The organism is Paenibacillus sp. FSL M7-1455 (assembly GCF_038004655.1).
In the GTDB taxonomy this organism is placed as follows: domain Bacteria; phylum Bacillota; class Bacilli; order Paenibacillales; family Paenibacillaceae; genus Paenibacillus_AQ; species Paenibacillus_AQ cookii.
Genome location: NZ_JBBORO010000001.1, coordinates 2,313,478 through 2,428,820 on the forward strand (window position 1 = coordinate 2,313,478; position 115,343 = coordinate 2,428,820).

A 115,343-nucleotide genomic window follows, 5' to 3' on the forward strand; every position below is an offset into this window, starting at 1 on the left:
TCCGGTCGTCCCGAAGGCGGAGGTGGATTCGAACAGGATCGTCAGGAAATCCTGATGTTCCGTCACGGACAGGAGCATGGAGAACAAAATGATGATCAGCAGCGACAGCAGCGTCAGCGTGATCGCTTTATAGACGACGTCCTTGGCGATTCTTTTGCGGAACAAAATCACGTCCGGGCGGCCGCGCATCATGGCATGCACCGCTCCGAGCAAAAGCACGAAGGTCGTGATCTTGATGCCTCCGCCCGTAGAGCCCGGCGCAGCGCCCGCAAACATGAGCAGAATGATCATGAATTGGGTGGACTGGCGCAGCGAACCGATATCGAGCGTGGCAACGCCGCCGGAACGGGTCGTCACCGATTGAAACAGCGATGCCAAAAATTTGCCCCCGGCATGCAGCGGTTTCAGGGTGTTCGGATTGCTGAATTCCATCACGAAAATGACCAGCGTGCCGATGACGACCAGGCAAAGCGTCGCGGTAAGGACCACCTTGCTGTGCAGCGACAGCTTGCGCGCCGTCGGAAATTCGATCAGATCCGAAAGAACGATGAAGCCGATGCCTCCAAGGAAAATCAACGCCATCATCACGATGTTGATAAAGGGATCGGTCACGAACGGCACCATGCCGCTAAACGGCCCGTTGACCGTTCCCATCAGGTCGAACCCGGCATTGTTGAACATGGAGACGCTGTGGAAAATGCCGAAGTAAGCGGCTTGTCCCACAGGCAGACGGAGCGAAAAGAAAAAATGAAGCCCCAGCAGCAGCGCCCCCGCCAGTTCGACAAGCACCGAATACAACGTGACCTTTTTGACCAGGCGGACGACGCCGTTGATGGTGCCGTGGTTCAAAGCCTCCTGCAAAATGAGCCTTTCGCGCAGGGAAATGCGCTTGTTGAGCGCAAGGGCGATGATCGTCGCCATCGTCATGAACCCGATGCCGCCGATTTGCACCAAAACGATCATGACGATTTGGCCGAAGACCGATAGGGCGGTTCCGGAGTCCAGGACGGTGAGACCCGTCACGCACGTGGCCGAAGTCGCCGTAAACAACGCGTTCAGGAACGGGATCCGCACGCCGGTTGCCGACGATATGGGCAAAGACAGCAGGAAGGTTCCGAGCGTGATGATCAGCAGGAAGCCGACGACGAGAATTTTCGGCGGCGTCAGCATGTTTTTCGTTATCTTTTTGGTTCGAATGGATGGAATGGTACGTCACCTACTTTAAAGCATTGCGTTCTTCCTATTGTACCCTATTCCGTCGCGAAAGTCTTGGCCGAAGAACGTATCACAAGCTCCGAAGGCAAAATAAGCTTCCTCGGTTCCGGCACCGCGCTGCCTTGAATGCGTTCGACGAGCAGCTGGATGCCCATCGCCCCGAACTGGTACGCCGGCTGGGCGGCGACGGTCAGGAACGGGTCAAGCGCCGAAGACAGGTCGAGGTCGTCGAAGCAGACGACGGACATATCCTCCGGTACGCGGATTCCCCGCTTCCGCAAGGCGTTGATGACGCCGACGGCCAGAAAATTGTTCGCCGCGAATATCGCGGTCGGCGGGGCTGGATGCTTCAGCAAACGCTCCAGCTGATCTTCGCCTTTGTATTCGCGATAGCTTTTGTGGACGACCAGTTCGTCGTCGAGCGAAATGCCGTGAAGCTGAAGCGCTTCGGCATATCCTTCGTACCGGAGCCGCGCGGTGGAAACGTCCAGCGAGCCGTTGACGAGCGCGATCCGGCGATGGCCGAGGCCGATGAGGTATTCCACGAGGTTGCGCGCGCCCTGCTTGCTGTCCCCCAGGACGATGTCGGATTCGATGCCGGGCACGGCCCGGTCCAGGATGACGAACGGAATATTATGGGCGCGCAGCTTCTCCAGATGCTTGAGCGAATGGTCTCCGGCGGGGGCGAACAGGACGCCGTCCACGCGGGTGGACAAAATCATGTCCACGTAATCCTGCTCTTTGTCGTAGTCTTCGTCGCTGTTGCCGAAAAGAAGCCGGTATCCAAGCTTTTTGGCGCTGTCTTCCGCCCCGCGCGCAAGGCTGGTATAAAACGGATTCGTGATGTCCGTGATCAGGAGCGACAGGATCTGCGTCTGCTGGAGAACAAGGCTCCTCGCATTGGAGTTCGGCACGTAGTTGAGTTCTTCCATGACCTTTTTGACCCTTTTGCGCGTCTGCTCGCTGATCCTCCCCGTATTGTTGATCACCTTCGACACCGTCATCGCGGAGACGTTGGCTTTTTGCGCGATATCATAAATCGTAACCATGAGTGACCCCTTCTTATGTTTGTTTTGAAGCGTTCCGGAAATCGAAAATATGGATTGACAGCAACCGTTTTCATTGCTATTTTAAAGTTATCGATAACCTTATTATACACGCGGAATGACAAAATAGGCTATAACTTATCTGCAGCTATCATTTGTTAAGATCCATCTAGTTTTTATTTTTAGTGGTCATGGTAAAAAGCAAAGCGAAAGCTGCCTTATTTTTAAGTTTAGGGTTATCGATAACCCTATGTTGTGCAAAGGCATTTCCCATCATATTTTTCATGAGGAGGAAGTAATGGTTATGACGAAGGACGCAAGATGGAAGCAGGAATTTCCCAAGATCGGCATCCGTCCCACCATCGACGGCAGAAGAAAGGGCGTGCGCGAATCCCTCGAAGATATGACGATGAATCTGGCCAAGTCGGTATCCGCTTTGTTGAGCGAAAATCTCCGTTATCCCGACGGTTCGCCGGTGGAATGCGTCATTGCCGACACCTGCATCGGCGGGGTCGCAGAAGCGGCTGCTTGCGCCGATAAATTCGCCAAGGCGGGCGTGGGCGTTTCGATCACCGTGACGCCGTGCTGGTGTTACGGCACCGAAACGATGGACATGGATCCGGCCATCCCGAAGGCGGTGTGGGGCTTTAACGGGACGGAAAGACCGGGTGCGGTTTATTTGGCCGCGGTATTGTCGGCCCACGCGCAGAAAGGGCTTCCGGCTTTCGGGATTTACGGCAGGGACGTGCAGGATTTGAACGATCCTTCCATTCCGGCAGACGTTCAGGAGAAGCTTCTCCGTTTCGCCAGAGCGGGGATGGCCGCAGCGCTCATGAAAGGGAAATCGTATCTTGCGATCGGTTCCGTATCGATGGGGATTGCGGGTTCGATGATCGATCCGGACTTCTTCCAGGAATATCTGGGCATGCGCAACGAATACGTCGACATGTCCGAAATCACCCGGCGGATCGAAGAGGAAATTTACGATCCGGAAGAGTACAAGATGGCGCTGGCTTGGGTGAAGGAAAACTGCAAGGAAGGACCGGACAACAATCCGGAGCATATCCAAACTTCCCGCGAGAAAAAGGACAAGGATTGGGAAATGGTCGTCAAAATGACGCAAATCGTGCGCGACTTGATGGTCGGCAACAAACGCCTGGAAGAACTGGGCTTCGCCGAAGAAGCCATGGGCCATAACGCGATCGTGTCCGGTTTCCAGGGGCAGCGGCAATGGACGGACCATTTCCCGAACGGGGACTTCCATGAAGCGATTTTGAACTCTTCCTTCGACTGGAACGGCATCCGCGCCCCTTACCTGGTCGCCACGGAAAACGACAGCTTGAACGGCGTATCGATGCTGTTCGGTTATTTGCTCACGAACACCGCCCAAATTTTTGCCGACGTCCGTACATATTGGAGCCCGGATGCGGTCAAACGCGTGACCGGCCACGAACTGACCGGGCTGGGGCAAAACGGGCTGCTGCACCTGATCAACTCCGGTCCGGCCGCGCTGGACGGCACGGGCGAACAGATGCGGGACGGCAAACCGGTCATGAAGCCGTTCTGGGAAATCACCGAAGAGGATGTCGACAACTGCCTGAAAGCAACCTCCTGGCGTCCGGCGGCGGTGGAATATTTCCGCGGCGGCGGCTTCTCCTCCGATTTCCTGACGCGCGGCGGCATGCCGGTCACGATGTCCCGCCTGAACCTGGTCAAGGGACTTGGACCGGTGCTGCAGATCGCGGAAGGATATACGGTCGACCTGCCGGAAGAAGTGCATGACAAGCTGGACCGGCGTACGGATCCGACCTGGCCGACGACGTGGTTTGCTCCGAACCTGACGGGGAAAGGCGCCTTCACGGACGTGTACACCGTCATGGACAACTGGGGCGCAAACCATGGAGCGATCAGCTACGGGCATATCGGCGCGGACTTGATCACGCTTGCGTCGATCCTTCGCATTCCCGTCAGCATGCACAACGTCAGCGAAGAGCAAATTTTCCGTCCAAGAGCTTGGGGACTGTTCGGAACCAACGATCCGGAGGGGGCAGACTACCGCGCATGCCAAAATTTCGGCCCGCTTTATAAGTGATTTACGCCTGAAACGATGCCCGCCAACATTCACCACAACACGGATTTGGCGGGTTTTTCGCGGAGAATCGATGAGGTGATTGATATGAGCACGAAATCATTGAAGATGATGGCGGTCGATTTTGGCGCAAGCAGCGGCAGGGCGGTCATCGGACATTTTGACGGCGAAAGGATCTCCGTTCAGGAGGTCCACCGCTTCGACAACGAGCCCGTGCAGCTCGGCGACAGGCTTCATTGGGATTTTCTGCGATTGTTCCATGAGCTGAAGCGGGGGATGACCAAAGCAAAACAGCAGCTTGGACGCACGCCCGCTTCCATCGCCGTGGATACGTGGGGCGTCGATTACGGTTTGGTCGATCCCAAGGGACGTTTGGTAAGCAACCCGTATCATTACCGCGACCTTCGTACCGAGAAGCCGATGCGGGAAGCCTTGAAGCTCATCCCCGAGAAAGAGCTGTACGCCCGAACCGGGATCCAATCCTCCAGCATCAATACCGTGTATCAGCTGTTTGCGGACGAAGAGCTGCGGCTTGCGCAAAACGACCGCGGCTTGCGGATGCTGTTTATGCCCGACTTGTTCCATTACTACCTGTCCGGCACGATGGCAAGCGAATATACCATCGCCAGCACAAGCGGCATGCTTGACGCCGCCCGACGGGACTGGAGCGCGGACGTACTGGACGGCCTTTCGATCCCGTCGTCGCTGCTGAATCCGATCATCATGCCGGGAACGCCCGTCGGAACGGTCCGGCAGGACATTGGCGCCGAGCTGTCGCTGGAGGCGATGCCGGTCATTGCGGCCGCGGGCCATGACACGGCCGCAGCCGTTACTTCCGTTCCGGCCGGGGATGCCCCGTATGCTTTTATCAGCAGCGGCACCTGGTCGCTTATGGGAATCGAGCTGGCGGAGCCGATATTGACCGAACGCAGCAGGCAGCTGCTGTTCAGCAATGAAGGCGGTACGGAAGGCAACATCCGCATGCTCAAAAACATCATGGGGTTATGGCTGCTGCAGGAATGCCGCCGGACGTGGGCGCTCGAAGGGACGGAGCTTAGCTTTGCCGAGCTGACGGAAATGGCGCAGCACGCCCCGCGCAACGGCAGTTACGTCGATGCGGGGGACGCCGTTTTCCTGCCGCCGGGGAACATGCCGCAGCGGATTCGGGAATACTGCCGCTCCACGGGGCAGGCCGTGCCGGAGTCACGACCCGAAATCGTGAGATGCATCCTGGAGAGCCTTGCCTTTAAATACAGGCAGACGCTGGACGAAATCGAAGAATTGACCGGCAAACGCATCGAGCAAATCCACATGGTCGGGGGCGGCATCCAGAACAGGCTTCTCTGCCGGCTGACTGCTAACGTTACCGGCAGAACCGTCGTCGCGGGACCGGTGGAAGCCACCTCCATCGGAAACCTCATGATGCAGGCCAAAGCTCACGGAGAAGTCGGCGGCTTGGCGGACATCCGCGAGGTGGTACGCCGGTCCTTCCCGCCGGAAATTTATATGCCTGAAGACGCCGCGGAATGGGAAGAGCGTTACCGTGGATACGAGCAGCGGCTGATGCTTCAAAAAACGGAAGACTCATGAACCGGTCCGCCCCGCGGATCGGTTGAATCATCGGATAGGAGAGTGCATGGAGAGATGACGTTATCACTGGAACAACAAGTACGCGAAGAGCTGTCGCTTTACGCCCGCAAGATCGTCGCCAAAGGGCTGGTCGTAGGGCCCGGAGGCAACATCAGCGCCAAGGCCGGCGATCTGATGCTGCTATCCCCCAGCGGTTTTGCATTGGAAGATATCGAACCGCATCAATGGATCCGCGTAGAGATCGGGTCCGGCAAGGTGCTCGACACGGAATTCAGGCCCTCGTCGGAAGTGCTGATGCACCTGTATGCTTACCGCGAAAATCCGGATATTCAGGCCATCGTGCATACGCATCCCGCCTACTGCATCGCGCTGACGCTGGTAGCTAAGGAACTGCCGATGCTGTTCCCGGACCAGGCTGCGCTCGTCGGCGAAGTTGCGTTCGTGCCGTACGTGCTGCCGACGACGGATTTATTGGCGGATGCGGTTGCCGCGAAAGTCGGGCAATACAACTCGATTTTGCTGGAAAACCACGGTTTGGTCACGACAGGGAAAAACCTGCGCGAGGCTTACTACCGCACCGAAGTGGTGGAGGAAAGCGCGAAAATCTATCTTGCCGCCAAAGCCGCCGGCACGCCGAAAGTGCTCACGGACGAGGAATACAAGGAAATTCAGTCGCTCGAGAGCGAGGCTTACCGCGTACAGCTGCTGCAGAAGCTGAAATAACGTTTAAAACGGGCTTGACATCATCCGGGCGATCTTGTAATGTATGGAAAAACAAACGCGCGTTTGTTCACATTGCCAAAAGCCGTGACCAAGACCAGCGGTTCATGGAATCCCGCATCGCCCCAGAGAAGAAACCCCAGGCTGAAAGGTTTCGCATGCGTCGTGAAGCCCCCCATCTTGCGAGCTGCCGGAAGAACGGAATCTGCAGGTTCGGTTCATTCCAGGCCGGGTTAACCCGTTATGTCGACCATAAAGGATAGTCCGCATGCGTCCATCGCATGACTGCTGACGGGCTATTGAATATAGGGTGGTACCACGAGCACATTCGTCCCTTGTCCGGACGGATGTGTTTTTTTGCATTCCATGATAGGCATCCACACTTGTGAAGGAGATGAAAAAATGAGACAACAGCTCATGCTGCTGCGGACGCTCCGGGAAGCCCCGGCCGAAGCGGAGGCCGCGAGCCATCGACTGCTGCTTCGGGGAGGTTACATCCGGCAAACGGCTGCAGGCATATACAGCTTTTTGCCGCTTGGGCATCGCGTCATTCGGAATATGGAAAGGATCATCCGTGAGGAGATGAACGAAGCCGGTTTCGACGAACTGTTGATGCCGGCGATGCAGCCGTCGGAGTTATGGGAGCAATCGGGGAGGTATTCGGAATACGGACCGGAGTTGATCCGGCTGCAGGACCGGCACGAGCGCGGCTTCGTGTTGGGTCCGACGCACGAGGAAGTCATCGCTTCGTTGGTCGCCGCCTAAGCCGGCAGTTACCGGCAACTGCCGCTCCGGCTGTACCAGATCCAAACGAAGTTCCGGGATGAACGCCGTCCGCGTTACGGCCTCCTCCGGGGACGCGAATTTCTGATGAAGGACGCCTATTCGTTTGATGCGGATTGGGAAGGGCTTGATGAAAATTATCAAGCGATGGTTCGCGCCTAACATCGCATTTTCGATAGATGCGGTTTGCGTTTTCGGGCGGTCGAAGCCGAAGCGGGTTCGATCGGCGGGGAAGGCGAAACGCTTGAGTTTATGGCCCTTGCGGATATCGGGGAAGACACGATCGTGACCTGTTCTTCCTGCGACTATGCCGCCAATCTCGAAAAGGCGGTTTTCCTCGAAGCGGAAACCGGAGTCCGCCTTCGGGATTCCGTTCCTGAACCCGAAGAGGTATATACGCCGGAGACGAGAACGATCGAAGAGGTATCCGCTTTTTTGGGAGCAAGGCCGCAAGCGATTTTGAAAACGATGCTGTATTTGGTTGACGGCAGGCCGGTGGCGGTGGTGGTCAGGGGAGATCATGAGGTCAACGAATTCAAGCTGAAAAATGAGCTTGGCGCATCCCGCGCAGAGTTGGCCGATGCGGAGACCGTAGAGCGGCTGACGGGTGCGCCCCATGGCTTTGCAGGGCCGGTTGGCCTCGGTATCCCGATCATGATGGATCGCGCCGCCGCAGCCGTTCACGAAGGGATAGCCGGCGCAAACCGGAAAGATTACCATGTCCGTCATCTCGTTTTGGGGCGGGATTACAAGGCCGACCGGATCGGCGATTTCCGGAACGCGTCAGCCGGCGATCGCTGCTGCCGCTGCGGGCAAGGGCTGATGTTCAGCCGCGGCATCGAAGTCGGACACGTGTTTAAGCTGGGGACCAAATACAGCCGGTCCCTGGGTGCGACTTATGCGAATAAAGACGGGAAGGAAGAATGGATGATCATGGGGTGCTACGGCATCGGCGTTTCCCGCCTGATGTCGGCGGTAGCGGAACAGCATGGCGGCGACAGCGGCGTCGTCTGGCCGTTGTCGCTCGCTCCGTTCCAGGTTCACGTCATTCCGGTATCGGCCAAAGACGAACAGCAGTATGGGGTGGCGGCCAAACTTTACGATAAGCTCCGCAGCAAAGGAATCGCCGTGTTGTTGGATGACCGCGACGAGCGCCCGGGCGTCAAATTCAAGGATGCGGACCTGATCGGAGCCCCGCTGCGGATCATCGCCGGAAAATCGGCGGCAGAGGGCAATGTGGAATGGCAGAACCGGTTGGAAGGGGACCTAAAGGAACAGATCGGTATCGATGAAGCGGTCCGGCGGATCGGCGCGATTTGTTCCTCCGCCGAAGGGCGGCTATAATGGAGGAGACAAAGGTTTTAATGGAGGAAATACAAACATGACGATTCGACTTGCGGTACGCGAAGACGCGAAAGAGGCGGCAAGATTGCTGTACGACGCCCTGCATGATGTGGCGCATCAACTGACGGGGGAAGAAAAAGAAGAAGACGCGGTTGCGGTGCTGGAGCAATATTTCGCTTCGGACGAGGGGAGGCTCTCCCATAAACAGGCGATCGTAAAAGAAGCGGAAGGGAAGGTCGCCGGCGTCGTCGTCGCTTACGGCGGGGATGAAATCAAGGAATTGGACCGTCCGATTCTGGAACGGCTGCGCAAGCTGAAAAACGATCCGACGCTCAAGCTCGACAAAGAGTCGGACGAAGACGAATATTACATCGATACGTTGTCCGTATCCCCGCAATTCGGCGGTCAAGGGATCGGCACCAAGCTCATCCAGGCCGCGGAAGAAAAAGCGAGGGAGCGAGGGTACGACAAAATCGCCATGGCCGTGGTGACGGACAATACGCGCGCCTACTCCTTGTACCTTCATCTTGGTTATGAAGTGGACAAAGAAATTACGATCAACGGCCATATCTATTATCACATGGTCAAATCGCTGTAAACCAAGCCGTTAAATAACCCGGGCTCCTTGGAGACGGGTTATTTTGTCGCTTTCCGCTGTAACCGTTTTCCGCCGAATGCCGGATAGATTGCGCAAAACAAGGAACCCTAATCGGGAAAAAGGACTATTAAGAGAGGTCGCCCGATGAAGAAAAAACTTTGCATGCGCATCATGTTGGCCATCTGTTTCACTTTCCTCGTTGCGGGCTGCGGGTCGCACATCCACCCGAAAACGGCGGAATCCAATCCCTCTAAGCTTCATACGGCTTCGGCCGGGAAAACGAAACCCGTCATTTTAGTCATCGTCGATTCATTGATGGAAAAGCCGCTGCGGGAAGCGATCCGGCAAAAATCCGCACCTGCGATGGAGTTCCTGCTGCAAAAAGGAGAGCTGATTCCGCAGGTGGTCAGTTCGTTTCCCACCATGTCGGTGACGATCGACAGCACCTTGCTGACGGGAACGTATGCGGATGGGCATCATGTGCCCGGGCTTGTATGGTACGACGGCAAAGAGCAACGAATGGTTTTTTACGGCAACGGCATCAAAGAAGCGATGAAAATAGATCAGGTTCAAGTGTTCATGGATGCGGTGTACCATTTAAACCAGGAGCATTTGAGCAAGGAAACGAAAACCATCCATGAGGAACTGGCCGACCAAGGCAAAGATACCGCCTCCATTAACGGGGTCATTTACCGGGGCCGAACGGAGCATGTCCTGAAGGTACCCCCATTTTTAAAACTGGCCAAAGACGTGCCGGATCAACTCCGGATCACGGGACCCAAGCTTTTTTCCTATGCGGCATTGGCCCGATTGGACCCGGATAACGCACGCAACACCTATCTTTGGAAGAAATTCGGGATGAACGATCGATTTACCGCGCAGGATCTGGCTTATCTCGTCCGGCAGCACCGTCTCCCGGCGGTTACGATCGCGTATTTTCCGGAAAACGACAATAGGGTGCATCGAAAAGGCCCTGACGAACGGCAAGGAATCATACGGGCCGATGAAGCGCTTCAGGAAGCGCTAAGCTCTTTCGGCTCGTGGGAGCGGGCCGCAAAGGAAGCGATCTGGATCGTGATGGGGGACAGCGGGCAAAGCCGGGTTTACGGTGACCGTGGGCAGGCAACGATTGAATTGATCCCATTATTAAAAGATTTCCGCATCGCAAGATTGAACCGGCCGGTATCTTCCGGGGACCAAATTTTGATTTCCACGAACGAACGCATGGCTTATGTATACGCGCTTGATCCCCGAGTGAAGGTATCGGAGGTCGCAGCGCGCTTGAGCAGGGAACCAAAGCTCGATATGATCGCCTTTAAAGAGGGGTCCGCCATACGGATCATCTCCGGAAAAAGCGGGGGGACGCTGCGATTCCGGCCGGGCGGATCCTACAAGGACGAATACGGGCAGACATGGACGTTATCCGGCGATCCGCGCATCGCCGATATGAAGATCACCGGCAACCGGATCGTTTACGGGAAATATCCCGATGCGTTGGCAAGGCTGCAAGGGGCGATGTTTTCCCATGAAGGCAGGTACGTTGTCGCAAACGCGGAACCCGGATACGAACTCGTAGGCGAAAGCTCGCTTACGCATGTTGGCGGCGGTTCGCATGGCTCCCTGCACGAAAAGGATTCGCTCGTCCCGGTGATCGTCGCCGGAACAGATATCCGGCCCAAAACGCTGCGCATCGTGGACTTCAAGGATTGGATTATGCAGTTGGCCAGTGAACGGCGGTGATCTCGCCCCGGGTGTGTGTTCGAACTCCCCGTTGATGAATGAAGATGCATGTAGAAAGGCTTTAACGCCGGACAAGGCGTTAGGGCCTTTTTTTGTTTGCCAATATTTAGAATCTTACGCCGGAGCTATTTTTTGATAGGATAGAAGAGATGCATATGCTAGGAAACGATGCTATGAAATTATTCTATGAAAACATAAAAAAGCGAGGCAGTCCTGTTGAAAAAACGTAAACCTATTTTAGCCGCCTGGACGGCAGCGGCCATCGTGTTGGGTTCCTGCGCCAACGCTTCGGCAGCAGCCGCTGCTGCTTCTTTGCCGTTTGACGATATTGCCGGAAGTTTTGCCAAAAACGACATTCTGGAGCTGGTCAAGGAGGGGGTCGTCAACGGCACTGGCAACCGGAAATTCGAACCGAAAAAAAACGTTACGCGCGCCGAATTTGCCGCCATGGCCGACCGTTTGCTCAAGCTTGCGCCCGTGGATGCCGACATGCCGACGTTTGCCGACGTTGCCGCGAAAAGCTGGTATTACGGCTGGGTTGAAGCGGCGGTCCAGCTTGGGATCGTAGAGGGGAAAAGCGCCGGCAAGTTCGAGCCGTCGGCACGCATTACGCGGCAGGAAGCAGCCGTGCTTATCGTCCGGGCCCTCAAGGTCGATCCCGGAAGCGACTCCGGCAGCAGCCTGAATTACGCGGACGCGGATCGGATCGCTCCTTGGGCCGCCCCATACGTGCAAGCCGCCAAAACGCTCGGACTGATGGGCGGAGCAAACGGCAAATTCCGTCCTTCCGACGCCATGACCCGCGAAGAAACGGCCGCCGTGCTGGACAGGGTGCTCAAGGACAAGGTTTGGTCCCGGGCCATCCATGCGACACCGAACATGGGACTCCAGCTTGGCTGGCAAAACGGGTTAACGACCTCCCAATTTAAAGAGCAGGTCAACAACAGCACCGTGAACACGCTGGTGCCCCGGTGGTTTTTTCTCGAATACGGATCGGTCCCGGTTTCCAGCCATGCGGACGGCAGCCTGTCCAGCTGGGCCAAGCAGAACGGCAAAAAGGTGTGGGCCATGCTCGGAAACCATTCGGATTCGGCACTGACGCATCAGATCCTGTCGGATGAAAACAAACGGGCCGCCGTCATCAAGAAGCTTACGGGCTATGTAAAAACGTACGGATTGTCCGGCATTAACGTCGATTTTGAAAACGTAAGCCCGGAGGACCGTTTGTCGCTTACGGCTTTCGTTTCCGAGCTCGGAACGAGTTTGCGGGCGGCCGGAGCCGTGCTGTCGATCGACGTTTCCCCGGACCTCGGCACCGACTGGACCGAAGCCTTCGATTATGAAGCGCTCGGCAGATACGCGGATTACGTGGTGCTGATGGGGTACGACGAACATTGGTCCTCGGATCCCGTGGCAGGTTCCGTTTCCTCGTTTCCATGGGTGCAAAAAGCTTTGAACCGGATGCTTTCCGTCGTTCCGGCGAAAAAAACCATTCTGGCACTCCCTTTTTATACGAGGGATTGGACGCTGTCGCCGACCGGGGTTACGTCCGAGGATTTGACGCTGATCCAGCAGGGCTACCGGATTCGTTCCGTGGCCTATAACCGCTTATGGGATGAAGAGATCGGCCAATATGTGGTCAGATATTCAGGGCAGGGAATCGAGCACCGGATTTGGGTGGAAGACGGACGTTCCCTCGGCCTGAAAACGATGATGGCCGCCAAGCGGGGCATAGCGGGTTATGCGTACTGGTACATGGGCGCCGAAACCGACGATATTTGGCCGAGTTTGAGAAATGCCGTCCGTTACGCCTCGTATTAAAAAGAACCATTTTAAACCTATAAAAAGCTTTGGGCTTCGACCGTTTTCGGTCGGGGCTTTTTTTGTCCTTGCCTGCAGGCAAACGGAAAAGACGTTCCCATGCAGGCGGTTAAAAAAGCGGCCTTATCCGTTAACAAGCAGCAAAGTAAACAAGTGTATACGGGAAGTCAATGATTGTCTCTTTGAATCGCTTCTGAATTTCCCTACAGTAAAGTCATTGAAAGTGCTTTCAAAACGCTTGGCGACGAATGGCGCGAAGGGAGGGGATAGGCTGAGCGTCACCCGAAACAGAAGAGGTTTGTACGATTGCAGCATTTCTGTACTCCAACATAAATAAAGGAGCTGAACATGATGAATTCGAAAAAAAATTGGGGTTCCGCGCTGATCGCCGCCGCATTGCTGACGGCCCCGCTTTCCGCGGCGCAGGCAGAGCCGGCTGTTCCGTCCGCAACCATCGCGCAGGCGGGAGACGCAGGCCCAGCGGAAGGCAATGAGGCAGTGAATCCGTCATCCATGCCGGACCAGCCGGCGGATGCCGGGCAGCCGGGAGCGAATCCGGCAACGGTCTCCGATCCACAGGCCACCGACCCGGCGGCTCCGGCCTCGGAGGATCAAACGAAACTCCGCAATCTCGCTGCGGGTCTTACATATGAATGGTCCGAGGCGCCGGACGTTTCCCGTCCCGATGGCGGGAACAAGCTGACGGACGGCAAATACGGCAAGCTGGATATGAACGATCCGGCATGGGTCGGACATGTGCGCGGGAAAACGCGCGAGGTTGTGTTCGATTTGGGCGAAGAAAAGTCGATCGGAAAAATCAAAGCCCACTTTTTACAGGATTATCCGGCAAACTCGATTCTCGTGCCGTTGACCGTATCAATGTACGTATCCGACGATAAGGAGAATTGGGGGCTGCTTTCCCATAACGCGACCCAACTGCTCTGGGGAGAAGGCCCGCCCAGACAGGAGACCTTTGAATGGGACGGCAGCCGGGACGGGATCAAAGGCGGGGATACGGACGGCAAGCTGGCCTATGCCCGTTACGTAAAGGTTACCTTTACGATGCATCCTACGCATTGGGAATACATTGACGAAATCGAAATTTTGGGAACGGACGGCCAGGTCGACGGGGCGGTAAAGGTTCCTGCCGAGCAGCCTCGTTTTTTGGAGCCGGGCGAAGCGACGGCAGGGATCCGGGACCTGAATCTGCTGTATAACGGACAGTATGACGGCGGTTTAGGCGATTGGAACAAGGAACGGATTATCCCGAACATCAGTTACGTGAATACGGACGGCGAACCTGTCGACTGGCTTTTTGACGGAGTTTTGTATCTGGGGCTCGCTTCGCCTGCCGGCCGGGATTTCGGCTTGGGGCAAACGATCCTGGAGGACTGGAAATGGTATTTGGATAAGACGTTTGCGTCCGCGGGGGATATGCAGCAGTTGAATGAAGCTACCAAGGAAGTCGGAGGCAAGCTGAACCAGCCGGACCGCAAAATGAAAGTCGTGCTGATGATTCCGAATCCCGGCGAATACTTGAGCCATTTCGGCGACATTGACGGCGACGGCGTACCGGAGAGCTTCAACGCCTCCGACGTCGGCGAAGCGAAAGCGTTCGAAAACCGGGAAAAAGCGGTGCAATGGTGGCTGGATCAAGTCCGGCAACGATGGCAGGCGGCGAATTATTCCCATCTGGAGCTTGTCGGCATGTACTGGCTTGAAGAGCAAATCAGCACAAGCGCTACGGGGCCGGAATTGGTGAAATCGGTGAGCGGCAAGGTTCACGGCATGAACCTGAAATTTTTCTGGATTCCGCACTCCCTGGCATACAAAAGCTTCATGTGGAAAGACGTAGGATTTGATGCCGCGGCGCTTCAGCCCAACTATTTCTTCGGCGGGATGGACATCGACCGTTTGGAGGATGCAGCGAATATGGCCAAACAGTATAGAATGTCGAACGAGGTCGAATTTGATGACCGGATGCTGACGGACGGCGTCTTCCGCGAACGTTTTATCGATTATTTGAACAGCGGCGCCGAAACCGGCTTGATGCAGAATGGCTTTAGGGCTTATTACCAAGGCAATAATGCCGTTTACAACTTGGCGGTGAGCAAGGATTCAAGCTTGCGTTTGATGTATGATTGGCTGTACCAATACGTGAACGGAACGTACGTCATCAACAACAGCCCGCCGCCGGAGGCAAACGTATTCGTCAACGGGCAGACGTTAAACGGGGAGACGGTCGTACCGGATACGGAAACGATCCAATTGACCTGGGAAGTCAAGGACGATGACGGCAGCGGATTGACGAAAGTAACGGCCCTGTTCGACGGCAAGCCATACGCTTCGGGAACGCCGATCGACCTGACGGGCAAACCGGGCAAACATCGGCTGGACGTTACCGTAGCCGCGGCCAAATCCAAGACGACGACTTACATCATCAACGCGGCGGCGAATGCCGATACGATGAAAACGCATGTGAACCGGTTCGCGGAGCAGAAACAGTTTACGACCGAAGAAGGTCCGCGGTCGCTGCTCAATTACGCGGATCTGATGAAACGGTATGAAGGGACGGATACGGCCCGGTTTGAAACATACGTCAGAGGCTTTAACGCACGGCTGGATCAATTGGCTGCCGAACGTGCTGTTTCCGATACGGCGTATACCGCGCTGAAGGAAGAGGTGTACAACCTTGTCGGGAATTTGGCCGCCGGCAAACCGGCAACGGCTTCTTCCGTCGAAGGCTCAAGTGCGAAGCTTGCCCCGGAAAATGCGGTGGACGGCTTCCCATCTACACGCTGGGCCAGCAATTACGTCAATGACAGCTGGCTCCAGATCGATCTTGGCGAAGCCAAAGCGTTCGATACCGTCCGAATCGACTGGGAATTCGCCCGCGCCAAAACCTACAAGATCTTAGTCAGTGACGACAAACAGAACTGGACCAGCGCAGTCAAGGACAACGGCGGCGTCATCACGGCGCATGACGGCAAGGAGACCGTCCGCTTCGATCCCGTCAAAGCAAGATACGTCAAGTTCCAAGGCGTTGAAAGAAATACCGATTACGGTTACTCCTTCTACGAGTTCGGCGTATACAACCTTGCGGCAGGCAGCGAGGCCCCTCCAATCGACGGCGCCAGAGCCGTGGTGGATCCGGCCGCAAAGAAATTGACGATCGACGGCCTCGTCATGAACGGCAGCCGGTCCAAAGTCCAATTGAAAGTGGTCGACTCCAAAGGGAAGGTTCGCTATGAGGGAGAAACCACCAGCACGGCATCGGGAAGTTTTGAGTTTGCGATCAAACTTACCGGCAATTTAAAGGGAACGTGCGATGCTTATCTTTTGATGGAAGGGATGCAGGAACCCGTGAAGATTACGTTCGAGTATAACAAAAAGGGTTAAGCGTACATTTCCCGGGCGAGCGCAGGATTCGATGAGAGGCGGCCCGATTCCGATTTTTTCGACGCCGGTCGCCGGCCCTTCCGCGACAGCATCCGTCGCGGCACGTCAAGAGACGAAACTCGCTTCATCGCCTAAAACCATGGACGCATGCGGTTATTTCCGCGGGCGCTCCATGGTTTTTTGCGTTGCCGACAGGTGAAGTCGCTGCTTCAGCGGGCGGCCACGCCCGTTGGCGTGATGTACGGAGCTTACTGCGCGTCCGCCTTCGGCTTGCCGGCGCTTTTCCTTTCCGTAGGCCTGCTGATCTGTGCCGTTTCCGGGGCCGCGGCGCTCTTTCATTGGAGATCCGCGGCGCAAAAAAGAAGGGCGGCCGCCGCCAAAGAATAAACTTTCCCGTTTTTCACAAGCTATCCATAAGACAGGCATAATGATGAAAAGAGGTCTGAACGATGGATACCACCAACAATGAGCACATTCATGGCGGCGAAGATTACCATTACATACCCGCATTTTCGGTTGCCAGCGGTAAAGGCGTTGAAATCAGGGAAGACGTTTATGCTTATACGAGCCAAATCGTAAATCTCGTGGCGGTCGGCACGCCGGGGAAGGACTCGTTCGTCTTGATCGACGCGGGAATGCCGGAATCGGCGGGCGACATTTTGGAAATGACCCGGCAGCGCTTTGGCCCGCATTCCCGGCCGGAGGCGATCCTGTTGACCCATGCGCATTTTGACCATGTCGGCGGCCTCGTGGATTTGGTCCGCGAATGGCAGGTTCCGGTCTATGCCCATTCGGAGGAGCTGCCTTTCCTTACGGGAGAACGAAGTTACCCCGAACCGGATTGGTCGGTGGAAGGCGGGCTGCTGGCGAAAATGTCTTTCGCTTTTCCGAACGAGCCGCTGAACCTGGGCTCCTGGGTTCGCCCCCTTCCGGACGACGGCACGGTTCCCGGGCTGAACGAATTCCGCTGGCTGCATACGCCGGGGCATGCCCCGGGACATGTGTCGTTTTTCCGCGAACGGGACCGGCTCTTGATCGCGGGCGACGCGTTCGTAACGGTACGCCAGGATCGGCTGTATAGCGTATTAACGCAGAAGATGGAGATCAGCGGGCCGCCGCGTTATTTTACGACCGATTGGGCTGCGGCCAAAACATCGGTACAAACCTTGGAAGCCCTGAAGCCAAGCTGCGCGGTCACGGGGCATGGCAGGGCCGTTTCCGGAGACGAGCTGGCGGACGGGCTCCAAGCGCTTGTTGCCCATTTCGACGAGGTCGCCGTGCCCGACTACGGGAAATACGTTCCCGGGAAAGACGGCAAGAAGCATTAAATTAGAGAATCGACATCGGAGCCTAAGGGAGCGGCAGCGGCAGATCATCCCGAAAGGCTTCTTTTTTTGCGGAAACAAGGGAGGTTCAATTCATAAATATGGTAGAACCGGCGAAAATCTGGTGGTAATATCGATTCATAACCATAGAAACATGAAAGATAGCGAAGGAGCACTTCATGAACAATCCGATACATATTCTTGTTGCCGAGGACGACAACGATATCAGCCGATTGCTTTGCAGCATTATTAAGAAAAGCGGTTATATCCCCCAGCCGGCTTACTCCGGAACAGAAGCGCTTCTTTACCTGGAGCAGCGCCGATGGAGCATGTTGCTTCTCGATTTGATGCTGCCGGGAATGTCGGGAGAAGAACTGCTCGAACGGATCGACAGATGTGACGATATGCCGGTTATCATCATTTCGGCCAAAAACGAGCCAAAGACCAAAGTGTCCGTCTTGCGCGGGGGAGCGGATGATTTCATTACGAAACCGTTCGACGTTGAGGAAGTATCTGCGCGAATCGATTCCCATCTGCGTACGTATGCGCGAATCGCGCAACCGGTTTTGCCCCATGTGCTGCAGCATAAAGGGCTTGTACTGGATCGGGACGCCATGTCGGTTACGGCTGACGGGGCCGTACTGACTCTCACAGCGCGGGAATTTGAGATTCTATCGTTGCTTATGTCGGCACCGAAGAAGGTATTCACGAAATCCAATCTGTACGAAAGAGTGTGGCAGCAGCCTTTCTACGGCGACGACAACATCATCAATGTTCATATGAGCCGTTTGCGCAGCAAGCTGTTAAAAGCAGCCCCGCAAAGCGATTATATCGAGACGGTATGGGGCATGGGATATCGGTTAAAGCCTTAAGACATTTTTAAGTTTTGGCTTTAGATTTACGTATGTTTTGATTTCTATACTTGGTCTATCACAAAAAGGAGGCCAAGATGATGCAGGACATGGTGGTATCTCTTGTTTTTCCAATCGTGAGTACAGTGGAAGTGACGTTGCTGTCGGGTTTTGGCCATTTACCGGCGGAAAGCAGTGAGTTTTTCATACCTAGAGTGCTTGGTTTAACGCTGCTGTATACGGCGGCCTACGCGGCCATTGGGGCGATGTTTGCGGTCATCCTGACGGACAGCGGCAAAACGATCGGGGTTTCCATCATTTTCTTTCTGATGATCGATATCGTTTTGGCCGGCATCGGTTCGAAGGTTGAATTTTTTCGCAAGTTGTACGATGATTCCATTTTCAAGCTGGTTGGGGACATCAGCAAACCGAGCATCGATAGCGGAGATTGGCCCGAGCTCCTGCTTGTGCCGTTGTTGACAATTGCGTTATGCGCGATGCTGGGCATTTTCGTATTCCGGCGAAAAGCTATCAAATAATGATGGGAGTGAGGAGAGTGCTGCTTGTCCTGACGATCCTATCCATGGCGGCAGCAGCTTTCCTGCTTGTCCATTTATGGATGCTGAGGAGGGAAATAGGGCGGATGACGGAGCAATTGCGAAGCTACAACGAAGGGGTCACCGGCAAAAAAATCGACGTCGCCCTATTCGACCCGAAGCTCGAAGCGCTTGCCGGGCAAATCAATCGTCAGTCTCATTTCATCGTAGAAGCGGAAGCCCATCGAAGACGAATCGAAAACGAATTTCGTCAGGCGGCAGCGAATATATCCCATGATATCCGTACTCCGTTAACCTCGATCTTCGGTTATATCCAGTTGTTGGAGGCGGAAAACATAACGCCTGAAGAGAAACTCGAATACATCGCGGTCGTGAAAAATCGAACCAAACGCCTGCAGTCGTTATTAAACGATTTTTTTGAGCTGTCCGTGATCGAATCGCCGGATTACCCGCTGACAACCGAAAAGCTTGGGTTGACCGCCCTGATCTCCGACATTGTGGTCGAATTTTACGATGCGTTTAACGAACGCGGCATCACACCTGACATACGGCTGCCTGAGGGAAATGCGTCCGTATACGCCGATGAATCGGCCGTGCGGAGAGTCGTTGAGAACTTGCTTGCCAACACGGCCAAGTATGCTTCCGGTCAGGTGGACATCCGGTTGGAACAGCAGCAGGAGACCGTAGACTTGACCATTATTAACGATGCGAAGGAACTGGCCGGGAGCGACGTTAACCTTTTGTTTGACCGGTTCTATACGGCTGACCGTGCCCGATCCGCCCAAACATCCGGGCTTGGCCTTCCGATCGCCAAAAGCCTGATGAACAACATGGGCGGCACGCTGACGGCCGAACTGGACGGTGACAAGTTGATGCTCGTCTGCCGCTGGAAAAAAGCAAAAGGGCAGTGAACCGGCGACGGCTGTAGGGCGAGTCATAGAAGTAAGGAGGCAGCTAGAGAGCGATCCCTTGGCTTTATAACTTAAAAGCCTTTAAACACAAGGATTTCCAAGTGTTTAAAGGCTTTTCTATGTCTGTATATATTATGATTCGAGATAGACCAGCAAGTTCTGGTGACCTCATAATGCAATCATTCATTCATGAGAGCAGTGACAATTCGGGAACAGGTCCTCATGTTTTACCCGTTCCTACGAGTTGCCAACAAGCATTTTAAGTTATCATCAATAAACTGATTGTCGCTACGATTGATTCCGCGGCCGGCAAAATGGCCCCAAACCGACTCGATCGGTTTAAATTCGGCATTCGGTATACGCTTTGCCTCGTATTCGTTATCGTCGGCCGGGCAGAAGAGATCCGTGCTTCCCGGCATAACGCAGGCTTGCGCTTTAATGCTTCCCAGCGCCTTATCGAAATCTCCGTTATAAGTGGGGTTTGCACTAATATCTGCATGTTGGCCCGTCCATAACATGGCCAGGACATTGTGGGGATCCATCTGCATAAAGCTGTCCTCCCAGACGCCGACCATAAAATCAGCCAAGGAGTCAAATCCCATCTCACGATAAAGTTCCTCTCTGTAAAATGCTGACGATACGCCCCATCCCGCATAAACACGGCCAACGGCACGCATGTCTGCTGAGGTCAACCGGTTGAGCTTGCTGGAATCGAAGCCGACTGCAGCCATGAGCGGAGCTCTCATTCCTTCCAGGACCACGTAGGTTTGGGGCCAGGTCTTGGCAACGCCGGCGAAAGGCGCAATTCGTTCCACCATGTCGGGATAACTGGCTCCCCATTGGAATGCTTGAATGCCTCCCATGGACCATCCGACGACGAGAGCGATCTTTTGAATGCCGAATTTTTCGGTCACCAGCCGATGCTGGAATTGAACGTTGTCATAGATCGTTACCTGCGGAAAATTCGCCCGATCGAATGGCGAAGGCATGTTGCTGGGAGACGAAGACAATCCGTTGCCCAGCAGATTTGGAACGATGATGAAATACTTTTGCGGATCCAGAGCCAGGCCGTTTCCGATCAACCATTCATTCTGAACATGCGTGTCGCCAAAAGCGGTTGGATAGACGATGACATTATCCTTTTTTGCATTCAATGTTCCATATGTCTTATAAGCCAGAAAAGCGCCCGGCAATGTCACTCCCGATTGCAAGGTTACGTCACCCAAATCAAAAATCTCATAATCCATCGTACAGCCTCTCCCTTCAAAATGAACCATGCCTTAAGAATGTATTTCTTGTTGTTAGTATAGATCTGTGATACTCTCAGTAAAAGTGAATGATTTTCATATTAGTATTCAATAAAATTGAAAGTTGAAGGGGGATCGTATGATGGAATTGCGCCAACTGGTTACGTTCCGTACGGTTGCATCCACTTTAAATTTCAGTCGGGCTGCGGAAGCGCTGAACTACGTCCCCTCCAACGTCACGATGCAAATCAAAGCATTGGAGGATGAGCTTGGTGTGCGTCTTTTTGACCGTTTGGGGAAACAGCTTGTTCTCACGCATGCGGGGAAACGCTTTTTAACCCAGATTCAAAGCGTTCTGGAAAAATTGGACGAAGCCCGCAGCGCCGTTCACGACAACGAAGTGCTAAGCGGCACCCTAACGATCAGCGCGAACGAGGTGATTTGCGTCTATCGTTTGCCGGCTGTTTTTCAACGATTTCGAGCGCAGCATCCGGGAGTTCGCCTGATCTTCCGCTCCGTTCCCAATCTGGAGCTCAAGCAATCGCTTTTTGAGGGAACCGCGGATGTCGTCTTTATGCTGGATGAGCCCATTCGCTCGAACGGACTTGCAGTGGAGCCTTTACTGGAAGAAACTTTCCGCCTTTTCGCCGCTCCGGACCACCCGCTTGCCCAACGAACGGTGCTGCAGCTGGATGATTTTCACGGGGAAGTGTTCCTGACGAATGAAAAGGGTTGTCCCTATCGAACCATGTTTGACCGGTCATTTGAGAAAGAGGGCATGGATAGTATTACGTATTTGGAGTTTCAAAGTGCGGAAGCCATTAAACAATGCGCGATTTCGGGAATCGGCATTGCCTTTCTTCCTGAAATCGTAGTGAAAACCGAAGTTGAACGGGGCGATCTGGTTGCCCTTCCATGGCAAATTCCGGACCTTCACGTATATACACAGATGTCATGGCATAAAGACAAATGGCTTTCGCCCGTCATGTTATCGTTCATAGAAGCAGCGAGGGAAGTTCTTGCTTGAAAGGACGTTCCACTTGAAGCGATGAGGCCGGGGGTTCGATCCGCCTAGGCTTTATATCGTACAAAAACGTCACCACGTTCTGTGGTGGCGGTTTTTTTGTAATGAATGCTTCATTGCCTCTTTTTTGCAGTGTTTGTAAATCCTCATGTTGGACAAAAAAGAACAAATTGACTCCGGATTGCAACGAAACCTTAACATCTTGTCTCCCGGACGACTTTATAATGGAGGAGGCATTTTTATCCAACGGGGCGTTAAGGAGGTTTATCATGAGAAAAATGACGCGGCTTGCCCAAACGGGCTCCGCCTTGCTTATTTCAGCGATGTTGATGTCAGGCTGTATACGCACCGGTTCCGGCATCACGGCCGCATCCGGCAACGAGGGAACGGTTTTGCCGGCAAAAGCGGCGGCAGCGGACAGCCATGCCGTGCCTGAGACAAAAGCTTCAAAAATAGGTTCAGATGGCACAGCCGTCCTGCAAAAGGGAGATCCCGTAAAAATGATCAACCGTTCAAGCACGTTTGAGCTTCCGGTGGTCGATTTCGTCAACGGCGATACCGGTTTTGCCGTCAAGCAGGCATATGCGGAATCGCTGTCGCTCATTTCCACCACCGACGGCGGCGCGCATTGGAAGGAGAAACCTTTGCCGGGAGAGCTTGTTCTGGGGCTTGATTTCTCGGATGGGCAAAACGGCTGGAGCCTTATTCAGGAAGGATGCAGCGCCAAGGGCACAACCGTGTGCAAAACCATCCGGCTGATCCGGACGAAAAACGGTGGGGACACCTGGACGACATTGTGGAAGGCCGCCTCGCAGGAAGACAACAGCCATGTGTTTACGAATATGCGCAGATTGTCCTTCGACAACCCGAAAAACGGGATGATGCTTGCCAACGGCCGTCTGTACGTTACCCGCGACGGCGGCGTTCGTTTCGATCAGGTTTCGTTCGGCATCAACCATTTCATTCCGCTTTATATGAGCTTTCCAAGCGAGCGGACCGGTTACGTGGCGGGGACGGTCGGCGCGGATACGGGAAAGCTTGCCGTTTTGAAAACGACGGACGGCGCCCGAACCTGGCGGAAGCAGCTGGAGCTTACAGGGGAACATTCGCCGCTGTCGAGCTTAGGCATCGATTTTAAGGACGAACGCACCGGCTGGCTGCTGACGAACGAAGAAGGCATGCTGAGCGGAGAGCTGTACCGGACGACGGACGGAGGCAAACATTGGGCGAAAATGAGCACGCAGCGCACGGGACGCCCGACGCCAACCGATATTCGGCTTGCGGATGCCCATACGGGAGTGATGTCCCTTCACCCGGGCGCCGGCCCGATCGAAGGCGGGATATGGATCACCCATGACGGGGGCAAAAGCTTTGCGAGCGTGGCGCCGAATCGCGCCGTTGCCGTCAACCAGGTGCAGATGGCAAGCGCGAAGGACATATGGGCTGCCGCGGACGGCATCAATGAGTCGGGCTTCCTGCTTCATTCCGCGGACGGCGGGATGACATGGAAGCAAGTTTATCCGGCGGTGCGGCCGACCGGCGACGTCTCCATGGTCGACGCTTCCCATGGCTATGCCGTAGGCACGCTGCTGGACAACAACGCGGTGCTGCAAACCGTGGACGGCGGAACAAGCTGGAACGTGCAGGGCCGGATCGACGGATACGTGCGGCTTGAAAAAGCAAGCTTCATCAATCGGATGGACGGGTACGTCATTGCCTACGGCGAGCATGAGCCCCATCGCACGCTGCTGAAAACGATGGACGGCGGGAAGCATTGGGCAAAGGTATCGGGGGATTCCCTTCGCGAGCTGAGCGGCGTATCCGAACCTTCGTTCTTCCGTTTTTATGACCAAAAGCAGGGCGTTATTGCTTTCAAGGGCTCGGGAAACCCTATTTGGCGCACGACGGACGGCGGAGCCAGCTGGCAACCATCGAGCGTCGGCGTCGGCGGCGGTTTGGGAACGCAAATGTATTTTTCTTCAACCTCGGAGGGATGGGCCGTTCAGGAAGGAGACCGGCAACGCGGCCCCGCATTGTTGCGTTTGACGGGAGAACAGGCGGGGCAAAAAGTGCTTGCTTTGCCGGCGGGCTGGTATCCGGAAGCGATCGGCTTTTCCGATTCCCTTCACGGTGTGGTGGTTTTTGAGGATTTCCGCTCCGATGGAGATGCGGTGCATTTGTTAACGACGTCGGATGGCGGAAAGGTATGGACGGACCGTCCTATTCCTGCGGCGTCCGGGATCAGCGGGGCGAAAAGCGTTTGGTTTGCGGACCCGAAACACGGTTGGCTTCGCTATGACGGCGGGATTGCGGAAACGAAGGACGGAGGACTAACCTGGGAAATTTTGCTATAATATCTTGGGAATGAACGCTACGGTTGCCCGATTCAACCAAAGCGATAGGAGATGAAGGCATGGTTATGATTTTGATCGGCATCATCATGATTTTGCTGGGGCTGTATGACGCCAAAAAACCGGACTCCGGGCTCTTTCGTTTCTTGAGGCGTACGCCCAAAACCGAAATTAAGCCGCACGAGATCCGTTATCAAGGGGAAGCCGGGATATTCGGCGGCGCGTTATTTATCGTGGTCGGCCTGATCTCCGTAATGGTTAAAAATTTTGGCTAAGTGGAAAGGAAAAATGTCGGGATAGCCGCTTTCGCACGGCCGTGATACAATGGATTGTTGTGATCACCGTTACGGGAAAGGAAACATCATGAAAAAAAACGCACCCATTCCAACCGGAATCCCTTTGGTTATCGGCATCATCGCCGTTTCGTTTTCTTCCATTTTCGTCAAATGGTCTTCGGCGCCCGCATCGATCCAGGGCATGTACCGGCTGCTGATGACCGCGCTGCTGATGCTCCCGTTTATCCGCCCCCATCTGGCGGAGCTGAAGTCATTGACCCGAAAAAAGCTCTTCATGCTGTTTGCTTCGGGTTTTTTTCTGGCGCTGCATTTTTTGCTGTGGATGGGTTCGCTCAAGCTGACGACGGTATCCAGCTCGACCATTATTTTGGCCTTGGAGCCGGTTTTTATCGTCATCGGCGCTTTTTTTATCTACAAGGAACGGACGTCGCGGGTCGCCATGGCCGGCATGGGCGTGGCGATCGTCGGGGCGGTGCTGATCGGCTGGGGAGACATCGGCGTCTCCCGCGACAACCTGCTCGGCGATTTGCTGTCGATGTTCGGCACGCTTGCGGTGTCGGTGCATATGCTGATCGGCCAAAAAGTGGTGCAGCAAGTTTCCTCTTATGTGTACAGCTTTGTCGTGTTTTTGTCCGCAACGGTCGTGTTCGCCGTGTATAACGCCGTTTGCGGCATTTCTTTTACGGACTATCCCGGACAGGACTGGGCGATGTTCGCGCTGCTGGCCGTCGTGCCGACCGTATTCGGCCATTTGCTGTTCAACTGGCTGCTTCAGTACGTTTCGGCCACGACCATTTCCATGAGCATCCTGGGCGAGCCGGTCGGGTCCAGCCTGCTTGCGTTTCTGCTGCTCGGCGAACAAATGACCTGGTTCCAGGTCGTCGGCGGCATGCTGGCCATTTCCGGATTGATCGTCTTTTTGAACGCCGACCGTTTCAAATGGAAGCCGAAAGACAAACGGGCCGCCGAACCGTTAAAATCGGCATAGGGAAGCACCGGCCTTGAGCTTTTTTAACCTGCGCAAAAAGCCTGCATGCGGGCACTTCTACTCGGACCATCGGGGAAGCTCGATGAAAAAAGTGAAGTGCCCGTTGCGATGTTTAAGGCCGATGCGCCCGCCGTGCAGTTCGGCGATGTTTTTGGCGATGGACAGCCCGAGGCCGGCCCCGGGGGAGGAGCGATATTCGCTGCGGGACGGGTCTGCCTTGTAAAACCGTTCGAACAACAGCTTTTCCTGCTCTTTCGCGATCGGCTTGCCGACGTTTTCGACGGCGAAATAAATGTGGCCGGAGTTTTCCAAAAGCCGCACCGTGATATCGCCGGGCTTAAACGAAAACTTGAGCGCGTTCATTAACAGGTTATCGATGGCGCGGACCATTTTTTCCGTATCGATGGACGCGTACATCGGCCCCGGGTCCCGGACCAAACGCACCGAAAGCGCATTTTCCTGCGCGATGGGTTCGAATTCGTTCATGATTTGCTCGAGCAATGCGGCCATGTCCATCTTGGTTAAGCTCAGGTTTGCCGCGCCGCTCGTTAACCGCGTGTATTCGAACAAATCGTCGATCAGCTGTTTCAGCTGCTGGGATTTGTTGTACGCATTGTCGATATAGCGTTTATGTTCCTCAAGATTCGTATAATCGTCATTTTTCAGCAGGTTCAAATAACCGATGATGCTGGTCAGCGGCGTGCGCAAATCATGGGAGACGCCCGTGATCAGCTCCATTTTGGACTGCTCACTCCGCCGCTCCAGATCCATTTTTTCCTGCAGCTGTTCCGCCATGAAATTGATGCTTTTGGCGACCTCCCCCAGCTCGTCTTCGCTGGACGCGGGGAGCCGGTAGTCGAGATTTCCGCCCGCAATCGTCATGAGGCCGTCGGCCAACGTCCGCAAATACCGCACGATCGGCCGCGTCAGCATAAAAAAGAAAAACAAAAACGTCACGACCAAAAACGCAAAACTCCCGACCGGCCCCAGATCCCCCAAATTGATCGTAAAATAAGCCAGGATCCATGAGAAGGCAATCATCAGGATAAAGCTCAGGACAGCGGCCCAAAACATGCGGACCCGGATGTTCTTTTTTCCGGTCAGAAAGGAGGCCAGGAACGAAAGAAACTCTTTACTCAACTTTATATCCCACTCCCCAGACCGTTTTAATATACCGGGGTTCCCGCGGATTGTCCTCGATTTTTTCGCGGATGTTCCGGATATGGACCATGATCGTGTTGTCGGATAAAAACTTGTCTTCTTTCCAGACGCCGCGGTAGATTTTTTCCACGTTGAAGACATGCCCGCGGTGGCTGGCCATCAGTTCCAGGATCGAAAATTCGATCGGGGTCAGCGAGACCTGCTTGCCGCGGACCGTCACGACATGGCGGCTTTTATCGATGATCAGGTCGTTGATTTCGATGATCGCACCGCCGGATTGGGACTGGCTGCCGCCGTCGCTTGCCAGCTTGATTCTGCGCAGCTGCGCCTTCACCCGGGCTACCAGCTCAAGCGGGTTAAACGGTTTGGAGACATAATCGTCGGCTCCCGTCGTCAGCCCCGTAATTTTATCGATGTCTTCGCCTTTGGCGGAAAGCATGATGATCGGAATATTCATCGTTTCGCGGATTTTCAGGCATGCCTTGATCCCGTCCATATGGGGCATCATCACGTCCAAAACAATCAAATCCACAGCCTCGTTTTTGAGCAGCTCCAAAGCCTTGAGGCCGTCTTCGGCTTCGAACACGCGAAGCCCTTCGTTGCGCAGAAAAATATGCACCACGTCGCGAATTTCCGGGTCGTCGTCAACGACCAGCACGGTATGGTTCAAAGCGAACGATCTCCTTTCGAATGGTTTGGTTTGAATAGATGACGAACGACCACCGCAATGGCAATTGCGGCAGCCGAGACGCCGGCCAGCAGCAAACCGTAACGGTAAACCAGCTCGCCGACCGCCTGCGCGTGATCTCCTACGAAACGTCCTGCGGCGAAAAATATCGCCGTCCATATCCCTCCCGTCGCAAAAGAGAACAGCGCGTATCTCCGGAACGGCATACGGTGCAGCCCGACGACGTACGGCATGACGTGGCGCACGACCGGGAAAAAATAGCTTATGCATAACGCGAAGCTGCCATACTTGCGTACCAGCGCCTCTGAAAAGTCGGCGTATTTTTTTATGTTTTTCTTCCGGCCAAGCCGCTCGAGCACCGTATTCCCGAATAACCGGCCGAGCACATAACCTAACGATAACCCGGAGACGACTCCCAGATAGGTGAGCATGAAGGCGGGGAGCACATGAAGAAAACCGTTTGCGGTCAAAGCCCCTCCGGTCATGACGATCACTTCGTCGGGAACCGGCATGCCGACGATGCCAAGCCACAGGGCAAAAAACAGCGCGGCATAACCAAAATGCCCGATGAAGGAAAGTAGCGTATCAGCATTCATAGGCTGCGCGCTCCTTTTTTTCATCCTTGAATAGGTTCCTGCCGATCCCGTAATAAAGCAATTCGGACAACAGGATGCCCCCCGCCACGTCCGCCAAGACATGCTGTTTGACGAGCAACGTAGAGGCGATGATCATCCAGGAGACGACGAATGCGGCTATTTTTAAGCGCTTGCCCGGATTGCACTGGAAGGCCGCTTTCAGGACGATATGGCTGGTCAGGACGTGAATGCTCGGAAAGCAATTGTAAGGCGCGTCCGTCGCGTAAACGAAGCCGACAAGCGCATTCAGCACGCCGCCTTCGCCGATTTCCGGCCGCTGCAGCGTCGTTTGGAACAGATAAAAGCAGCCATAACAGACGGCGAGGCCGATGCAGGTCAACGTTAAGCTGCGGTAGTAAACCCGCCGGTCCTTCTTGAAAAACACGACGAACATCAAGAAGACGTAAGGGTACCAGATCAGGTACGGGATAATGAAGACGGGCATGAAAGGAATCCGCCGGTCCCATTCGGTGATCAATTGGGCCGTATCGGCCCCGCCATGATTGAGCAAGCCGTAAAACACATTCAAGACGGGAATGGCCAGGAGCCATCCAAGCGGCAGATAGGCTGCAAGCTTCTTATTCATACGTATCATATCGCTAGCGGCAAACGTACACAAATGCCGGGGGAATATTCAACGGGACGTAATGGACATGCTCGATGTCGAACAACGTGCCGAGCTGCTTTTTCATTTGCTGCGAATATTGGAAGGCGATGAACAAACCTCCGGGTTTTAGCGAACCCATGATTTCGTCCATCAGCTGATCGCGAAGCCGTTGCGGAAAATTAAAAAACGGCAGGCCGCTCAATATGCAATCCAGCCGATCGACACCCTCGGCCCGCAGCGCTTCCCGAAGCCGGCAGGCATCGGGGTAACACGCAAAACGGGGGAAATCCCTGGTTAATCCGCCGCGGAGCACCGCATCTTTTTCGAATAACATCACGTTCGTCCGGTTGACGTTATAAGCGTCAATGTACTTGGTAATCGCGCCGGTTCCCGCGCCGAGCTCGGCCATATGCCGGGTTTGCCGCCAGTCGACCGCCTCAAGCATTTTCCGGGCCAAAAAAGCCGAACTCGGCGTCACGCTGCCGATTTGTTTCGGCGCCTGCGAAAATTTGTACAGAAACAGCATTTTTTCTTGGATATGCTTCATCATCGGATTTCTCTCCCTTGCTTTTGCATATTCCCATGTTAAAAAAATTTTCTTGGGAACAAGCAAAGGAAAATCTGAAGAATTTCTGAAGGCAAACCGAAAAAAACGCCGCACCGGATCTCCCCGGCAACGGCGTTTTCGTTATGCAGTCGTTTCGTTTTCTCCCCATTGCTTTTCTTTCCACATGACGGTAATGGCAAGGCCGATGACCATGACGACGGCGGCGAACAGGTAAGGATAATTGACGTTGACGTCGAACAATATGCCGCCCACCGCCGGACCGGCGATATTGCCGAGGCTCGTATACGTCGAGTTCATCCCCGCGACAAACCCTTGGTCTTTCCCGGCCGCTTTGGACAAAAACGTCGTCAAGGCCGGGCGAAGCAGGTCAAACGCAAGGAAAATAAAGCTCGTGACCACCAGGACCGCCATAAAGCCGGAGATCACGGTGGATACGACCGCCAACACCGCGCCGACGATCAGACACCACTGAATGAGCCTTTTTTCGCCGAGAACGTCCACCATTTTACCGAACAAGAATATTTGGACGACGACCCCGAAGATGGAGCTGATCGTAATAATGGCCGCAATATCTTTGGGCGTGAACCCGAATTTATGGTCGGAAACCAAGCTGAACACCGTCTCGTAGGCCGACAGGCCGAACGCAAGCACAAATACGATGATAAACGCGATAAAGTAGAGCGGTTGAAGCGATTTTTTCAAATCGCCCAAAAAATGGGTTTGCTTTGCGTTCGCGGCGATTTCCGCGAGTTCTTCCTTGGTCAGCGGCTCCTTCAAAATAAAGATGGAAATTACGCATGCCAGGAAGGCGATGACCGCGGCAAAAAAGAAAGGAACGCGAATCCCGTATTCCGCGATGAAGCCGCCGATGCCGGGGCCGATAATAAAGCCGGTACTGATCGCGGCGGAGATATACCCCATGGCCTTTGGACGTTCCTCGACGGTCGTGATGTCGGCCACGTATGCGGTCGCGCTGGGCATGATAAAGGCGGCGCTGAAACCTCCCAACACCCTTGCGAAATAAAGCACCCATACGTTCGTGCCCACCCCGAAGATCAGCTCGGACACGCCAAACAGGAACAGGCCGATGACGATGATTTTTTTCCGGCCGTAGCGGTCGACCCAGCGGCCCGCAAACGGCGACATCACCAGCTGGGACACCGCGAATACCGCGACGAGCGCCCCCATCGTTTTGCCCGATAAATGCATCATATCCATAAAGGACGGCATGACGGGGATGATCAGGCCGACCCCCAGAAACGCAATGAACACGTTGCTCAGCAGAATGAGCAGCACCGCTTTTTGCTCTTTAATTGGTTTTTTCATGTCTCAACACTCTTTCCGTAAAAATCATGGATGCGATATGCCTCGCCAAAATACGGTCCAGCAGGCTTCCAATTTTTCTTCCAGCCGCTGTTCGTCATTGTCGTACACCAGGCTCAGCATGATGGAATCGACGATTCCGAGGAATGCAAGCGTCGGCGTTTTGGCCGACTCGCCGTATATGGCCTTCGTATCGATCCAATCCTTGAATTTTCGTTCGAGTATGCCCTGAATTTCGGTTTCGATGTCGACGACTTCCTGTCCGATCGCATCGGCCAGATGTGCCGGCGGGAAAAAGGACGTCCGCAGCCAAAACTTCAACTGCTCGTTTTTCTGGAACAAATCGATGACCAGCCGCAAAAATCCGTAAAGATCCCGCTCCGGATGATGCTCATCGAATCCGCTCATATATTCGAGCTTCGAAGCGCGCTCGGCCTCTTTCGCATCCCGCAGCACCTGCAGGAACAAATCGTCTTTTCCTTTAAAGTGTGCGTAAAGGGACTGTTTTTTCATACCGACTTCTTCGGCGATTTGGGAAAGGGAGGCTCCTTCATAGCCGTGTATCGTGAAAAATTTCAGGGCGGCATCCTTAATTTCATCGACTTTCAATCATGTGCACCTCCAACTAACGAACGTTCGTCAGTCATCTTAACAGATGATTGCTTGATAAGCAAGTGCCTAAATTTTTTAATAGTAATTGTTACGAATAACTTGCCAGAGCAAAAAATGTATGTTTTAATGTTAAACGTAATAATTACGAATAAGGGGAGATGAGCTGGTTCACTCGTACTAAATATGTGCGTACACAGCAGAGGATATTTTTTTGCCTATTTTTAAATCGTAATTATTACTATTAATACCGTCAAGGAGGATACATATGATCTTTTGCTCATTACGCGATATCGTGTTTGGATACGAAAACGAACCTGTGATCCGGAATGTATCCGCGGATATTCATGCCGGAGAATTCATTGCCGTCAGCGGCCCGAACGGGGCGGCCAAAACGACGCTGTTAAAGCTGATGCTCGGTCTCCTGAAGCCATGGAGCGGCACGGTCAGGTTTTCGGCGGAACTCGGCCGGAGCCGGGTGGCGTACGTTCCTCAGCAGGCCTCTTCCTTTAATGCCGGGTTTCCCAGCAAAGTCATCGAATTGGTCCGGTCGGGATGTTACCCGGAGCTCGGTTTGTTCCGGCGCTTTCGCCGGGAGCAGCATGAACTCGTGGAGGAGGCGCTCAAAGCGGTCGGCTTGTGGGAGCTGCGAAACCGGAAAATCGGGGAGTTGTCCGGAGGGCAAAAGCAAAAGGCATGCATCGCCAGGGCGATCGTGCAGCAGCCGGATCTGCTCGTTTTGGATGAGCCCGTTACCGGCATGGACGCCGCGAGCCGCACTCGTTTCTACGAGTGGATGCGGCAGCAGGTCAAAGAGGAAGGCAGGACGGTGATCATGGTGACCCACGGGCTGGACGAAGCCCAAGATTACCTGGACCGCGTGATTTATCTGGAAGGGAAGGAAGAAAGCGATGTTTCAATATGAATTTATGCAGCGGGCGTTTTTGGCGGCCGGTTTGATTTCGCTCATTGCGCCGGTGCTCGGCGTGTATCTTGTGCTCAGAAGGCAGTCCCTGATGTCGGATACGCTCTCGCATGTCTCGATGGCCGGGGTCGCGCTCGGCTCCGTGCTCCATCTCAGCCCGGTGTTATGCGGATTTCTGTTCGCCATATTGGGAGGAATCGTCATCGAGCAGCTGCGGCGGACGTACCGTTCCTACAGCGAAGTGCCCGTGGCGATCATTATGACCTCGGGGCTGGCGCTTGCGATGGTGCTGATGAGCCTGAAGACGAGCCTGAACAAAAGCTTTAATTCTTATCTGTTCGGTTCCATCGTGGCGGTCAGCGAAACCCAATTGATCGTCATCGCGGCCGTAACGGTGATCGGGCTCCTGTTTTTCGTGTTACTGCGCAGACCGCTTTATAGTTTGACGTTCGAGGAAGATACGGCTGCGGTCAGCGGCGTTCGCGTCAAGCTGCTTTCATTCGCTTTTGCGGTCGTGACGGGGATGATTGTGGCCGCTGCGATGCCGATCGTCGGCGTGCTGCTCGTTTCTTCCATGATCGTTTTGCCTTCGGCTTTTGCGCTTCGATTTGCCGGAGGATTCGCGTCGGCTTCGGTTCTGGCGGTCGCCACCGGCATGATCGGCGTGTTCAGCGGCCTGACCGCTTCCTATTACACGAATACCCCGCCCGGGGGGATCATTGCCCTGATTCTGCTTGCCATTCTGCTGGTCGGCATCGGCGTCAAACGAGTGGTCAAACGGACCGCCAAACGGCGTATCGCCAAGGCCGGCATGCCTGTACGGCAGCAAACCCATCAAACATTGAAGGAAGGAGCTTCAAAATAATGAAAAAATGGATTCCTTATGTATCCGCGCTTACGATTGCCGCACTGGCCGTTTCCTTGGCCGGCTGCGGCCAAAAAGAGGAGGTTTCGGCACCGGCCGGGGCGCAGCCCGCCGCGCAAAAGCAGAAGCTGAAGATCGAAGCGAGCTTTTATCCGATGTATGAATTCGCCCGCCAGGTTGCGGGGGATTTGGCGGAGGTGAACCTGCTCATTCCGCCGGACGTGGAGCCCCATGATTGGGATCCGACGCCGCAGGACATGGGGAAAATCGAGCAGGCGGACGTACTTGTGTACAACGGCGCCGGCCTGGAAGGATGGATCGATCAAATCCTGAACAGTTCGGGCAACAAAAAATTGAGCGTCGTCGAAGCAAGCAAAGGACTTGAGCTGATCGAAGGCGCCGAGGGAGAGCACGAGCACGGGGAAGCTGCGCATTCGGCGCATGCAGCCGATGACAAGCATGATGCTGCGGAAGACCATGATGCGGAAGCGGGGCATTCCCATGAGCATGCACACGAACATGAGCATGAACACGATCACGGGGGATTGGATCCGCACGTATGGCTATCCCCGCAGCTGGCCGTCAAGGAAGTCCGGAACATCGAAGCGGCCCTGATCGAAAAAGCTCCGGAACATAAGGAACAATTCTCGAAAAACGCGGACGCTTACGTCGCGAAGCTGGAGCAGCTGGATGCGGATTACAAAAAGGAGCTGCAAAACGCAAAACGGAAAGATTTCATTACCCAGCATGCCGCTTTCGGATATTTGGCCAAGACTTACGGTTTAACGCAGGTGCCGATTGCCGGGCTGTCGCCGGAACAGGAACCGTCGGCATCCGCCATGGCGGATGTGGTGAAGTTCGCGAAGGAGCATCAGGTCAAAACGATATTTTTCGAGACGCTAGTCTCCTCCCAGGTTGCCGATACGATCGCCAAGGAGCTCGGGGCGAAAACCGCCGTCCTGAACCCTCTTGAAGGATTGACAGCGGAGGAACAGGCGAAAAACATGGACTATATCTCCGTCATGCGCGCTAACCTTGCGGCGCTGAAAAAAGCGTTAAACGAATAGGATCTTAAGGGGAGAAGAGAAGATGGCTGACAAAATCATACCGGTAACCGTGCTGAGCGGATACCTGGGGGCAGGCAAAACGACCGTGCTGAACCATGTCCTGAACAACCGCGAAGGCGTGAAGGTAGCCGTCATCGTCAACGACATGAGCGAAATCAACGTCGACGCGGCCCTGGTGCAGTCGGGCGGGAGCCTGTCGCGCACCGAAGAAAAACTCGTCGAGATGTCCAACGGCTGCATCTGCTGCACCCTGCGCGACGATTTGCTGCAGGAGATCAAAAAGCTGGCGGAGGAAGGGCGGTTCGACTATATTTTGATCGAATCGACAGGCATTTCGGAACCGATCCCCGTCGCGCAAACCTTCAGCTACGCGGATGAAGCGTCCGGCATTAACCTGGCGGAGCACGCCCGGCTGGACTGCATGGTGACCGTGGTGGACGCCTACCGGTTCTGGAAGGACTTTTCCTCGGGCGAATCGCTGCTTGACCGGGCGGAGGCTTCGGGAGACAACGATGATCGGGATGTCGTCGACCTGCTGATCGACCAAATCGAAACCTGCGACGTGCTGCTGCTTAACAAATGCGATTTGGTGGAGGAAGAGGAGCTGAACCGCCTCGAGGGACTGCTGCGCAAGCTGCAGCCTACGGCCAAAATCATTCGCACCGTGGGCGGCCGGGTGAATCCCGCCGAAATCATGAACACGGGGTTGTTCGACTTCGAAAAAGCGAGCCTCTCCGCCGGCTGGATACAGGAGCTGGAAAAAGATCACCATACGCCGGAAACGGAGGAATACGGCATCGGCTCGTTCGTTTATCGCAAGCGCCTCCCTTTCCACCCGGAACGTCTCGCCGCGGCATTGTCGGACTGGCCAGCGGAAGTGGTTCGTGCCAAAGGGTTGGTATGGCTGGCGGTTAAGGACGATGTGGCCGCCACCTTCAGCCAAGCGGGACCGTCGATCCAGTTCGGCCCTGCGGGGTATTGGCTGGCGGCGATGCCTGAAGCCGAGCAGCGCGACATTTTGGCGGCCGAGCCGGACCTCAAAAGCAAATGGGATCCGACCTGGGGCGACCGGATGAACGAAATCGTTCTGATCGGGATCGATCTGGATCGCGAAGCGATCGAACGGCAACTGGATGCCTGCCTGCTGACGCCGGAGGAAATGAAGCTGGATTGGTCCCGTTTCCGCAATCCGCTGCCATGGGCGGCCATTTAAGTCATGCTGAAACCATATGCGTTTTTGAGCTTTGTGTGGTATTTGGGATTACGGCAGGTCCGACTGCTTCCCCTCGTGACATTTCAGAACATCAAACAGCCCGTTCTTTCTGAACGGGCTGTTTGGATTAAGGAATTGTCACACCCTATTTATTGAGAGGAGAATCCTCGTATCCTTCATCGTTATAATCCGCGTGCCGCATTTTGCCCAAAAAGTTCATGCCTTTGATCGTGCGTCTCGTCTTATCATCCCCTATTCAATAAATATTTCTATTGCTCTAACATGCATATTAAATTTATTGATTGTAAGGTAGAGCCTTTTAGCATATCTAGAAAAATATTCCAAAGTGGGTGATTCAAGCAAATTTTCATTAAACAGCCAATTTTGTGGAGCTAAAATAATATTTCCGCCGTTGAGCAACATAATATTATTCAAATATTCCCAAATAGAAGTTTCAAGTTCCCTATTTTCTACGTTGTTCATAGCTTGAAAGTTATCAATAATTATTTCAATATCCTCGCAATCAAGTACTTGATTTCTAATATCTAATTCTGAACGTAGATAAAAGTCTTTTACTACCGGACTTAAGATATCATTCTCCGTGACAACTTGTTGAAATGCCATTCTCGATTCATTTTTCATCTCACTTAATCTAATAGATGTTAGCTCATTATTCTCATGTATGCCTTCTATCGAATTAAAATGTGGTGCAACCAGATCAATAATAAAACGATAGATTTCAAGTGAATACAAAGGTACCTCAAAAGAAGTACCGCGCTTTTCCTGTAAGAATGGCGCAACAATCCATTGGAGCAAACTATTTTCTTCTAAGTGATATGGCGCTGAGGTATTTACAGATAATTGATTGATAGCAAAGTCAGCATTATATATTTCGTGTGACAAGTTTTTTCTTTCAATGTGTTCAACTCTCTTATACCACATCAGCATCTCTCCCAACAGGAAACTGCCCAAGTATATAACTGGGCAGTTTCTATTAAATCATTAATATTAGTATACTCTAATAGTACTAGGAGTTACAGCAATAATATCATAAACTGCATATCGCCCTTCAATTGACCCATACTTTTCTACGGAGAACGTACCCTTACCCGGTGTGAATTCTATCTGACCTTTCTCAGTTGGTTTATTCCCACCTTTTGGATTAATATAATGATCTTTTTGACCCACGATTTTGCCACTATCATTTTTTACATCAAAAATTAAAACTCCTTGTTGAATTGCTTCACCTGATCTTGTTAATGTTACTGTCCAATTACACAACATTTTGCCGCTGCCAATTGCTTCACAATTTATTGTTCCAAACCCTCCCACACCTGCTGCATGAGTATTTATTTCGTCAGTTGTTAAATTTTTTAAGTCAGCAGCGTTATTCTCTATTCCTTCCTCCACTAGAAAAAATCGAGAACTGAAACTTGTTTGCTGGGATTCTTCTGGATTTGCAGAATCAGCAAACGACGCGACAGGTAATGAAAGTAGCATAAATACAGTAAAAAGAGAGAATAACAGTTTTTTCATTTTTTCAACCACCTTTGATAAATTTTTATTCTACAGGAATATTTTATATATAAACAAGCTAAATTGTAAATATTTCCATGGGAAAATGATCAACAAGTACTGCCTTATATGAAAATCAATATTACTATTGTTTGATTTTGTTGGATAAAACGAAAATAAATCGACATAATACCCTAAACTATGTATTTATAGAGTAAATTTTTAAAAGGATTTCCATTCAACCAGTAACTCCAATAGATTCAGCAACAACATGTGTATTAACATAAAGATAATTTTCTGTTTCATCTAAAAAAGGATCTTGGATTAGGCTCTGCTCGTTTAATAATCGCTTTTAATATTCCAATTGTCATTCTTATTACAAGATCATTCTTTGAAGTTGTGACTGTTTTAGAGTTTTTTTTGATCCCAAGAACCGACAAACCAAAAGCTTAAAAAAAATTACTGAACGGTATAAACTGTATTTCCAATTGCTTATCATAGCTTTGTCATCTAATTGCTTTACCATATTCAATATCACTTTTCCCGAACGCGATATCATGGGATGGACTTTCCACAAACAGGGCAAACTAGGGAAAAACAGCCATGGAGGATGCGCATGAAAGCCGTAACGTACCAAGGTCGAAAAAAGGTGGAAGTGAAAGAGGTCCGCGATCCCGGACTTGAAAAAAAGGACGACATTCTTGTCCGGGTCACGACGACCGCGATATGCGGCTCGGATCTTCACGTGTATCACGGTTTAATTCCCGGCATGTACGACAACTATGTGATCGGCCATGAACCGATGGGCATCGTGGAAGAAGTGGGGCCGGAAGTGACACGCGTCAAAAAAGGGGACCGGGTCATCATTCCGTTTAACGTATCCTGCGGGCAATGTTTTTACTGCCAAAACCAGATGGAAAGCCAATGCGACAATGCAAACGATGCCAGGGATACGGGCGGATATTTCGGTTATTCGAAGACTTACGGCGATTACGCGGGGGGACAAGCCGAACTGATGCGGGTGCCTTACGGAAACTTCGTTCCGTTCGTCGTACCCAAAGACGCGGAGCTGGAGGATGAACAGATTCTCTTTTTGTCCGATATTTTGCCGACGGCCTACTGGGGCGTCGATCACGCCGGCGTAAAACCCGGGGACACGGTCGTGGTGCTCGGATGCGGGCCGGTCGGACTGCTCGCGCAGAGATTTGCCTGGAAAAAAGGGGCCAAACGCGTCATCGCCGTCGATCAAGTGGATTACAGGCTGGAGCATGCCAAAACATACAGCCATGTTGAAGCCTACAACTTCGGGGCGGTCAACGACCTGGACAAGCAGCTGATCGAATTGACCAAAGGCGGAGCCGACGTCGTCATCGACTGCGTGGGCCTGGATGCGAAGCGCACCCCGCTCGAAAAGGTCGAAACGGCGCTGAAGCTGCAGGGCGGCTCGCTTGGAGCTTTTGACATGGCGGCCAACATCGTGCGCAAATGCGGAACGATTTCGGTCGTCGGCGTCTACGGGCTGAAATACAACCTGTTCCCGTTCGGCCACTTGTTTGAACGGAACATTACGGTCAAAATGGGGCAGGCACCCGTCATCCACTATATGCCGGAACTATTCCAATGGATCAAGTCCGGGGAGCTGGACGCCACCGACATCATTACGCACCGGCTTCCGATGTCCGAAGCGGGGCATGCCTACAACATCTTCGACAACAAAGAGGACAACTGCATCAAAGTAGTGCTCAAACCATAAACTGCAGCCGTGACTTGCGAAAGAGCCCGTTCCATAAGAACGGGCTCTCTTTCGAACGGTCATTTAGCTTCATTCCGTATGATTTATTCTCTCACTCTCATCAGTCACCCAGCACATAAGCATCCAAAAAATCGTTTCGGAACTTGCCTTCAGGGTCGCAGCGAAGAAGAAGGTTGCGGAAATCCGGCAGCCGTTCGTAAAGCGTCCGCAAGCGGACGGGCGGCATCGTAAACAGCTTGGCCCAATGCGGACGCGCGCCGTATGGAGCAAGCCGCTCTTCGATCAACGGGAGCACTCGCTGCACGGCTTGCCAGTCAGGCTTCCAGGTGAAATGGATCGCGACCGAATCCTGCAGGTAACAAGGGCTCATCCACAAATCGTCTTTTGCAATCGTTCGAACCTCGGAAACATAAAGAAGAGGGGCAACCTGTTCCCGAAGTCCGTCCAACGCGCATAAAGCCTGGTAGGCGAATGCTCGGGGCACAAAATATTCGCTTTGCAGCTCCTCCCCGGCGCTTGGGGTGAATTCCATCCGGAAATGGGGGAGCCGCTCGAACCAAGGTCCGGGGACGCCCAGCTGTTCGCTGCAGTTTTCCGCTGAAAATCCTGCCACGGGGTGAACATTTCCCGCAGCCCTGACCGAGCCGAAAAACGTCGGCCCCATGGCGGAGGCGGTGCCGTCCATCGTCCGATGCTTCAGCCAGACCTGATTAAAGGAGGACGACTTCCAGTCCGTGAACAGGCTGACGCTGTAAGCGGCAGAGGCGATTTCGTCAAAGTGATGCTCCAAATTCTCCAAGGGGAGATTTTCGTATACGTACTGGCACATCTCGAACGCCGGGATGACGTCGAGCGTCATTTTCGTGACGATTCCGAGTCCGCCAAGACCAACGGCGGCTCCATTGATCTCGTCCCCTGCGTCCCGGGAGAAGCGCATGACGGCTCCGTCCGCCCCGACGATTTCCATCGCATGGATCGCAGCGGCCAGATTGCGGCTGTTCACCCCGGAGCCATGCGTTGCGGTTGCGCAGGCCCCTGCGACCGTAATATGCGGAAGCGATGCCAAATTATGAAGCGCATAACCTTCTTCGTTCAGATAACGGCATAGATCCCCATAGCGGATGCCGCCTTCGACCGTTACCCGGTGGTTTTGGCGGTCCAGCGCCAAGACCCGGTTCAGCTTTTCGAGCGACAGTTGGGTTTCCGGGCTGTCCGCGATTCCGTTGAATGAATGCCGCGTTCCGACGACCTTGATCCGGCGGCTTGCGGCCGCGAGTTCAACCACCTGTTCCATCGTTTCAGGGATATGAAGCTTTGAAGCGCTGTACGTGTAATTGCCTGCCCAATTCCGTTTTTGGTCCATTTGCTCGCTCCCATTCGGTATAAAAGTCTATAAACCTATGATAGCAGGGGGCGTACAGGGCCTCAACCTATTTGTTGAGAGGGGAATCCTCGTATCCTTCGTGGTCGTAGTCGGTGTGCCGCATTTTGCCTAGGATTTTCATGCCTTCGATCGTGCGCTTCGTCTTTTCGTCCCCGATGTCGTGCAGGAAAGCGTACACGTCGATCAGTTTATCGTTAAATTCCTGCGGCGCGTCGTCATGGTCGGCCGATTTATAGGGAATAAACGCGCGCTTGAACGTATATTCGTCTTCCCGGTTCAGATCCTCCAGCTTATCCATCAGCTTGGTCTTCTCCGCTTCGGTCATCAACACCTCGAATTCGGCGGATTCGTAAGGGGCGTCCTGAATCAAATGATGGCTGACGGAAATATAATAACGTTTTTTATCGGTATCCATAAGTCAGATTCCTCCTTCGTCCTTGGCGCTTTGCGCATCTTGCGTGTTCCCGGAGCTTTCGGCGGATGTGCCCGGGCGGCAAGAACGTTTTTACTGAATTTTAAACGAAAGGAGGCCTTCTTGAATCAGAGACGCCGGTCAATCCGTTCTTACGGAGGGTCTTCTGAGAAAATAGTGGACACCGGGTCGAAGGTCATTACGAAATACAATATGTATATGAGCGAAAATCAAAAGCTGTTGTTTCCGTCGAAGACGAGCTGCCCGAACCCGGGCAGCCGCCGATGACGCCTTAGCGCTTCGCGAACCAGATCGTCCAAGGATCCTTTTCGGCAATCGGGCCGGATCCTTGGAGCTTGCTTTGCATATAGGCAATGAGCTCATCCAGTTCCCCGTCCGAAAGTTCATGCAAAATCGAACGCCCGGTTCGCCGCCGCACATCCTCGAACAACGCCTCGGGGTCAGGATGCACTTTCCTCGGCTCCCACCATTTCAGCTCGCGAATATCGCAAAAACCGCTCTCGCGGAGCGCTTCGGTCACCGTTTCCGAATGATGCCTCCGGGATTTCTCCGTTTCCATAAGCCCAGGGAATTTTTCGAAAATGTAACCGCGGATGTGGGTATCCGATCCGGGCAATACGCTGTCTTCCGGCGTCCGGTCCTGCACGATCAGCATGCCGCCTGCCTTTAAAATTCGATGCCCTTCGCGAAAACAGCCCTGCAGATCGGTCAAGTGATGGATCAGCGCCCGTTCCAGCACGACATCGACATGCTCCGAAGGCAGCGTCGTCCGGTCCGCAGCACCTTGAATCCATTCCACTTCTTGCGTTTCGCCTACGTTTTGTTTCGCCCCCTGCAGCATTTCCGCCGAATAATCGACGCCGATGACATGCTCGGCTCCAAGGGCAAGCAGTGCTTTCGTGTAGATTCCTCCGCCGCAGCCAATATCCGCCGCCCGTTTTCCCTTCAGTTCCACCTGCTTGGCAATGAGCTCCAGCCAAGAGGCATCCGCAACGCGGGTCGTATAAGAAGATTGGTTTCTTGGATCATGAAAATCCATCGGCATAACAGAAACTCCTCCTTTTTAAGTTTCATGGAATGAAACTATGTTTTATAAAACGGGATGATTTATATGTATTATAAAACATTCGAAGCCGATTGGCTACGTTTTCGAAGAAAATCGGCGGACGTTATAAATTCTTTAGAATTGCCCTCTAGTATCAATCCCAGGAGGGGAAATGATTATGAAAGTACTGGAAATCGAACATGTAACCAAAAAAGCAGGACGGCGGACGCTTGTAAGCGACATGACCTTTGAAATCATGCAGGGGGATGTTTGCGGCTTCGTCGGCCCGAACGGCGCCGGCAAAACGACGCTGATCCGCATGATTACGGGGCTGGTCAGACCGGGCGAAGGCACCATCCGCATCGAAGGTTTCGACGTGCAGCGGGACCGGATGAAGGCGCTTGGCCAGGTCGGAGCCATCGTGGAATCGCCGATCTTTTTCCCATATATGTCCGGAAGGGACAACTTGCTGAACCTCGCGAAACTGCATGCGGGCATCCCGAAAGAAAAACGCGCGGCCCGCGTCGACGAGGTCCTGGCTACCGTCGGGCTGGACGGACGCGGACGCGATAAAGTCAAAACCTATTCCCTGGGCATGAAGCAGCGCCTCGGCATTGCCCAAGCGCTGCTTGGAAACCCGAAGCTCATCATCTTGGACGAACCGGCCAACGGGCTGGACCCGATGGGGATTCGCGAGCTGCGCAACCTGATTTTGAAGCTGAACCAGGCGTACGGGATCACCTTTTTCGTATCAAGCCATCTGCTTGACGAACTGCAGCGGATCTGCAACCGCTTCGTCATCATCAAGGAAGGACGGCTCGTATGGCAGGGCACGCAGGAAGCGTGGCTGGAGATGGCCGGAACGAGCAGCCTGGAAGACCATTTCGTGGAGATGATGACCACATGATGGCTTTATTTCACAGCGAGTGGGAACGGTTATGGAAACGCAAAATCGCCTGGCTGTTCCTGATCGCCATACCGCTGATCATTGCCCTGACGGCTAAATATTACATTGGCCATAACGCGTCCTTTCCGCTTGGAAGTCCCGAGCATACGACGGCGGAAAATTTTCCGGTCATGGCCATGATCGAGCAGCTGATCGTCGTGTTTAACGTCGTGGCGCTTGTGCTTTTGACTTTTTCCTTTACGGAGGAATACCGTTCGGGCCAGCTGCGGCTCGTCATGCTGCGGGCATACGGCAGCTCGCAAATTTTTTGGGCCAAATGGCTGGCGTTTGCATCCATGATGGCTTTGTTTTTCGTCGTCTATTTGGTTGCGGCGGTCGTCGCCGGGTACGTATTTTTCGAATCTTCGCCGCAGCAGACGTTGTTTTATTACGATCATGCCGTTTCAAGCCGATACATGATCGGTTATACGCTCAGCTATTACGGAATGGCTTATGCCTCGATCGTCGGGACGGCATCCGTATTTATCGCGATCGGCGTCATCTCCCGTTCGTCGACCGCGGCCATTGGCCTCGGCATGGGATTTTTGCTTTGTTCCCTCGGGTTTCCGCTCATCTATGACCTGTTCAACCGCGTCACGGGGTTCGGCTGGCCCGCGATGCTGAAATACGTTTCGCTGACGGAAATCCAATTTAGCGGGATCGCGGTCATGCTGTCGGGCAGCGCAGCGGCAAGAGAATGGCATGCCGGACTGTGGATGGTGCTTATACTTGCGGGATATGTCGCGTTGTTTACGGCCGCCGCCCGCCTCATCTTTACCAAATCGGATCGTTTTATATAAGGAGGAAATGGATCATGATGCAGCTTTTGCAAAGCGACTGGCAGCGGATATGGAAACGGAAAAAAACCTTCGTCAGTCTGCTGATGTTCGTTGCGATCGTGCTGCTCGACTGCCTGTTCTTGGGCGTGCAGTCGTTCGGCGCGTTCGATAACGTATCGTCGGTGCCTTTGACCGCACAAAATTTTTCGCTTTTTTTGCTGAAGGAAGTCTCGTTTTTTCTGGTGCTGATTATCGGCCCGATCCTGATGATCGACAGCTTTAACGGGGAATATCACGGGGGCCAGCTGCGTCTGGTGCTGATCCGCCCGATTTCGATCCTGCGGCTGTTTGCGGCAAAATGGATCAATCTGGCCGTCATCCTGCTGCTGTTTGTGGCGGTAACCTTTGTCATAGGGGAAGGTGCCGGGCATCTGCTCAAGCCAAGCGTGGACTCCGTCGTGTACCTGAACCCGGACCGCGCTTACGGCCCGGTTGGCGCATTCCTGTACAACCTGGAATCCTACGGGTTGTTCATGCTGATTTTGCTCGCGCAGTTAAGCGTGACCGCGGCCCTGTGCACCTTGCTTCCAAGCCCGATCATCTGTTATCTCGGCTGGATCGGAGTGGCAGTGGGCGGCCTGTATGTTTCGGATGCGCTCCGATTTTTGCTGATAGGGATGAGCACCGTTTTTCAATGGATGGCCGGCCGGTACGTTCATGCCTTTCTTTTGCCGGTAATGGTTTGTATATTTCTAGGTTTTGCCGTTACAATGTTGTGGTGGAACCGAAGAAACTGGGTGAAATAGCCCGGAAGCAGGGAGTTTATTTTACATGCAGGACAAAATACTGATCGTAGACGACGAGGCTCAAATCGTGTCGCTGATGGAGCAGGCCATGACGGCGGAGGGGTACCGGGTGCTGACCGCTTCCAACGGAATCGAAGCGATGAATCAACTCGGCCAGGCGCCGGATCTGATCATTCTTGACGTCATGATGCCGGGCATGAACGGATTTGAGCTGTGCCAGATGATCCGCGACGAGGTGGATTGCCCGATCCTGTTCGTCAGCGCGAAGCAAACGGAGGCGGACCGGATCCAAGGGCTGTCCATCGGAGGGGACGATTATATTACGAAGCCGTTCAGCCTTCGGGAGCTAAAAGCGCGAGTGGCTGCCCATCTGCGCGGAAGCCGGCGAATGCGGGAAAGCTCCGCGGAGCGGTCCCTGCTCCGGTACGGACGGCTGCGCATCAATTTGAAAGGCCGGGAGGTGCATGTCAACGACGCGGTCGTACCGATGACGGCCAAAGAGTTCGATATCGTCGAGCTGCTGGCACTGCATCCCGGGCAAGTTTTTTCCAAGGAACAAATTTATGACCGGATTTGGGGGCTTGAAGCGAGCGGAGACGCAAGCACCGTGACGGAGCATATCAAGAAGATCCGCGCCAAGCTGGGCTCGAGGGATCCTTTGAACAGCTATATTTCCACGCTTTGGGGGGTCGGCTACAAATGGGAAAGATCGGATTCGTAGAACGCCTGCCCATCAAGCGGCAGCTGATTCTCACCTTCGTGTGGATCATGGTTTTCAGCGTGGCGTGCACGGCCATTACGCTTGTCTTCGGCGTGGGCTGGATCGTTTCGAACAAATGGATACGCCCGGCGAACAGCTATGAAAACAAAATCCCTTCCCTCGTGGCATACGTCAAATCGCAAGGGGACGCGATCCTCGACCCGACAAGCCGAGCGGAGCTGGAAAAACGGATTCCGGGCGACGGAATCCAGTACCAGGCGGTCGACCTTTCCGGGAATCCGCTCTATGGAACGATGCGGGAACGCAAGTTTCAAACGAGTCAAGCGTTGATCGAGAACCTGAATACGACCAAAAGCGCGGGGACGACGCCGGCTTTTGGCGGGATGTTTGTCCGGAGCGTGCCCGTCATGTCGGCGGCAGGGGAGCTAAAAGGGGCCATGGTATTCCGCTATAAGCTGGAAGCGACCACGGCCGCGTCGGGTTCCAACTGGATCAACCTCGCCATCGTCCTGTACTTCGTCGTTTCGCCGTTTTTATACGTCGCGTTGTTTACGTATCTGTTTGCGGCGAGGCTCGGAAAACGGATTGCCAGACCCGTGCATAATCTCATCGATGCCTCCAAACGCATCCGCGACCAGGATCTCGACTTTACGATCAGCTATCAGGCGGACAATGAGCTGGGCATGCTGACCGAATCGTTTGAAAACATGCGCAGCGCCCTTAAGGACGCCTTGCTGAGGGAGTGGAAGCTGGAGCAGGAACGCAGGGACATGATGGACGCGATCGCCCACGATTTCCGCACGCCGATGACGGTCATCCAAGGCAACGTGGAGCTGTTGGCAGATACGCCCGATATGTCCCGGAGCCAAGCCGAAAGCCATCTGAAAGTCATCGAGGATAACATTCAAAGGGTCAACCGCCTGATCCAAGACATACAGATCGCTTCCGAAAAGGATTTGGAATACTTTCCGCTTCGCGGGGCGCAGGTTGCTTTGCGGCAGTTCATCCAGGACAAGGAGCGGGAGATCGGCTTCATGTGCCGTTCCCGGCAGGTCCGGTTCAGCTTCGAATACGAGGATTCTGCTCCCGGCGGCGGGGAGACGGTATATATGGACGTGCAGCGCATCAGCCAAGTCATGGACAACCTGGTGGCCAACAGCTTCCGGTATTTGCCCGCGGAGGGCGGCTGGCTCGGCGTTCGGATCGAAAGGAACGCGTCCGGCCTGCGATTCGCGATATGCGACAATGGCTCGGGTTTTGCCGAAAAAGATCTTCCGCATTTGTTCGAAAAGTTTTATCGGGGGGACAACGGGCAAACGGGCCTTGGCCTGCATACCGCAAAAGTGATCGTCGAGAAACACGGAGGCAGCATCCGCGCGTCGAACCGCAGGGAGGGCGGGGCTTGCATGGTTTTTACGATCCGGACGGACGAACTTGCCTGCAAAAGATGAAAAAGAAACGGCGGTTCGAGACCACGTTTATCGTTCGCCGGATGGACCGGCGGAAAAACAGGCCCCTGAAAAGGGGAAACGGTAGCCCCCGGCCCAGGCATCTTCATGATTCGATCATGAGGGTGCCTTTTTTGCCATAAGCCTAATAAAACGGACTCGGGGCCCGGGTTTCGCTCAGGTTCGGTATTTTTGGCGCCGATGCGATTTGCGGAACAACCTTAGCGGCATGACATACCATTTGTCATGGGCCTTCCTGGTTCGGGTTGCCTCGTAGATCATTTGTTTTTCTTGTTCCCTCCGGATGTTTACGGGATTGTTGCGTTCCGCCTGTTCGTATTCAAGCAGCTTTTGAAACGTATAATGTTCGAGCATGTCTTCTCCTCCGCTTCTATTGGGTTGCTCTCATTATGCGCTGTTCAAAAGGGGCAAAAAAGAGTATACTTTCGGAAATGGTTTTCCCCTTTTACGCCGGAGATTGCTTTCAGGAGGGTCGTTCGATGCAAATTAAAGAACAATACTTAATGCTTCACAGCCGGTTTTCGGACGGAAAACAAAGCGGCATGCCGATCGAAGTGACGCTTGAGGATTTGGCGCAAGCCTTATATTGCACCGTGCGAAACGCAAAGCTGATTTTGCGGAAGCTCGTGGATGAAGGGTGGGTTCAATGGCTTCCCGGCCGGGGAAGGGGCAATTATTCGCGAATTACGTTCCTAGCAGGCAAAGAGGAGTTTTTGCTGAACCTGGTCGTCGAGCTGGCCAAAAGCGGCGATTATCGGCAGGCTTTTCAAACGCTTGGCGCATACGGAAGCGGAACGCAGGCAAAGGAGCAGTTTCTGGATTGGCTGAACGGCCATTTCGGCTACAAAAAAGAAGAAGGAGCCGAGGGCTCCCATGCAACCGACAATTTGATATTTCCCGTCCTGTATCCGCCTCGGACGCTGGACCCGGCAGCCGCAAGCTTCGCGTTTGATTCCCATCTTCAGCGGCAAATTTTCGACCGGCTGTTGGCTTTTGACGAGCGGCTGGGCCGGATCGTGCCCGGGGTGGCCCATCATTGGGAAGCCAATCGGGATGCGACGGAATGGACCTTTTATTTGCGCAAGGGCATCCGTTTTCATCACGGCCAGGAGCTGACGTCCGCCGACGTGCTGTTTTCCTTTGAGCGGCTGCGCAACCATGCGGAAAACAAGTGGCTTCTCCGGGAGGCGGAAACGATCGAGGCGCTGGGGCCGCGCGTCGTCCGGATCCGGCTGCGCAAACCGAACCGCATTTTCGACAGGTTCATGTGTTCGGTCGGGGCTTCGATCCTGCCTGCCGATTTCGCCGGTCAGGAGGAAGGGAGCTTCTGGAACTTGCCGCTAGGCACCGGTCCGTTTCGCGTCGTTTCTTTTTCCAAACATCGCATCGAGCTTGCAGCGCATTCCCAATATTATCAGGGCCGCCCGTATTTGGACGGCGTCGATATCGTCATTATGCCGGCGGACTGCGACCCGGAAGCGATCGGTTTTACCAAGGTGTTGCAAACGATAGACCGGTATAGACGGGAAGATCGTAAGGGAACGGTTCCAGACCTAAGGCAAGGCTGCACGATGTTGTGCTGGAACATGAAGCGGGAAGGCCCGCAGCAGTCGGAAGCCTTCCGCAGGGCCGTAAAGATGATATTACATCCCGGCGAGATGATTGAGGAGCTGGGAGGCCCCCGTATCCTTCCCGCTTTCGGATTCCGTCCGGATGAGAGCCGGAGCCGCGTGATCGAACCGATCCGCCCCGAGCGCGTCAAGGCGGCTTTAAAGGAATCGCGTTATGACGGAAGGCCGATCCGGCTGTCGGTTTACGACAAATACGCGGAGGACACGGCATGGATACGAAAACGTTTGTCGGAGTGGGGAATCCGGGTCGAAATTGAGACCAGCGAAACTTGGAAGGAAGCGGACTGCACCCTTTCCAGCATCGTGCTGGCCGAAGATGAGGTATGCGAAATCGAGACGTATGAGAACGGGATCAACGGATTGCGGCTGTACTTGGATGAAGAGCGCATGAGCTGGATCAAAACGCGGATCGACGACGCCTTGGAGGCGGAGAGCGGAGAAACGAGACGAGTGACGTTCCGGGAAATCGAGGAATATTTGCGTGACGAAGCCTCGGTCATTTTTCTCCATCACCGGCAGCTTGACGATTTCCTGCATCCGTTCGTGCGCGGAATGAGCCTCAACCCGCTTGGATGGGTCGATTTCAAGGATATTTGGCTGGAAAAACATGATTAGCGATAAATTAGGGAACTTCTGTTTGAGGCGGGAGTTCCCTTTTTTTCAAAGCGGCCCATTTCAATGTTTGATAAATGACATGGTGTAAAATACTTCACAAAATGGACGAACGGGTGTATAATCGGATCGTAATCGATTACATTGATGACGATGTACCACATAGAGAGGAAGATGGACATGGGAAGATTGGCAGGCAAAGTCGCCGTCATTACGGGCGCAGGCAACGGCATGGGGGCCGCGGAAGCGAAATTGTTCGCCCGGGAAGGCGCCAAAGTGGTCGCAACCGATATCAACGAAACGGCATTGCATGAAGTCGTGAACGAAATCAAGCAAAGCGGCGGGGAAGTCCTGAGCTTCAAGCATAACGTAGCTTCGGAAGAAGAGTGGAAATCCATCATCGAAGAAACCGTCAAACAATTCGGGAAAGTCGACGTTCTTGTGAACAATGCCGGCGTTTCCTCGACGATGACCATCGCCAACCTGGAGATGGACAAATGGAACAAAGTGATGGACATCAACCTAAACGGTTGCATGCTGGGCATGAAATATGCCATTCCTGAGATGAAAAAGAACGGCTCCGTCTCCGTCATCAACATTTCCTCGATCGGCGGCCTTGTCGGCATGGCCGGTTCCAGCGCTTATACCGCTGCGAAAGGCGCGCTGCGTTCGATTTCGAAAGCGGCGGCCGTCGAATATGCGAAAGACTGCGTCCGGGTAAACTCCGTGCACCCCGGCATCATCGTCACGCCGATGACGGCCGGCACGTTCGGGGAAGCGGAGCCGTATTACAAAACGTTTACGCAGCTTCCTTACTTCGGCAATCCAGAAGACGTAGCTTACGGCGTGCTGTTCCTGGCTTCCGACGAATCCCGTTTCATGACCGGCGCGGAGCTTGTCATCGACGGCGGCTGGACGGCCCTGTAATCCGTCTGACGGAACAAATAAAAATAACCCTGAAGAACTATCCTTCAGGGTTATCAGGCTGTCGAGAAAGTCTCGACAGCCTTCTTTATGTTTATTTATTTTAAGACAGCACCGCGTTAATGTTGTATAATATAGATAACTACTCATGAACGGATGGTGTCTTGAATGCTGAGATCTAATCGGGAAAAACAACAAAGCTACGAATTCGTGTCAATTGAAGAGCTGGTTCCACAGGATCATTTGCTGCGGAAAGTGGACAAGTATATCGACTTCTCCTTTATTGACGATAAGGTTCGTCCTCTTTACTGCGCAGATAACGGGCGGCCAGCCATTGATCCGGTCGTTCTGTTTAAGATGATTTTTCTCGGTTATTTTTATGGCATTCGCTCCGAACGCCAGTTGGAACGCGAGATTCAAACGAATTTGGCTTACCGCTGGTTTTTAGGTCTTGGTCTAACCGATAAAGTCCCAGACCACTCCACCATTAGCTGGAACCGGCGGACTCGATTTAAGGATACTGACATTTTCCAGGAGATCTTTGACGAAATCGTCCTCCAAGCGATCTCGCACAAAATGGTGGGCGGGCGTGTGCTCATTACCGATTCGACTCACGTAAAAGCCAATGCCAACAAGCACCACTATACCAAGCAGGAAGTTCTGCAAAACACCAAGGACTATATTGACGAACTCAATGAGGCTGTGACGGAGGACCGCAAAGCGCACGGAAAAAAGCCCTGAAAGTACGAGAGGAAGTGAATGGAACCAAAGAAATTAAAGTGAGCACCACCGATCCGGACAGCGGCTATATGATACGCGACGGCAAACCGGAGGGGTTCTTTTATCTCGACCACCGGACGGTAGATCTTAAATACAATCTCATTACCGATGTCCATGTTACGCCAGGAAATGTCCACGATTCGGTTCCGTATTTGTCGCGATTAGACCGCCAAAGAGAACGTTTTGGATTCAAGGTTGAAGCTGTAGCCCTGGATTCCGGTTATTTAACTACGCCCATTTGCCGAGGCTTACAGCAGCGAAAGATTTTTGCCGTTATTGCACACCGGAGATTTCATCCGAAGCAAGGTTTGTTTGCCAAATGGAAGTTTACTTACGACGCTGAAAGTAACACCTATATCTGCCCGGAAAAACACCAACTGACATACCGGACAACCGACCGGAAGGGTTACAGGCAGTATGCGTCAGACCCGGAACATTGCAAGACCTGTCCGATGCTTGCGCAATGCACTCATTCCAGGAACCACCGGAAGGTACTGACCCGACATGTCTGGGAAGACAGCAAAGACTGGGTGCGAAATAACCGGCTAAGCCGAGACGGCAAGCAGTTGTACCGCAAACGAAAAGAAACGATTGAGCGAAGCTTCGCGGATGCCAAAGAGCTCCATGGGTTTCGCTATTGCCGTTTGCGCGGACTCTCAAACGTTACGGAACAAGCGTTGATGACGGCCGCCGTGCAGAACATGAAGAAGATGGCGATCCACCTGGATCGCCTGGAAAAGAGGGGGTAACCCTTCTTTTTTAGCAACTGCAAATGAAAACAAGAGAAACCCAACGTCTACAAGACGTGGGTTTCTCGACAATCTGATAACCCTGAAGAACTATCCTTCAGGGTTATTTTTATTTTCCATTTGCTTTATTTTATCGAACGGACGGACGCGATAAGGGCCAAGGATGGACAAGTTCATCAACATTTCGGCCATTTCCTCTTCCTTGTAAGGCATTTGATTTTCGACCCACCAAATAATAAGCTCCAGGAACGCCGCTTCCACGTATTTGATGACGACTTCCCTGCGAGCGGATAAATTGGAATCGTCCGGCTCGGTCATATTGATGCCCTCGGATATGAAGTTGTGGAGCACATCCAGCAGACCGGCGGTGAAGGCCGCAATCCGGTTTTTGACCAGCAAGGCCTGGTATTGGCGGAAACGCTCGCTGACATGCTTGAACATCCGGATGAAAATAGGATGGGCTTGTCCGCTGGAAAAATCGAATTGGATCGGATCGTCGTTCGAATTCCGGATCGATTCGCTCAATTCGGCCAGCAGCTCGTCGATGCATTGATTCACGAGGTCTTGTTTATCGTTGTAATGCAGATAAAACGTCGCTCGTTTGACGGTGGCTCTGTCGGCGATATCCTGTACGGTAACCTGTTCGTAGTTTTGTTCCTCCAGCAGATCAAAGAGCGCGTTTTTGAGCAGCCTTTGCGTCCGTATGACCCTCGGATCGATTCGTTGCTGTTGCTCTGAAGCCATACTTTTCATTCCTCCACAATCCTGCTATATCATTGTATTCTATCCATCATATAACAGACCGGAGAAGGATTCAATCAGGCGAAGGAATGAAGAATCGGAGATTCGGTGCTAGAACTTGAAGATTTGAATCGTTTTTTGCAGCTGGAATACGGCTTGTCTCATCGCTTCGGTTTCTTCCACGACGGCTTCGATCGATTTCATCTGTTCATTCATCGAAGCGGATACCTGCTCGGTTCCGGCGGAGGATTGCTCGGTAATGGCCGAAATGTTCTGGATCGCGGCAGAAATTTTCTGCGCGCTTTCGAGCATCTGGTCGCTTTCGCTGGAGAAGGCGTTGATCTGCTCGGTTATGTATTGTACGCTTTCCACGATGTTCGTAAAAATCTGCTCCGCCTCGCGGATCATTTCGTTTTGCATCCGCACGACTTCTTCGTTTACTTGAATGTTTTCGATCGCTTCGCGGATGCCTTGCTCAATGCTTTTGACGAGTCCGAACACCTCCTGGGTCGATGCCGTCGACTCTTCCGCCAGCTTGCGCACTTCATGGGCAACGACGGCGAATCCCCGCCCATGCTCCCCGGCTCTGGCGGCCTCGATCGATGCGTTCAGGGAAAGGAGGTTCGTTTGCTCGGCCAATTCGGAAATGGTTTTGGTGATTTTATGGATGCCGTATGCGTTTTTGGAAAGGGCGTCGATCGTTTGGGCGACGTGCTCCGTCGCTTCGACGTTTTTGCGCATGCCCTCTGCCTGTTTTTCGACCGACTGGCGGCCTTTTTCCACGAAGCTGAGCGTCAGGTCGGATTGTTTTTTCATTTCCTTCGTGGATTTGGCGTAGTTCCCTACCTTCAATTCGATATCCTGGATCGATTCGGTCATGCCGGCGACGTCCTGCGATATTTCGCTTGCGCCTACGGCCAGCTCGTTGGATGCCGAGGCGACGGACGCCATGACGGTTTTCAGCTCCTGGTTTTTGTCCGCGATCCCGCGGCTGGCGTCGATCACCCGGCGGGTAATGCCGGAGGCTTCGTTTAATATTTTCTTCAACTTGTCGATCATGCTGTTAAACGAACGGCTGACGTCTCCCATGGAGCCGGTTTCATCGACGCGGTTCGTAAAGTCGCCTTTGGCGATCGCGGCCGTCACGTTGGCGATGTTTTCGAACGAGGAGGTGAGCGTCTGCTCCACGTATCGGGCAAGCGGGTAGGTCAATGCGGCCAGGACGGCGACAAACACGATTCCGATCACAAGCTTGCCGATCACGATAAAAATAACGAGCGCCGGAAGGGCGAACAGGGCGGCGACCAAATAACACCCGGCGATGACCCGTTGGGAAAGCGGAAGATTCTTCAACCACGACATAGGAAAATAGGCCTCCTTAATGTGTACTAGTTCTACCATATTATAGCACCGACACGGTTCAAAGGTCTATAAAACGTTTACAAAATGAGCCAAAATTAATGATTCTTTTGACATAATTCGATAACGTTCCCGTTAAAAAAACGAAGCCGATGCATTTTGCGCCAGCTTCGTTTTTCCAGGGTCAAACCATCCAATACCGCCGGCGGCCGATCCGCGAGACGATCCCCGGCTCCTGCGCGAAGGTTTGGTAGAATGATTCGGGGTTCGCCCCCGGCCCGCCGCCTTCAAACTGGGATAAATACAGAAAATCCGGGGATATCACCTGATCGGTCAAATACGCGGATACGGTGCTTCCCGGCTTTCGGTGCCTGTTTAGCTTGGCGATGATCGCGCGGGACGATTCGATCCCGATGCCGTGCCCGTAATAAAGGTCTTCTTCCAGCTTGACGGTATTTTCTCCCTGCCATTCGATTTGCCACGGGTTGACGTCCGGATTTTTGAAATAGAGGACATCGCCAGGGAACGCTTCGGACGCGCCTTGCTTTTCGATGAGACGCAGGTCGGCGTCGTAATGCCAGTCGTATAACAGCAGGTCCGCGAACATCCGGTTGAAATCCTTTTCCCGTATGCAATCCAGCAGGCCTTTATACAGGACGATCACGATGGCGGTCGCACATTCGAAGCCGTAAAGCGGTCCGTTGGCGAAAATATCCCGAATCCCTTCGGCCGGGGTCACATCGGATCGGAGCTCGAACCCTCCCCGGTTGTTCAAATGCCAGAACCGCTCGTTGCAATGGGAATGTTCGAAATCTTCGAATTGCACGCCGCTTCGCCTCAGCGCCTTGGCTGCTTCGACGATGCCAGTTCTTAGTTTCAGCTCAAACTGCAAATGAGCAAGCGATGCATAACGGTATACGGAGGCGCTATTTTTTTTGGCGCGAACAATTTTTTGCCATAACGGCGGCCAATTTTCGGTTTCCAGCACGGGCTCTTCATTGCCGATTCGGATCACTGTTTATCCCGCTCCTTTCCTTAACCTAAGTAGAGCATATGTCGCGGCCAAGCCAAGAAATGTCAAAAGTACGGATGAAAAGACGGCATGCGGGCCGTTTTAGTGAGTTATGGTTGCGATTGCGGGGGTTCTCATATAAACTTTTGTGAGAGCTGCACTATATTTTGACGAAAATTCATCGATTCTGATAGAGGAACGGACTGGAGTAACGAGAATGAAGAAATTCAAAAAGTTTTACGTCGAGCTGACGAGCCGCTGCAATTTGGCCTGCACGTTTTGCCCGCCTACGCACAGAGCAACCCAATATATTACGCTGGATCAATTCCGGCATACGCTGGACGAAGTCAAGCCGTACACGGATTACATTTATTTTCACGTCAAAGGCGAACCGCTGCTCCACCCGCACATCGACCAATTGCTGGATATCGCCCATGAAAAAGGTTTTAAAGTGAACATCACGTCCAACGGGACGCTGCTGCATAAAGCGGGGCCTAAGCTGATGAACAAGCCGGCGCTTCGCCAGATGAACTTCTCGCTTCATAGCTTCGACGGGCATGTCGGCTCCAAGGACAAAGACGCCTACATCGCCAAGGTGCTGAATTTCGTCAAGGAAGCGACCGCGAATTCGAACCTGATCGTGTCGCTTCGATTGTGGAACCTGGACATGGATAACGCCACGAACCTGGAGAAGCAGCGGAACCGCGAAATGCTGGCCTATATCGAAAAGGAATTCGGACTGGATTATAACATCGAAGAAAAGGTCCAGCCCGGCAAAGGCGTCAAAATCGCCGACCGGATCTACATCAACATGGACCATGAATTCGAGTGGCCGGATTTGAACGCGGAAGAGGATTTCGGACCGGGCTTTTGCCACGGTTTGCGCAACCAGGCCGGCGTCTTGGCCGACGGCACCGTCATCCCGTGCTGTTTGGACGGGGAAGGCGTCATCAATCTCGGCAATATCTACAAAACGCCTTTCAAAGACATCATCGAAGGGGAACGCGCGACCAACATCGTCGACGGCTTCTCCCGCCGCGAAGTGGTGGAGGAGCTGTGCCGGAAATGCGGGTACCGCAAGCGGTTTAACTACAAGGCGAACGGGTTTGCGGAGGAAGCTGCCGCGAAGTGATCATCAAAAATTTATAGGGCGGGATATAAACGTGATGGAATGTTGAGGCCATCGTTTGGAGGCGTTTCTTGAACGTCATGCCGCAAAGCCTGAATCCTTGGTGGATCAGGCTTTTTTTGTGCTTTAAATGGGCATGCAGCGCGAGGAGGCGCATAATTTTGTAAAGGCGGTTGACATTTCAAATATTTTTGAAATATAATGATCCCGAACATTTCAAATAAAATTGAAATATAGGGGTGGTACGTTCATGTCTACCGATCAACAAACGCGCCTAAGCGGCTCTGCCACTCAACCGGCTGCCGTCAAGCAGGGGGCCATGGGATGGAGTTTGGCGCTGCTTGCTTTGGCGCAGCTTATCTACGGGCTCGACATCAATATCGTTTTCGTAGCTTTGCCCGAGATCGGCCATGGTCTTGGCTTCTCGGAACAGTCGCTGCAATGGGTCGTCAGCGCCTACACGGTTTTCTGCGGGGGCTTTCTGCTTCTTGGAGGCCGTGCCGCCGATTTGCTCGGACAAAAACGAATGTTTGTTTTCGCATTGGTCCTCTACGCGCTTTCGTCTCTATTGGGAGGTTTGGCCTGGGATCCGCTTGTGATCATTATCGCCCGGGCCATCCAAGGGATAGGAGCGGCGTTTCTGTTTCCGTCCACGTTATCGCTGCTCAACCGGTTGTTCGAGGAAGGCCCGCGCCGCAACCGCGCCCTTGCCGTATGGGGCGGCGCCGGCGCCAGCGGACTGACGATCGGCTCGATCTTGGGGGGAATATTGACGAATGCATTCGGTTGGGAAGCGGTCTTTTTGGTTAATGTTCCTTTGGCGGGAATCGTTGCCCTGGCTGCGCTGCTTGTCATTCCCCGCGACGAGAAGCGGAGGCAAAAGCGCCATTTCGACGTACCCGGCGCCGCCACCGTAACCGCAGGCGCTACCCTTCTCGTCTATGTACTTGTACAGGGGCCCGAATTGGGCTGGGCCTCCGGGGAAACGATCGTAAGCGCAGTACTTTCCCTGGTCTTCCTGTCGATCTTTGCCCTGATCGAAAGACGAAGCGCCGCTCCGCTCATGTCGATGCATCTTCTGCGTAACCGCAGCTTGGTAGCCAGCATGGTCATCACATTCATCTACATGGGAACGTTCGGTGCTTTGCCATACTTCCTGACAACCTTTTTTCAGAACGTGCACGGATACAGCGCGCTGCAAACCGGGCTTGCCTTCATCATTCCTTCGTTGGCGATTGCGGCAGGCACGCAGCTCGGCGAACGCCTGGCGACCCGCTTGGAAGCGCGAAGCACGCTGCTGGTCGGCATGGCGATCGGAATCGTCGGGACTTTGCTGATTCCGCTTGGCGCTTACGCCGGCAGCAGCTATCTGATGATCGTTCCGGGGCTCGTCATTTCCGGCATCGGCCAGGGCATCACATGGACCGGCATGTGGATCGCCGCTTCCAGTGGCGTAGCCCCGGAGGACCAAGGCGTAGCGTCCGGGATCGCATCGACCACGTTAAACATCGGGAACGCCATCGGGATGGCCATCTTGATTGCGGTCGCCAACGCGGGCATACAGGAACAGTCGGGGGGAGCTCTCCGCGATGCCTTAGCCCAGGGGAACCGGACGGCGATTTATCTCGCGGCGCTCGGCATCCTTCTCGGCGCGGTTGTCGCCTTGTTTTTGCCCCGAAAACGAAAAGTGTGACGGAAGGCTATCGCCATCCAGGCAAAACCGGCCAAAACCGCGCAATAGGTTGGAACGTGGTCTTGGCCGGCATGTACCGCAGGGATAAATAAATTAAAATCGTATGAGCAGCCTGTACCCGGAGGGGACGGGCTTTTTTCATGATTGAACCCGCTGAAGACATGGGAACCAGCCGGCCGGGATTCAATCATGAGGTCGAATGCGAAGTTATTTTTCCTTCCGTCCGGTACCGTTTTGGGGAGATCCCCTTTACCTTTTTAAAAACTTTGGAGAAGAGCAAAGGGTCGTTATAGCCGACAGACCGGGAGATATCGCCGATCGAAAGCTCCGCGTTTTCCATCATTTCGCAAGCTTTGCGGATCCTGTATTGAATCAAATAATGCTGGATGCTCGTCTTCGTCCGTTGTTTGAATAACGAGCACAAATAGCTTCGGTTGAGTCCGATATATTGCGCGATGTCCTCAACGGTGATTTTCTGGGCATAATTGAGCTCGATAAAATCCTTCACTTTTTCCGCATAAATTTCCGCCTGGCTTTCTTTGGGGTTGGGGAGCGTTAGCGGACCGGACTCTGCAAGGGACGATAACATCAAATACAGCAGCCCGGTCAGCCGCGTTTCCCGGGATTTAGGGAATTCCCTCGACTCGATCATCAACTGCAGATACTGATCGATCATATCGTCCCGATCGTAATGAAGGATCGGAGATGCCATGGTTAGGCCGGCCTGCTTAAGGAGGAATTCCGCCAGCGTCCCGTTAAAGCCAAACCAGCAATAAGACCAAGGGTTTACCGCATCGGCTTGATAATGCGTCACGACATCGGGGATGATGAGAAATCCTTGTCCTTTCCCCAGCCTGTACCTTTTGCCTCCCACCTCGAAAATTCCTTCTCCGCCCAATATGTAGTGAAGCAGATAGTGGTTTCTTACGGCGGGCCCAAAATAATGGCCGGGAATGCAATCCTCCCTGCCAAATTGAGTAAGATGCAGCTCTGCGTGATGTTTGCTTCGTGGCAAATATTCGATCACCGTCAATCTCCTTATGCAAAATTTCTAGCATTATAACATATTTTATGAGGGTCATGCCATGTACTCGATATTTGAATTTAATATATTATTTCTGTAGCCGAAGGGCGTTTTAAAGCAAATGGATCAAGCTTTAAACCATGTCGGCTTCATATTACTCATCGATCAATATACTCTGTTGGGCAAGGCGAAACGAATGTTCCAATGTGCGTGGCAAAGGGGATTTTTCCATAGCGCCTCTTTTTTTGGCATGGGTTTCCGAGGAGTATGATCTGGAAGGGAGTTATTTTTTTCATGGGCGTAATGGTTCAAGAGCAAACGGGGCTGTTTCATTTGCAGTCGACCGACATGAGCTATCTTATCCAAATCGTGGATGGATATCCTGTGCATGTATACTGGGGGAGCAGACTGAAGCACCGGGAATCGATGCCCGATCTGCTGATTCACACCCCGGCGGGGGCGGGATTGGACCGGCTGCCCCAAGAATATCCGCAGTATGGCAGCGGAGACTTTCGTAACCCGGCCTACCAGGTCGAACTTGAAGACGGAACGCGGATTACGGAACTGAAGTACGACGGTTACCGGATCAGCAAGGGCAAGCCGCCACTGCCCGGACTGCCGGCGGTTTACGCGGAGGATGAATCCGAGGCGGATACGCTCGAGCTGATATTGAAAGATGCCTATTCGGGACTACAGGTAGTTCTCCTCTACACGATTTTCGCGGATCGAAACGCGATCGTGCGCTCGGCCCGTTTGTCGAACGAGGGGAAAGGAGGGCTTCGCATTCGTCGCGCTCTGAGCGCAAGCGTCGATATTACCGGCAAACAAGAGATGGAGATGGTCTACCTTTCCGGAGCCTGGGCTCGGGAAGGCAACATCACCCGCAGGCCGCTTCTTCAGGGCGAAACCCGCATCGACAGCAAAAGGGGCATCAGCAGCCATCAGTTCAACCCTTTCGCTGCGCTGGTCGCGAAGGAAACGACGGAATACCATGGCGAGGCCTTCGGCTTCAGCCTTGTGTACAGCGGCAGCTTTGAGGCGGGGGCCGAAGTGGATTCGTTCGGTTCCACGCGGTTTGGGATCGGCATCAATTCCTTTGACTTTGCATGGCTGCTAAGTCCCGGGGAGAGCTTCCAAACGCCGGAAGCCGTCATGGTTTACTCCGGACAAGGGCTGGGCGACATGTCGCGGACCTATCATCGTTTATATCGAACCCGGCTGTGCCGAGGGAAGTATCGGGACGAAGAACGGCCGATACTGGTCAATAACTGGGAAGCGACCTATTTTAACTTCAATGCGGATAAGCTGGTCGCGATCGCCGAGGAAGGGGCTAAATTAGGCATCGAATTGTTCGTCCTGGATGACGGTTGGTTCGGGAAACGGGATGCCGACAATTCATCCTTGGGCGATTGGTACGAGGATCGCCGGAAGCTGCCGGGCGGACTTGCGGACGTCGCGGAACGCATCAATCGGCTGGGGTTGAAATTCGGACTATGGTTCGAGCCCGAAATGATCTCGCCGGACAGCGAACTGTACCGGAAGCATCCGGATTGGTGCCTGCATGTTCCAGAGCGGCGGCGGACCGAAGCCCGGTGGCAGTTAGTGCTGGACTATACCCGCCAGGAAGTGCGCGATTATATCTATGACTCGTTGTCCGCGATATTCTCCAGCGTGCCGGTCGCTTACGTCAAATGGGACATGAACCGCGGCTTGACGGAAATCGGCTCCGCCGATCTGCCGCCGGAGCGCCAGGCGGAAACGGCACACCGTTACGTGCTTGGGTTGTACGAGCTGCTCGAGCGAATTACCGCCGATTTCCCGCATATTTTGTTCGAAAGCTGCTCCAGCGGCGGCGGACGTTTCGATCCCGGCATGCTGCATTACATGCCCCAAACCTGGACAAGCGACAACACCGACGCGGTGGAACGTCTCAAGATTCAATACGGCACCAGCCTCGTTTATCCCGTAAGCGCCATCGGAGCGCATGTATCGGCCGTTCCGAACCATCAGGTCGGACGGATGACGCCCCTCGATTTTCGTGGCGATGTCGCGATGTCCGGCAATTTCGGATACGAGCTGGATCTTACGAAATTCACCGAGGAGGAAAAAGAGACCGTCAAGCACCAAGTCGCATTCTACAAGCAGATTCGCGGTTTGGTGCAAAAAGGCGACTTGTACCGGCTGAAGAGTCCGTTTGAAGGAAACGAGTCGGCTTGGATGTTCGTTTCGGAAGACAAAGGGGAGGCTCTCGTCTTCTGCTTCCAAGTGATGGCCGTGCCGAACCCGCCTCGGCGGACCTTGCGGCTCGACGGACTGGACCCGGAACTGGAATACGAGGTGCAGTCGGGACATCGCGGAGAAAAGTCGATCATCGGAGGAGACAGACTCATGAAATTGGGGCTGCCCCTCGCTTACGAACAAAAAGACTACGAAAGCAGATGGTTCAGGCTTCAAGCCTTAAAGCCCGGGAAGAGCTGACGTAAAGCATTCAGCCAACGCCCGAAGGAAATACAATCCATGGATAGCGGTGCCCCTTTTTGAGAGAAAAGGGGCATTTTGCGCGCAGCGGCCAAATTGGCCCGGGAGGTTAAAACCATGTTTTTTATCCGATTCATGAACGACATGAACATGAAGAAGAAGCTGGCGATTACGTTCATCTCGGCAGCCGTTCTTCCCTTGCTGCTGTGCGGCCTGTTTCTGACCGGGAAGCTTCGGGAAATCGCCGTCAATAACGCCTTTGCCCAAGCGTCCAACAACGTTGAACGGGTCCGAAAGCGCACGGAAGAGCTGGTTAAGGTGCCGCTGGACATTTCGAACCGGCTAATGAATGACAACCGGATGAAGAAGGCGGCCGGCCAAAAATACGACAGTTACGTTGATGTCATTCGGACTTACCGGGAGTACACGGATATTCGCGACTACCTCCAGCTGTATAAAGAGATATCGGGCATCCGCGTCTATGCGGTCAATCCCGGAGCGCTCAACAATTGGGAGTTTATCCAGCCGGACGCCAGCGTCATGGCCCAGGATTGGTACAGGGAGGCCCTGGACCAGAAAGGCATGGCGGGCTGGAACTTCATTAGAGACGAACGGAAAGATGCCGATGACCTGAGTCTGATTCGTTCCTTTCCGTTGGACTCTTCGGGGCGAAAAGGGGTCCTGGTCATCAATGTGGACAGGCAGCGATTAAGCTCCATCCTGGATCAAGAGTCGTTTCCTACGTTGATCGTGGACGACCGGAATCGGATCGTCGCGTCCAACGAAGCCGGAGTCACAGGAAAGGACCTCTCGGCAATCCATGCCGATGAAGATATACGATCCCTTCAAGCGGGAAGTTATGACCTGTCCGTAAACGGCAAATCGTCCAAAGTGGTTATCGCCGGCATACATCCGCAGGACAGTTGGAACGGGCTGCGGGTCATTTCCATTTTTTCCGTGGCCGAGATTACCCATGACGCCAACCAAGTGATCCGCCTCGGCGTGGTCGTGATGACGGCCAGCCTGATTTTTGCCGCTTTGCTTATCTATGCTTCGGCTTCGTTGTTATCCGGAAGGCTCCTCCGCTTAAGCAAGCATATGTCCAGGGTCCGGTCAGGATCTTGGGAAACCTTTCTGGATATCGACGGCAAAGACGAAATTGGTTTGCTGTCCAGGCAATTTAATGCGTTAGTGAGGGAAGTGAACGAATTGGTCCATGAAGTCCAGGAAACGAATCGCCAAAAATACCTGGTAGAGCAAAGGCAAAACGAGATGAAGTTCAAGATGCTGGCCAGCCAGATTCATCCCCATTTTCTGTTCAACTCGCTGGAGTCGATCCGGATGGAGGCCCATATCCGGAAGCAGGACGATATCGCGGAGGTGGTATGGTTGCTCAGCACGCTGCTGCGGAGCAGCCTCGAGACCGGGAACGGCAAGATATCGCTCGGCCAAGAGCTGGAGCGGGTACGCTGCTATCTTGACATTCAAAAGTTCAGGTATGAAGACCGCTTGAGGTACCAATTGACGGTGAATGCGGGCTTGGAGGGGATGCAGGTACCGCCGTTGATCATCCAACCTTTGGTCGAAAATGCCGTCGTCCATGGCTTGGATAGCCGGGCGGAAGCCGTATGCATCGAGGTGGAAGCCAAAGCCGTTCCAGGGGGAGTTCGGGTCAAGGTGAGCGACGACGGCGCGGGCTTTGCGCCTGATCGTCTCGCCCTGGTACGGGAAAAGCTTGCTTCGGACATGATGGACGAGGAGGAGCAGCGGATCGGTTTGCGCAACGTCAACGATCGGCTTGTTTTGCTGTACGGGGCGTCAAGCGCCTTGCAGATCGAAAGCGAACCGGAAGTCGGAACATGCATCACGTTTTTTATACCGGGAGGTGATTCCCGGTGTTGAAGGTAATGATCGTGGATGACGAACCGAAGCTCCGCCAAGGCCTTCAAACGTTGATTCCGTGGGAAAGCCTGGATCTCACCGTGACGGCCGCGGCGGCCAATGGAAAAGAAGCGTTGGAAATGATGGAAAAAGAACCTCCGGACATCGCGCTCGTCGATATCCGCATGCCGCTTATGGATGGGTTGCAATTGATCCGGCGGCTGGCAACGAGCGGCCATCAAGTGCAATGCATCATCCTTAGCGGGTATGCCGATTTCGAATATGCCAAGCAAGCCATCAAATACGGGGTTGCCGGGTATCTTCTCAAACCGGTGGATATCAAAGAAATGACGAATACATTAAAGCGGGTGCGCGAGCGAATCGAAGCGGAGCGGATGAAACGGGGGCAACGGCAGCTCGGGGTCGAGAACCGGGAGCGGGTCCTGCACCGCCTTCTCATACCGCAGGATCAGCACGAAACCCCCGCCGGATTGAGAAACTTCGCAACCGAAGCCGGCTTGTTGTGGAGCAGCTATGAAGTCGTTTGCGTGCTTCCGCGCGACGTTGAAGCGGGCCGTCCCGACGTGCTGCAGCAGTGCGCGGATGCAATACAACCCTTGATTGAAGGCAGGGGCCTGGGAGTGGTGACCGTGAATCCCCCATACGTGGTTTTGCTCCTCCGCAAGCCGCTGCGCGGCATCCGGCAGCGGGAGCATTTGCATCAGGAACTCCGGAACGGTTTGGGCGATTTACGTTTCGTCGCTGCAACCGGGGGAGCCGTCTGCGAGCCCGAAGAGATTTGCCGCTCCTATGCGAAAGCCCGGCATTGGATCAAGCAGGCTTTTTTTAGCGAAAAAGGACAGCTGCTGGGGCCGGGTGATTCATCTTGCCCTTTTTCAGAATCCCCCGGACAATTCAACGAAAACGCCGAAGAGATGATGGAGGAGTTCATCCTCCGCCTATATTATAGTTTGGATGCCGGAAATGAACCGATGATCCTCCCGTTGTTGCAAGAAGCCGCAGCGTATTTTCTCATGCAGGAGCAGGATGAACATTCCGTCAAAGAATCGTTCTTTTTCCTATCCAACGCCGTCATTCATAAGCTGGCCGCGGGTTCCCGCAAGGAATGGAAACGAACGGAGGAGGTATCGAGATTTTTGAAGGGGATTTTCGAATATGAGTATCTGAGCGATCTGCTGGAAGAGACCCGCCGTTTTTTTCTCGCTTTGGCGGAGGAATCCGAACCGGAGGGGAAGGAAAAGGAATTGAAGATCATGATCAACATCATCCACAGGCATTACGCCGACCATTTGAAACTGGAAACATTGGCCGGCATGCTGAACTACAGCACCGCCTATTTGGGACAGCTTTTCAAAAGCAAGACGGGAGAGTATTTTAACACATACCTCGACAAGGTCCGGATCCAAAAGGCAAAGGAGCTGCTGGAACAAGGAATGAAGGTGTACGAAGCGGCGGAGCGCGTCGGCTACACAAACGTCAATTACTTCTACAGCAAGTTCAAAAAATACGAAGGACGTTCGCCGTCGGATTTTAAAAATCCATAATTCGTGGATGATTTTTACCGAAATCCGTTGTATGGGCCGTTTCTCTCCCCTGATTTATGATGGAAAGCAAGGAGAGGGGGGGGGGAGGAAAAATGAAAACGATATCATCCAATGTGGAAAACGTTTACGAACCGGCGGAGCAGACAAAAAAAAGCGCCTGGAAGGTGCTGAAAAACCAGAAGTATCTCTACTACATGTCCATCCCGTTCGTTCTTTGGGTCTTCGTCTTCCAGTACCTGCCTCTGTGGGGCTGGACGATGGCCTTCCAAAAAATACAGGCCCGGCGTCGGTTTTTTTGAACAGAAGTGGGTGGGCTTGGAGCATTTCCGGACCTTGTTCCAGGATGACCATTTTTACCAAGTGCTTCGGAATACGCTGGCCATGAGCTTGATGGGCCTGATCGCGGGTTTCATCGTACCCGTCGTTTTTGCCCTGATGCTTAACGAGGTTCGATTGCAGGTGATGAAACGTTTTGTGCAAACCGTATCTTACCTGCCGCATTTTGTTTCGTGGGTGGTTGCCGCAGGCATCGTCACCAAAATGCTCTCGACGGACGGCGGCGTGGTGAACAGCCTGCTCATAAGCCTCCATATCATCGATCAGCCGATCCAGTTCATGGCCCAGGGGCACTGGTTTTGGGGGATTGTAACGGGCGCGGACATTTGGAAGGAAACGGGCTGGAACGCCATTATCTACCTGGCGGCCATCTCCGGCATCGGGCCCGAGTTGTACGAAGCGGCGCGGGTAGACGGCGCAAGCCGGCTGCGGCAAATGTGGCATATCACGCTGCCCGGGATCAGGCCGACGATCATCGTGCTCCTGATCATGTCCATCGGCCATTTGCTCGGTACCGGCTTCGAGAAGCAGTTTTTGCTGGGCAATCACCTCGTCATCGATTACTCCGAAGTGCTTGACTTGTATGCGCTTAATTACGGTCTGGCCATGGGACGTTATTCCTTCGGGACGGCAATCAATATTTTCAATTCGGTCATCAGCCTGATCCTGTTGTTTGCGGCTAACGGAATTTTTAAGCGCTTTACCAACGAAAGCATTATGTAAGGAGGAAGACATGGGGACTGTCAATCGTACGGCACCGGTCGGCCGTGGATCAAGCAAACTGAAGTCGAAATCGCCGCAGGACCGGATTTTGGAAGCGGTCGTTTATCTGTCCATGATCGGGGTCACCGTTTTGACGATGTATCCGTTCTTAAACGTGCTGGCGATCTCCCTTAACGATTCGGTGGATACCGTCAGAGGGGGGATTACGATCTGGCCAAGGCAATTCACGTTAAAAAATTACGATTTGATCTTTACTTACAGCGGCTTGATCACCGGATTCAAAATCTCGGTTCTGAGGACGGTCATTGGTACCGCGGCGGGTTTGATCAGCGGTTCCATGCTGGCCTACACGCTTGCGCGCAGCGATTTCCAGGCCAGAAAATTCATTTCCGCCTTTCTCGCCGTAACCATGTACGTATCAGGGGGGCTGATTCCGGGATTTATCCTGATGAAGGACCTGCATTTGATCAATACGTTTGCCGTTTACATTTTGCCGGGTCTCGTAAGCGCTTTTAACGTCTTCGTGATTCGTTCCTTCATCGACGGGCTGCCCTATGCGCTGCAAGAGTCGGCCAAACTGGACGGGGCCAACGATTTTACGATCTACTGGCGCGTGATCCTGCCCCTGTGCAAACCGGCATTGGCGACCGTGGCCCTTTTCTTGGCGGTAGGGCAATGGAACTCCTGGTTCGATACGTATCTGTTTAACGGGTCCAACGAATCGTTGACAACCCTGCAATACGAGTTGATGAAAATTTTGCAGAGCACGACGACAAGCGCAACCAACTCCCAGGATGCCGCCAACATGGCCCAGCGTATGGCGTAGGTGTCGCCGGAATCGGTCAAAATGGCGATCACCATCATCGTGACGGTACCGATTCTGATCGTCTATCCTTTCTTGCAAAAATATTTCGTGAAAGGCATGACGCTCGGGGCGGTCAAAAGTTAAAAACAGATCCAGTTGTGTCCAGGCTTATCGCCTGCGCCTGTTTCATACGACACTGTCGTTAATCATTACGTTTTTTGGGGGGAAAGCTTCATGAAGTCAGGTAAAAAAGGATGGGCGGCGTCTTTGCTGGCGCTGACTTTGACGGCAACGCTCGCAGCGTGCGGCGGAAACGGCGGCTCGCCGGCTGCCGGGACAGAGGGGGATGCTGCATCCGGAACGAAGGGCGACGACTTAAAGCCCATCACGTTCACGTATTTTTCGGAAGACTCCAGCACGAACTGGAATAACATGAAAGACGAAGTCGGCAAGGTCATCACGGAAAAAACCGGGGTTACGCTGGATGCAGAGTTCGCCGTCGGCGATCCGGTACAAAAAATTTCACTGATTGCGGCCACCGGCAACTATCCCGACTTGATCGCAGCCAAAGCGGACGTCGGCAAACTCGTCGACGCAGGCGCCGTCATCGATTTGACGGAGTTGATCGACAAGCACGCGCCGAACATCAAAAAAATGCTTGGAGACAAACTTGTTCGAACGAAGTACAGTTTGGACGACCAGGCGATCTACGCGATCCCGACCTGGTCGGCCGTCGAGGAGAAGAAGATTAAAGCCGACGGAGGTTTTGAACTTCAGCATCGCGTCGTCAAGGAAGCGGGATATCCGGAAATTCGCACGGTGAAGGATTTTGAGAAGGTCATTCAGGACTATATTACGAAGCATCCGACCGACGAAAACGGCAACAAAAATATCGGCTTGTCCCTGAATGCGGACGACTGGCACATGTACCAGGTGACCAACCTGGGATTCCAGACGACCGGCGGGCCGGACGACGGCGAATATTACATCGATCAAGAAACGCATCAAGCCACCTACCATTTCCGCCGTCCCGAAGAAAAGGAATTTTTCCGCTGGCTGAATCACATGAATGCCATTGGCCTGCTTGATCCGGAAAGTTTCGTACAGAAGACCGACCAGTTTAAAGCAAAGGTGGCTTCGGGGCGGGTTCTTGGCCTTGCCGATCCGGAATGGGACTACGGCGACGGACAAAATGCGCTCAAAGCGGCGGGCAAATTCGACCAGACGTACGGTCATTATCCGGTCACGATGAGCAAGGAATACAAGGATACGAGCTTCTGGCCCGCCGGTTTTGACGGAGGGTACGGCATCTCGATCTCCAGCAAATGCAAGGATCCGGTGCGTGCGATCAAGTTCCTCGACTTTTTGGCATCGGAAGAAGGGCAGATTCTGAACAACTGGGGCATCGAAGGCAAACATTACACGGTTGAAAACGGCAAGCGGACGCTTATTCCGGAGGTGCAGGAACGGGCGAACAATGACGGCGCGGCGTTCCAAAAAGAATCCGGCCTGGGGCTGTACTGGAACCTGATGGTCCACTACGGCGACGGCATCAAGGATTCGACCGGCAACTACTTCACCCGTAACTACCCGGAACTGCTGACGGCCAATTACAGCGCGGCGGAAAAAGAGACCCTGAAAGCGTATAACGCGGAGCATTGGAAAGACCTTTTCCCGAAAGAAGAAGAATTCAAACCGAGAGCCTATGGAGCGGCGTATACGATGTCGCTGCCTAACGACGATCCTGCGGTGATCCTGGGCGCCAAAATGAAGGATATCACCTGGAAACGCATCCCGGAAGCGGTCATGTCCAAGCCGGAAGACTTCGACAACATCTGGGACGCCTACATGGCGGAACTGGAAAAGGCCGGAGTCAAGGAAATGGAAGAAGCCTACACCAAGCATATCAAAGACCGGATTGAGCTCTGGTCCACCCAATAATTAGAACGAGGCATATCGATTGACGGGTATGTAAACTCTTCAGCCCTTTCGCTTCCTACAGGAAGCCGGAAGGGCTGAAGAGTGCTTTTTTATGCGGTCCGGTTTTCGACCGGACATTCAGGGACTCGATCGCATTTCTTGTTTCTCTCCGAAATTACGCTCCATGCAGCCAATGCTATGCCAAGCAATGTGACGCTGGAGGCAACCCATGGCACGGCTGCTAGTCCCATCGTACTATCGATCACCAGTCCGCCTATGAATGCGCCGATGGCGTTGCCCAGATTAAAAGCCGATATATTGAGCGTCGAGGCCAACTCTTGCGCGTCTCCGGCTTTTTGCAGCACGAACATGTTGAGGGAGGGAATGATGCTGTATGCTGCCACTCCCCAGATGAAAACAGTCATGACGGCAGCGGCTTTGCCATGGCTCGACCAAGTAAATATCGCCATGGATGCGGCTAAGAGGATTAATCCGCCAAACAAGGTCGGCACGAGCCGTTTATCGGCAAGGCTGCCCCCCGCGATATTGCCAAGTAACGAACCTGCTCCGAAAACAAGCAAAATGATAGTCACCGAATCGCTAGAAAAGCCCGTTATTCGTTCTAGGATTGGAGTAATGTACGTAAACCCGGCAAACGTCCCGCCGGTTCCGAATATGGTGATCAGCAGAACCAGGAGGAAGCCGGGACGGCTGACGATACGCAGCTGCCCTTTGATAGAGCCCCCTTTCGATCGCGGCAATGGGGGAATCTGTTTCATGATGCCCAGCAGGGCTGCAGCAGAAAGAAGGGATATGACCAGAAAAGGAAACCGCCAGCCCAAATGTTGGCCAAGAAGGGTTCCGAGGGGAGCGCCAAGGATGACGGATACGGTCAGTCCGGATCCGACCAGTGCGATATTTCTTCCTTCCTTGCCTGGTTGGGCCAAATTTTTGGCAGTGACAACGATCATGCCGAACAGGGTTCCGTGTGCCAGGGAGCTTATGACCCGCCCTGCCAGCAGCACACCGTACGAGGGAGCGGCGGTGCAAACGATACTGCCTAGAATAAATACGAACAGGAATGAACTTAATAAGGTTTTTCGCGGTAATCTTCCGGTCAACGCAGACAATACGGGTCCCCCAATGACGACGCCAAGAGCGTATCCTGTCACAAGCATGCCTGCGGCAGAAATCGAAACCTGGGTCTCGGTTGCAATAGGCAATAAGAGTCCCATGGGGAGAAGCTCGGCAGTGCCAACGGCAAATATCGTGAGGGTTAAAAGAATGAGCGCGGTCATTCTTTTTCGGTTGGAAAGATTACTGAAGTCTCGCGAGTTCGTCATGGTATATGCTCTCCTTTCAACATGCTGCGATCGGCATCTGGCTTTCGGTGATATAACATAACTCACTGCCCTCTTGCCTGGATAAATAACATTCTCTACTCGGCATTTCAGAGCTTATCCGGTAATGATTTCTTTCAATCCAGGAGCCTAGGTCGATACTCACCGGTGTATCTCTGTCGGGACGGCTGACGTGCTTGACCGACGCGACGGTCATTTCGGGGAGCACTTTCGTCTTGAATCGATCTGAGTCCGGGAGCGGAAGTTGAATTGGGCAGGCAATCTCCAGGCTGATGTTATCTTCGCACTCCGCGCAGCTGTGCCACAGAACCATATGCGAAGTGGGGAGCGACACGCCGTTCCACTTTAAATATTCGTCAATTTCTTCAAATAAATAAGGGATGTTCACCCTGCTCGTGGTTTCTCTGACCGAAATGACCCTTAGCGGATCCACCTTCTTCACCAAAACCTCGAAACGCGGAGTTCCACCGCGTTCGATCTGCTCCAGCCTCGCTTCAATTCGCCTCAAACGCTAGATTTCCGACTGAATCAACGACTGGACTTCTGCCTTCTTCAGCCGGAACATCCCTCGCATTTCATCTGGTGATACGTCATCATGAAGGAGCTGCCTAATCTGTTCCAGCGTAAATCCCAGATCTTTAAAAACGAGAATCCGATGCAGGACAAGCAATTGATCGCTAGTATAGTATCGGTAACCGCTTTGCGGGTCCGTATATGCTGGTTTGAGCAGTTCAAGTTGATCATAGAAGCGCAGCGTTTTGGCAGGAACTTGACTCAGTTTGGAAAACTCGCTGATCTTAAACATCATCCCTCTCCCTTTCTTGGATATGTTGGAGTTACCGTGGCCTTATTATAAACTTTCCATACAAGGGGAAAGTCAAGGTCTAAAAATGATTTCAAAATGAAGAATTTTTTCATTCATTGTGTTGACCTTCACGTTACGTTAAGGTGTACAGTTTAGACGTCAGGAGGTGAAATCATGGAATACACCATACAGAAGCTCGGACGGCTGGCTGGAATCAGCACCCGGACGCTTCGATATTACGATGAGATTGGCATTCTGAAGCCGGCCAGAATCAACTCGTCGGGTTACCGGATTTACGGTGGGGATGAGGTGAACCGGCTGCAGCAGATTTTGTTCTACCGCGAGCTGGGGTTCCAGCTGGAAGATATTAAGGCCATCATGGACTCGCCATCCTTTGACCGGACCCGGGCGCTGAGGGAGCACCATGCGCAGCTTCTTGACAGGAGACGGCAGCTCGACCTGCTGATTACGAATGTGGAGAAAACGATTGCCTCCGCTGAAGGGAGAATCACAATGAGCGATCAGGAGAAATTTGAAGGGTTTAAACAAAAATGCATCGAGGACAACGAGAAACAATACGGCAAGGAAGCCCGCGAAAAATACGGTGATGAGGCCGTGGATAAGTCCAATGCGAAATGGATGAGCATGACGAAGGAGCAGCATGAGGAGGTGACCCGTCTCGCTGACGAGTTGTATGAGACGTTGGCTGAAGCGTTCAAGCAGGGGGATCCGGCCGGAGAGCTTGCCCAGCGCGCAGCGGATTTGCATAAACGGTGGCTGACGTATTTTTGGAACGATTACAGCAAGGAGGCCCATGCGGGACTTGCCCAAATGTACGTGGATGATGAGCGGTTTACGGCACATTATGATGCGAAGCAGCCGGGAACCGCGGCATTTCTCCGGGATGCGATTTTGATTTATACGGGCATGAAATCCTAAGCAGGCTTAGCCTGACCCAATAAAGTCATATGGATTTGGAGTTTTTGGAGTCACCCCTCTGCTTGCGTATCCCACGCGGCAGAGGGGTTTTATTGTGCGAACGTGCCCAAGGAGCCGTGAGCACAGCCTTCCTGCCCCGGATGAGGAACGGCTGTCGTTGGCTTCGCTTTTAAGCTCCGGAAATTCTCGGCATCGGCATCGGTTCCTTCCCCAGCTCGGCCCATACATATTTCAGCAACAGTTCGGTTTTGAGCGAGGCGTACGCCGGGTCGTCCCAGACATTGTTCAACTCGCCGGGATCCTCCTGAAGATCGAAGATTTCGCCGTAGGTTTGATTGTAATACACCGTGATTTTGTAACGCTCGTCGACATAGGTCTTTTGATGGATCGTCGTCGGTTCGTGCCTGAACTCGCAGATGGCGTGCGTGCGCGCCTGCGCCGCTTCGCCGAGCCATACTTTTGTCTGGTCGACGCCCGTCATGGCGTAAGGAACCGGGAGTCCGCACAGGGACAAAAAGGTCGGAGCCAAGTCCACCAAGGATTGGATCGCGCTGCTCCGCTTGCCTGCCGGCACCCGTCCGGGATAACGCACGATAAACGGCAGTTTGATCAAGTCTTCGTAATGAAACCCGCCTTTGGCCTGCAGGCCGTGCTGCCCGAAGAAATGGCCGTGGTCCGTCGTAAAGACGACGATCGTGTTGTCGGCCATCCCCAGTTCGTCCAGCTTATCGAGGATCCGCCCGATGTATTTGTCCATCATGCTGATATTGTATGCTAAATTTATCATTTTGTCTGTTTGTGTCTTGAAAGAAGTTCAGGAGGCGAAAAACGTGCTGCAGGAATATGACCATGAATTTGCCGAGTTTTTGTACTACACCCCGGCCGAAATCGATAAGGGCAGCCCCTTTTGGTTGGTCAGGGCGGGCCGGAACATCGCGAAGCCGGGATACCGGATCGGTCCGCGCAGAATCGAATGCAGCAGCATTCATTTTGTCACGGAAGGCAGCCTGATGGTTGAATATAAGGGACAGTCCTGCAGGCTGCAGGCGGGGGACGCGTTCTGCATGTATCCGAATGAAACGTATTTGTATTATAAGCCGGACGGCGAACCGTCCCTGCAGTTGACGTGGCTGGCCATGGACGGGCCCGGGATGGAAAAGATGCTGAGGCTGGCCGGATTCGATTTAGAGAAGCCCTGGTCCAGAGGACGGTGGACCCCGGAGCTGGAGGACCGGATCGGGCGGCTGTTTGCGGAGTGGAGAAAAGGGAAAGCCGATGAGCTTGCCGTCTCCCTGGGTTTGAAAGGGCTGCTGTACCAAACGTTATCCCTTTTAGCCTCGACCGCCGGCATGGGGGAAGGGCTTCGGAGCCCCGCAAAGAAAAGCAAAGCTTCGCAATGGACCGAATATATCGAATGGCATGCGGCCGAAGGGATCACGGTTCAGCAGGTCGCCGAATATGCCGGGTTGAACCGGACCTATTTTTCTGCGCAGTTCACCAAGGCCGTGGGTTTGACGCCCGCCCGGTATATTGCCAAGGTCAAAATGGACAAAGCCCAACAAATGCTGCGCGGGACGTCGGCCGCCGTTACGGAAATCGCCTATTCGCTGGGGTATCCGACGCTTTATGCCTTTACCCGGGCTTTCACCCATTATTGTTCGATGTCCCCGTCGCAGTACCGGAAGCAATATCAAACTTAGAGGGGCCCTTTTGGCATGGGTCCGTACGGCCTGCGCCGCTTCCATTCATTCGGATTTGGCAATTTGTCGGGTTGATGCATTTCCGTCATAAACGGCGCTACCTGTTGCGTTTCCGGTACGAGGCCGGAGTCATACCGGCATACCTTTTGAAGGTACGGTAAAAATGAGGCATGCTCTTGAAGCCGCAGGCGATGGCGATGTGCTCGATATTGTCGCTGGATTGCAGCAAGAGATCCTTGGCCGCGAAAATGCGCTTCGTCGCTATGTAATCGGTAACGTTCATGCCGACCCGCTGCTTGAAGACGCGGCTGAGATGGGCCGGAGAAACGGCCGTCCGTCTGGCAAGCCCGCCCAGCTCGAGGGGCTGATCGAGATGTTCGTTGATATAAGCAAGAACGTCCCTGAACCAGTCGGGACCCATGGGATCATGGGGAACGGCCGTCCCGGCGGATTGCTGCAGGCAATGCCGGTTTAAATGCAGCAGCGTCAGATGGAGCAATAACGCCATGGCATGAGTGCTGTCGGGACTTTGCTGCTCCCCTTCGCGCCGGATGGCGTCGATGTCGTCCTCCAGCTTTTTTCGATGCGAGGGAGAGAGGCTGTATTTGTACTGCTTGCTTTTTTTGGCCGAGTCAAACAATTTCAAATAAGGGTAAGCATCGCCGAAAGCCAAGTTTTGGATCAGCCGCGGGCTGAAAAAAACGGCGGAGGACGTCACCGGATCCTCTTTGTCGGGAAATGCGCGGTGCACCGTGTTGCCGGGAATGACGATGACGTCGCCCGGGTTCATCTCGTAAAAGGTCCGGTCGATAAAAAACGTGCCTTTCCCGCGGTAAACGTACACGAACTCGTACCATTCATGCAAATGGTCGGGAAGCTCGCGCTGCGGGCTTTTCGTTTCTTTGTAATGGAGAAGAAGAGGGAACGAACACTCGTTTTCCAGATGTTTGCGCATCGGTTTCATTGCGCCGCCGCCTTTCATGAACGGATGGAATGTACGATTATCTTATCAAAAAAAGGTATATATTTGTCTGTTCAGGCAATTTTTATTCTTTGATCGGATGTTTACAATAAGGTGGAATGGAGGCGGCTTACATGCGTATTGACGCTCATCAGCATTTCTGGAAGATCGATCGAAACGATTACGGCTGGATCACGCCGGAGTATCCGGTGCTTTTTCGCGACTATTTGCCTTCCGACCTTGAGCCGCATTTGCAAAAACACGGCATAAGCAAGACGGTTCTGGTGCAGGCGGCGCCAACCATAGAGGAAACCGAATTTATTCTCGGATTAAGCGAAAATGCTGATTTCGTCGCCGGCGTGGTCGGCTGGCTGGATCTGGATGATCCGTTTTTTATGGAACAGTACCTTCGTTTTTGCAAGCATCCGAAATTCATCGGGTTTCGCGTCATGATCCAGGATATGGAGGACCCCAACAAAATATTGTCGCCTGCTTATTTAGAAGCGCTTTCCTATTTCGCGGAAGAGGCCGTGCCGGTTGATCTGCTGGTATTGTCGCATCAGCTGCCGCAGCTTGTCCGATTGCTGGAACGGATTCCGCATCTACGGGGCGTCGTCGACCATTTGGCGAAACCGCCGATCGCTTCGGGAGGGATGGAGCCCTGGAGAAGCCACATGGCCGAAATGGCCCGATATCCGAACATATACTGCAAGCTGTCGGGGATGGTGACGGAGGCGAACCGCCGGGAATGGAAAATGGAAGATTTCACGGCTTACGTCCATGAAACGCTTGATTTGTTCGGGCCGGAAAGGGTGATGTTCGGCAGCGATTGGCCCGTGTGCCTTCTGGCTGCAACCTATGATGAAGTCGTGGACGTGTTGCGGCAAGCGCTGCAGGACCGGCTGCCCGCGGAAGCGATCGAAGCGGTCTTCGGCGCCAACGCCGCGAGGTTTTATAAGCTGAATCAGCCTTAAAAACGGGGGAGCGAAACGATGAAATACAGAAAGTTGGGGAACACCGGTCTGAATGTATCGGCATTAAGTTTCGGAGCGTCATCGCTCGGAGGGGTGTTCCGGGACGTTCGAAAGGAGGAAGGAATCCGCACGGTTCATACCGCCATCGACATGGGCATCAACCTGATCGACGTATCGCCCTACTACGGCCTGACGAAAGCGGAAGCCGTGCTGGGCGAAGCGCTGCGGACGATTCCGCGGGACCGCTGCGTTTTGTCCACGAAAGCGGGACGTTACGGGCAGGACGAATTCGATTTTTCGGCGGAACGCGTCATTCGCAGCGCGGAGGAAAGCATGCGGCGCCTGGGGACGGATTATCTCGACATTTTGCTGTTGCACGACATTGAATTCGGCACACCGGAGCAGGTTTTGGAGGAAGGGATCCCCGCTCTCGAACAGTTGAAAACATCCGGGAAAATCCGGTTTTTCGGCGTATCGGGCCTGCCGTTAAACATGATGGAAGCGGTATTGTCCCGTACCTCCCCGGATGTCATCTTATCGTATTGCCATTATTCCCTGAATGACACGACGCTGCTTGGTCTTCTTCCGTCGCTGGAACGGCAAGGGACCGGCCTGATCAACGCGTCGCCGCTGTCCATGGGATTGCTGGGCAACCGGGACGTGCCGGAGTGGCATCCCGCGGACGAGGACATCCGGGCCGTTTGCCGGCGGGCCGCCGAACATTGCCGGCGCCAAGGAGCGGACATTGCGAAGCTGGCGATCCAGTTCTCCACGTCAAATGAACGCATTCCGACGACGCTGGTCAGCACGGCAACCCCGGAACATATCCGCAACAATATTTTGTGGACGGAAGAACCCCTCGATGAACCATTGCTGCGGGAAGTGCTGGAGATCCTGAAGCCGATCGATGGCGCAACATGGCCGAGCGGACGGCCGGAATGGGGCGAACAGCCGAACCGGCAGAGCGGGGAGCGAAGATCATGAAGGGGATCATCTGCGAGGAGGTCGGACGCTTCGAGTTTCGGGAGGATTTGCCGGAGCCGCAAATGCGAGAGTGCGAAGCGATCGTAAGGATTCGGAGGATCGGCATCTGCGGAACCGACCTGCACGCGTACCGGGGCCATCAGCCTTATTTTGCCTACCCGCGCGTGCTCGGCCACGAACTTGCCGGGACGATCGAGCAAATCGGCCGTAACCGGGAAGGGCTCCGGGCAGGCGATCAGGTCAGCCTGATCCCGTACGTTCATTGCGGCCGTTGCCGGGCCTGCCGCAGCGGGAAAACGAACTGCTGCCAACATATGGAGGTGCTCGGCGTCCATGTGGACGGCGGGATGCGTGAGAGAATTGCGGTGCCCGTGCATTGTCTCATCAGGACGGAAGGACTGACGCTGGATCAGGCGGCGATGCTGGAGCCTCTGGCGATCGGCGCGCATGCCGTCCGCCGTTCGGGGGTGGGCGCCGGCGACCAGGTGCTCGTCATCGGCGCCGGACCGATCGGGCTTGGCGTGATGGCGATGGCACGTTTCGCCGGCGCGGGGATCATCGCGATGGACGTGAACGACGATCGTCTTGCTTTTTGCAAGGTCTGGGCCAAGGCCGAGCATACGGTAAACGCGCTCCGGGAGCCGAAGGAGCGGCTGGCCGAGCTAACGGACGGCAGCTTCCCGGCATACGTTATCGACGCCACCGGAAATGCCTCTTCGATGGAAAGCGCCTTTGGGCTCGTCGGCCACGGCGGCTCCCTGACCTACGTCGGGTTGGTGAAAGGCGCCATCACCTTTAGCGACCCCGAATTCCATGCACGCGAACTGACGCTGCAGGGCAGCAGAAACGCTACGCGGGAGGATTTTGAACGGGTGCTTGCGGCGATATCGGCGGGAGATATCGATGTCGGCCGTTACATTACCCACCGCTGCGGATTCGAAGACATGATCGGTCAGTTCGATGCCTGGCTCCAACCGGAGTCGAAGGTAATCAAGGCTTTGGTGGAACTGGACTGATCGCTCAGCATACCGCCATGTTGGCGGACTGGAGAAGCGGCGTGGCTAATATCGGACCGATAAAAAGTAAAAATCGGGCGGGCATGTAAAAAGATGCGAATGGTGCCCATCCGTCCGTCGCAGGGATAATGAATTTGTTACGCTGGATGATCAAGAGTCAAGCTGGCAACGGCGACTCTAAATTAAAGAGATGGAGAGTGAAGCTTCGTGAAGGAACGACCCACGCGCCCGAAATGCTCGCTGCTGTTCGAGGAACCTGCCAACGCATGGGAGGAGGCGCTGCCGATCGGCAACGGCCGGCTGGGGGCCATGGTATACGGCCAGCCTCGGCAGGAGCGGCTCCAGCTCAACGAGGATTCCGTGTGGTACGGCGGACCGCGAGACCGCAACAACCCGGACGCCAAAGAGAATCTGCCGGAAATCCGGAGGCTTATCTTCGAGGGAAAACCGAGGGAAGCGGAGCGCCTGGCCGGGCTTGCGCTGTCCGGCCTGCCGGAAACGCAGCGGCACTACCTTCCGCTAGGGCATCTGCTGCTGGATTTTGCGCTTCCGGCCGGCAAGCCGGAAGGCTACTCCCGGATGCTGGATTTGGACCATGCTGCCGTAACCGTCAGCTTCAAGCAAGGGGGCGTTACGTTCCAGCGTGAATGGTTCGCCAGCTATCCCGATCAGGTCATCGTCATCCGACTGACCGCAGACCAGCCGGGATCCATCGGCTTTTCTGCGCGACTGGAGCGGGGACGATGGCGGTATGCGGACAGAACCGGAAGAACCGGAGACGATGCCATCTGGATGAGCGGCAGCTGCGGCGGCGAAGGCGGCAGCCTGTTCGGCACGGTATTGAAGGCGGCGGCGGAAGGCGGAACGCTGAAGGCTGTAGGCGAGCATCTCCTGGTGGAGAAGGCGGATCACGTTACATTAGTGCTGGCTGCGGCAACAACGTTCAGGACCCGGGATCCGCTTCGGGATGCCATGAAAAGGGCGGAACGCGCCCTGTCGCTAAGCTACGGGGACCTGTATCAGCGCCACGCCGACGATTACCGCGCATTGTTTGGCCGGGTTTCGCTCTCCCTCGGTCCGACTGACGCTGAACTTGAACGCATGAGCCTCCCGGACCGCATGGAGCGCATGCGCCGCGGCGGAGCGGATCCGGGACTGCTTGCGCTGTATTTTCAATATGGACGCTACCTGTTGATTGCAAGCAGCCGTCCCGGCTCGCTTCCCGCCAATCTGCAAGGCATTTGGAATGAGCACTTCCTCCCGCCGTGGGACAGCAAGTATACGATCAACATCAACGCCCAAATGAACTATTGGCCGGCGGAATCATGCCATCTTGCGGAGTGCCATGGGCCGCTGTTCGATCTGCTGGAACGGATGCGTGAGACGGGCAGGCGTACGGCGGGCGTCATGTATGGCTGCAGGGGATTTGCGGCTCATCATAATACGGACATTTGGGCCGATACGGCTCCTCAGGATTCATACCTCCCCGCTTCCTACTGGCCGATGGGCGCGGCGTGGCTTTCGCTGCATTTGTGGGAGCATTACCGTTTTTCGATGAACGCGGAGTTTCTGAGGCAGGCGTATCCCACGCTTCGGGAAGCGGCGGAGTTTCTGGTCGATTACGTGGTCGAAACGCCGGGGGGCGAAATGGTGACCTGCCCGTCGGTATCCCCGGAGAACACCTATATTCTTCCGAACGGAGAATCGGGCGTTCTGTGCGCAGGGCCATCGATGGACACCCAAATCATCCGCGAGTTGTTTGCGGCGGTCCTTGAAGCGGAGGCGATCCTTGGCGTTGCCGGGAACGAAGCCGTTGGAGGGGAGCTGAAACGCGTGATGGACAAACTGCCGCAGCCAAAGATCGGCAGGTACGGCCAACTGCAGGAATGGTACGAGGATTATGAGGAAGCCGAACCCGGCCATCGCCATATTTCGCATTTGTTTGCCCTGTATCCCGGCAGCCAAATCACGCCGGAGGGAACGCCGGAGCTGGCCAAGGCGGCGAGAAGCACGCTGGAACGGCGCCTTGCGAACGGCGGCGGCCACACGGGCTGGAGCCGGGCGTGGATCATCAATTTCTGGGCGAGGCTCAGGGACGCGGAAGCGGCGGCAGATCATCTCGCTGCGCTTTTGATGCATTCCACGCTGCCAAACTTCCTGGATAACCACCCGCCGTTCCAGATTGACGGAAATTTCGGCGGGACGGCCGCGGTAGCCGAGATGCTGCTGCAGAGCCATGCCGGTCGGCTTGAGCTGCTGCCGGCTCTGCCCGCTTCCTGGTCGGAGGGGGCCGTCAAGGGGCTTCGCGCCAGGGGCGGCTTTACCGTCGACATGGCGTGGAAAGCAGGGAAGTTGACGCACGCGACGATTGTATCCACCGTTGGGGGCCCGTGCACGGTTCGTTACCGGCAGCCCGTCGTGGTGAAGAGGGATGGAAACACGATATCCCAAGGAAACAACCGGGAAGGTTTCATCCGTTTTTATACGGAACCGGGAGCAGCCTACCGGATCGAAACGGAGAATTTGCTCCCATCCATATAACAAAGGAAAGGGAAATTCCATAAGAAGGAAGCCGGTCCGCTTGCGGATCGGCTTCCTTTTGTTACGGCGGCCGCACTGAAAAATTCCCGTCTCACGATATATCAATTGGATATTCGTATATATCATTGTTTAAATCCAAGTCGTCATTTACAATTTTTTGTGATTTAGTGAATGACGAAGTTATGTATACCAGGCGTTGAATGCCAAAGGTTGACAAGGCCAGGGTTCCTTTGCGCGCTCATGAAAGCGCTTGTTTGGAACGGTCCGGGCCGAAGCGCCGCGGAAAACCAAACGAATCCGAATGGGATTCACGGAGCGACATGCCGGGAATCCGCAAAACGAAGGGAGACGATAAACATGCTTCGAATCGTGCAGGTGGAAAACGGGTTGGTTCAGGGACTGCCGGCAGCCGACCCCCGAATCACAAGTTTCAAGGGCATCCCATTCGCCGCCCCTCCCGTAGGCGAAAACCGGTGGCGGGCCCCGCAGCCGGCCAAGGACTGGGAAGGGGTGCTTAAGGCGTACGAATTCGCGCCGATCTCGATGCAGGTGAGGCAGGAGATCGACGACAACAACATCTATACCCGGGAATGGGCCGTGGAACCGGACATCGCCATGGACGAGGACTGCCTCTACCTGAACGTATGGACACCGGCCAAACGTACCGATGAGAAGCTGCCGGTCTATGTATGGTATTTTGGGGGAGGTCTTCAGGTCGGCCATACGGCTGAAATGGAGTTCGACGGCGAACGCATCGCCAGAAGAGGGATCGTGGTCGTCACGATCAACTACCGCCTCAACGTTTTCGGATTTTTATGCCATCCCGAAATTACGGCGGAAGCGCCCGAAGCGCCGGCTAACTTCGGCCATCTCGACCAACAGGCGGCCACAAGATGGGTCAAGCGCAATATCGCGGCTTTCGGCGGCGACCCGGACAACATTACGATCGGCGGACAGTCCGCCGGCGGCGGCAGCGTGATGACCCAGCTGACTTCGCCTCAGAATGAGGGGCTCTTTCAGAAGGCGATCATTCAAAGCGGGATCTTTACGAAGCTTTATCCGGGAACTCGCACGCCTCCGCTTCGGCGTCACTTGGCTGAAGCCGAACGGGACGGCGTCAAATTTTTTGAGTACCTCGGCGTATCCTCGCTTGCGGAAGCCCGGCAGCTGGATGCAGTCGCTCTCCGCGACAAGGCTGTGCAATACCAGGGTTTCTGGGGCACCGTCGCTGACCAGGTGTTTAGCGTAGGCAACGCGTTTGAATTGTTCCTTGAAAACAAGCGCTGGAAAGTGCCGGTCATGTTTGGCCACACGTCATCCGAGTTTTTCAGCGTTCCGGACGCCGATTCGCCGGAAGACTTCAAGCATCTCGCCGCGGACATGTTCGGAGACGATGCCGAGGTGTTCCTGGAGCTTTGCGGCGCGACGTCGGCCGACATGGAGGAGATCCGAAAGAGGGCTTCGGTGAGCGGCATCGAATATGCGATCCGGATCGCCGCGCAGGCCAATGCCGAGAACGGTTCCGGTACTCCGTTGTATTATTACAATTTTGATGCCGAAATCCCGGGCTGGGATCATCCGGGCACCTTCCACTCGGTGGATCTCTGGTTTTTCTTCGAAACGCTGGCAAAATGCTGGCGGCCGTTTGTCGGCAAACATTACGATTTGGCCCGCCAGATGTGCAATTACTGGGCCAACTTCATCCGTACCGGAGACCCGAACGGGCTGGATTCGACGGGAGAAGAGCTGCCGAGATGGGAGCCTTATACCCCCGAAGCTCCGTATGGCATGCTTTTTGCCGATCGGGCCGAATTTTGCAAAGAACCCCCAAGCGAGATCATGAAATTTCTGGTGCACCAATATTTCAAGAAAAACGGGTCCGCTCTGCAACCGGAGGTATAGCAAGGGGAACGCCGAATGTTAACCCTTTGCCTGCTGTTGGAATTTTCTTGGCGTATAGCCTGTCATCTGTTTGAACTGCCTGCAGAAGTGCTCGACATTTTGATAACCGCATCGGGAAGCGATATCGGCAATGCTTTGGGTGCTGTGAATTAAATATTCTTTGGCCAACCGGATTCGGCTGTTGATGACGTCTTCCATGCAGGTGACTTTAAATGTTTTTTTGTAGATGCTTTGCAGATAGCCCGGGCTGATTCCGAGATCATCCGCCATTTTCGCAATCGTCCAGTAATCGCCCGGATCGTTCTGGATCGCGGTACGAAGTTTCAACAAGTTATAGTACTGAGGCGTGACGGGTTCATGGAAATAAGATTCGAGCAGCTTGTTGAACAGCGTTCGCAGCAAACAGTCGATGGAGGATGCCTTGTAATCCCGGTGAAAGTTGTGTTCGATGGTCAACAGTTCAAGCAGCTTGTGGCAATAGTCCGGATCATCCAGGGCAAAAGGGACTCCGAGCGGCAGCGGCGATTCGGTAATATAGGGTTCGTTGGATTCGAAGCGGATCCAGTCGTTGATGAATTGATCGGCGCATGCCCGATAATAAACCTTCTGCTGCGGGCGGTAGAGAATAGCGCTATGCGAAGGATATTCCTTCAGATCTCCATTGACCCAGAACAGCGCGGGAGTTTTGGTGATGACAAGGAGCCAGTGATAACCCATAGGAACATCGATCACAAAGTTGCCCGGGTGCGTCGTGTTGCACTCGACAAAATGAATATGGGCCAATCCTTATCCCCCCTGTGGAATGATGTCTCTACTATACCATATCGAGGAAAATAGGAACGATAGAGGTGCGCATGGCCCCAAAACAGGCAAAGAGTAAACATCGGGCGAGGATGTAAAGAGATGCGAATTGCGTTTGGGCTTCACGGCCCGTCATAATATCATATCGAAATGCAGAATCTGCTCCCATTGAATAACAAAGAAGGGAGAATTCCTATGACCGACCATTCAACCATATCCATGAACGACTCGGGAGGTCCGGCGGCACCTCGGGACCCTGAATACTTGCATGAGGGTGATCCAACTCCTGAAGCCGTGATCGATCCCCCGGTTGACTTTGCATCGCAGTCCTACCGTGACATGATCGCCAAATCTCTGCTGAATCGGGGCAACAATAAGCGATTGAAAGCGGCCATCGAAAAAGCGAAGAGAGGCGAGCCGGTGACCATCGCCTATATCGGCGGTTCCATAACCCATGGCGCCGGGGCCGTCCCGCTTCCCGTAAATTGTTATGCTTACAGGTCGTACGAGCTCTTTAGGAAGCGGTTCGCCTCCTCCGAGGGACGTTCGGTCCGTTTCATCAAAGCGGGGGTAGGCGGCACGCCGTCGGAGCTGGGGATCGTCCGTTACGATCGGGATGTGCTCCGGAACGGCAAGGAGAATCCGGATATCGTGGTCGTGGAGTTTGCCGTCAATGACGCCGGCGACGAAACGCGGGGGAATTGCTACGAAAGCTTGGTGCTCAAGGCGCTTGACGGCCCCGGCCAGCCTGCCGTAATTTTGCTGTTCAGCGTGTTTTTGAACGACTGGAATCTTCAGGATCGGCTGGCTCCGGTCGGGTGGCATTACGACCTTCCCATGGTCAGCATCAAGGATGCCGTCGTGGAGCAGTTCCGTTTGGCCAGGGACCAAGGAGGCGTCATCTCCAAAAGGCAGTTTTTTTATGATATCTATCATCCGACGAATAGCGGGCATCAAATCATGGCGGATTGCCTGGACTGGCTGTTCGAAGTCACGGACCGGTCTGCTCCGGACGCGGAGGATATCGCGACCGATAAGCCGCCGTTGATCGGCCGTGATTACGTTCACACCCGGCTGCTCGATCGCCTGAACGGTAATAGCGTCGCCCGGATCGATCCCGGCGGTTTCCGGGAGACCGATACGGATCTGCAGCTCGCGGAAATGGACGACCATGATGACGGCACGCCCCAGTTTCCCTATAACTGGATGCATACGGCCGAATCGGGAGACGGCCATTTCAGCATGACCCTCCGGAGCAAGCGCCTCATTCTCGTATTCAAAGACTCGGGAAGCAGCGAATTCGGAACCGCCGAGATTCGGGTGGACGGGCAGCATAAGATGTTCGCCGATCCGCATGAAATAAACTGGACCCACTGTAACGCGGTGATTTTGGTTGATGAGCAGGAATCAAAGGAGCATACGGTGGAGATTGGCATGGCCGAGGGCAGCGAACATCAACGTTTTACCATTTTGGGGTTTGGTTACGTGCCGTAAGATCAGTCACGGAGAAGGAAGCCTCTCCTTTGATGGATAGGCTTCTTTTTTATTTGGGACACCGTCGCTGCAGCCCGAAATCATGTTTAAAACTTACAAATGCCATTTAGATTCTCTATGGTTGTTTTCCGGAAATCCATTTAACATGATCCATGGGCTTGCAGTTTCATCAGGAACCGCCGGCTTCGGAACCGATTGTTGCATTCATCGTTTTGGCATGCGCGTGCAAGCTCATTTTTTGAAAGCGCTGTACTTTGAAGTGCAGCGAGATCCAAAGGGGGGTATTTATGAGGAAGCGTAAGTCGATGGTGCTGGTATGGTGTTTGATTCTAGTCCTGATGGCCTCTTGCAGCAGCGGTTCGGGAGGAGGCGCGGCCAACCCGGATGCAAGCGGCGGGAATTCCGCCGGGGGAAGCACGGATGCACCCGCGAAGCCGGATGATAAAGAAGAAAGCAACACGTCGGAAATGGATTTCGACATGGGCGGCCGGACGATCAAATGGGTATCCTGGTACGACGAATCGATCAAGGAAGATAATCCGGACAACATCAAGAAGAAGCAAAACCTGGACGAACTCATGAAAAAGCACAACTTTAAAATGGAATACGTCATGATCGACTACAGCGAGTACGTGAATAAAGTGACGTCATCCCTGCTGGCGGGAGAGCCGATCGGCGACATCATCCGGATGGCCAGACCTTGGATGATTCCGACGCTCGTGAAGCAGGATTTATTTTCGCCGGTGGATGAATATACGAAAAATCAGAACGTGTTTATTCAGCAGTACACGAACGATTATTCACAGTTTGAGGGCAGGGGCTACGGCTTCAGGGCAGGCATCAACGGCGCTTCATCGGGCATTTTTTATAACCGGACCTTGATGGGGAAACTCGGCCTCAAACCGCTGCAGGAATACGTGAACGAAAATAACTGGAATTGGGAGACGTTCATTCAAGCCGCAAAAGAGGCTAACAAAGACACAAACAATGACGGCAAGCTGGACATATGGGGGCTCGCTTCCGCTTCGATCTTAGTGCAGGCTTTGGCGGCCAACGACGCGAATCTCGTTTCAGAGGGCAAACAAAATCTTGAAGATCCCAAAACGAAAGAAACCTTAGACTTCATCTCCCGCCTCGCAACGGAACATATCGCCAGGCCTACGGAAGGGGGAGATTGGACCGAACCCGGCCAATTTTTCCGCCAAGGAAACACGCTGATGTATGCCGGAAGCGATTACGAAATGGATGGGTTTAAAAAGGATATGCCCGATTTGGATATCGGATTTCTGCCTTTTCCTAAGGGACCGAGCGCCACGGAATACCGCTCCCATCTTACGATTCCCAATTACTTGACGATTCCGAAGGCGGTCGAACATCCCGAGCAACTGGTTTATATCTATGAAAAAATCAACGATATCGAGTCCATCTACGATTACCCGAAACAGTCAACGCTCGAAACGTTGTTCAAAAACGAAGACGATATCCACAATGCCAAAATAGCAGGGGAAGTCATCAACGTCGTCGACGGCAAAGACGGGTATCCTTCCATGCCTTATTACGAACTTGTCGGAGAAATCCTGGAAGGAAATTCCGTTTCCACGGTCATCGGGAAATATAAAGAGCCGTTCCAGGCTTCGATCGATGAAGTTTGGAAAAAGTAGCGATTATGCATACCGTCTCCACATAAGAAAATAACTGAGGCGGGGGCTCCTCATTCAAGGAGGTGCTTCTGCCCCGCCTGTTTCCTGGCCGCGGATGGAGGATAGCCCTTCATTTCCTTGAACAACTTGCTGAAATAATAAATATCGTCAATTCCGCACATCTCCGCCGCGTTTTTTACCGTAAAATCGCCGGATGACAGCATCATTTCGGCATTGTTGATGCGAATGCGTTTGACATACTCCTTGATCGTCGTACCGGTACTCTGCTTAAAGAGCCTGCCCAAATATACGGGGTGCAGCTGCAGCCATTCCGCCAATTCGGCGATCGAGAGATTTTCCGAGTAGTGCTCTGAAATGTATTCGGTTAATTTTTTGATCCGCGGATCCATCGGCATGGGCGCTTTGCGGTAATGGTTGCTGAGCAGACGGTGGAGGATGAGTTCGAACAAGGCGCGCGCTTGGATGTGGTAAAACGGCTGCTTGCTCATCCATACATGGTTGAATTCACGTATATACCCCAGAATCTCCTTGGTGATCACTTTCTTCGTGACGCCTTTGAACGGGAGATGAACATGATTATACGGTTCGGCCCAAAAAAAGTTGAACGGATACGAATGCATGGGGAACTCCTTGAACGTATGGGCTTCCCTGATGCTTCCTTCCGGGACGTACACAAGGTCGCCTGCTTCGGCAGTGAATTTTTCTCCATTAATATAGTAATTCGCCATGCCGTCTACCACGAACGTCAGATCATGAAAATCGATTTTCGCTTTTTGGATCGTCCACTCGGGAAAGCATCTGCGGTCAATGAACAGAAAAATATTCGGAACAAGATGGGGATGATGCTCGATTTCCAAGGACACCGCCTCCTATAAGCTAATCATAGATTCCGCTCCAAAAATTTCAAGAGAAAAAAGCAATTCATTGCGCTCTCAATAAAGGGGGTTTTTTGCATGGTTACCTTAACCGGATTCGCGGACGAGATTTCTTCCGATTTGGAAGAGCAGCTGGACGTGCTCGAATCGGAACATATCCGTTACCTGGAGCTGCGAGGGGTCTGGGGAAAGAACGTAATGAACTTAACCGAAGAGGAAGCGGCAAAGATCAAAGAACGTCTGAACCGGCGGGGATTCGGCGTTTCCTCGATCGGCTCTCCCTTAGGAAAAATAAAAATTACCGACGATTTTGATTCTCATTTTGCGGATGCCGCGCATGCCATACGGTTGGCAAAGTTTTTTCAAGCCAAGTTTGTCCGCATATTTTCCTTCTATATTCCGGACGGAGAACATGAAACATTCCGCGAGGAAGTATTCGGCCGCATGAAACGGCTCGTTCGGCTGGCGAATGACGCCGGAATCGTTTTGCTCCATGAGAATGAAAGCCATATTTACGGCGATACGGGGGAACGCTGCCGGGACATCTTGGAGGCGGTTTCATCGCCCGGCTTGAGGGCGGCCTTCGATCCCGCGAATTTCGTGCAGTGCAAGGTAAAACCCGTGTCCGAGGCCTACCCGCTGCTGGCCGATTATATTTCGTATATTCATGTCAAGGATGCACTCATGGACAATGGTACGGTTGTCCCTGCCGGCGAGGGAGACGGTCAAATGCATTTGCTTCTCCAAGAACTGAAGCGAACGGGATATTCCGGATTCATGTCTTTGGAACCGCACCTGCAGGCAACCGGAAGATATGCGGGACTTGGCAAACCCGAATTGTTCGTGGTAGCCGCCAAAGCCATCAAACGGCTGCTGGCTGAACAAGAAATGAAGTGGAACTAGAACGTCGCATAAACGTTGCATGACTAGGAGAGACGAACGGATCCGTCAAGGACCGGGGTGGTCGCCAGGCTTCCCATGAAATCATGTTCGCGCAGTGATCGTATTAGCGAGACGACGATGTATAAGGAGATGATAACAAGATGTCACGGTTTAAGAAACCCGTCTGTGCATGGTTGGCATGCTGCACGATGTTGTCACTTATATTTAGCGTTTCGGTGTCGGTACCTAACAAAGCTTTGGCGGCAAGCGATGTAACGATCAATTTGGCGGCCGAGAAGCAAGTGATCCGCGGGTTCGGAGGAATCAACCATCCGGTATGGGCGGGAGACTTGACGGCAGCGCAACGGGAAACCGCATTTGGCAACGGGGACAACCAATTGGGCTTCTCCGTTTTACGAATTCATGTGGATGAAGATCGGAATCAGTGGAGCAAGGAAGTCGAAACGGCCAAAAGCGCGATCGCGCGCGGAGCCATCGTTTTTGCTTCACCTTGGAATCCCCCAAGCGATATGACCGAGACCTTCAATCGTAACGGAGATACATCGGCCAAACGGCTCAGATACGATAAATACGCTGCCTATGCGCAGTATCTCAACGATTTTGTTACGTATATGAAAAATAACGGCGTCGATTTGTATGCGATTTCGGTCCAAAACGAACCTGACTATGCGCATACCTGGACGTGGTGGACGCCGGCAGAAATGCTTCGCTTTATGAAAGAAAATGCCGGGTCCATCCAATGCCGGGTAATCGCTCCCGAGTCATTTTCTTATCTGAAAAACATGTCGGACCCGATTCTGAATGATCCCCAGGCCCTTGCCAACATGGATATTCTGGGCGCCCATCTGTACGGCACTCCGTTCGACAACTTTTCTTATCCTCTATTCAAAGAAAAAGGAGCGGGGAAGGATCTCTGGATGACGGAGGTCTATTACCCCAATAGCGATAATAATTCGGCGGATCGTTGGCCGGAAGCGCTGGATGTTTCCTATCATATTCACAAAGCGATGGCCAAGGGGGATTTTCAGGCTTACGTATGGTGGTATATCCGCAGGCAGTACGGTCCGATCAAGGAGGATGGTTCGATAAGCAAGCGGGGTTACAACATGGCTCATTTCTCCAAGTTCGTTCGCCCTGGTTACGTGAGGATCGATGCAACGGAGAATCCGGATACCGACGTATATACATCCGCCTATAAAGGCGACAACAAGGTTGTGGTCGTGGCGATCAACAGGGGCACTTCGGCCAAAAGCCAACATTTCGTCCTGCAAAACGGAACGGCATCCAAGGTATCTTCATGGGTGACGGACGCCGGCCGCAATCTGGCCCCCGGGTCTGTTCATACGTCCGGAGATTCATTTACGGCGCAGCTTCCAGCCCAGAGCGTGACCACGTTTGTGGTTGACTTGGGCAGCAACGGCAGCACTTACGAAGCAGAAAGCGGCACGACATTGACAGAGGCGGTCGTTGAAACCGTCAATCCCGGATATCACGGCACCGGATACGTTAACTTTAATGCCTCATCCGGCGCAGCCGTTCAGTGGAACGGTATTTATTGCGCAGTGGCCGGAACCAAAAACGTGAATTTTCGTTACGCGCTGGAATCCGGTTCAAGAAAAGTGGATGTTTACGTCAACGGGACAAAAGCGATCAGCAATGCTGAGTTTACAGCGACCGGCAGCTGGTCCACCTGGAGAAATCAAACGATTCAAGTATCCATGAACAGCGGAATCAACACGTTAAAAGTCGTTACAACCGGGACGGAAGGGCCGAATATGGACAGCGTTACCGTTTCGCCAGGTTCGTAACGCGGCAGGCAGCGGATTCAATGTTTTATAAGCTTATAAGGGAAGGCCCATCCGCAGAAGCGGGGAGCCTTCCCTTATAAAATGCCGTAAAACCAAAAAAAGTAAAAATACGGCATGCAAGTAAAGAGATGCGGATTGTTTTGTCAATGAAATCCATGAATAATAGAAATGATACGCTTCTAACACTATGAAACGAAATGGGGTTGCACGCTTGCGTATTTCCAGAATAAGCATGGTCACGCTTCTTCTTACGATCACGTTCCCGTTGTCTATGCTGGCGTCTTGCGACGGGAAAGGCTTAACGAATCAGAGCGGTTTGCCGTTGAAGAGTGATGGAGAATATACCTATACAGAGCCTGGATTAAGGAAGTACAACCCGCCGATCGAGCTGACCTTCGTGCGGGAGACGAGCGATGATTTGGACAATCTCATCAAAACGTTTCCGGGAGAAACGCTGGAAGATAACCGGTGGACCCGGCTGTATGAGCAAGTTCTGGGCATCCGGATCAAGTATGATTGGACAGCCAAAGGCACCCTCTATAACCAGAAGCTGGGCGTTGCGCTTGCCTCGGGAAACCTGCCTGATGTCGTGAGAGTCGATGCAGATCAGCTGCGTCAGCTGAGCAATGCAGGCCTGATTCAGGATTTGACCGAAGCCTATGAGAAATATGCGGCGCCGTTCACGAAGGAAATTTTGGGCCAGGAGGGGACCGGGCCGTTTGAAGCGGCCACGGTAGACGGTAAATTGATGGGAATTCCCGAGACAAGCTCATCGATCGAGGGAGCACAGTATATTTGGATCCGGACGGATTGGCTGGACCGTCTCGGATTACAGCCGCCACAAACGATGAATGACGTCCTGAACATTTCGAAAGCGTTTACAGAAAATGACCCCGACCGAAACGGAAAAAATGATACTTTGGGGCTCCCGGTGACCCAATATTTGTGGGATCCCGTGATGGGCTTGTCGGCATTTATGGCCGGTTACGACGCCTTCCCTAATATATGGATTCGCGATCCATCCGGCAAGCTCGTATACGGAGCCGTTCAACCTGAAGTCAAGACTGCGCTGAAAGTCCTTCAGGACATGTATCGGAACGGAGAAATTGACGAGGAATTTATGTTTAAGGACGGCATCAAGGTAAAAGAACAAATTATCGCAGGAAAATATGGCATGATGTACGGCGAACAGTGGGGGTCGTTTGTCGTGCAAGGAAATCATGAGCGGGACCCGGAAGCAAGGTGGCAGGCATTTCCCATCGTATCGGCGACGGGGAACGCGGCGAAAGTGCCGCTCCGCTTCGCAACCCATCAATTTCTTGCCGTCCGCAAGGGGGTGGCTCATCCCGAAGCGGTCGTCAAGCTGTTCAATTTGCATCTTGAAAAGAACTGGGGAGCAACGGCCGAATACGAAACCTATTACAGCACCCCTTATCCGGCGTGGCAGCTTTCTCCCGTCACTCCGTATCCGGCGCTGAAAAATCTGAATGCCTATTACCAAATCGAAGAAGCTCGGCGAACCGGGGACTCTTCCGTGCTTAAGGATGAGGCAAGGGCGATTCAAAAAAACATCGAGGCCTACCTTACCCGGAACGATCCGTCCGGTTGGGGCTGGGAACGAACCTACGGCCCGTCGGGGGCTTTTTCCATCCTTGACCTTTACAAAAGGAACAACCAGTTATTGTATGAAAGCTTTGTGGGTGCTCCAACCGACACGATGATCGAGAAACAATCCATTCTCGACTCCCTGGCGATGGATACGTTCACCAATATTATCCTTGGTCGTCCCATCGAAGAATTCGATCATTTCGTCGAGGAGTGGCATCGATTAGGCGGTGATAAAATGACAGCCGAAGTCAATGAATGGTACTCGAACAAACAGAAAGATTAGTGCATCGGAGGCGTTGTTTTGATTAGGATTCCTGTGAATTCATTGCGTCATACCATCCTGGCCAGGCTTGTCCTGATGTATGTGGTGGTGATCCTCCCGATCATTCTGCTCGGCGTTTATTTGTACAATTGGAGCTATAAAAACGCAAGCGAAGAAATATCCAGAAATGCGCTGGCGCAGCTGTCGTCCTATCTCGAGGGGCTGAACCGGGAAATCGAATGGCTGGAAATTCAGCAGTTCGATATTTTGCAGGAAAGCGAGCTTCATAAAATCGCCGTCACGTGGGAGAAGATGGACAGCGCGGAGAAAAGGTCCAGCGTTAATTATTTGCTCCATCGTCTGACCTCCATAAAAAACAGCAGCCCGTATATTAAAGATATTTATGTCCATATTCATTCGATCGATAAAACGATTTCGGCAAGCAACGCCGTTCGCGCCCTGGACAGGCAAAGATATGAAGAAATACGATCCATCGGCGAACGAAGCGGCAGCCGGCTGGTCCGGCAGGGCGATTCGCTTCAGCTGACGGCGTCGAAGTACGGCGGAAAAAATGACGAGGATCCGCTGTATCTCGTTCAAATCGAATTGGATAACGACAAGCTGAAGGATTCCATGGGACCGCTCGGCGCGTATCCCGAAAGCGGATCAATTCTGATCGCGGAGGCGGCGGGATTCACTTTATCCAGCACGGGCACGCCGCAGGGATTGCCGGAGGAATGGATCAAGGCGGCCAAGGACTTGGATGACAGCACGATGCTGCTCGATATCGGCGGAAGGGAATACCATTTCAACATCGCCCATTCCGACAAGCTGGGCCTCTCCCTCGTATCGTACTTACCGGAAGGAACGGTGAGGAGGCCGCTGATCAAATTCAATTTATGGGCATGGGTATTCGCGGTAACTTCGGTTTTTGCAATCGTCGTGTATGCCTTTTCCACTTACCGTTACGTTCATCGCCCGCTCCTTTCGCTCGTCCAAAGCTTTCGCAGAATGGAGGGCGGGACTCTTGATATTCCGATCCGCCATGAGCAAAAGGATGAATTCGGCTATTTATATGACCGGTTTAATCAGATGCTCGTCAAACTTCAGACCTTGATCGACCAAGATTTCAAACAGAAATTGATGATGCAGAAGGCGGAACTGAAGCAGCTGCAGTCGCAAATCAAACCGCATTTTCTGTATAACAGCTTTTTTATCCTGAACTCGCTGGCCAAGACGGGCGACACCGACCGGATCGAGCAGTTCACGATCATGCTCGGCGAATATTACCGGTTCATCGCCCGCAACGGCGAGGACCACGTCACGCTGTCGGAAGAAATCAAGCATGCGAGAATGTATACGGAAATCCAGCAGCTCCGGTTCTCCCGGCGCATCCGCGTCCAATTCGACGAATTGCCGGAGGCCATGCGGCGCATCAAGGTGCCGAGATTGATCGTCCAACCGATGATCGAAAACGCCTATGAACACAGTCTGGAGAACATGCCGAACGAAGGGTTCCTTCGCGTCACGTTTGAACATACCGACGCGGAATGTCTCATCAAGGTGGAGGATAACGGGGACAGCATCGACGATGCCGGGCTCGAAGCCCTTCAGCATCGGGTATCAGGTCCTGCCGAATCCCATGAAATGACGGGGATCATGAACATCCACCGGCGAATCCTGCTCACTTACGGAGAAGGCAGCGGACTGTTTTTGTCGAGAAGCAAGCTTGGCGGGCTTGAGGCCGCCATACGAATCAAATTCAGGGAGGAGAGCGGGGATGTATAGACTGCTGATCGTTGACGATGAAGACATCATTACGGACGGACTGTATGAAGTGTTCAATCGATATCATCCGGAGCGGCTCGACGTGTGCAAAGCTTATTCCGCCAAAGAAGCGCTGGGCTGGATGTCGCGTACGAGAATCGATATCGTCTTGACGGATATTGCCATGCCCGGCATGAACGGCCTGGAATTATCCGAAGAAATTCAGAAGTACTGGCCGAGATGCAGGGTGGTGTTCTTGACCGGGCACAGCGAATTCGAATATGCGTACCGTGCCATCCAAATGACGAATGTCCGTTATGTGTTGAAGACGGAAGGGTACGGCAAGGTGATCGACACCGTGCAGGCGGTCCTGGACGAAATGGACCGTGCTCGTCATGACAGCCTGCTGCTGGAACAATCCCGCGAGCAGCTGCTTGCGTACCGGTTCATGGCGCAGGGCGACTATATGAGGCATCTTCTTCAGAACAGCCGTGTTTTGTGCAGGGATGCGGGGGTGATGGTCCGCGAATTCGGCAAGCTGGACATCGGACTCGACCCTGCCCAGCCGGTCGTGCTGGTCCTTGGCCGCATTTCGTACCCGGAGGGCAGGACGTATACCGAAAGATCCGAAATCCTGTCCTCCGTCAGAATGGCCTGGGACACCTATTTTTCGGATAGGGCCCGAAGCATGGGGATCATCGATAAGCACGGCGACCTTTTTTGGTTCCTTCAACCGTCTGGGCGGGCCGAAGGCAGGCTTGACAGCCATTTTATCCGTTTCGTGGAGGGGACGCTGGAGATGATTCAGGAATCATGTCTCGGTTCTCTTGGGTTGACCATCGGATGGACGCTGAGCTGCGAAGCATGCAGATGGGAATGCTTGACGAGGCAGTACGAAAGGCTGCGGGAGCTGCAGCAGCTAAGGATCGGCAGCGGGGGCGCCATCATTGTGCGCGACGGCTTCGAGCCGCTCGATGGATTGGCCGGCAAAGAAAGCTTTGCGGACAGTCAAAAGGCGGAAGTGCTGAGGGCTTATCTGGAATCGGGCAGAAACGAGGAGTTTCTTCAGGAGCTTGAAGAGGTGGCGGGCAACGCGCTGAAAATGAGCGGAAATGTACAGTTAACGATTGAAACGTATTATACGGTCGCGTTGATGCTTCATTCCTGCATAGGCCGTATGGGAATGCACGGCCGAATCGACGATGCCGGGCAATTGATGCGGCTAAACGATCATCCCACGATGGAAGCGGCGTTCGGTTACCTCAAGCGCGTCGCGGAATCCATTTTTCAAAGCAAACAAACGCAGGAGAGGGACAGGGCCTCGCTGATCGTCGACCGGATTTGCGAGTACGTCGAGGAACACTTGAGCGAAGATTTGTCTCTGGTGCGCCTCGCGGAAATCCATTATTTCAACCCGTCGTATTTGTCACGGTTTTTCAAGCAGGAAAAAGGAATCAATTTATCCGATTTTATCGACAAATGCCGCGTGAAGAAAGCCAAGGAGATGCTGCGGGACAACGATTTGAAAGTGCGGGAGGTGGCATTATCCGTCGGTTACGAGGCGGCCCATTCGTTCACCCGCTTTTTCAAAAAGGCGACGGGGCTTACGCCGCAGGAATACCGGGATACGCTGTCTTTGAATTGACGGTCTGACTAGAGTTTGGGGGGTAATCCGGACGGATTAGACGGGTTGTTCCCGCGGAGCGCAAGCTTTACGCTTTTAAGAGAGTTGGGTTAAAGACTAAAAATGCTGAATAACGGGAGTTGACGCAAAAATGAATGAAGTCGTTCATGCACCGATCGGCAAACTGCCGCAAAACGGAAATCCGCTTGTCGCCCATAAGTTCGGGGCCGACCCCTATGTGCTTGTGTTCAACGGGCGCGTATACCTCTATAATACCGACGACGTATTGGAGTACGACGAGCAAGGAGAGGTCAAGGAGAACAGCTACAACACCATAAACCGCATATCGGTGATTTCCTCGGATGATCTCGCGAACTGGACGGACCATGGCGTCATTCAAGTCGCAGGTCCGGAAGGAGCGGCCAAATGGGCGACGCAATCCTGGGCGCCGGCTGCGGCCCACAAAAGAATAGACGGCAAAGACCGTTTCTTCCTGTACTTTGCCAACAACGCCAGCGGCATCGGCGTGCTGACGAGCGACAGTCCGACCGGGCCGTGGGTCGATCCGATCGGGAGGCCGCTGATCGCAAGGGATACGCCGGGCGTTCAAGGCGTCGTATGGCTCTTCGACCCGGCCGTCCTGGTGGACGAAGACGGCAAGGGATATATATACTTCGGCGGCGGCGTGCCGGAAGGAGAGCATGAGAGCCCGGGGACCGCCCGCGTGATGCGGCTGGGTGACGACATGATCAGCGTGGTCGGCGAAGCCGAGCCGATCCCGGCTCCGTTTATGTTCGAGGATGCCGGCATACATAAGAAGGACGGCACGTATTACTTTTCGTATTGCTCCAACTTCTACGATGGGATACGGCCGGAAGGGAGCCCCCCGGCGGGAGAGATTGCCTATATGACCAGCACCGGCCCGATGGGACCCTGGACGTACCAGGGATCGATCCTTAAAAATCCCGGCCATTTTTTCGGTGTCAGCGGGAATAACCATCATGCCATTTTCCAATTTCATGAAAATTGGTATATTGCTTATCACGCGCAGACTTTATCGAAGGCCATGGGCGTGCAGAAGGGATATCGGTCCACTCATCTGAACCAAGTGTTCATGGACGAAGAGGGAGCGATTCTCCCCATCGAAGCGGACATGGTCGGCGCTAAGCAGATCAAGCCGCTGAATCCGTATGCCCGCGTCGGGGCGGTGACGATTGCTTGGTGCGCGGGTGTGAACGTGCGGCCGTTCCAGCCTGATGGAGGGGGACAGGACGGGCCGCTTATGGTCTTGGCGGATATCCATCATGGCGATTGGACGGCCGTGTCCGGCGTTGATTTCGGCGCCGGGGCCTCCGCGTTTGCCGCATCCGTGTCGTGCATGAATGACGGGGGAGTCATTGAGCTTCGCTTGGACAGTCCTGAAGGCCCACGGATTGGTACGCTTCAGGTGCCTTCGACCGGCGGACAGTGGAGCGAGGTGACGACGCCCGTCAGCGGTGCGGAGGGCGTTCATGATTTGTTCCTGATCTTCAAAGGAAAGCCGGACACCGAGTTGTTCCGGTTAGGGGATTGGCAATTTAGGTAAGCAAGCCGGGATGAACGTTTGTCATGTTGTGCCATGGAAAGAATGCCGTCCGATTTAACGGGCTGCATTCTTTTATTATTGGACCTTCGCTGCCTCGCGGTCGGAAAGATCATTCCAGGAGCCGGTATCCGATCCTTGCAATAGGAAGCCGCTAAGTCTGCAACCAGCATAATTCTAGGTTTTCTCAGGTAAACGAACGGGAATCAACGGGTATTTCGTTCGAAATGAAAGCGCTAAAATGGGGTTGTGAAGGCGCCTGCGCTTTGCATTGGTTCGCATACAATCCATCCGGATGCGGCTTTGACGCTGAAATATATCGAATCGGGCCATATCGAAGGAGGCGAGTGCAATGAACACGATGGAGACGGTAATGAATGATTCGGGCAGCGGACCGATTCTGCGGGCATGCGGGATCAAACGGATCTTTGGCAGGGGGAATACGGCCGTGACCGCTTTGGAGAATATCGATCTGAATATTCCGCCTGGAACGATCGTGGCTTTGAGGGGGCGCTCGGGTTCCGGAAAGACGACGTTATTGAACATCCTGAGCGCATTGGACGATCCGACGGAGGGGCAGGTGTATTTCAAAGGAAGGGAAATCACCGGATTATCCGGCTCCGAACGCAGCCAGATCCGGCGCAGGGAGATCGGCCTTGTGTTCCAGTCCTATGGTTTGATGCCGCTGATGTCGGCTTACGAGAACGTCGAATTCGGGCTGCGTATCGCGGGACTGAAGGGGAAACGGGATGCGGTGGAGGATGCGCTTGACCGCGTCGGCATGCGGGAGCGGATGAAGCACCGGCCGTCCGAGCTGTCAGGCGGCGAACAGCAGCGCGTAGCCATTGCCCGCGCGATCGTCCACCAGCCCGTCCTGCTGATTGCGGATGAGCCGACCGCCGAGCTGGACAGCAAGATGGGGCTGCAGGTCGTCCGCATTTTTCGCGAGCTGGTGAATGAGTCGGGGATGACGGTCGTTCTCACGACGCATGACCCCGGCATGATGGAGCTTGTCGATCACATTATCGCATTGGAGGATGGAACTATTGTATCGCAGACAACGAACGAATCTCCCCTTATCTAACAAAGACCGTCGCTTGAGCCGAATTGCCGCGCTGCTGACGGCGCTGATGCTGCTTTCGGGCTGTTCGCTCCTGCCGGTCGAACCGGAAACGCTGCAGCCGCCTTTGGTCGAGCCGGCCAAAGAACAGTTTAACGTCGTGCAGGCGAGCCGCGGGAAAATTCAGACCTTCCTGAAGGGGACGGCTTATTTCGTGTCGGCCCAATCCGAAGCGCTGTCCTTCAAGGATCTGGGCGGGAGGCTGAAATCGATTCAGGTGACGTTGGGCCAGTCCGTGAAGGCGGGCGATCTGCTGGCCGAGCTGGAGACGGGCGACCTGGATTTTCAGGTTCGCCTGCAGCAGCTGAATGTAGAGCGCGCCCAGCTGCTGTACGACCAGGCGCGCGAGGCTGGCGCCGGCGCCGTCGACCTGCGGCTCAAGGAAATCGACCTGGAGCGCGAGCGGATGTCGCTGCAGGAGATGAAGGCCAGGCTGGGGCAATCGCGCTTGTACGCTCCCGTTTCGGGAACGGTGACGTTCGTCGAGAAGCTGAATGCGGGAGACAACGTGAACGCTTATCAAGCGATCATCACCGTCTCCGACCCGAACAAAGTGCAGCTGACGTACGTTGCGGCGGACAGCAAGGATCTGAACCCGGTCAAGGCCGGGATGCCCGTCAGCCTTAAGTATAAAGGCAAGGACTATAAAGGGAAGGTCCTCCAGTCCCCTTCGAATTTGCCGGCTGCCGCAGACAGTACGAAGGCCGAAAAGAACGGGGTAACGATCTTCATGAGTATGGACAACGCCCCGGGCGACGTCAAGGTCGGCGACAGCGCCGAGCTGACGATTGAGCTACAAAAGCGGGATAACGCGATCATTGTGCCCCGCTCTGCCATCCGCTCCTATATGGGGCGTTCCTATGTTCAGATCGCCGAAGGAGACCGCCGCAAGGAGGTTGACATCGAGATCGGATTGACGACGCCGACGGAAGTCGAGATCGTCAAAGGACTGGAGGAAGGCCAGAAGGTCATCCTGAACAATTAACGTAAAGAGCTACAGCCCGGTCCGGCCGGGCATGAGGGATGAGGTGTATGATTTGGCTTTATGGACGATGATCCTGCGCAAGATGGCCAACAACAAGTGGCTGCAGCTGAATTTGTGGATCGGCCTTACCGTATGCGTGGCCCTGTTCAGCTCCATGCCGCTCTACTCGCAGGCCATCCTGGAGCGGACGTTACTGAAGGAGCTGCAGTCCGTGCAGACCGCAAACGGGGTGTATCCGGGCTATCTCCGAATAAGCACCACGGTCTCGGCACCCTCCATGGACGCAAAGACGACGGAAGCCGTCGAAAGCGCCGACCGGTTCGTGAAGACGATTCCGGAGCGCACGGGGCTGGAGGCGATGTCGTTCTATCAGCAGCGGTTCACGCAGAAGATGAAGGTGTACGGCGCAGATGCTTCCGCCCAAGAGAAGCAATCGCAAAGGACGTTAGGAAGCTTTATGTCGCTGTCCGACCTGGAGAAGCGGGTCCGGCTGATCGAGGGGCGGATGCCTGCGGATCGTTCGGACGGGATCATCGAGGCGCTGGTCACGCAGAAGTTTCAGTTGGCGACCAAGCGGAAGCTTGGTGAAGAACTGACCGTAGAGCCCCAGGATGGCGGAAGTACCCGCTTTCGGGTCATCCCGGTCGGCATTGCAGAGACGAATCCGGAGGCGGACCGGTATTTGCCGTTTCTGACCACGGAGAACGAGGACGGATTCCTGATCCCTTTCCAGCAGTTCGAGCGCGAATTTACGCAGGGCGGCAAAGCCAGGGTCTCCAGCATGGAATGGCGGCTCGCGCTCAATTACGAACAGCTGTCGCTGGGCAAGGTCGATGCGTTCACCCAGGCGGACCGGGAGGTCCGGCGTTATTTTAAAGGCAAGCTTGGGGTAGCCGAAATCAAAATTCCGGCGAGCCCGACCATCGCATCGTACCAGGGCAAACAGGATAAGCTCGATACGGTGACGCTTTCGCTGTATACCCCTGTCATGCTGATGCTGGCGTTCTATTTATACATGACCGCCAATCTGATCATCGACCGGCAAAAAACGGAGATTTCCGTGCTCCGCAGCCGGGGAGCAAGCCGTCTGCAGATTATGGCGGTCTATCTGCTGGAGAGCCTGCTGCTGGGTCTGAGCGCGCTGGCCGCCGGACCGTTTCTCGGCGTATGGTTTACGAAACTGCTTGGCGCTTCCAATGGTTTTCTGGAGTTCGTGCAGCGCTCCGCGCTGAAGGTGAGCATGACGAGCGGCGCCTACCAGGTGGCTGCGGCCGCCGTGGCGGGGGCGATCATCCTGATCCTGATCCCGGCCTTCCTCGCAACGCGGGTGAGCATCGTAAGCCACAAGCAGCAGACGGCGCGCCTGACCCGGCTGTCGATCTGGCATAGGACCGGTCTCGATGTGGTGCTCGTCAGCCTGGCAGTTTATCTGCTGTACAATTTCAACCAGCGTCAGGAGGATTTGCGGAGGCTTGCGCTGGGATCTGCCGACCTGCAGGTCGATCCCCTGCTGTTCCTGACGCCGGCCCTCTTTGCGCTTGGAGGCGGCCTGCTGGTGCTTCGGGTATACCCCTGGTTCGTCCGGCTCGTTTATTGGCTGGGCCGAAACGGATGGCCGCCGGCGCTATACCATACGCTCGTTCAGATCAGCCGCTCGTCCGGGCAGTATTTGACCATCCAGGTGTTTCTGATCATGACGGTGGCGACGGGCCTATTCAGCGCGAACGCGGCCAGGACCATCAACGACAACATGGACAGCAAGGTTCGGTATGCGGTCGGCACGGACATCGCGCTGACGACAAAGTGGGAAAGCGATGCCCCTCCACCGGTATCCCCGGGGGCGGGAGGGCAGCCTCCGTCCGAGCCGGCAACGACAACCGTGCAGAAACGGGTTCAATATACGGAGCCGCCCTTCGAGCCCTTTGAGGAGCTGGACGGTGTGCAAGCGACAGCAAAGGTGTTCAAGAAGCAGGAGGCCAGGTTCAGTGCCGGCACCAATGAAAAAAACGGCAAAACGGCTCTTTTTGGCATCGACACGAAGGATTTCGGAAGTACCGCTTGGATGAAGGAGGGGCTGCTGCAGCATCCGATCAACAGCTACTTGAATCTGATCGCCCCGAATCCGGAGGCCGTGCTCATTTCGCGCTCGCTTGCGGAGGATGCCAAGCTGAAGCCCGGAGATCCGATCCGGATGTATTGGGACGGTCTGGACGGGGCGACGTTTACCGTGTACGGCATTATCGATTATTGGCCGAGCTGGAGTCCGCTGCCGTCCGATCAAGGAAGCGGCAAGCCGGAGCAGCCGCATCTCGTTGTCGGACATCTGGGCACGATTCAGAACCGCCTGGCAGTCGAGCCGTACGAAGTATGGCTGAAGCTGGCGGACGGCACAAGCAGCGAAGATATCTACGGGCAGCTGCAGGAGAAGAAGCTGCAGGTGACGAGCCTCCGGGACGCGACCCAGGAGGTGGTCCAATCCAGGAACGATCCGTTCCGTTTGGCAATGAACGGCGTAATGACGCTCGGATTTGCCATCTCCATGCTGGTCAGCTTCATCGGTTTCCTGCTGTTCTGGGTCTTGACCTTATCCGGCAGAACGCTTCAATACGGGGTTTTGCGGGCGATGGGCATCTCTTTCCCGCAAATGATCGGCATGCTCGTCAGCGAACAGCTGCTCACGTCGGGGGCCGCGGTCCTCATCGGCGTGTTCATCGGCAACGTCACCAGCATGAAATTCGTGCCGCTCTTCGAAATGTCGTTTGCGTCCAAAGAACAAGTCCCTCCATTCACGATTACATATCAGCTCAGCGACTATTTGCAGCTGTACGGCATCATTGGGTTCACGCTGGCGACCGGGCTGCTCATTCTGGGGTACCGGCTGAGACGAATCCGCATCGCGCAGGCGCTGAAGCTCGGGGAGGAATAGTTCATGATTCAATGCGAAGGGCTCGTCAAAATTTATAAATCGGCGGACCTGGAAGTCGTCGCCCTTCAAGGGCTGGATCTTCAGGTAGAGAACGGCGAATTCATGGCGATCATCGGCAATTCCGGCAGCGGCAAATCGACGCTGCTCAACATGCTGGGCGGCCTCGACAAACCATCGGCCGGCAAGCTGTACGTGGACGGCAAGGACCTGCTCGCGTTCAGCGAACGCGACCTCGTGAAATATAAGCGGGAGTCGGTCGGGTTTGTCTGGCAAAATAACGCGCGCAACCTGATTCCCTATTTGACCGCGCTCGAAAACGTGGAACTCCCGATTCTCCTGCGGGGCCGAAGACGCCGGGCCCGCGCGCTCGAGCTCCTGGAAGCGGTCGGCCTGAGCCACAGGGTGAAAAACAAGCTCAGCGAATTGTCCGGCGGAGAGCAGCAGCGGGTGGCCATCGCCATCGCGCTGGCGAACGAACCGCGGCTGCTGCTCGCCGATGAGCCGACGGGCTCGCTGGATACGGCTACATCCAATCAGGTTCTCGATTTGTTCCGGACATTGAACCGGACGATCGGCATTACGATTGTGATCGTGACCCATGATCCGGAGCTGGCCCGGAAGGTGGACCGGGTTGTTCAGATCCGCGACGGCAAGACGTCCGCCGAGATGCTCCGCAGAATCTCTTATTCCGACGTGTTGACGCAAATGGATGCCGACAGCGCCCGGCGGGAAGCCGAGAGCCATATAGAGTATGCGGTGCTCGACAAGGCCGGCCGGCTGCAAATCCCTGCCGGTTATCTGGGCACGGGGAGCTTCAAGGACAGCAACAAAGTGCGCGTCGAACTCGAGGACGGACGAATCGTCCTGTACCCGGCGAACGAAAGGCAGACGGTCTAATTCGGGTGTTCTTCGGGCCTAACCCTTCCATATATAAGGCAAAGCTTTAACAAGCCGGAATGAACCAAAGTCTTTTTTGTCATTTGTTGATCCGGAGCGGACATCCGTGTCATTAAAGTACTTTCGTTCATTCGATATAGTTTTAGCGATCCGATACATGGCCATGGAATGCCGTAAAGAGGCGTTTTAATGGAATAGATAACTTAAGGAGAGGTGGATTCATGAAGAAGCATCGAATGAAACGTTCCATCCTGTTGATGATTGCGCTTGTTCTCGTGCTGGCCCCTTTATCGCTCGGTACACGCCCGAGCCCGGCCAGTGCCCAGCAGGAATCGCAAGCGCTTTCTGAAGGCCGCGCGGGAACATCCGAGACGGGCGATGGGGCAGCAAGCGTGCGGATCTCCAAGGATTTCGAGGATGGGACGCTCCAAGGCTGGTTCGGGCGGGGAGGCAACGAAATCCTGACGGTTTCCCCGTTAGCGGCCCACACGGGGTCTTACGGCATGCAGGTCACCGGCAGAACCCAGGGCTGGAACGGTCCGCAGCTCGACGTGACGCCGATCATGGAAACGGGAAAGACGTACCGTTTATCGGCTTGGGTCAAGCTGCCTGCCGGAACGCCGGGCTCGCCGGTATCGATGGTGATCCAGCGCACGACGGGCGGAACCAATGCGTATGAAGTCGTCAAATCGGTTCAGGCGGGCGACAGCGGATGGGTCAAGCTCAGCGGAGAATATACCCTGCAGCAGCCGATTGAAAGCTTGGCCGTTTATTTCGAATCCTTCGATCATCCGACGCTGGACTTTTACGTGGACGATGTCGTGATCGAGCGCGCTCCGGATCCGGTTCCGATCGAGATTCAGAAGGACATTCCGAGCCTGAAGGACGTGTTTGCCGGCCAATTCAAGCTGGGGACGGCTGTGCTGGTCAATGAAATCCAGAATCCGAACAGCCCTGATGCGGAGCTGGTCCGGAAGCATTTCAACAGCCTGACGGCCGGCAACGAGCTGAAATGGGACGCCACCGAGCCGGCGGAGGGTCAGTTCAATTTTACGGCAGCCGATAAAATCGTAAACTTCGCCATGGATAACGGGATCGCGATGCGGGGCCACACGCTGGTCTGGCATTCCCAGACGCCGAAATGGGTGTTTTACGACAGAGGCGGCAACCTCGCCAGCAAGGAGCTTCTATATGCCCGGATGAAAAAGCATATCGATACCGTTGTTGGCCGGTACAAGGGAAAAATTTACGCTTGGGACGTTGTAAACGAGGTCATTGAGCCCGGCGACCAGAAGCCGGGGGGCCTCCGCAACAGCTTATGGTATCAAATTGCAGGCGAAGAATTTATTGAAAAGGCGTTCCTTTTTGCGCATGAGGCCGATCCGGACGCCAAGCTGTTCATCAACGATTACAACACGAATGATCCCGTGAAACGGCAGTTTCTGCATGATCTGATCAAGCGTTTGAAGGCCAAAGGGATTCCGGTCGACGGAGTCGGCCACCAGACGCATATCGGGATCGAATATCCCCGGGTGCAGGAGTTAGATGATATGATTCAGGCGTTCCGGGATCTTGACATCGATCAGCAAGTCACCGAGCTGGACATGAGCATCTATACGAATGACACGGACGCCTATGAGACGTTCCCAACGGAGCTGCAAATCAAGCAGGCCAACCGGTACAGGGAGATTTTCGACGTATTCAGGAAGCATTCGGATCAGCTCAGCGCCGTCATATTCTGGGGCAAGGACGACCTGAACACCTGGCTGCGCACGTTCCCGGTCGTTCGCAACAATTGGCCGCTGCTGTTCGATGAACGGCTGCAAGCCAAATACGCATACTGGGCGCTCGTCGATCCGGCGAAGGTTCCGGTTGAAACGAAGCGCACGAAAGCCCTTGAGGCCAGCGTAAAGATTGACGGCCAGGCGGAAGCGGTATGGAATGTGGCGCAGGCCGTGCCGATCCAGGCAGGCGGCAAAGCGGCAGCGACTTATAAAACGTTATGGGATGCAGGACATCTGTACGTATGGGTCGATGTCGATGATGCCACGGTGAACGGCAATGATGCCGTCGAGGTGTATATTGACGAAAACAACGGCAAAACGAATGCTTACGAAGCGGACGACAAAAAGTACACGTTCCGGCGCAGCGGCGCCAATCCGCATAAGCCGGCCGAGTATAAGGCGGTGAAGACGGAGAAGGGATACCGGATCGAAGCTTCGATCCCGGTCGACGGCGCGCAAACCGGAAAGGAAATCGGCTTTGACGTCCGCATTCGCGACCGGTCCGGTTCGGCGGAAGAACTGGCGTCCTGGAACGATATTCATCACAGACAGGACGCCGATACGTCCGGGTATGGCATATTGACGATGGCGGAAGGTCCGCGAACCGCCAAGGCTGCAAAAGGAACGGCGGTCATCGACGGGGACATCGACGACATTTGGAACAAGGCGGAGCAGATCGTAACCGACCGCTGGGTCAGCGGATCTTCGGGCTCAACGGCGAAGGTACGAACGCTCTGGGACGACAACCGTTTGTATGTGCTGGCCGAGGTGACCGACTCGCTGGTGACCAAGCGGAGCGCCAATGTATGGGAGCAGGATTCCGTCGAAATCTTCATCGATCAGAACAATGCCCGAACCGGTTCTTATGACGGCGACGACGGGCAGTATCGCGTGAACTTCGATAACGAAACGTCGGTCAACCCCGGATCGCTCAGCGCCAATTTGACGTCGGCCGCGAAGCGGACACCGACAGGCTATATCATCGAGGCCGCTGTCGATTGGGTCGGAACGCCGCCTAAGGCGGGCAGTATCATCGGGTTTGACGTACAAGTCAACAATGACGAGAATGACGACGGGACACGCGACAGCGTGGCGATCTGGAACGATACGTCGGACAGAACGTGGCAGAACCTGACGAACATCGGACTGTTAACATTGGAATAACCCCAGCGAGTGGGGGAATGAATAAAGGCCGCTCCCGGATGGTCAACCGGGAAGCGGCCTTTGATATGTGATGGTTGGTTACATAGTGTGTACGTTGATAGATGTTTTGTTACGCCGTAATGTTCAGGGTTTTTCTATACTTGTTAGCGCTTACACCTGTATACGTTTTGAACTTCTTGTAGAACCAGTCCATCTCGGTATATCCGACTTCGTTCGCGATTTCATACACCTTCATGTCGGTATTCTCGAGCAGAAATTTCGCCTTCTCCATGCGCTGCTGAAGCAGATATTCCTTGAAGGTCATCTTCTCTTGAACCTTGAATTTCTGGCCCAGGTAAGAATAGTTGAAATGGAAAATATGGGAGATTTCCTTCAGCGTGATGTTCTGATGCAGGGCCTCGTCCACATAAGCCTTCACCTTATCGATAATGTCGGCCGAAGAGACGGCCGCGGCTTGCCGAACGGCTTCTGACCATGGGTCCGCTTGGTTTCCGGAAAACAGCGCTACGTCCAGCTCCCGTTTCACGTTCTCCAGGCTCGCGGAGAATTCCTCCGGCGTGACAGGGTCGGGCAGATAGTCGTTCACCTGATAATACAAAGCCTTCCTGGCAAGCTGGAACTCATTGCGCCCGCCGATCAGCACGATCGGGACGCGGCTTTTCTCGCGAATGCGGCCGCACAGCCGAAGCCCTTCTTCCTCCGATGCCCTCATGCTGATCAGCACCAGCTGATGATTCTGGGCGGAAAGCATCGACAACGCCTCGGCAGCCGCAGCGGCATGGCACTCCAATTCAAATTCCGCTTGATGTCTGTCCAGCATACGCTTCATCCGTTCCTTCGCATGATGATCGGGATCAACAAGCAGCACCTTATACACGATATTCCCCCCTATTTCTTTCTCGTTAAAACGTTGTCTCGGTGAAGTTGCTTATTTCTCATTATGAAAAAAAAACCGTCATGCAAACAATGTGCTTTTCTTTATATTGCTAACCGTTGTTTACTTATTGGCCATTTGCAATGTAAGGGGTTGCAAGCAATCTATATTTTGACGGGTAGAATACCTAATTTACCACGGGTTGTTGCTCTTTCAATGTAAGCGCTACACTTTGAATGTGATTCGAATGCAACTCATTTCATGGGGGGATTGGAAAAATGCGTAATCGAAAAATGATGATGCTGCTTTGCACGCTGTTGCTTGTGCTTTCGGCATGCAGCAACGGCGGTTCCAAGGGCGGGCCAAGCACTACCGGCGCGACGGAGACGAAGACCGAGACGAAGACCGAGACTGCGGCAACCGACACGGAAAACAAGGGCGCGGAGAAAGAAACGGAGCAAACGTACAAAACGCCGGACATGGATTTCGACTTGGGGGGCCGAACGATCAAGGTCGTATCGTGGTGGGATATGACGATTCCGGAGGATAACCCGGATAACATCCAGCGCAAAAAAAACCTGGAGGAGCTGCAAAAGAAGCATAATTTCAAAATGGAATACGTCGCGATCGACTACGGCGAATACCAGCAAAAAGTGACGGCATCCCTGCTGGCCGGCGAGCCGCTCGGCGACATCGTCAGACTGGGCAAAAACTATACGATTCCAACGCTTGTAAAACAGGATCTGCTGGCACCCGTCGATGAGTATACGAAGAATCCGGCAGCTTTTAACCAGAACGTGACCAATCAATACATGCAATATAACGGAAGAGGGTACGGCTTCACGGAAAACCAAGCCAACCTGGTTCAGGGCATTTTTTACAACCGGACCCTCATGAGCAAGCTCGGCTTGAAGCCGCTTCAAGACTACGTCAATGAGGACAGCTGGAATTGGGATACGTTCCTGCAAGTGGCCAAAGAAGCCAACAAGGATACGAATAACGACGGCAAGCTGGATTCCTGGGGACTCGCCAATCCGTCGCCGCTTGAATTTGCGCTTGCTTCCAACGAAACAAGTTTGACGAAAGAAAACAAGCAGAACCTGGAAGATCCTAAAACGACCGAAGCGCTTAATTTCATCTCCCGAATCGCGACTGAAAAAATAGCCAGACCGACGGAAGGCGGAGACTGGACCGAACCGGGCCAATTTTTCCGTCAGGGCAATACGCTGATGTATGCAGGGGCCCTTCATGAGCTTAGCGGCATCAAAAAGGATATGCCTGATGTGGATATCGGATTCGTTCCGTTCCCTAAAGGCCCGAGCGCAAGCGCGTACCATTCCTACGAAGGCCTGTATCAATCTTTGTTCATCCCTAAGGCCGCTAAGGACCCGGATAAGCTGCTTTATATTTGGGAGAAAATCAACGACATCGATTCGATGTATGACTATCCGGACCAGGCCACTTATGAAACCCTGTTTACGAACGAAGAGGATATCAACAATGCGAAGGAAGTCGCCGCCAATTTGGCCGTCCTCGACCACGGCACGTTCCCGAACCTGAAGTTTTACGATTTTCTCGGCGAGATCGTCGGCGGAACCTCGGTATCTACCGTCGTAGAGAAATACAAGGCGCCGTTCCAAGCAGCGATTGATGAAGTATACGGATCGAAATAAATGAGGATTTTGCAAAATCCAAAAAGCGACTCTCAGTCAGCAATATACAGAGCAAAACGGTCTAGTTCGTCTATATATTGTACCCGGGAGCGGCAGGAATCGAATTTTGCAAAATCCTGAAATCCAAACGTTGAACCGACAGTCCCCATTAGAACATGTCTAATCGGGACTGTTATTAAAATGATAAGTCTCTTGCTTCAGGAGGGAGAAGATGATCAACCGAAAGAAGAGCTACGTCGCTGTTTTGCTCGTCCTTGTCATAGTAACGTCCGTCTGGGCCTTCTACCCTTCCGGTTCATCCGAAGTCCGAAACGTTCGGGCCATGGCCGATTTCGCGGCTGTTACGGGATCGGGCGGAGATGACGGCGGCTACGACGCGTATTTAAAAGCCCATTCAGCTGCGAAACGTCCGGATCAGGTCATTCGGGTTGAGGGCGAGAGCTTTACCAAAACCGATGGGCCGGGATTCGAGGTCATTCATCCGTCGGGGGAAACCGCCGTCCTCACGCCGGAGTCGGGTTCCATCAGCTGGAACATCCCCATCGAACAGCCGGGTCTCTACAACGTGAGAGTCCGATATTTGCCCGTCGAGGGGAAAAGTTCCGCGATCGAACGCGAGTTGACGATCAATCGACAGATACCCTTTAAGGGAGCCGATCTGGTTACCTTTGACCGGGTATGGGGCAACCGGGACGACAAGATCAGGCGGGACGACAGGGGCAACGATCTGCGTCCGAGCCAGGTCGAGAAGCCCGTCTGGCAAATCGAATCCATTACCGACCGCAGCGGTTATTATGACGAACCCTACTTGTTTTATTTTGACAAAGGCCTTCAAAGCATGACCTTAACGGCATTGCGCGAGCCAATGGCCATCGATTATATCGAGTTGTATCAGGAAGAAACGTTAAAGACGTACGAAGAAATCAAGGGCGATTATTCAGCCAAAGGATTGCAGCCCGCCAAAGGCCAATACATCGTGATTCAAGCAGAGGATGCGGTGTATAAATCCTCTCCGACCTTATATCCCGTTTCCGACAGGTCCAGCCCGACGGTGATTCCGTACGACGTGTCCAAAATCCGGATCAACACGATCGGAGGGTTGAACTGGAAACTGCCGGGACAGTGGATCGAGTGGGAGTTCGAAGCGCCGGAGGACGGCTTGTACCAAATCGCCTTAAAAGAGAAGCAGGATCAGCTGCGAGGCGTCTTCGCCGCGCGAAGCCTGACGATTGACGGCAAGGTTCCGTTCAAGGAGATGAAACGGATTCCTTTCGAATTCGGCAGGGACTGGGACATGTACGTGCTGGGAGGGGATGAGCCGTATCTGTTCCACTTGACCCAAGGCAAGCACCGCATTCGCATGGCCGTTTCCCTTGGCGAGCTGGCTCCGCTGATTCAGACGATCGAGTCCAGCGTGCTGCAGCTGAACGAAATGTACCGCAAAATATTGATGATCACGTCCAATTCCCCCGATCCGTACCGGGACTACCAGTTGGAGAAGCGGATCCCGGAAATGGCGGAGGTATTCCGCAAACAAGCCGAAACGATCCAAAGCGTGGCCGATTACCTGGAACAAACGACAGGAGAACAGAGCGACAAGGTCGCCATTTTGCACACGATGGCCAAGCAACTGGAGGAAATGGCCAAGCGGCCGGATACGGTTGCGAACCGTTTGGAGGCCTTCAAGACCAACGTCGGCGGCCTGGGTACGTGGATTCTGACCGTCCGGGAACAGCCGCTTACGCTGGATTATTTGATCGTCTCCTCGCCGGATCATAAACTGCCGAAAGCGGACGCGACGTTTCCGCAAGTGGTGAAGCATGAAGCCGGGGCGCTGGCAGCGTCTTATACCGAGGATTACGACAGCATCGGCAATACCGGCAAGCAGAAGCGATCGACGACGGTTTGGATTACGACGGGGCGGGATCAGGCCCAGGTGTTGAAAAACCTGATCGATGATTCGTTTACCCCGAACTCGAACATTTCGGTCAATCTGAAGCTCGTGCCGGCCAACATCCTTCTGCCCGCGACGCTCGCCGGCGAAGGACCGGACGTGGCCATGCAGATCGGCGAAGACGTGCCCGTGAACTATGCCATGCGGGGGGCGGCCGTCGACCTGTCGAAGTTTGCCGATTATGACGAAGTGGCATCCCGCTTTCGAGACAGCGGATTGGTGCCTTACCAATATGACGGGGGCGTTTACGCGCTGCCGGAGCAGCAGTCGTTCCCGATGCTCTTTTACCGCAAGGATATCTTGAAGGAACTGAACCTGGAGCCTCCCCAAACGTGGCAGGATATCTATAACATGATTTCGGTTCTGCAGAAGCACAACATGCAATTTTACTTGCCGATCGAGGCCGCCAACGCGAGCCTGGTGCCGAACCCGACGTTCTCCATGCTGCTGTATCAAGGCGGCGGCGAGTTTTATCGGGACGGCGGGAGAAAAAGCGCGCTGGACTCCGAGATCGCCATGGATGCCTTCAAGAAATGGACGCAGTTTTATACAAGCTACAAGTTCCCGCTGCTGGCCGATTTCCCGAACCGGTTCCGGACCGGCGAAATGCCGATCGGCATCGCGGATTATACGACGTACAACATGCTGACCGTATTGGCGCCGGAAATCAAAGGACTCTGGGAATTCACCATGGTTCCCGGCACGGAGAAAAACGGCACGATCCATCACGAGGTGACCAGCCACACGACCGGCGTCATGATGCTGGCCGGGGCAAAGGATCAAGAGGCCGCTTGGGAATTTATGAAATGGTGGACGGATAAGGACACCCAAATCGCTTACGGCCGCGAGATGGAAGGGCTGATGGGCGAGGCGGCCCGTTATCCGACAGCCAACGTCGAGGCGCTGGAGGAGCTGCCTTGGCCGGTCAAAGATTATCGCAATTTGGAGAATCAGTGGAAATGGGTCAGGGGAATCCCGCAGGTTCCGGGCGGCTACTTTACCGGACGGCACTTGGACAACGCATTCCGCAAAGTCGTCAACGCCAGCGAAAATCCCCGCGAGGCTTTGTCGGATTACCTCTTGTACATCGATGACGAAATTGCGGTCAAGCGGAAGGAATTCAATTTACCTTAACAGTCAGGGGGTGGAAATCGGATGCAAGCCGAAACAACCAGTCCGTCCGCCGTTTCAAGCCTCGTGCAGCCGAAAAAGCAGTCGCGGCTGGCCAACTTATGGAGAGAACTGAAGAAAAACAAGCATTATTACATTTTGATGAGTCCGTATATGCTGATCTTTTTTGCCTTTACGGTCGTCCCGGTCGTGTTTTCGATCGTCCTCAGCTTCTTTTATTTCAACATGTTGGAGTTCCCCCGGTTTGTCGGGTGGCAGAACTACTCCAGATTGTTTTTGAACGACGACGTCTTTATGATCGCATTGAAAAATACGCTGCTGTTTGCGGTCATTTGCGGACCGATCAGCTACCTGGCCTGCTTCCTGTTTGCATGGATTATCAATGAGCTGTCCCCGAAAGTCCGCGCGTTGATGACGCTTGTGTTCTACGCGCCGTCGATTTCCGGCAACGTTTTCTTTATTTGGCTCATCATTTTTTCAGGCGACAGATACGGCTATTTGAACGGCTTTTTAATTAAATTCGGCTTTATATTGGAACCGATTCAATGGCTGACGAACGAGAAGTACATTTTGCCGATCATCATGATCGTCCAGCTGTGGCTCAGTTTGGGCACGAGCTTCCTGGCCTTTATCGCGGGATTGCAGACGATCGACAAGTCCCTGATTGAAGCCGGGGCGATCGACGGCATCCGCAACCGCTGGCAGGAGCTGTGGTTCATTACGCTGCCTTCCATGCGGCCGCAGCTGATGTTCGGGGCGGTCATGCAGATTACGAGCTCGTTTGCGGTGGCCGATATTTCGGTGGCGCTCGCGGGTTTTCCAAGCGTCAACTATGCGGGGCATACGATCGTCACCCATTTGATGGATTACGGAACGATTCGCTTTGAAATGGGGTATGCGTCCGCGATCGCAACGGTGCTGTTCGCCATGATGCTTGGCGCCAACAAGCTGACGCAGCGAATGCTCAGAAAGGTAGGGGAGTGATTTGGTGACGAGAATGATGGGCGCCATTCGCATGCCGCGGAGGCTAAACCGCTCTTTTGCCGTCAGCTTTGTGCTGTTCGCGTTCCTGGCCGTCTTCGGCGCATTTATGGCGCTGCCGCTGATCTATGCCGTAAACAACGCCTTTAAACCGCTGAACGAACTGTTCCTGTTTCCGCCGCGTTTCTTCGTCAACAATCCGACGATGGACAACTTTTACGATCTGGTGGCGTTAATGGGAAATTCCTGGGTTCCGCTGTCCCGGTATATCGTGAATACGCTTTTCATTACGATCGTCGGGACCGTCGGCCATATCCTGCTGTCGTCCGCCGCGGCTTACCCGCTGGCGAAATACCGCTTTCCCGGGTCCAGGGTCCTGTTCTCCATCGTCGTCATGGCCTTGATGTTTTCCGGGCACGTGACGGCGATTCCCAACTATATGGTGATGTCGTGGCTGGGCTGGATCAATACGCACGCATCGATTATCGTCCCGTCGCTCGCTTTCCCGCTCGGGTTGTTTCTAATGAAACAGTTCATGGAACAAATTCCGGACGCCCTGCTGGAAGCGGCCAAAATCGACGGGGCGAACGAATACCGGATTTATTGGACGATCGTCATGCCCAACGTAAAACCTGCTTGGCTGACGCTGATGATTTTGCAGTTTCCGATGCTGTGGGGCTCGGACGGGGGCAATTTCATTTACAGCGAGAACCTCAAAACGCTTCACTACGCCTTGGGCCAAATTACCGCGGGGGGGATCGCCCGTGCCGGCGTGGGGGCCGCCGTCGCGCTGATCCTGATGATCGTGCCGATTACACTCTTTATCATTTCGCAGAGCAACGTCCTTCAGACGATGGCGACCTCCGGAATGAAAGAATAGGGGGAGACTTAGCACGATGCAAAAGAGCAAAACGACAGTGAAATGGTTCCTCCTGGCTGCCCTCTGCTGCCTGCTGGGGACGAGTACCGGCGTAAACGCGGTTCATGCCGAAGGCAGCGCCTCTTACAACTATTCCTTCTGGAACGACACCGTGGCAGCGCCTGCCGCGTATGAGGCCGCGTCTTTGCTCAGCGGCGCCCAGCTTGGCGTCGGTCCCTTCAAAAACCCGAGCGACATCCATGTCACGGCTGACAAGCGGATCTATGTGCTCGATTCCGGCAACAACCGCATCGTCGTCCTTGATGAGCAATTCAAGCCGGTAAAGGTGGTGAGTTCCTTTGACCACGGGGGAAAGAAGGATACGTTCAACAACCCGCAAGGGATCTTCGTGACCGAACGGAAAGAGCTGTTTGTCGCCGATACGGGCAATAAACGGGTGGTTCACCTGGATGCCGACCTAAGGCTCTTGGGAGTGCTCGAAGCGCCGAAGTCCGACCTGCTGCAGGCCAATTTCGATTTCCAGCCGGTTCGGGTGGTCGTGGACAAGGCGCAGCGGATCTACGTCATGTCGACCGGCGTATTCGACGGCTTTATGGAGTTCAATTCCGACGGAGCGTTCACCTCGTTCATCGGCGCCAACCGGGTGACGGTCGATCCGGTGGAACTGTTTTGGAAAAGGATGTCCACGCAGGCGCAGCGGAGCCAGATGGTCATGTTCACGCCTACCGAATTCACCAATCTGGACATCGATGATGAAGGCTTCATTTACGCAACGAGCGGAGACTACTCGAACAACCCGATCAAGAAATTGAACGCTCAGGGCAACGATATTCTCCGGCGGACGGGATATCTCAGCCTGGTGGGAGATACCCGGTATTCAACCGATGTCGGTCCTTCGCGGCTCATCGATATCGATGTCGCCGACAGCGAAATGTATTCGGTCCTCGATTCCAAGCGGGGCAGAATCTTCACTTACAGCGGGGATGGCCATCTGATGTATATCTTCGGCGGCTTGGGCAACCAGTTGGGCCAATTCAACACCCCTGCGGCGATTGAACGGGTCGGAGACGATTTTCTTGTCCTCGATAAGGCATTCGGCGAGATTACGGTGTTTCGGACGACGGCGTACGGCCGGCTGTTGAACGAAGCGGTCCGGAGCTACTACAGAGGCGACGAGGAAAAAGCGTTTGATCTCTATCAACAGGCGATCAACATGAATGCGAACCTGGAATTTGCCTATTCCGGCGTGGGCAAGGCCCTCCTTCGGAAAGGGGACTACAAAGGGGCGATGCATTATTTCAAGGAAAGCTACGACCAAGCCAATTATTCCAAGGCTTACTTGCTTTACCGCAAGCAGGTGCTGCGAGAATATTTCCCGGCCGTCATGACGGGGTTGATCGTGCTCGCCGCAGTTCTCCTGCTCTTCAAAAAGCTCCGTAAGCGGATGAGGAGACAAGGAGGTGTTACGATTGAATCGTGAGCTCGTGAAATACCCCCTTTATCTTATGGTTCATCCTTTTAACGCGTATTGGGATCTGAAATATGAACGGAACAAGCGGCATACCTTGATCACCGCTTTTATCATTTTGTTTTTGATGATCATCACGAATGTATTGGGCAACCAGTACAGCGGATTTCTGGTCCGCCTGTCCAACCCGGACGATATAAACAGCCTGATGGAAGTGGTGTACGTCGTTGTCCCGGTCTTGTTCTGGTGCGTAGCCAACTGGTCGCTGACGACGCTCATGGACGGCGAAGGGAAGTTCGTTGAAATCTTTACGTCGACGTGTTTTGCCCTCGTTCCGATGATGATCATCAACTTTCCGTGGATTTGGCTCAGCAATGTCATATCGCTGCAGGAAACCGCGTTTTATTACTTCTGCAACAGCGCGGCCGTCCTCTGGTCGGCGTATCTCTTGTTCGTCGGCAACATGACGGTGCATCAATATTCGCCGTCGAAGACCGTCGGGACGATCCTGCTGACGGTCGTGGCGATGGGATTCATGGCTTTTATCTGCCTGCTGTTTTTCGGACTGATTCAGCAGATGATTTCGTTCGTTCATGTCATCTACCAGGAAATCATGCTGAGAAACTAAAGAAAGGAGGAGAAACCATGCGTAAAGCCAGAAACGCCTTGTGGCTCCCGGTACTGCTCGCGGGGGTCGCGCTGGCCGGCTGCAGCGGTTCGAACGCGGTCCATTCCGGTGCAGGCGATGCGCCGGCTGCCATTGAATTCACCAAGGGCCAGCCCGTGAAGGCCGCCTTCACCGATGCCCGGGCAGCAGGAATGAAAGGCGTGGCCGAAAATGAACGGCTGCGGTTGTTCGTGGATGAGCAAACGGGCGTCATCGCCGTTATGAATAAACAATCCGGCGAGATGTGGTATAGCAACCCGCCGGAACGCGATAAGGATGCCCTTGCGTCCGGGGTGAATAAAGGCATCCTTTCGTCCCAGCTGAAAATCGATTATTACAACAATTTCGGGCAGGTGAATTCCATCAACACGTTCACCGACAGCGTCTCGCATAAGCAGATCAAATTCGAGCCGATCCCAAGCGGGGTAAGGGTCACGTACCAGTTCGGAACGGCCGTGAAATCGGCGGCCGATTTGCCGATGATGCTCAGCAGCGAACGAATCGAGGCGATGCTGGGCAAGCTGGACAAAACGGGCCAGCGGGCGCTGAAAATCGCCTACAAAGAGGATCCGGACAAAAAAGTGTATGTCCGCAACGACAGCGCCTTAAACGGGCTGCAGCTCGATCGTGCCTTTAAGGCATTCGAAGATGCAGGATATACCGAAGAGGACCTGATGAAAGACATGGAGGAGCTGCAATTCACGCAGGAGAAGCCGGAACCGCGGATTTTCCTGGCATCGATCGAATACGCCCTGGACGGCGGCAGCCTAATCGCCAAAATTCCGGCATCCGGCATTCAATACCCGAGCGCCTATCCGATCGGGAACATTTCCTTCCTCAGCTTTTTTGGAGCCGGCAGTTCCAAGGAGCAGGGGGCGATCTTCGTGCCGGACGGCTCCGGCGCGCTCATCCATTTCAACAACGGGAAGAAGCAGTATCCCGCTTACCAGCAACCGGTGTACGGGGAAGATCTGACGATGAAGACGATCGAGGATGCCAAGAACGAGCAAGCGGTTCGTCTGCCGGTGTTCGGGATCATTCGCGAAAGCGGCGCGATGCTCGGCATCATCGAGGAAGGCGCCTCGGCTGCGACGATCCATGCCGATATCAGCGGAAAGCTGAACAGCTATAACTATGTGTATCCAAGTTTCAATGTCGTCAACAAGGGCGATGTGTCGCTGCAGGCAAACGGTCAGGAACGCACGCTGCCCAGGTTCCAGGAACGTCCGACGAAATCGGATTTTACGGTCCGGTACGCTTTTTTGAACAAAGAAGAGGCGTCCTATCAAGGATTGGCGCGGTACTATCGGCAGTATCTCGAAGATCGCGGCGGATTGCCCAAGCCGAAGCCGGCTGCGGAAGCGGAAAATATGCCGTTTTACCTGCAATTGGTCGGCGGCATTGCCAAACAGAAGCATGTCGCCGGCATCCCTTACCGGACGATTGAACCGCTCACGACGTTCGAACAGTCGCAGGACATCATCAACCAGATGAAAAACCGG

91 protein-coding genes and 4 pseudogenes (2 of these 95 only partly in view) are annotated in these 115,343 nt (G+C 54.0%); 66 read left to right on the forward strand and 29 right to left on the reverse strand.

Annotation, left to right across the window (positions count from 1 at the left end; genetic code table 11):
• Together NYE48_RS10740 and NYE48_RS10745 are read right to left on the reverse strand one after the other, a co-directional pair.
• On the reverse strand, positions 1 to 1,170 hold the 5' portion of the coding sequence (locus NYE48_RS10740; RefSeq protein WP_212947920.1) for a TrkH family potassium uptake protein. It extends 165 nt beyond the left edge of the window; 1,170 of the gene's 1,335 nt are visible here — the first part of the coding sequence; the start codon lies at positions 1,168 to 1,170; its stop codon lies off the left edge, out of view.
• 80 nt (positions 1,171 to 1,250) lie between these two features.
• Positions 1,251 to 2,264 carry a LacI family DNA-binding transcriptional regulator gene (locus NYE48_RS10745; RefSeq protein ID WP_340998494.1) on the reverse strand — a complete coding sequence of 338 codons (1,014 nt, stop codon included), beginning with the start codon at positions 2,262 to 2,264 and terminating at the stop codon, positions 1,251 to 1,253.
• Between the two features lie 301 nt (positions 2,265 to 2,565).
• On the opposite strand from NYE48_RS10745, the gene NYE48_RS10750 reads away from it, so the two are divergent.
• The 13 genes and pseudogenes from NYE48_RS10750 (at position 2,566) to NYE48_RS10810 (ending at position 19,989) form a co-directional block, all read left to right on the forward strand.
• Entirely contained in the window at positions 2,566 to 4,353 is a 1,788-nt protein-coding gene (locus tag NYE48_RS10750) for an L-fucose isomerase (protein WP_373316203.1), read from the forward strand.
• 84 nt (positions 4,354 to 4,437) lie between these two features.
• Positions 4,438 to 5,940 carry a rhamnulokinase gene (locus tag NYE48_RS10755; RefSeq protein ID WP_340998497.1) on the forward strand — a complete coding sequence of 501 codons (1,503 nt, stop codon included), beginning with the start codon at positions 4,438 to 4,440 and terminating at the stop codon, positions 5,938 to 5,940.
• A 54-nt stretch (positions 5,941 to 5,994) separates the two neighbouring features.
• Complete coding sequence (locus NYE48_RS10760) at positions 5,995 to 6,663, forward strand: class II aldolase/adducin family protein (protein ID WP_212947915.1); 669 nt, start codon at positions 5,995 to 5,997, stop codon at positions 6,661 to 6,663.
• 399 nt (positions 6,664 to 7,062) lie between these two features.
• Positions 7,063 to 8,787: pseudogene (locus tag NYE48_RS10765) on the forward strand (proline--tRNA ligase).
• Between the two features lie 37 nt (positions 8,788 to 8,824).
• Positions 8,825 to 9,385, forward strand: coding sequence for a GNAT family N-acetyltransferase (locus NYE48_RS10770; RefSeq protein ID WP_212947911.1), 561 nt, complete (start codon positions 8,825 to 8,827; stop codon positions 9,383 to 9,385).
• Between the two features lie 144 nt (positions 9,386 to 9,529).
• A complete protein-coding gene (locus tag NYE48_RS10775; RefSeq protein ID WP_340998500.1) occupies positions 9,530 to 11,125 on the forward strand; it encodes an alkaline phosphatase family protein in 1,596 nt (531 codons plus the stop codon).
• A gap of 216 nt (positions 11,126 to 11,341) precedes the next feature.
• Entirely contained in the window at positions 11,342 to 12,946 is a 1,605-nt protein-coding gene (locus tag NYE48_RS10780; RefSeq protein ID WP_340998502.1) for an S-layer homology domain-containing protein, read from the forward strand.
• 351 nt (positions 12,947 to 13,297) lie between these two features.
• Positions 13,298 to 16,345 carry a DUF4855 domain-containing protein gene (locus NYE48_RS10785; RefSeq protein ID WP_341000628.1) on the forward strand — a complete coding sequence of 1,016 codons (3,048 nt, stop codon included), beginning with the start codon at positions 13,298 to 13,300 and terminating at the stop codon, positions 16,343 to 16,345.
• 180 nt (positions 16,346 to 16,525) lie between these two features.
• Entirely contained in the window at positions 16,526 to 16,732 is a 207-nt protein-coding gene (locus tag NYE48_RS10790; RefSeq protein WP_340998503.1) for a hypothetical protein, read from the forward strand.
• Positions 16,733 to 16,794: 62 nt separating this feature from the next.
• On the forward strand, positions 16,795 to 17,673 hold the full coding sequence (locus NYE48_RS10795) for an MBL fold metallo-hydrolase (protein ID WP_212947900.1): 879 nt from the start codon (positions 16,795 to 16,797) through the stop codon (positions 17,671 to 17,673).
• Between the two features lie 176 nt (positions 17,674 to 17,849).
• On the forward strand, positions 17,850 to 18,542 hold the full coding sequence (locus NYE48_RS10800) for a response regulator transcription factor (protein WP_340998504.1): 693 nt from the start codon (positions 17,850 to 17,852) through the stop codon (positions 18,540 to 18,542).
• Between the two features lie 77 nt (positions 18,543 to 18,619).
• Positions 18,620 to 19,060 (forward strand): hypothetical protein, encoded by a 441-nt coding sequence (locus tag NYE48_RS10805; protein WP_340998505.1) that lies wholly within the window; start codon positions 18,620 to 18,622, stop codon positions 19,058 to 19,060.
• A 104-nt stretch (positions 19,061 to 19,164) separates the two neighbouring features.
• Entirely contained in the window at positions 19,165 to 19,989 is an 825-nt protein-coding gene (locus NYE48_RS10810) for a sensor histidine kinase (RefSeq protein ID WP_340998507.1), read from the forward strand.
• A gap of 227 nt (positions 19,990 to 20,216) precedes the next feature.
• On the opposite strand, the gene NYE48_RS10815 is transcribed toward NYE48_RS10810, so the two are convergent.
• The gene (locus NYE48_RS10815; RefSeq protein WP_340998509.1) at positions 20,217 to 21,236 is read right to left on the reverse strand and encodes an alpha/beta fold hydrolase; all 1,020 of its coding nucleotides are present in this window, start codon (positions 21,234 to 21,236) and stop codon (positions 20,217 to 20,219) included.
• A gap of 142 nt (positions 21,237 to 21,378) precedes the next feature.
• Between NYE48_RS10815 and NYE48_RS10820 the strand changes: the two genes are divergently transcribed.
• On the forward strand, positions 21,379 to 22,263 hold the full coding sequence (locus NYE48_RS10820) for a LysR family transcriptional regulator (RefSeq protein WP_341000629.1): 885 nt from the start codon (positions 21,379 to 21,381) through the stop codon (positions 22,261 to 22,263).
• Here the strand turns inward: NYE48_RS10820 and NYE48_RS10825 are convergent.
• Positions 22,232 to 22,780, reverse strand: coding sequence for a hypothetical protein (locus tag NYE48_RS10825; protein ID WP_340998510.1), 549 nt, complete (start codon positions 22,778 to 22,780; stop codon positions 22,232 to 22,234). The two genes, NYE48_RS10820 and NYE48_RS10825, sit on opposite strands and share 32 nt — an antisense overlap.
• Between NYE48_RS10825 and NYE48_RS10830 the strand changes: the two genes are divergently transcribed.
• The 3 genes from NYE48_RS10830 (at position 22,761) to NYE48_RS10840 (ending at position 25,895) form a co-directional block, all read left to right on the forward strand.
• Positions 22,761 to 24,614 carry a WD40/YVTN/BNR-like repeat-containing protein gene (locus NYE48_RS10830; RefSeq protein ID WP_340998511.1) on the forward strand — a complete coding sequence of 618 codons (1,854 nt, stop codon included), beginning with the start codon at positions 22,761 to 22,763 and terminating at the stop codon, positions 24,612 to 24,614. The genes NYE48_RS10825 and NYE48_RS10830 overlap by 20 nt on opposite strands.
• A 59-nt stretch (positions 24,615 to 24,673) precedes the next feature.
• Positions 24,674 to 24,886: a hypothetical protein gene (locus NYE48_RS10835; RefSeq protein WP_036710328.1), complete on the forward strand. Its 213-nt coding sequence runs from the start codon at positions 24,674 to 24,676 to the stop codon at positions 24,884 to 24,886.
• A gap of 88 nt (positions 24,887 to 24,974) precedes the next feature.
• On the forward strand, positions 24,975 to 25,895 hold the full coding sequence (locus NYE48_RS10840; protein ID WP_340998514.1) for a DMT family transporter: 921 nt from the start codon (positions 24,975 to 24,977) through the stop codon (positions 25,893 to 25,895).
• A gap of 57 nt (positions 25,896 to 25,952) precedes the next feature.
• On the opposite strand, the gene NYE48_RS10845 is transcribed toward NYE48_RS10840, so the two are convergent.
• The 7 genes from NYE48_RS10845 to NYE48_RS10875 form a co-directional block, all read right to left on the reverse strand.
• The gene (locus NYE48_RS10845; RefSeq protein ID WP_246536595.1) at positions 25,953 to 27,035 is read right to left on the reverse strand and encodes a sensor histidine kinase; all 1,083 of its coding nucleotides are present in this window, start codon (positions 27,033 to 27,035) and stop codon (positions 25,953 to 25,955) included.
• Positions 27,028 to 27,726, reverse strand: a complete 699-nt coding sequence (locus NYE48_RS10850; RefSeq protein ID WP_340998518.1) for a response regulator transcription factor — start codon at positions 27,724 to 27,726, stop codon at positions 27,028 to 27,030. The genes NYE48_RS10845 and NYE48_RS10850 overlap by 8 nt, the downstream gene beginning before the upstream one ends.
• Positions 27,723 to 28,340, reverse strand: a complete 618-nt coding sequence (locus NYE48_RS10855; RefSeq protein ID WP_340998521.1) for a DedA family protein — start codon at positions 28,338 to 28,340, stop codon at positions 27,723 to 27,725. The genes NYE48_RS10850 and NYE48_RS10855 overlap by 4 nt, the downstream gene beginning before the upstream one ends.
• On the reverse strand, positions 28,330 to 28,965 hold the full coding sequence (locus NYE48_RS10860) for a phosphatase PAP2 family protein (RefSeq protein ID WP_052147008.1): 636 nt from the start codon (positions 28,963 to 28,965) through the stop codon (positions 28,330 to 28,332). Before NYE48_RS10860 ends, NYE48_RS10855 begins: the two co-directional genes overlap by 11 nt.
• Before the next feature lie 13 nt (positions 28,966 to 28,978).
• Positions 28,979 to 29,533, reverse strand: a complete 555-nt coding sequence (locus tag NYE48_RS10865; protein ID WP_445324065.1) for a class I SAM-dependent methyltransferase — start codon at positions 29,531 to 29,533, stop codon at positions 28,979 to 28,981.
• Between the two features lie 141 nt (positions 29,534 to 29,674).
• Complete coding sequence (locus tag NYE48_RS10870; protein WP_212947875.1) at positions 29,675 to 30,880, reverse strand: MFS transporter; 1,206 nt, start codon at positions 30,878 to 30,880, stop codon at positions 29,675 to 29,677.
• A gap of 24 nt (positions 30,881 to 30,904) precedes the next feature.
• Positions 30,905 to 31,486 carry a TetR/AcrR family transcriptional regulator gene (locus NYE48_RS10875; RefSeq protein ID WP_212947873.1) on the reverse strand — a complete coding sequence of 194 codons (582 nt, stop codon included), beginning with the start codon at positions 31,484 to 31,486 and terminating at the stop codon, positions 30,905 to 30,907.
• A gap of 268 nt (positions 31,487 to 31,754) precedes the next feature.
• On the opposite strand from NYE48_RS10875, the gene NYE48_RS10880 reads away from it, so the two are divergent.
• From NYE48_RS10880 to NYE48_RS10895, 4 genes are read left to right on the forward strand one after another with little or no spacing between them, the layout of a single operon-like run.
• Complete coding sequence (locus tag NYE48_RS10880; protein ID WP_212947872.1) at positions 31,755 to 32,411, forward strand: metal ABC transporter ATP-binding protein; 657 nt, start codon at positions 31,755 to 31,757, stop codon at positions 32,409 to 32,411.
• Positions 32,398 to 33,276 carry a metal ABC transporter permease gene (locus NYE48_RS10885; protein WP_212947870.1) on the forward strand — a complete coding sequence of 293 codons (879 nt, stop codon included), beginning with the start codon at positions 32,398 to 32,400 and terminating at the stop codon, positions 33,274 to 33,276. Before NYE48_RS10880 ends, NYE48_RS10885 begins: the two co-directional genes overlap by 14 nt.
• The gene (locus NYE48_RS10890; RefSeq protein WP_212947868.1) at positions 33,276 to 34,343 is read left to right on the forward strand and encodes a metal ABC transporter substrate-binding protein; all 1,068 of its coding nucleotides are present in this window, start codon (positions 33,276 to 33,278) and stop codon (positions 34,341 to 34,343) included. Before NYE48_RS10885 ends, NYE48_RS10890 begins: the two co-directional genes overlap by 1 nt.
• A gap of 22 nt (positions 34,344 to 34,365) precedes the next feature.
• The gene (locus NYE48_RS10895) at positions 34,366 to 35,556 is read left to right on the forward strand and encodes a GTP-binding protein (protein WP_212947866.1); all 1,191 of its coding nucleotides are present in this window, start codon (positions 34,366 to 34,368) and stop codon (positions 35,554 to 35,556) included.
• A gap of 252 nt (positions 35,557 to 35,808) precedes the next feature.
• Here NYE48_RS10895 and NYE48_RS10900 read toward each other — a convergent pair whose 3' ends face one another.
• Both NYE48_RS10900 and NYE48_RS10905 read right to left on the reverse strand, forming a co-directional pair.
• Positions 35,809 to 36,498, reverse strand: coding sequence for a hypothetical protein (locus NYE48_RS10900; RefSeq protein ID WP_036710340.1), 690 nt, complete (start codon positions 36,496 to 36,498; stop codon positions 35,809 to 35,811).
• Positions 36,499 to 36,564: 66 nt separating this feature from the next.
• Complete coding sequence (locus NYE48_RS10905; protein ID WP_036710343.1) at positions 36,565 to 37,092, reverse strand: hypothetical protein; 528 nt, start codon at positions 37,090 to 37,092, stop codon at positions 36,565 to 36,567.
• A 595-nt stretch (positions 37,093 to 37,687) separates the two neighbouring features.
• Between NYE48_RS10905 and NYE48_RS10910 the strand changes: the two genes are divergently transcribed.
• Positions 37,688 to 38,824 (forward strand): zinc-dependent alcohol dehydrogenase, encoded by a 1,137-nt coding sequence (locus NYE48_RS10910; protein ID WP_036710346.1) that lies wholly within the window; start codon positions 37,688 to 37,690, stop codon positions 38,822 to 38,824.
• 100 nt (positions 38,825 to 38,924) lie between these two features.
• On the opposite strand, the gene NYE48_RS10915 is transcribed toward NYE48_RS10910, so the two are convergent.
• From NYE48_RS10915 to NYE48_RS10925, 3 genes are all read right to left on the reverse strand, one after another.
• Positions 38,925 to 40,187: an FAD-binding protein gene (locus tag NYE48_RS10915; protein WP_340998525.1), complete on the reverse strand. Its 1,263-nt coding sequence runs from the start codon at positions 40,185 to 40,187 to the stop codon at positions 38,925 to 38,927.
• Between the two features lie 67 nt (positions 40,188 to 40,254).
• A complete protein-coding gene (locus NYE48_RS10920; protein WP_340998526.1) occupies positions 40,255 to 40,623 on the reverse strand; it encodes a hypothetical protein in 369 nt (122 codons plus the stop codon).
• A gap of 289 nt (positions 40,624 to 40,912) precedes the next feature.
• Positions 40,913 to 41,686 carry a class I SAM-dependent methyltransferase gene (locus tag NYE48_RS10925; protein WP_340998527.1) on the reverse strand — a complete coding sequence of 258 codons (774 nt, stop codon included), beginning with the start codon at positions 41,684 to 41,686 and terminating at the stop codon, positions 40,913 to 40,915.
• A gap of 178 nt (positions 41,687 to 41,864) precedes the next feature.
• Here NYE48_RS10925 and NYE48_RS10930 point away from each other — a divergent pair, with 178 nt between their 5' ends.
• The 5 genes from NYE48_RS10930 to NYE48_RS10950 are packed head-to-tail and all read left to right on the forward strand — an operon-like array spanning position 41,865 to position 46,389.
• Positions 41,865 to 42,593 (forward strand): ABC transporter ATP-binding protein, encoded by a 729-nt coding sequence (locus tag NYE48_RS10930; RefSeq protein ID WP_340998529.1) that lies wholly within the window; start codon positions 41,865 to 41,867, stop codon positions 42,591 to 42,593.
• Complete coding sequence (locus tag NYE48_RS10935; protein ID WP_340998531.1) at positions 42,590 to 43,432, forward strand: ABC transporter permease; 843 nt, start codon at positions 42,590 to 42,592, stop codon at positions 43,430 to 43,432. Before NYE48_RS10930 ends, NYE48_RS10935 begins: the two co-directional genes overlap by 4 nt.
• Positions 43,433 to 43,446: 14 nt before the next feature.
• Positions 43,447 to 44,217, forward strand: coding sequence for an ABC transporter permease (locus tag NYE48_RS10940; protein ID WP_340998533.1), 771 nt, complete (start codon positions 43,447 to 43,449; stop codon positions 44,215 to 44,217).
• 25 nt (positions 44,218 to 44,242) lie between these two features.
• Positions 44,243 to 44,938 (forward strand): response regulator transcription factor, encoded by a 696-nt coding sequence (locus NYE48_RS10945; protein WP_340998535.1) that lies wholly within the window; start codon positions 44,243 to 44,245, stop codon positions 44,936 to 44,938.
• Positions 44,917 to 46,389, forward strand: coding sequence for a HAMP domain-containing sensor histidine kinase (locus NYE48_RS10950; protein WP_340998537.1), 1,473 nt, complete (start codon positions 44,917 to 44,919; stop codon positions 46,387 to 46,389). The genes NYE48_RS10945 and NYE48_RS10950 overlap by 22 nt, the downstream gene beginning before the upstream one ends.
• A gap of 174 nt (positions 46,390 to 46,563) precedes the next feature.
• On the opposite strand, the gene NYE48_RS10955 is transcribed toward NYE48_RS10950, so the two are convergent.
• Positions 46,564 to 46,761 carry a hypothetical protein gene (locus NYE48_RS10955; protein ID WP_340998538.1) on the reverse strand — a complete coding sequence of 66 codons (198 nt, stop codon included), beginning with the start codon at positions 46,759 to 46,761 and terminating at the stop codon, positions 46,564 to 46,566.
• Positions 46,762 to 46,886: 125 nt separating this feature from the next.
• Between NYE48_RS10955 and NYE48_RS10960 the strand changes: the two genes are divergently transcribed.
• The 3 genes from NYE48_RS10960 to NYE48_RS10970 all read left to right on the forward strand — a co-directional run bounded on the left by NYE48_RS10960 (position 46,887) and on the right by NYE48_RS10970 (position 51,103).
• Positions 46,887 to 48,653, forward strand: a complete 1,767-nt coding sequence (locus NYE48_RS10960) for an ABC transporter substrate-binding protein (protein WP_340998539.1) — start codon at positions 46,887 to 46,889, stop codon at positions 48,651 to 48,653.
• Between the two features lie 177 nt (positions 48,654 to 48,830).
• Complete coding sequence (locus tag NYE48_RS10965) at positions 48,831 to 49,577, forward strand: SDR family NAD(P)-dependent oxidoreductase (protein ID WP_340998541.1); 747 nt, start codon at positions 48,831 to 48,833, stop codon at positions 49,575 to 49,577.
• 165 nt (positions 49,578 to 49,742) lie between these two features.
• Positions 49,743 to 51,103, forward strand: a protein-coding gene (locus NYE48_RS10970) for an IS1182 family transposase (RefSeq protein ID WP_340997748.1) whose coding sequence is annotated in 2 segments (ribosomal slippage) — positions 49,743 to 50,313 and positions 50,313 to 51,103 — 1,362 coding nt in all. Because the reading frame shifts where the segments join, the coding sequence is not laid out codon by codon here.
• Positions 51,104 to 51,193: 90 nt separating this feature from the next.
• On the opposite strand, the gene NYE48_RS10975 is transcribed toward NYE48_RS10970, so the two are convergent.
• The 3 genes from NYE48_RS10975 to NYE48_RS10985 all read right to left on the reverse strand — a co-directional run bounded on the left by NYE48_RS10975 (position 51,194) and on the right by NYE48_RS10985 (position 54,218).
• On the reverse strand, positions 51,194 to 51,847 hold the full coding sequence (locus tag NYE48_RS10975; RefSeq protein WP_340998542.1) for a TetR/AcrR family transcriptional regulator: 654 nt from the start codon (positions 51,845 to 51,847) through the stop codon (positions 51,194 to 51,196).
• A gap of 108 nt (positions 51,848 to 51,955) precedes the next feature.
• Positions 51,956 to 53,206 carry a methyl-accepting chemotaxis protein gene (locus NYE48_RS10980; RefSeq protein WP_340998544.1) on the reverse strand — a complete coding sequence of 417 codons (1,251 nt, stop codon included), beginning with the start codon at positions 53,204 to 53,206 and terminating at the stop codon, positions 51,956 to 51,958.
• 181 nt (positions 53,207 to 53,387) lie between these two features.
• Positions 53,388 to 54,218, reverse strand: a complete 831-nt coding sequence (locus NYE48_RS10985) for a protein-glutamine gamma-glutamyltransferase (protein WP_340998545.1) — start codon at positions 54,216 to 54,218, stop codon at positions 53,388 to 53,390.
• A 214-nt stretch (positions 54,219 to 54,432) separates the two neighbouring features.
• Between NYE48_RS10985 and NYE48_RS10990 the strand changes: the two genes are divergently transcribed.
• Both NYE48_RS10990 and NYE48_RS10995 read left to right on the forward strand, forming a co-directional pair.
• Positions 54,433 to 55,347, forward strand: a complete 915-nt coding sequence (locus NYE48_RS10990; protein ID WP_212947834.1) for a radical SAM/SPASM domain-containing protein — start codon at positions 54,433 to 54,435, stop codon at positions 55,345 to 55,347.
• Between the two features lie 247 nt (positions 55,348 to 55,594).
• Positions 55,595 to 57,037, forward strand: a complete 1,443-nt coding sequence (locus NYE48_RS10995) for an MFS transporter (RefSeq protein WP_340998547.1) — start codon at positions 55,595 to 55,597, stop codon at positions 57,035 to 57,037.
• A 187-nt stretch (positions 57,038 to 57,224) separates the two neighbouring features.
• Here NYE48_RS10995 and NYE48_RS11000 read toward each other — a convergent pair whose 3' ends face one another.
• Positions 57,225 to 58,064, reverse strand: a complete 840-nt coding sequence (locus tag NYE48_RS11000; RefSeq protein ID WP_340998548.1) for an AraC family transcriptional regulator — start codon at positions 58,062 to 58,064, stop codon at positions 57,225 to 57,227.
• A 291-nt stretch (positions 58,065 to 58,355) separates the two neighbouring features.
• Here NYE48_RS11000 and NYE48_RS11005 point away from each other — a divergent pair, with 291 nt between their 5' ends.
• The 6 genes and pseudogenes from NYE48_RS11005 (at position 58,356) to NYE48_RS11030 (ending at position 67,790) form a co-directional block, all read left to right on the forward strand.
• Positions 58,356 to 60,539, forward strand: coding sequence for an alpha-galactosidase (locus NYE48_RS11005; protein WP_340998550.1), 2,184 nt, complete (start codon positions 58,356 to 58,358; stop codon positions 60,537 to 60,539).
• A 117-nt stretch (positions 60,540 to 60,656) separates the two neighbouring features.
• Positions 60,657 to 62,441, forward strand: coding sequence for a sensor histidine kinase (locus NYE48_RS11010; protein WP_340998552.1), 1,785 nt, complete (start codon positions 60,657 to 60,659; stop codon positions 62,439 to 62,441).
• A complete protein-coding gene (locus tag NYE48_RS11015) occupies positions 62,435 to 63,985 on the forward strand; it encodes a response regulator transcription factor (protein WP_340998554.1) in 1,551 nt (516 codons plus the stop codon). Before NYE48_RS11010 ends, NYE48_RS11015 begins: the two co-directional genes overlap by 7 nt.
• A 92-nt stretch (positions 63,986 to 64,077) precedes the next feature.
• A pseudogene (locus NYE48_RS11020) lies at positions 64,078 to 65,044 on the forward strand (ABC transporter permease).
• 10 nt (positions 65,045 to 65,054) lie between these two features.
• A pseudogene (locus NYE48_RS11025) lies at positions 65,055 to 65,993 on the forward strand (carbohydrate ABC transporter permease).
• Positions 65,994 to 66,083: 90 nt separating this feature from the next.
• Positions 66,084 to 67,790, forward strand: coding sequence for an ABC transporter substrate-binding protein (locus NYE48_RS11030; protein WP_340998556.1), 1,707 nt, complete (start codon positions 66,084 to 66,086; stop codon positions 67,788 to 67,790).
• Positions 67,791 to 67,879: 89 nt separating this feature from the next.
• Here the strand turns inward: NYE48_RS11030 and NYE48_RS11035 are convergent, their stop codons facing one another.
• The 3 genes from NYE48_RS11035 to NYE48_RS11045 are packed head-to-tail and all read right to left on the reverse strand — an operon-like array spanning position 67,880 to position 69,935.
• Positions 67,880 to 69,112: an MFS transporter gene (locus NYE48_RS11035; RefSeq protein WP_340998558.1), complete on the reverse strand. Its 1,233-nt coding sequence runs from the start codon at positions 69,110 to 69,112 to the stop codon at positions 67,880 to 67,882.
• 16 nt (positions 69,113 to 69,128) lie between these two features.
• Positions 69,129 to 69,638 carry a GyrI-like domain-containing protein gene (locus NYE48_RS11040; protein ID WP_340998560.1) on the reverse strand — a complete coding sequence of 170 codons (510 nt, stop codon included), beginning with the start codon at positions 69,636 to 69,638 and terminating at the stop codon, positions 69,129 to 69,131.
• Positions 69,639 to 69,641: 3 nt separating this feature from the next.
• On the reverse strand, positions 69,642 to 69,935 hold the full coding sequence (locus NYE48_RS11045) for a MerR family transcriptional regulator (RefSeq protein WP_340998561.1): 294 nt from the start codon (positions 69,933 to 69,935) through the stop codon (positions 69,642 to 69,644).
• A 174-nt stretch (positions 69,936 to 70,109) separates the two neighbouring features.
• On the opposite strand from NYE48_RS11045, the gene NYE48_RS11050 reads away from it, so the two are divergent.
• Positions 70,110 to 70,874 carry a MerR family transcriptional regulator gene (locus NYE48_RS11050; RefSeq protein ID WP_340998562.1) on the forward strand — a complete coding sequence of 255 codons (765 nt, stop codon included), beginning with the start codon at positions 70,110 to 70,112 and terminating at the stop codon, positions 70,872 to 70,874.
• Positions 70,875 to 71,043: 169 nt separating this feature from the next.
• Here NYE48_RS11050 and NYE48_RS11055 read toward each other — a convergent pair.
• A pseudogene (locus NYE48_RS11055) lies at positions 71,044 to 71,646 on the reverse strand (sulfatase family protein); the annotation flags it as partial.
• 58 nt (positions 71,647 to 71,704) lie between these two features.
• Here NYE48_RS11055 and NYE48_RS11060 point away from each other — a divergent pair.
• Entirely contained in the window at positions 71,705 to 72,574 is an 870-nt protein-coding gene (locus tag NYE48_RS11060; RefSeq protein WP_340998564.1) for an AraC family transcriptional regulator, read from the forward strand.
• A 97-nt stretch (positions 72,575 to 72,671) separates the two neighbouring features.
• Here the strand turns inward: NYE48_RS11060 and NYE48_RS11065 are convergent, their stop codons facing one another.
• Positions 72,672 to 73,538: an AraC family transcriptional regulator gene (locus NYE48_RS11065; protein ID WP_340998565.1), complete on the reverse strand. Its 867-nt coding sequence runs from the start codon at positions 73,536 to 73,538 to the stop codon at positions 72,672 to 72,674.
• 131 nt (positions 73,539 to 73,669) lie between these two features.
• Here NYE48_RS11065 and NYE48_RS11070 point away from each other — a divergent pair, with 131 nt between their 5' ends.
• The 5 genes from NYE48_RS11070 to NYE48_RS11090 all read left to right on the forward strand — a co-directional run bounded on the left by NYE48_RS11070 (position 73,670) and on the right by NYE48_RS11090 (position 80,952).
• Positions 73,670 to 74,509: an amidohydrolase family protein gene (locus NYE48_RS11070; RefSeq protein WP_340998567.1), complete on the forward strand. Its 840-nt coding sequence runs from the start codon at positions 73,670 to 73,672 to the stop codon at positions 74,507 to 74,509.
• Between the two features lie 18 nt (positions 74,510 to 74,527).
• Positions 74,528 to 75,493: an aldo/keto reductase gene (locus tag NYE48_RS11075; protein ID WP_340998569.1), complete on the forward strand. Its 966-nt coding sequence runs from the start codon at positions 74,528 to 74,530 to the stop codon at positions 75,491 to 75,493.
• The gene (locus tag NYE48_RS11080) at positions 75,490 to 76,509 is read left to right on the forward strand and encodes a zinc-binding alcohol dehydrogenase family protein (protein WP_340998572.1); all 1,020 of its coding nucleotides are present in this window, start codon (positions 75,490 to 75,492) and stop codon (positions 76,507 to 76,509) included. Before NYE48_RS11075 ends, NYE48_RS11080 begins: the two co-directional genes overlap by 4 nt.
• 207 nt (positions 76,510 to 76,716) lie before the next feature.
• Positions 76,717 to 79,050, forward strand: coding sequence for a glycoside hydrolase family 95 protein (locus tag NYE48_RS11085; RefSeq protein WP_340998573.1), 2,334 nt, complete (start codon positions 76,717 to 76,719; stop codon positions 79,048 to 79,050).
• Between the two features lie 357 nt (positions 79,051 to 79,407).
• The gene (locus NYE48_RS11090; protein ID WP_340998574.1) at positions 79,408 to 80,952 is read left to right on the forward strand and encodes a carboxylesterase/lipase family protein; all 1,545 of its coding nucleotides are present in this window, start codon (positions 79,408 to 79,410) and stop codon (positions 80,950 to 80,952) included.
• An 18-nt stretch (positions 80,953 to 80,970) separates the two neighbouring features.
• Here NYE48_RS11090 and NYE48_RS11095 read toward each other — a convergent pair whose 3' ends face one another.
• Positions 80,971 to 81,735 (reverse strand): helix-turn-helix transcriptional regulator, encoded by a 765-nt coding sequence (locus tag NYE48_RS11095; RefSeq protein WP_036711512.1) that lies wholly within the window; start codon positions 81,733 to 81,735, stop codon positions 80,971 to 80,973.
• Positions 81,736 to 81,948: 213 nt separating this feature from the next.
• On the opposite strand from NYE48_RS11095, the gene NYE48_RS11100 reads away from it, so the two are divergent.
• The 3 genes from NYE48_RS11100 (at position 81,949) to NYE48_RS11110 (ending at position 84,908) form a co-directional block, all read left to right on the forward strand.
• Positions 81,949 to 83,247: an SGNH/GDSL hydrolase family protein gene (locus NYE48_RS11100; RefSeq protein WP_340998578.1), complete on the forward strand. Its 1,299-nt coding sequence runs from the start codon at positions 81,949 to 81,951 to the stop codon at positions 83,245 to 83,247.
• Between the two features lie 82 nt (positions 83,248 to 83,329).
• On the forward strand, positions 83,330 to 83,548 hold the full coding sequence (locus tag NYE48_RS11105; RefSeq protein WP_156124613.1) for a hypothetical protein: 219 nt from the start codon (positions 83,330 to 83,332) through the stop codon (positions 83,546 to 83,548).
• Positions 83,535 to 84,908, forward strand: coding sequence for an ABC transporter substrate-binding protein (locus NYE48_RS11110; protein WP_036711516.1), 1,374 nt, complete (start codon positions 83,535 to 83,537; stop codon positions 84,906 to 84,908). The genes NYE48_RS11105 and NYE48_RS11110 overlap by 14 nt, the downstream gene beginning before the upstream one ends.
• Positions 84,909 to 84,958: 50 nt before the next feature.
• On the opposite strand, the gene NYE48_RS11115 is transcribed toward NYE48_RS11110, so the two are convergent.
• A complete protein-coding gene (locus tag NYE48_RS11115) occupies positions 84,959 to 85,765 on the reverse strand; it encodes an AraC family transcriptional regulator (RefSeq protein ID WP_340998580.1) in 807 nt (268 codons plus the stop codon).
• A gap of 96 nt (positions 85,766 to 85,861) precedes the next feature.
• Here NYE48_RS11115 and NYE48_RS11120 point away from each other — a divergent pair, with 96 nt between their 5' ends.
• The 11 genes from NYE48_RS11120 (at position 85,862) to NYE48_RS11170 (ending at position 104,213) form a co-directional block, all read left to right on the forward strand.
• Entirely contained in the window at positions 85,862 to 86,686 is an 825-nt protein-coding gene (locus NYE48_RS11120; RefSeq protein ID WP_340998582.1) for a sugar phosphate isomerase/epimerase family protein, read from the forward strand.
• A 140-nt stretch (positions 86,687 to 86,826) separates the two neighbouring features.
• On the forward strand, positions 86,827 to 88,494 hold the full coding sequence (locus NYE48_RS11125; RefSeq protein WP_340998584.1) for a carbohydrate-binding protein: 1,668 nt from the start codon (positions 86,827 to 86,829) through the stop codon (positions 88,492 to 88,494).
• Positions 88,495 to 88,726: 232 nt separating this feature from the next.
• Positions 88,727 to 90,385 carry an extracellular solute-binding protein gene (locus NYE48_RS11130; RefSeq protein WP_445324066.1) on the forward strand — a complete coding sequence of 553 codons (1,659 nt, stop codon included), beginning with the start codon at positions 88,727 to 88,729 and terminating at the stop codon, positions 90,383 to 90,385.
• 18 nt (positions 90,386 to 90,403) lie between these two features.
• On the forward strand, positions 90,404 to 92,152 hold the full coding sequence (locus NYE48_RS11135) for a sensor histidine kinase (protein WP_445323966.1): 1,749 nt from the start codon (positions 90,404 to 90,406) through the stop codon (positions 92,150 to 92,152).
• Positions 92,145 to 93,776 carry a response regulator transcription factor gene (locus tag NYE48_RS11140; RefSeq protein ID WP_212947798.1) on the forward strand — a complete coding sequence of 544 codons (1,632 nt, stop codon included), beginning with the start codon at positions 92,145 to 92,147 and terminating at the stop codon, positions 93,774 to 93,776. The genes NYE48_RS11135 and NYE48_RS11140 overlap by 8 nt, the downstream gene beginning before the upstream one ends.
• A gap of 130 nt (positions 93,777 to 93,906) precedes the next feature.
• A complete protein-coding gene (locus NYE48_RS11145; protein ID WP_340998585.1) occupies positions 93,907 to 95,340 on the forward strand; it encodes a glycoside hydrolase family 43 protein in 1,434 nt (477 codons plus the stop codon).
• Between the two features lie 358 nt (positions 95,341 to 95,698).
• On the forward strand, positions 95,699 to 96,421 hold the full coding sequence (locus tag NYE48_RS11150; RefSeq protein ID WP_341000632.1) for an ABC transporter ATP-binding protein: 723 nt from the start codon (positions 95,699 to 95,701) through the stop codon (positions 96,419 to 96,421).
• On the forward strand, positions 96,375 to 97,442 hold the full coding sequence (locus tag NYE48_RS11155; protein ID WP_036711525.1) for an efflux RND transporter periplasmic adaptor subunit: 1,068 nt from the start codon (positions 96,375 to 96,377) through the stop codon (positions 97,440 to 97,442). The genes NYE48_RS11150 and NYE48_RS11155 overlap by 47 nt, the downstream gene beginning before the upstream one ends.
• A gap of 43 nt (positions 97,443 to 97,485) precedes the next feature.
• A complete protein-coding gene (locus tag NYE48_RS11160) occupies positions 97,486 to 100,368 on the forward strand; it encodes an ABC transporter permease (protein ID WP_340998588.1) in 2,883 nt (960 codons plus the stop codon).
• Between the two features lie 3 nt (positions 100,369 to 100,371).
• Positions 100,372 to 101,265, forward strand: coding sequence for an ABC transporter ATP-binding protein (locus NYE48_RS11165; RefSeq protein WP_212947793.1), 894 nt, complete (start codon positions 100,372 to 100,374; stop codon positions 101,263 to 101,265).
• Between the two features lie 221 nt (positions 101,266 to 101,486).
• Positions 101,487 to 104,213: an endo-1,4-beta-xylanase gene (locus tag NYE48_RS11170; protein ID WP_340998590.1), complete on the forward strand. Its 2,727-nt coding sequence runs from the start codon at positions 101,487 to 101,489 to the stop codon at positions 104,211 to 104,213.
• A gap of 109 nt (positions 104,214 to 104,322) precedes the next feature.
• Here NYE48_RS11170 and NYE48_RS11175 read toward each other — a convergent pair whose 3' ends face one another.
• Positions 104,323 to 105,090, reverse strand: a complete 768-nt coding sequence (locus tag NYE48_RS11175; protein ID WP_036711533.1) for a helix-turn-helix domain-containing protein — start codon at positions 105,088 to 105,090, stop codon at positions 104,323 to 104,325.
• 275 nt (positions 105,091 to 105,365) lie between these two features.
• Here NYE48_RS11175 and NYE48_RS11180 point away from each other — a divergent pair, with 275 nt between their 5' ends.
• From NYE48_RS11180 to NYE48_RS11210, 7 genes are all read left to right on the forward strand, one after another.
• On the forward strand, positions 105,366 to 106,760 hold the full coding sequence (locus tag NYE48_RS11180) for an ABC transporter substrate-binding protein (protein WP_340998593.1): 1,395 nt from the start codon (positions 105,366 to 105,368) through the stop codon (positions 106,758 to 106,760).
• A 211-nt stretch (positions 106,761 to 106,971) separates the two neighbouring features.
• Positions 106,972 to 109,848, forward strand: coding sequence for an extracellular solute-binding protein (locus NYE48_RS11185; RefSeq protein WP_340998595.1), 2,877 nt, complete (start codon positions 106,972 to 106,974; stop codon positions 109,846 to 109,848).
• A gap of 21 nt (positions 109,849 to 109,869) precedes the next feature.
• Entirely contained in the window at positions 109,870 to 110,829 is a 960-nt protein-coding gene (locus NYE48_RS11190) for a carbohydrate ABC transporter permease (protein ID WP_036711537.1), read from the forward strand.
• A gap of 13 nt (positions 110,830 to 110,842) precedes the next feature.
• The gene (locus tag NYE48_RS11195) at positions 110,843 to 111,706 is read left to right on the forward strand and encodes a carbohydrate ABC transporter permease (protein ID WP_036711630.1); all 864 of its coding nucleotides are present in this window, start codon (positions 110,843 to 110,845) and stop codon (positions 111,704 to 111,706) included.
• A 16-nt stretch (positions 111,707 to 111,722) separates the two neighbouring features.
• A complete protein-coding gene (locus NYE48_RS11200) occupies positions 111,723 to 113,186 on the forward strand; it encodes a hypothetical protein (RefSeq protein WP_340998597.1) in 1,464 nt (487 codons plus the stop codon).
• A 25-nt stretch (positions 113,187 to 113,211) separates the two neighbouring features.
• A complete protein-coding gene (locus NYE48_RS11205) occupies positions 113,212 to 113,802 on the forward strand; it encodes a Yip1 family protein (RefSeq protein ID WP_373316200.1) in 591 nt (196 codons plus the stop codon).
• A 17-nt stretch (positions 113,803 to 113,819) separates the two neighbouring features.
• Positions 113,820 to 115,343 carry the 5' portion of a DUF5696 domain-containing protein gene (locus NYE48_RS11210; protein ID WP_212947769.1) on the forward strand. It continues 1,029 nt past the right edge of the window, so only the first 1,524 of its 2,553 coding nucleotides appear in the window; its start codon is at positions 113,820 to 113,822; its stop codon lies off the right edge, out of view.

Excerpts from the sequence above, each read along its gene's own strand:
- NYE48_RS10975 (WP_340998542.1), bottom strand. The coding sequence starts at position 51,847 with ATGGCTTCAGAGCAACAGCAACGAATCGATCCGAGGGTCATACGGACG.
- NYE48_RS11190 (WP_036711537.1), top strand. The coding sequence starts at position 109,870 with ATGCAAGCCGAAACAACCAGTCCGTCCGCCGTTTCAAGCCTCGTGCAG.
- NYE48_RS11180 (WP_340998593.1), top strand. The coding sequence starts at position 105,366 with ATGCGTAATCGAAAAATGATGATGCTGCTTTGCACGCTGTTGCTTGTG.
- NYE48_RS10955 (WP_340998538.1), bottom strand. The coding sequence starts at position 46,761 with ATGCTCGAACATTATACGTTTCAAAAGCTGCTTGAATACGAACAGGCG.
- NYE48_RS11125 (WP_340998584.1), top strand. The coding sequence starts at position 86,827 with ATGTCACGGTTTAAGAAACCCGTCTGTGCATGGTTGGCATGCTGCACG.
- NYE48_RS11185 (WP_340998595.1), top strand. The coding sequence starts at position 106,972 with ATGATCAACCGAAAGAAGAGCTACGTCGCTGTTTTGCTCGTCCTTGTC.
- NYE48_RS10785 (WP_341000628.1), top strand. The coding sequence starts at position 13,298 with ATGAATTCGAAAAAAAATTGGGGTTCCGCGCTGATCGCCGCCGCATTG.
- NYE48_RS11090 (WP_340998574.1), top strand. The coding sequence starts at position 79,408 with ATGCTTCGAATCGTGCAGGTGGAAAACGGGTTGGTTCAGGGACTGCCG.
- NYE48_RS11145 (WP_340998585.1), top strand. The coding sequence starts at position 93,907 with ATGAATGAAGTCGTTCATGCACCGATCGGCAAACTGCCGCAAAACGGA.
- NYE48_RS10860 (WP_052147008.1), bottom strand. The coding sequence starts at position 28,965 with ATGAATAAGAAGCTTGCAGCCTATCTGCCGCTTGGATGGCTCCTGGCC.
- NYE48_RS10960 (WP_340998539.1), top strand. The coding sequence starts at position 46,887 with ATGCAAATTAAAGAACAATACTTAATGCTTCACAGCCGGTTTTCGGAC.
- NYE48_RS10895 (WP_212947866.1), top strand. The coding sequence starts at position 34,366 with ATGGCTGACAAAATCATACCGGTAACCGTGCTGAGCGGATACCTGGGG.
- NYE48_RS11120 (WP_340998582.1), top strand. The coding sequence starts at position 85,862 with ATGGTTACCTTAACCGGATTCGCGGACGAGATTTCTTCCGATTTGGAA.
- NYE48_RS11195 (WP_036711630.1), top strand. The coding sequence starts at position 110,843 with ATGATGGGCGCCATTCGCATGCCGCGGAGGCTAAACCGCTCTTTTGCC.
- NYE48_RS11080 (WP_340998572.1), top strand. The coding sequence starts at position 75,490 with ATGAAGGGGATCATCTGCGAGGAGGTCGGACGCTTCGAGTTTCGGGAG.
- NYE48_RS10870 (WP_212947875.1), bottom strand. The coding sequence starts at position 30,880 with ATGAAAAAACCAATTAAAGAGCAAAAAGCGGTGCTGCTCATTCTGCTG.
- NYE48_RS10940 (WP_340998533.1), top strand. The coding sequence starts at position 43,447 with ATGATGCAGCTTTTGCAAAGCGACTGGCAGCGGATATGGAAACGGAAA.
- NYE48_RS10800 (WP_340998504.1), top strand. The coding sequence starts at position 17,850 with ATGAACAATCCGATACATATTCTTGTTGCCGAGGACGACAACGATATC.
- NYE48_RS10950 (WP_340998537.1), top strand. The coding sequence starts at position 44,917 with ATGGGAAAGATCGGATTCGTAGAACGCCTGCCCATCAAGCGGCAGCTG.
- NYE48_RS11150 (WP_341000632.1), top strand. The coding sequence starts at position 95,699 with ATGGAGACGGTAATGAATGATTCGGGCAGCGGACCGATTCTGCGGGCA.
- NYE48_RS11170 (WP_340998590.1), top strand. The coding sequence starts at position 101,487 with ATGAAGAAGCATCGAATGAAACGTTCCATCCTGTTGATGATTGCGCTT.
- NYE48_RS10805 (WP_340998505.1), top strand. The coding sequence starts at position 18,620 with ATGATGCAGGACATGGTGGTATCTCTTGTTTTTCCAATCGTGAGTACA.
- NYE48_RS10760 (WP_212947915.1), top strand. The coding sequence starts at position 5,995 with ATGACGTTATCACTGGAACAACAAGTACGCGAAGAGCTGTCGCTTTAC.
- NYE48_RS10835 (WP_036710328.1), top strand. The coding sequence starts at position 24,674 with ATGGTTATGATTTTGATCGGCATCATCATGATTTTGCTGGGGCTGTAT.
- NYE48_RS10930 (WP_340998529.1), top strand. The coding sequence starts at position 41,865 with ATGAAAGTACTGGAAATCGAACATGTAACCAAAAAAGCAGGACGGCGG.
- NYE48_RS11205 (WP_373316200.1), top strand. The coding sequence starts at position 113,212 with ATGGTTCATCCTTTTAACGCGTATTGGGATCTGAAATATGAACGGAAC.
- NYE48_RS10900 (WP_036710340.1), bottom strand. The coding sequence starts at position 36,498 with ATGTGGTATAAGAGAGTTGAACACATTGAAAGAAAAAACTTGTCACAC.
- NYE48_RS10820 (WP_341000629.1), top strand. The coding sequence starts at position 21,379 with ATGGAATTGCGCCAACTGGTTACGTTCCGTACGGTTGCATCCACTTTA.
- NYE48_RS10910 (WP_036710346.1), top strand. The coding sequence starts at position 37,688 with ATGAAAGCCGTAACGTACCAAGGTCGAAAAAAGGTGGAAGTGAAAGAG.
- NYE48_RS10865 (WP_445324065.1), bottom strand. The coding sequence starts at position 29,533 with ATGAAGCATATCCAAGAAAAAATGCTGTTTCTGTACAAATTTTCGCAG.
- NYE48_RS11045 (WP_340998561.1), bottom strand. The coding sequence starts at position 69,935 with ATGTTTAAGATCAGCGAGTTTTCCAAACTGAGTCAAGTTCCTGCCAAA.
- NYE48_RS11130 (WP_445324066.1), top strand. The coding sequence starts at position 88,727 with ATGGTCACGCTTCTTCTTACGATCACGTTCCCGTTGTCTATGCTGGCG.
- NYE48_RS11140 (WP_212947798.1), top strand. The coding sequence starts at position 92,145 with ATGTATAGACTGCTGATCGTTGACGATGAAGACATCATTACGGACGGA.
- NYE48_RS10905 (WP_036710343.1), bottom strand. The coding sequence starts at position 37,092 with ATGAAAAAACTGTTATTCTCTCTTTTTACTGTATTTATGCTACTTTCA.
- NYE48_RS11110 (WP_036711516.1), top strand. The coding sequence starts at position 83,535 with ATGAGGAAGCGTAAGTCGATGGTGCTGGTATGGTGTTTGATTCTAGTC.
- NYE48_RS11070 (WP_340998567.1), top strand. The coding sequence starts at position 73,670 with ATGCGTATTGACGCTCATCAGCATTTCTGGAAGATCGATCGAAACGAT.
- NYE48_RS11065 (WP_340998565.1), bottom strand. The coding sequence starts at position 73,538 with ATGAAACCGATGCGCAAACATCTGGAAAACGAGTGTTCGTTCCCTCTT.
- NYE48_RS10815 (WP_340998509.1), bottom strand. The coding sequence starts at position 21,236 with ATGGATTATGAGATTTTTGATTTGGGTGACGTAACCTTGCAATCGGGA.
- NYE48_RS10810 (WP_340998507.1), top strand. The coding sequence starts at position 19,165 with ATGACGGAGCAATTGCGAAGCTACAACGAAGGGGTCACCGGCAAAAAA.
- NYE48_RS11105 (WP_156124613.1), top strand. The coding sequence starts at position 83,330 with ATGTTTAAAACTTACAAATGCCATTTAGATTCTCTATGGTTGTTTTCC.
- NYE48_RS10840 (WP_340998514.1), top strand. The coding sequence starts at position 24,975 with ATGAAAAAAAACGCACCCATTCCAACCGGAATCCCTTTGGTTATCGGC.
- NYE48_RS11165 (WP_212947793.1), top strand. The coding sequence starts at position 100,372 with ATGATTCAATGCGAAGGGCTCGTCAAAATTTATAAATCGGCGGACCTG.
- NYE48_RS10750 (WP_373316203.1), top strand. The coding sequence starts at position 2,566 with ATGACGAAGGACGCAAGATGGAAGCAGGAATTTCCCAAGATCGGCATC.
- NYE48_RS10855 (WP_340998521.1), bottom strand. The coding sequence starts at position 28,340 with ATGAATGCTGATACGCTACTTTCCTTCATCGGGCATTTTGGTTATGCC.
- NYE48_RS10770 (WP_212947911.1), top strand. The coding sequence starts at position 8,825 with ATGACGATTCGACTTGCGGTACGCGAAGACGCGAAAGAGGCGGCAAGA.
- NYE48_RS10775 (WP_340998500.1), top strand. The coding sequence starts at position 9,530 with ATGAAGAAAAAACTTTGCATGCGCATCATGTTGGCCATCTGTTTCACT.
- NYE48_RS11030 (WP_340998556.1), top strand. The coding sequence starts at position 66,084 with ATGAAGTCAGGTAAAAAAGGATGGGCGGCGTCTTTGCTGGCGCTGACT.
- NYE48_RS10830 (WP_340998511.1), top strand. The coding sequence starts at position 22,761 with ATGATCAACCGTTCAAGCACGTTTGAGCTTCCGGTGGTCGATTTCGTC.
- NYE48_RS10980 (WP_340998544.1), bottom strand. The coding sequence starts at position 53,206 with ATGTCGTGGTTGAAGAATCTTCCGCTTTCCCAACGGGTCATCGCCGGG.
- NYE48_RS10795 (WP_212947900.1), top strand. The coding sequence starts at position 16,795 with ATGGATACCACCAACAATGAGCACATTCATGGCGGCGAAGATTACCAT.
- NYE48_RS11035 (WP_340998558.1), bottom strand. The coding sequence starts at position 69,112 with ATGACGAACTCGCGAGACTTCAGTAATCTTTCCAACCGAAAAAGAATG.
- NYE48_RS10995 (WP_340998547.1), top strand. The coding sequence starts at position 55,595 with ATGTCTACCGATCAACAAACGCGCCTAAGCGGCTCTGCCACTCAACCG.
- NYE48_RS10990 (WP_212947834.1), top strand. The coding sequence starts at position 54,433 with ATGAAGAAATTCAAAAAGTTTTACGTCGAGCTGACGAGCCGCTGCAAT.
- NYE48_RS11050 (WP_340998562.1), top strand. The coding sequence starts at position 70,110 with ATGGAATACACCATACAGAAGCTCGGACGGCTGGCTGGAATCAGCACC.
- NYE48_RS11155 (WP_036711525.1), top strand. The coding sequence starts at position 96,375 with ATGGAACTATTGTATCGCAGACAACGAACGAATCTCCCCTTATCTAAC.
- NYE48_RS10915 (WP_340998525.1), bottom strand. The coding sequence starts at position 40,187 with ATGGACCAAAAACGGAATTGGGCAGGCAATTACACGTACAGCGCTTCA.
- NYE48_RS10935 (WP_340998531.1), top strand. The coding sequence starts at position 42,590 with ATGATGGCTTTATTTCACAGCGAGTGGGAACGGTTATGGAAACGCAAA.
- NYE48_RS10920 (WP_340998526.1), bottom strand. The coding sequence starts at position 40,623 with ATGGATACCGATAAAAAACGTTATTATATTTCCGTCAGCCATCATTTG.
- NYE48_RS11200 (WP_340998597.1), top strand. The coding sequence starts at position 111,723 with ATGCAAAAGAGCAAAACGACAGTGAAATGGTTCCTCCTGGCTGCCCTC.
- NYE48_RS10945 (WP_340998535.1), top strand. The coding sequence starts at position 44,243 with ATGCAGGACAAAATACTGATCGTAGACGACGAGGCTCAAATCGTGTCG.
- NYE48_RS10925 (WP_340998527.1), bottom strand. The coding sequence starts at position 41,686 with ATGCCGATGGATTTTCATGATCCAAGAAACCAATCTTCTTATACGACC.
- NYE48_RS11005 (WP_340998550.1), top strand. The coding sequence starts at position 58,356 with ATGGGCGTAATGGTTCAAGAGCAAACGGGGCTGTTTCATTTGCAGTCG.
- NYE48_RS10755 (WP_340998497.1), top strand. The coding sequence starts at position 4,438 with ATGAGCACGAAATCATTGAAGATGATGGCGGTCGATTTTGGCGCAAGC.
- NYE48_RS10890 (WP_212947868.1), top strand. The coding sequence starts at position 33,276 with ATGAAAAAATGGATTCCTTATGTATCCGCGCTTACGATTGCCGCACTG.
- NYE48_RS10885 (WP_212947870.1), top strand. The coding sequence starts at position 32,398 with ATGTTTCAATATGAATTTATGCAGCGGGCGTTTTTGGCGGCCGGTTTG.
- NYE48_RS10880 (WP_212947872.1), top strand. The coding sequence starts at position 31,755 with ATGATCTTTTGCTCATTACGCGATATCGTGTTTGGATACGAAAACGAA.
- NYE48_RS11100 (WP_340998578.1), top strand. The coding sequence starts at position 81,949 with ATGACCGACCATTCAACCATATCCATGAACGACTCGGGAGGTCCGGCG.
- NYE48_RS11010 (WP_340998552.1), top strand. The coding sequence starts at position 60,657 with ATGTTTTTTATCCGATTCATGAACGACATGAACATGAAGAAGAAGCTG.
- NYE48_RS11075 (WP_340998569.1), top strand. The coding sequence starts at position 74,528 with ATGAAATACAGAAAGTTGGGGAACACCGGTCTGAATGTATCGGCATTA.
- NYE48_RS10745 (WP_340998494.1), bottom strand. The coding sequence starts at position 2,264 with ATGGTTACGATTTATGATATCGCGCAAAAAGCCAACGTCTCCGCGATG.
- NYE48_RS10965 (WP_340998541.1), top strand. The coding sequence starts at position 48,831 with ATGGGAAGATTGGCAGGCAAAGTCGCCGTCATTACGGGCGCAGGCAAC.